Source organism: Janthinobacterium sp. SUN128, assembly GCF_030587275.1.
Classification (GTDB): domain Bacteria; phylum Pseudomonadota; class Gammaproteobacteria; order Burkholderiales; family Burkholderiaceae_D; genus Janthinobacterium; species Janthinobacterium lividum.
This window is the reverse complement of sequence record NZ_JAPWHY010000001.1, coordinates 2,864,883-2,976,603: the sequence shown is the minus strand read 5'-3', so window position 1 is coordinate 2,976,603 and position 111,721 is coordinate 2,864,883. Positions and strand designations below refer to the sequence as shown.

Below are 111,721 nucleotides of genomic sequence, written 5' to 3'. Positions count from 1 at the left end.
CCGTATCGTAGCCGCCCTGATCGCGGGCTTTATCGCGATCATGCTCTTGTCCTCGACCGTGTTCGTGGTCGACCAGCGTAAGTATGCGGTCGTCTTCGCCCTCGGTGAAGTCAAGGAAGTCATCAGCACGCCGGGCCTGTATTTCAAGCTGCCGCCGCCGTTCCAGAACGTCCTGTACCTGGACAAGCGCATCCTGACCCTGGATACGCCGGAACCGGAACGCTTCATCACGGCCGAAAAGAAGAACATCCTCGTCGACGCGTATGTGAAGTGGCGCATCGCCGACCCGCGCCTGTATTTCCGCAGCTTTGGCGGCGATGAAAAGCCGGCCCGCAACCGCATGTCGCAAATCGTCAAGGCAGCGCTGAACGATGAAATCACCAAGCGCACCGTGCGCGAAGTGATCTCGGGTCAGCGCGGCAAGGTGATGGAAGCGATCCTGGCGAAGGTCTCGGCGGAAGCCAAGGCCATCGGCGTGGAAATCGTCGACGTGCGCCTGAAACGCGTCGACTACGTCGAGCAGATCAACAACTCCGTGTATGAGCGCATGAAGTCCGAGCGCGTGCGCGTGGCCAATGAGCTGCGTTCGACCGGTTCGGCCGACTCCGAGAAAATCCGCGCCGACGCCGACAAGCAGCGCACGGTGATCCTGGCCGAAGCGTATCGCGAAGCCGAGAAGATCCGCGGCGAGGGCGATGCCAAGGCATCGCAGATCTATGCGGAAGCGTTTGGCAGGAATCCGGAGTTCTACAAGTTTTACCGTAGCCTGGAAGCCTACCGCGCCACGTTCAAGGACAAGGGCGACGTGATGGTGGTCGATCCGAGTTCGGAATTCTTCAAGTACTTCAAGGGCGGCGGCGCAGCCGGTTCGGCCAAGAAGTAAGGCAGCATCGAGACTGCGCCCGGCCGCAAGGACGGGTGCGGCAGCAGCGGGGCCGGCATCAATGCCGGCCCCGTTTTTTTTGTGTCCGCCATGCTGTTGCGGGAAGGCGTAAAATGCGGTGTTTTTAGGGCTGTGCGGCAGCGTTTCGGACAACTTATCCCTAAAGGCCCGTGTTTTCGCGTAAAATATCAGGTTCGGCCTCTTGCCTGGCGCGCCTGCCGCTGCCTCGCATGATGCATTTTTTCAACTTTCTTCCGTATCTCGCTCCCTCATGCCGAATTGGCTTTTGCCCGAAAATATTGCCGATGTTCTGCCGTCGGAAGCGCGCAAGATCGAAGAGCTGCGCCGCCTCATGCTGGATAATTTCCGTCTATACGGATATGAACTGGTGATGCCGCCGCTGCTCGAGTATCTGGAATCGCTGATGACTGGCGCTGGCAAGGATACCGACCTGCGCACGTTCAAACTGGTCGACCAGCTGTCGGGCCGCATGCTCGGCCTGCGCGCCGACATGACGACGCAAGTGGCGCGCATCGACGCGCACCTGCTCAACCGTGCCACCGTCACCCGCCTGTGCTACGCCGGCAGCGTGCTGCATACCCGTCCGTCGGGCCTGCACGCCACCCGCGAGCCGCTGCAGATCGGCGCCGAAATCTATGGCCACGCCGGCCTGGAAGCGGATGCCGAGATCCAGGAACTGGCGCTCGCTTCGCTGGCACTGGCCGGATTCGACGCGGTACGCCTGGATTTGTCGCACGTCGGCCTGTTGCGCGCTATCATTGCGCAAGACGCCAATGCCGAGCGCGACGAAGCTGCGCTGTACACCCTGCTGCGCGCGAAAGATGCGCCGGGCCTGCGCGCCCTCACGGCCGGCTATGACGCCGTGACGCGCGATGCGCTGCTGGCCTTGCCGAACCTGTATGGCGACATCGACGTGCTGGCGCGTGCGCGCGAAGTGCTGCCGCCGCTGCCGGGCGTGCTCAAGGCGCTGGCCGAACTGGCCGCGCTGGCAGGATCCGCGCTGGGCCGCGCCGAAGTGGCGATCGACCTGGCCGACCTGCGCGGCTACCAATATGAAAGTGGCGCGATGTTTGCGCTGTATGTACCTGGCTTGCCGAACGCGGTTGCGCGCGGCGGCCGTTATGACCACGTCGGCGAAGCGTTCGGCCGGGCTCGTCCCGCGACCGGCTTCTCGCTCGATTTGCGCGAACTGGCGCGCCTGTTGCCGACCGCGGAACGGAAGCATTCGATCCGCGCGCCGTGGGGCAGCGCGCCAGAATTGAAGGAAAAAATCGCCGAGTTGCGCAAGGCGGGCGAGGTCGTGATCCAGAGTATGCCGGGTCACAGTAATGAACAAGACGAGTTCGAGTGCGATCGCGTGCTGGTACTTGCCGATAATGGTAGTAGCTGGATTCTTAAAAACTTAGGTTGAGTGATGTCAAAGAAAATTATGGCAAAGAACGTTGTTGTCATCGGCACCCAATGGGGCGATGAAGGTAAAGGCAAGATCGTCGATTGGTTGACCGATCACGCCCAAGGTGTGGTGCGCTTCCAGGGCGGCCACAATGCAGGCCACACGCTGGTCATCGGTGGCGTGAAAACCGCGCTGCAGCTGATCCCGTCGGGCATCATGCGTCCAGGCGTCGCCTGCTACATCGGTAACGGCGTGGTCGTTTCCGTGCCGGACGTGCTGCGCGAAATCGACAAGCTGGAAGCCGTTGGCGTCGAAGTCGCCTCGCGCCTGAAAGTGTCGGACGCCGCACCGATCATCCTGCCTTACCACTCGGCACTCGACCTGGCCCGTGAAGCTGCGCGCGGCGCGGCCAAGATCGGCACCACGGGCAAGGGTATCGGCCCGGCCTACGAAGACAAGGTGGCGCGCCGCGCCATCCGCGTCGCCGACCTGCTGAACGAGAGCCGTTTCGCTGAAAAACTGGCGGAAAACCTCGATTACCACAACTTCGTGCTGGAGCACTACCTGAAAGCTCCGCGCATCGATTACCAGAAGACCCTCGACGACGCGCTGGCCTATGTGCCGCGCCTGCGCCCAATGGTCACCGACGTGTCGAGCGCGCTGTACAAGGCGCACAAGGCCGGCGCGAACCTGCTGTTCGAAGGCGCACAGGGTTCCCTGCTCGACGTCGACCACGGCACCTATCCGTTCGTCACCTCGTCGAACTGCGTGGCCGGCAATGCCGCCGCCGGTTCGGGCGTCGGTCCTGGCATGCTGCACTATATCCTGGGCATCACCAAGGCTTACACGACGCGCGTCGGCTCTGGCCCGTTCCCGTCGGAATTGCCAACGGATGCGGGCGTCGGCCACCACCTGGCGCAAGTCGGCCATGAATTCGGCACCGTGACGGGCCGCGCCCGCCGCTGCGGCTGGTTCGACGCTGCCTTGCTGCGCCGCTCCGTGCAGATCAACGGCGTGACGGGCATGTGCTTGACCAAGCTGGACGTACTGGACGGTATCGAAACGCTGAAACTGTGCACCGGCTACACCATCGACGGCGTGGCCACGGACATCTTCCCATCGGGCGCCGAAGAAGCCGCCCGTTGCGTACCTGTGTACGAAGAGATGCCAGGCTGGACGGAAAGCACGGTCGGCGCGAAATCGCTGGCGGCCCTGCCGGCAACGGCGCGCGCTTACATCAAGCGCATCGAAGAACTGGTCGGCGTGCCGGTGGACATGGTTTCGACCGGTCCGGATCGTGAAGAAACGATCGTGCTGCGCCACCCATTCGAGTAAGCTGCTGGACACAATCCGCCGCAAGGCGGATTTTTTTAATCACGCTAATAATAAGATTCCACTATCATGACTACCCCACAATCGAACGATCAACATCTCTGGGTCAACTGGGAAGAATACCACCGCCTGATCGAGCGCCTGGCGCTCAAGGTCTACGAATCGGGTTGGAAATTCGACCAGGTATTGTGCCTGGCGCGCGGCGGCGTGCGTCCCGGCGACGTGTTCTCGCGCATTTTTGATTTGCCGTTGGCCATCCTGTCGACCAGCTCCTACCGCGAAGACGCGGGCACGGTGCGCGGCGACCTCGATATCGCCAAGTACATGACCATGACCAAGGGCCCGCTGGCTGGCCGCATCCTGCTGGTCGACGACCTGGCCGATTCGGGCGTCACCCTGGACAAGGTCACGCGTCACCTGAAGGAAAACTTCCCTGACGTGACCGAAGTCAAATCGGCCGTGATCTGGCTGAAAGGCTGCTCCGTCGTGCGTCCTGACTACTTCCTGGACGAACTGCCGCACAATCCGTGGATCCACCAGCCGTTCGAAGACTACGACGGCCTGCGTCCGCACCAGCTGGCGGCGTGGATCAAGAAGGGCGAAGCAGGCAAGTAATCGCGTGTGCGCTTGCAAAAAAAAGACGATCGTGTATCGTCTTTTTTTTCGTCCAAGGAAATGCGATGACCATACTGACGACGGCGCGCCTGCGCCTGGAACCCATCACCGAGCAGCACTACGAGCGCATGCGCACCCTCAACACGGATCCCGAGGTGATGACCTATCTGAATGCGGGCCAGCCCGAGACGGAAGAAAATACGCGCGCGGCCGTCACGCGCATCACGGGCCGCTGGGCCGAGTGGGGCTATTCGTGGTGGGCGCTGATACGCCTCGATGATGGCGAGATGGTGGGCATGGCTTGCCTGCAGCATCTCGATGGCGACAAGACTAAACCGCATGAAATCGGCTGGCGCCTGGCGCGTACAGGCTGGGGCCAGGGCTATGCCAGCGAGGCGGCTGCCGCCATCGTCGCACATGCTTTCGATGTCGTCGGCGCGCCCGCAGTGGTGGCTGTGGCCCATCCCGACAATGCCGCCTCGATCAAGGTCATGACGCGCCTGGGCATGCAATACGTGGGCATGGGGCGCCATTACGACCTCGATTGCGTCGTGTACCGCCTGGCGCGCCCGTGACGGCGATGCGCAAGCCCTTGAAGCTGGGCTGCAGCTACGGCGTGCGGTTTTCACCCGATGGCACGCGCCTGGCCGTGCTGGGGCGCGACCTGGTGCTGTGGGACGTGGCGGCGCGCCAGAAGCTGTGGCGCGGCAAATTCATCGCGCACATGTCGGGCATGGCCTTTTCGCCCGACGGCAGCCGGCTGGCCATCAAGAGCACGACGGGCCAGATTGCCGTGGTGGATGCCGATGCGGGACAATTGCTGTTCAATTTCCAGAACAAGAAGGATGGCGAAGGCTGCGGTCCCGCGTGGTCGCCGTGCGGCCGGTATCTTGCCGACGGCGGCTGGGATGGCCGCCTGCGGGTGCGCGACGCGCAAACGGGCGAGGCGCTCTTCACGCAGGCGCACCCGGGCGAGATGCTGCGCGGCATGTGGGCTATCGATGGCGGACGGCGTTTGCTGCTCCTGCATGGCGTCAAATCGGTGGAAGAGGGGCAAGTGCAGCTGCCCGACTATTGCAGCGTGTGGGACTGGCCGCTGCAGGCGGGCGCCGGCCGCGTGGTGCTGTCGCTGCCGAAGCTGGCGTCGTGCACGCCGTCGCCCGATGGCACGCTCCTGGCCGTGCTGCATTACGCTGAAGGCCAAGAATGTCTGTCCGTGCATGCGCTGGACGATGGCCGCCGGCTGGCCACGGTGGCCGTGGAGGCGGGCGGCGGTACGGGCGACGCCTTGCGCTGGCTGCCCGACGGCAGCGCGCTGGGGCGCATCGGCAAGGGCAAGCTGCTGTTCTACGCCTGGCCGGGACTCGGCGTGCTTGCCGAACACGCCGTTGCCTATCCCTGCGCGCTGGACTTCTTGCCTGGCTCGCCACTGGCCGCCATCGGTTCCTGGGAAGCTGGCATGCTGATGGATCTGAACCTTCACAAGGAAAGCGCATGATCACCTGTTACCTGCGTTACATCATCGACCCGTATAAATTGCGGGAATTCGAAGCCTACGGCAAGCTGTGGATACCGCTGGTCGAACGTTTCGGCGGCCAGCACCACGGCTACTTTTTACCCTCCGAAGGCGCCAGTAACGTGGCGCTGGCCATGTTCTCGTTTCCCAGCCTGGCTTTGTACGAGCAGTACCGCAGCGACTCGATGCAGGACGCCGAATGCCAGGCCGCCTTCCGCTACGCCGAGGAGACGCGCTGCATCGTCAGCTACGAGCGCAGTTTTTTCCGCCCCGTGTTTGCCTGAACAGGGTCAGTCGCGCTGTGGTGCGCCCAGGGGGAAGAGGTGGCGGTATGGGCGCGCCTCTTCCACCGCGCGGGCGAACGATGGGCGGGCCAGCAGGCGCGCGCGGTAGGCGCGCAGCAGGGGCAGCGTTGCGGGAATCGGCTGGGTCCAGTCCGCGTAGAACAGCGCGGGGGCGGCGGCACAGTCGGCCAGGCTGAAGTGGTCGGCGGCGGCCCACGTCCTGCCGGCCAGGTACTCTTCCAGCCAGGCGTAGGCGAGGTCCAGCTTTTCGCCGGCAAACGCGCGGCCTTCCCTTGTCTTCACCGGGTCGCCGGTCAGGGCTGCACCGACGGCATGCTGTACGGGTGTCATGACGTGCAGGTCGAAATAGCGGTCGAGAAAACGCACGTCCAGCGCCTGCATCGGATCGTCCGGCAGCAGGCGCAGCGGGCCGGGATGGGCCAGTTGCAGGTATTCGATGATGATGCTGGTCTCGGCGACGTTGCGCTCGCCGTCCACCAGCAGCGGAAATTTGCGCAGCGGCCAGCGTTCCAGCCATTGCTGCAGGTGCTGCGGCATGTCCGGCGCCAGGCAGCGGAAGGAGAACGGGATGGCGTTCTCGTACAGGGCGATGAGCACCTTCTGCGTGTACGAGGAAAAGGGATGGCCGTAGAGGATCAGCGACACGGTGGGAACTCCTGTCATTGTGAAAGGTTGGCAACACGCGCGTGTGCCAACGATAGTGCAATGACAGGATCAATGCAAGCGGTCCGCGCCGTTCCCGCTTGCCCCCGTGGCGCGCCCGCCTAGCCGAGGTTCGCCAGGTAGCGCAATCCCGTGATGCTGGGGAAGAAGCAATACACGCCGCCACGCGTGATGACGCTGCGCGAGAAATGCTGCAGTTCGGTATTGCCGCTTCCCTTCGCGCCCACGCCGGGCAAGGTGAAGGAACTGACGGCCGGGTCGTTGATGCCCAGGAATACGTCCTGGCCGCTGATGTTGAACGTGGCATCGCCCGCCTCGGGACCGGCCGGGCCGACGGCCGATTTGACGAAGGCATCGTCATTGTTCCATTGCTTCATCAGGAATTCGAACTGATTGCGCAGGCTGGCATTGATGAAATAGCCGACCAGGCCGCGCTGCGCTGCGATGGGCGCTGCCGGATCATATTCGCTGCCGTAGGGCATGGCGCGCCGCACGATGCGGTGGTGGCGAGCGGAGGCGCCCACGACGGCTTCGTCGCGCGGATTATTGCGCCGGATGTGCGCGCCGATCGGGCATTTCAGGCCCAGCGTGTCATCGAGGTCCGGCTGTCCATCGACATAGTGAAAGCGGTTCAGGCTGGCGTCCGGCAGCACGGGCCCGGCCTCGTCCGGCCTGAGCACGAGCGGATTGCCGTTGCGCCAGCGTCCGCACATCTTGGCGGCCACCATTTCGGTCGTGAGTCCGGAACTGGCCGCGCCCTGGCTCAGGATGCTGTCGAACAGGGGCACGTCCTGCTCCAAGATGCGGAAGGCGGCATAACTGCCATTGGTGGATAGCTGCGGCGGCTGCACCTGGTAGGTGCCGCCGTTTTCATTCGGATAGCCGAGCAGGAATTCCCCCGTCTTCACGCTGTTGAGCGGGTCAGGGTCGTGTTCGCGCTTGCGCTGCGGGGCGCCATCGACGTCGGGCTGGGCGATGCTGTCGCGGTAGCCGAAATGCACGCGGTTGTCTGGCAGGGCCACGCCGTCGTGCGCATACAGTTCGCGCCAGCCGGTGGCAAAGGCGCGGCGTAGTGTGGCCGAGGTTGCCTGCAGCACTTCCGTCGATTCGCTGACCCACAGGCTCAGCAGCGCATGCACCTGGCCATGCTGGGTAGCCGGCCCCAGGTTGCCGAGCCAGTGTTCGGGGGCGCTGTCGCCTACGTCGCCCACGGCAGTGACGCTGGCCGGATCGGCCGCGCCCCGTTGAAATGCCTGGTCAAAGGTGGTCAGGTCGGTCGCGGCAACGCCCAGCGCCGACAGGCCGGGAGCGGTAAAGCTGAGATTCAGGAAGCAGGGCGGCTTGGGGTGGATGTGCCGCGCGGTGGTAATGGACGGCAAGCCGTCGCTGCCGTCGAGCAGAGCCGCGATGGTGCGCCGTGCCTGCGCCGCATCCGTGATGCTGAAGATGAAATGGCGCGCCAGGTTGACGCGGTAGCCGCGCAGGATCGTGCCTTGCACGTCGTCGTAATCGATGGTGGAATCGGCCATGCTGTCTCCGGGGGCTGGGGTGGTGGCTGGCAGGGTGGTGGGGCCGCTTGCGCAGCCCCGGCGTGGCTTTCGGCTCAGGTTCGGAATGCGGCGATGATTTTCTGGACGGTCTGCGGATAGGCGCTATACAGGCCGTTATTGGGCACGTGCTGCGCGGCGTCGTTGGCCGTGATGAAGGCTTCAAATGCGGCCACATGGTTGGCAACAGGAATCAGCGCCTTGCCGCCCACGACAAATTGCAGCAGCGCGTCGAATACCTCGCCCAATTGGCCCACGAAATCTTCGATGTAGTCGTTGAAGTTGCCGTCATACTCGGTGATCACGCCGATGATCAGGCTATCGGAAGTGCCCGCCGATTGAATGTTGGGCAGCAGATTGGGCTGGGAGCGATCCAGCAGGGTGAAGCGGGCAAAGTGCACGGTACCGATAGTGGTAAGGGCGGCATTGATCTTCGCCTGGAATTCCACCAATGTTGCGGCGATGGCGGTCGGATTGGTGCCGGGTAGCGCCGGCATCATTAAGCACAGTGGATTTGCCATGGGAGGCTCCTCATTACGTGGTTGTCGGGAGGACCGACACTACGCCGCGGCGCCTACTGCGTCAAAAGCTATATTTTCACATTTGTTGCTAATTACGCACTGTTGCAACATGATAGTCGATATGAAATCCGGTCTCATGTGGATAGTTGCTGAGGCTGGACAGCGCAGGCGGACACTCTGCCGCCGTGCTGTTCCAGCCTGTTTCGGGAAGCGCAAGGGGCGCCGCCGGCAAGCCGGGTTCCGTCGCCATTATTTTTGCAGGATGGGACGCTGACGCTCCCGATTGCCACGCCTCAATCCTCGGCCTGGAATTCGCTGGCCGAGACGAACAGATCCCACGAGGCGATGAACAGGGCCGCCACCACGGGGCCGATGACGAAGCCGTTCAGGCCAAACAGGGCCATGCCGCCCACGGTCGACAGCAGCACCACGTAGTCGGGCATCTTGGTGTCCTTGCCGACCAGGATGGGGCGCAGCACGTTGTCGACCAGGCCGATGACGAAGACGCCGAAGGCGGCCAGGCCTGCGCCTTGCCAGATGGCGCCCGTGGCCAGGAAGTAGACGGCCACGGGCGCCCAGACGAGGGCGGCGCCGACGGCCGGCAGCAGCGACAGGAAGGCCATCAGCACGGCCCACAGCAGGGGCGCGGGCACGTCCAGGAACCAGAACGCCAGGCCGCCGAGGGCGCCCTGGGCGATCGCCACGAGGATGTTGCCTTTCACCGTGGCGCGGATCACCGTGGTGAAATTGGTGAACAGGCGCTGCTTGTATTTTCGGCTCAGCGGCACGGCGCCCTTGATACGGGCTGACAGGGCGGAGCCATCGCGCATGAGGAAAAACAGCAGGTACAGCATGATGCACAGGCTGGTGAGGAATTCAAACGTGTACAGGCCCACATTGATGGCTTTCACGGCCACCACCTGGCTCACCTGCGTGGCGCCCTCGGCCAGCTTGTCCTGCAGGCTGGCCAGGCTGGTCAGGTGGAAGCGCTCGAGCAAGTTGATCAGCCATTGCGGCAGCACTGCCATGATTTTATCGAAGAACATGGCGACCGTGATTTCGCCCGAACGCACCATTTCCACGACGCTGGCCGCCTGGTTCACCAGCGACACGGAAATGAGCGACAGCGGCAGGATCACGATGACGACGATGAGCAGCAAGGTCAGCAGCGACGCCAGGCCGGCACGGCCCCTGGTTTTTCGCAGCAGCCAGCGGTACACGGGCGCGAACAGGATCGCCAGGACGACGCCCCAGAAGATGGCGCCCGCATACGGCGCCAGTATCCAGCCGAAGCCGATGGTGACGATGCTCAGGAGGAGCAAGAACACTTTCTGGTGCAGCGTGAGAGTATGCATGGGTGGTAGCGTAATGATAAGGGTTGAGTTGTCCCATCATAAGCGAGGCGTGGTGCGGCGCGCCATACAATTGTGCCTTGGCAGTCTGTGCGCGAGCGTGCCTGGCGCCGGCGGGCTGGCAACACGGTAGCGGCAAATCCAGTAAGCTGTCGCTCCAGGCGTTCCATCCCGGGCGCCTTTGACTTGGACTTCAGGAACGCGCGTGGCCGACAACATTCACTTTTATGAACCTGCACAGGGCCACGGCCTGCCGCATGATCCCTTCAACGCCATCGTGGGACCGCGGCCCATCGGCTGGATCGCTTCGCGCAGCGGCGAGGGCGTGATCAACCTGGCGCCGTACAGCTTTTTCAACGCCTTCAATTACCACCCGCCGCTGATCGGTTTTTCCAGCATCGGCCGCAAGGATACCTTGCGCAATATCGAGCAGACGGGTGAATTCGTGTGGAACCTGGCAACCCGGCCGCTGGCCGAGGCGATGAATGCCAGCTGCGCGCCGGCGCCGCCCGAGGTCGATGAATTCGCGCTGGCCGGCCTGACGCCGGCCGCCTCGTGCATCGTGAATGTGCCGCGCGTGGCCGAAAGCCCTGTCTCCTTCGAATGCCGGCGCACGCAGATCATCGAGCTGCAGGGCGTCAATGGCGCTGGTGTCGGCAGCTGGCTGGTGCTGGGGGAAGTGGTGGGCGTACATATCGCGCGCCACCTGCTGACCGATGGCGTGTACGACACCGCGGCAGCGGCGCCGATATTGCGCGGCGGCGGTCCGGCCGATTATTTCGAGATCGGACCGGACAGCTTGTTCCACATGCGCCGCCCCAGCTATCCCTGAGCCAGGATCTATTTCTGCATGATGGGATCGCGTCCCAGGGTGCGGGCCAGCGCGCCGCCGTCGCCGCGCCAGAATTCGCGGTCGGCCAGGCGCACGCGTTCGGCCGCATGCTGCATGTGTTCCATGGCCGCCTGGCGCGCCCGCTGCGGGTCGCCGTCGGCAATCGCCTGCACGATCTTTTCATGTTCGCGCCGCACTTCGATGGAAAAGTCCGTGCGCCGCGCTTCATTCGCGCGCGTTACCTTGACGGCCGAGCGGATCGGGTCGGCGAACATGGCAACAAACTTCGGCCAGTAAGGGTTGCCCGTCGCCTCGGCGATGCACAGGTGCAGGCGCACGTCTTCTTCCACGCCATCGACGCCGGCCGCCACGGCTTCCTCAATGCGCCGCAGCGCGTGTTCGATGTCGGCCAGCTGGCCCGGCGTGCGCCGCACGGCTGCCAGCGCGGCGATTTCCGCTTCCAGTCCCTGGCGCACTTCGATCAGGTTCAGCAGCGATTGCACCGATTGCTCCGTCAGCGCATCGCCGCGCTCCCCGGCCTTCGCGCCATCCTGCGCGCAGACGAACGTGCCGCTGCCCTTGCGCGTGACGAGGATGCCGTCCGCCTGCAGCAGGGCGATGGCTTCGCGCAGCACCGTGCGGCTGACGCCAAAGTGGCTGGCCATGGCTTGCTCCGACGGCAAACGCGTGCCGCCGGCCAGGCCATCGTGGTGGAGCTGCTGGCGCAGCCGTGCCGCCACGCGCGCACCCAGGGTGCCGGTGGTGAAGCTGCCCGCGGCGGGCTCCGGCGCGGGAAGGGTGAAGCTGAACGTGCGGTCCATCGGGTGCATCCTTGCGCTAACGGTTTTCAAATGGGGATTGCCTGCTTGCCATTATATGGAATATACAGCTTGACACACATAAAACACACACATAATATACATCCATACAAATTTTAGACAAGTTGCCAGCCACCACCGGTGGACCATAAAAACCCGGCACGGTCGATCCCCCAGTGATCAGGAGACAAGCATGGAAGTGTCACAGACAATGCCGGGCCAGCCGGCCGGCGCGGCCGCAAGCCAGAAAACCATCGATGACGCCGTCTACCGCAAGGTGACCTGGCGCATCATTCCCTTCCTCATGCTGTGCTACATCGTCGCTTACCTCGACCGTGTGAACGTGGGCTTCGCCAAGCTGCAAATGCTGGCCGACCTGCAGTTTTCCGAAACCGTGTATGGCCTGGGTGCGGGCGTGTTCTTCCTTGGCTACTTCCTGTTCGAGGTGCCCAGCAATGTGATGCTGCACAAGATCGGCGCGCGCGTGTGGATCGCCCGCATCATGATCACCTGGGCCATCATCTCGGGCGCCTTCATGTTCGTTACCACGCCAACCCAGTTCTACGTCATGCGCTTCCTGCTCGGCATCGCCGAAGCGGGCTTTTTCCCCGGCATCATCCTGTATCTGACCTACTGGTATCCGTCCGAGCGCCGCGCGCGCATGGTGTGCACCTTCATGGCCGCCATTCCCGTGGCGGGCCTGATCGGCGGCCCCCTGTCGGGCTGGATCATGGAAACCTTCGCCGGCTGGCACGGCTATGCGGGCTGGCAGTGGATGTTCGTGCTCGAAGCGATTCCCGCCGCGCTGATGGGCGTGGCCGTGCTGCTGTACCTCGATAACAGCATCCGCGCCGCGAAGTGGCTGACGGAAGATGAAAAAGTCATCCTCGAACAGCGCATCGCCACGGAAGCGCAGGGCAAGGTCTCGCACCCGTCGATCCGCGCCATGTTTGCCGACCCGCGCATCTGGGTCATGGCTCTGATTTATTTCTGCTGCGTGATGGGCCAGTATTCGCTGACCTTCTGGCTGCCCAGCCTGATCAAGGCGGCCGGCGTGACGGGCGTGCTCAATATCGGCCTGTTCACGGCGATCCCGTACTCGGTAGCCGTGGCGTCGATGATACTGCTGGGCCGCAGTTCGGATAAATACCGCGAACGCCGCTGGCACATGGCCATCCCGCTCGTGGTGGGCGCCGCCGCCATCGTCTGCAGCGCGCTGGCCGGCGCCCACAACACGGGCTGGGCCATCTTCTTCCTGACGATCGCCGCCGGCGGCATCCTCGCCGCCTCGCCCATGTTCTGGAGCCTGCCGACGGCCTTCCTCGGTGGCGTCTCGGCCGCTGCCGGCATCGCCGCCATCAACTCGGTGGGCAATCTGGCCGGTTTCGCGGCGCCGTACATGATCGGTTCCATCAAGGACCTGACACAGTCGACCGACATCGCCATCTACCTGCTGGCCGGCATCCTGGTGATTGGCGCCATCATCATCATGCGCGTGCCGGCCAAGCTGGTGAACAAATAAAACTGGAGTAGAAGATGAACGTAGCAATCAAAAAAGTGGGCGTGATCGGCCTGGGCGCTATGGGCATGGGCATCGCGCAATCGTTGCTGCGCGCGGGCTTCGACGTGCATGCCTGCGACGTGCGTCCCGAAACCGTGCAGACGCTGGCCGGCCAGGGTGCCCATGCGGCGCCGTCTCCCGCCGCGCTGGCGGCGCAGGTGCAAGCCTTGCTGATCGTTGTCGTCAATGCGCAGCAGACGGAGGCCGTGCTGTTTGGCGAACACGGCGCGGCGGCCAGCCTGGCGCCGGGCAGCGTGGTGATCGCCTGCGCCACCGTGGCGCCCGAGTTTGCCGAGGCCCTCGGCGCGCGCCTGGCGGCCATGGGACTGCGCTTCATCGACGCGCCCATTTCCGGCGGCGCGGCCAAGGCGGCTGCCGGCGAGATGTCGGTGATGGCGGCCGGCGCGCCCGAGGCGTTCGACGCTTGCGGCGGGATTTTCGACGCCATCTGTGCAAAGCTGTACCGTCTGGGCGAACAGCCGGGGCAGGGTTCGAAAGTCAAGATGATCAACCAGTTGCTGGCCGGCGTGCATATTGCCGCCGCCGCGGAAGCGATGGCGCTGGGCCTGCGCGCCGGCTGCGATCCGAACGCCCTGTACGAAGTGATCTCGAACAGCGCCGGCAGTTCCTGGATGTTCCAGAACCGGGTGCCGCATATTTTGAAAGGCGACTACGCGCCGCTGTCGGCCGTGAATATCTTCGTCAAGGATTTGGGCATCGTGCTCGATTACGCGAAAAAAAGCGTGTTCCCGCTGCCCCTGTCGGCCACGGCGCACCAGATGTTCATGCAGGCGTCGGCGGCAGGCTTTGGCGGCGAGGACGACTCGGCCGTCATCAAGACTTTCCCGGGCATCGATCTGCCGGCGAAAGCGTAACTGAATAAAAAGGAACAATCATGACCGTACTACTGGGATGTATCGCCGACGATTTCACGGGTGGCACCGACCTGGCCGGCATGCTGGTCAAGGCCGGTATGCGCACGGTGCAGCTGATCGGCGTGCCGCAAGGTCCGCCGCCAGCCGATGTCGACGCCGTCGTCATCGCCCTCAAGTCGCGCACGAATGCGCCCGAGGAGGCGGTGGCTGAATCGCTGGCCGCGCTGGCCTGGCTGCAGCAGGCCGGATGCAGGCAGTTCTATTTCAAGTACTGCTCCACGTTCGACTCCACGCCGCGCGGCAATATCGGCCCCGTGGCCGAGGCGCTGATGCGGGCGCTCGACACGGATTTTACGATTGCCTGCCCGGCGTTCCCCGCCAACGGCCGCACCATCTACAAAGGCAACCTGTTCGTCGGCGACGTGCCGCTGGCCGAATCTGGCATGCGCGACCATCCCTTGACGCCGATGACGGATTCGAACCTGGTACGCGTGCTGCAGCAGCAGGTGCAAGCCAAGGTAGGCCTGGCCGATTTCTCCGTGGTGGAGAAGGGCGCCGCCGCCATCGCCCAGCGCTTCACGGACTTGCGTGGCCAGGGCTGCCATTTCGCCGTCGTCGATGCCGTCTCGAACCGCGACCTGGAAGCCATCGGCGCCGCCTGCGCTGACTTGAAACTGATCACGGGCGGCTCCGGCATCGCGCTGGGACTGCCACAGAATTTCCGCCAGCGGGGCCAGTTGGCGCCATCGCCTGCGGGCCAGGCGGGACGTTTGCCGCCACCGACGGGCTTGCGTGCCGTGATCTCGGGCAGCTGCTCCGTTGCCACGCAGCAGCAGGTGGCGCACTTGCGCGAACTGGCGCCATCGTTCCACGTCGACCCTTTGCAGCTGGCGGCCGGTGGCGAGGTGGTCGACGCCGTCGTGGAGCAAGCCCTGGCCTGGGCCGGCACGCACCTGGCGCAAGGCCCGGTGCTGATCTACGCCACGGCCACGCCGGACGCCGTGCGCGCCGTGCAGGCGCAACTGGGCGTGGAGCGGGCCGGCGCCCTGGTCGAGGAAACCCTGGCCGCCATTGCGCAAGGGCTGGTGCGCCTCGGCGTGGGCCAGCTGATCGTCGCTGGCGGCGAAACGTCGGGCGCGGTAGTAAAAGCGCTGGGCGTGGCGGGTTTGCGCATCGGGCCAGAGATCGATCCTGGCGTGCCGTGGACGCAAGCCTTGCCGGCGCTGGGCGAAGATGGCGCGGCGCCGTTGGCGCTGGCCCTCAAGTCCGGCAATTTCGGCACGGTGGATTTCTTCAGCAAGGCCTGGCAGGTGCTGGCATGAGCACCACGGAATCGCGCCAGCGCGAGCTGATCGTCGACTTCGGCAAGTCGCTGTTCGAGCGGGGCTTGACGGCCGGCAGCAGCGGCAACCTGAGCGTGCGCCTGTCCGACGGCTGGCTGCTCACGCCAACGAATGCCAGCCTGGGGCGGCTCGATCCGGCGCAATTGTCAAAGCTGGACTGGGACGGCAACTTGATCAGCGGCGCGCCGCCGTCAAAAGAGGCGTTCCTGCACCGCGCCATGTATGCGGAGCGGGGCAGTGCCGGCGCCATCGTGCATTTGCACTCGACGCATTCGGCGGCCGTGTCGTGCATGTGCGGCTTGAACCATGACGACTGCATTCCACCCCTGACGCCATATTTCGTGATGAAGGTGGGGCGCTTGCCCCTGGTGCCATATCACCGGCCGGGCGACCCGGCGCTGGCGGGCGCGATTGGCGCCATGGCGCGCAAGCATTCGGCCGTGCTGCTGGCCAATCACGGTCCCGTCGTCTCTGGCACGAGCCTGGAAGCGGCCGTGTATGCGGCCGAGGAACTGGAAGAGACGGCCAAGCTGTTCCTGCTGCTGCGCGACGTGCCCACGCGCCCGCTCGACGCGGCGCAGATCGCCGACCTGAAGCACACGTTCAAACTCGAACTATAAGATTCCCAAGGAGATACCGCATGCCCCGCTTTGCCGCCAACCTGACCATGATGTTCAATGAAGTGCCCTTCCCGCAGCGCTTTGCCGCCGCCGCGCAAGCGGGTTTCCAGGGCGTCGAATTTCTGTTCCCTTACGATTACGCGCCGCAGGAAGTCGCGGGCTGGCTGCGCGAGCACGGCTTGCAGAACGTGCTGTTCAACCTGCCGCCGGGCGACTGGGCGGCCGGTGAGCGGGGCATCGCTTCGCTGCCGGGCCGCGAAGCGGAATTCCGCGCTGGCGTGGCGCGCGCCATCGAATACGCGCTGGCGCTGGGCACCCCGCGCGTGCACATGATGGCGGGCTTGCTGCCCGTAGGCGCCGACCTTGCCCTGCACCGCGCCACCTACCTGGCCAATCTGCAGTACGCGGCCAGGGCCGTGGGCGAGCATGGCATCGAGCTCTTGATCGAACCGATCAACGGACGCGACATGCCCGGCTACTTCCTCGTCACGCAGGCGCAGGGCCATGCGCTGCGCCTGGAGTCGGGCGCGTCCAACGTCAAGGTGCAGATGGATTTTTATCACACGCAGATCGTCGAGGGCGATATCGCCATGACGTTCAGGAACAACTTCGATGGCATCGGCCATGTGCAGATCGCCAGCGTCCCGGCCCGCAATGAACCGGACGATGGCGAAGTCAATTACCCGTATTTATTCACGCTGCTGGATGACCTGGGCTACGAGGGCTGGATCGGCTGCGAATACCGTCCGCGCGGGCGCACCGAAGATGGCCTGGGCTGGCTCGCCGCTTACAACAACAAACAAGGAGCATGAAGATGAAAGTACTCATTACCGGCGGCGCCGGTTTCCTGGGACAGCGCCTGGCGCGCCAGTTGCTGGCGCAAGGCCAGCTGACGGACAGCCAGGGCCAGTTGCAAACGATCAGCGAGCTGGTATTGGTCGACGTGGTGGCTGCGCATGACTTCAACGATGCGCGCGTAACAGTCGTCACGGGCGACATCGCCGACGGTGCCCTGATGCGCGCCACCATCGATGCGCAGACAAGCTCGATCTTCCACCTGGCCGCCATCGTCAGCGGCCAGGCGGAAGCCGATTTCGAGCTGGGCATGCGCATCAACCTCGATGCGTCGCGTTTGCTGCTCGATATCTGCCGCGAACTGGGACACAAGCCGAAAGTGGTGTTTACCAGTTCCGTGGCCGTGTATGGCGGCCAGCTGCCGGACGTGGTGCAGGATACGACGGCGTTGAACCCGCAGTCGTCCTACGGCGCGCAAAAGGCCATCGGCGAGCTGCTGCTCAACGATTACAGCCGCCGCGGCTTTGTCGATGGTCGCGTGCTGCGCTTGCCCACCATCAGCGTGCGTCCCGGCAAACCGAACAAGGCGGCGTCGTCGTTCGCCAGCGGCATCATCCGCGAACCCTTGAATGGCGAGGCGGCCGTCTGCCCCGTGTCCACCGACCTGCGTCTGTGGCTGCTGTCGCCGCGCGGCGCCATCGCTTCCCTGATCGCCGGCCATGAATTGGCGGGCGAGGCGTTTGGCGCCAGCCGCACGGTGAACTTGCCGGGCTTGAGCGTGAGCGTGGGCGAAATGATCGCCGCACTCGAAGCCGTGGCCGGCAGCGAAGTGGCGGCCCGCATCAGCTACGCTCCCGATCCTGCCGTCGAGCGCATCGTCAAGAGCTGGCCCGGCGCCTGGGATGCGGCACGGGCCGAAGCGCTGGGTTTGACGGCCGATGCGGATTTCGCCGCCATCATCCGTGCGTATGTCGACGACATGAAAGCGGCCGGCTAGGCGACTGTCGCCAGCTGCGAGCGGCGATAGTCGAGCGGCGTACTGCCCACCAGTTCCGCAAAACTGCGGCTGAAATGGGCCTGGTCAAAAAAGCCCAGTTCATGCGCCAGGCTGGCCAGGTCGGGCGCATCGGGCTGCGCCAGGCGCCAGATCGCTTCCTGCAGGCGGTAGCGCTGGATCACCCATTTCGGCGGCACGCCCACGTAGTTGGCGAACAGGCGCTGCAGCCGGCGTTCGCCGATGGCCATCTTTTCGCACAACTGCGCCACGCTCGCCGGGCCGTTGCGGGCCGCCGCCGCGGCAGTCAGCCTGGCGGCCAGCAGGGCGGCGTCATCGACTTGCGGCAGCCTTGCCTGCAGCAGCGCCTGTGCCTGCGCCACCATGGCCGTATCGCCGGCTTGCCGCAGTACCAGCGCCTCGGCTTGCGCAGCCGGCATGTCCAGCAGGGCATCGGCGGCGATGGTCGTATCGGTGAACGACGATAAGGGCTGAGTGATGAACGGGCGCAGGCCGCCCGGCGCAAAACGCACGCCCAGCACCTTGCCTGCACCAATCAAGGGCCTGTCAAATGCGCCGCGCACCACGCCATGGATGGCGGTGCGCCCAAGCTCGAAAACCAGGTGGGCGTTCGGGTAGGGCAGCACGCGCTGCGTCTGCGGCGCGCAGCCCCGCCTGTCCCATTCCACGACCCAGAAGTACTCGACGAACGGCGCCAGCGCGCCAGCCGGCGGATAGGTCGCCAGCCGTATGCGGCGCGCCGCTGCCTGCGGGTCGACGATGCCTTTCGGCGCCTGGCCGCGCGCGGCGAGCACATTGCGCGTGCTGTCGGTTTTATCCAATATTTGTCTCCTGCGCTGCCTTAATCTGCTTCTCTCGCATCGATTGAAGGGGAATCATGAAATCACACAGCTTGCCGGGCCTGGTGCTGGCCGCATGTTGTCTATCGGTGGCGCCAGCCGGCGCCGCCTCGTTTGCAGAAGGGGATCATCGCATGCATGTGCACGCCACAGGAAGTTTCAGCATCACCATGACGCCATCCGCGGCGCCGCAGCGCTCCGGGCGCACGACCTTGGGCAAGGTACTGCTCGACAAAGTCTATGCCGGCGACCTGGTCGCCACTGCCACGGGCGAGATGCTCAATGCCGTCACCGACACCAAGGGCGCGGCCGCTTATGTCGCCATGGAAGCCATCACGGGCGTCCTGCAGGGCAGGGAAGGCAGCTTCGTGGCGCAGCATGCGGGCACGATGGCCGATGGCAAGCAGCAGCTGTCCATCGTGATCGTGCCGCATTCCGGCACGGGGCAGCTGACGGGCATCAGCGGCACGCTGGCCATCCGCATCGTCAATGGCCAGCATTTCTACGACATCGACTATTCGCTGCCGCAGCCGTAGGCCAGCCAAGGCACGGATAGCCGTTTATTTGCCCAGGATCGACGCCACGTTGTCGGTGCCGGGCGCGCCGAACAGCTGCTGCTTGAGGACGTGCAGTTGGTCGCGCACCTGCGCCGCCTTTTCGAACTCCAGGTTCTTGGCGTGGTCGACCATCAGTTTTTCCAGGCGCTTGATTTCCTTGCTGACCTGTTTCTCGCTCATGGCTTCGAACTTGGCCGCTTCCTGCGCCACTTGCAGGGTTTCGCGCGCTTCCTGCGGGCTGTAGACGCCGTCGATCATTTCGCGGATCGATTTCTTCACGCCGATCGGGATGATGTTGTTGGCCGTATTGAAGGCGATCTGCTTGGCGCGGCGGCGTTCCGTCTCGTCGATGGCGCGGCGCATGGAGTCCGTGATGCGGTCGCCGTACAGGATCGCCGTGCCGTTCAGGTTACGCGCGGCGCGGCCGATGGTCTGGATCAGGCTGCGCTCGGAGCGCAAGAAGCCTTCCTTGTCCGCGTCGAGGATGGCGACCAGCGACACTTCCGGCAAGTCCAGGCCTTCGCGCAGCAGATTGATCCCCACCAGCACGTCGAAGGTGCCCAGGCGCAGGTCGCGCAGGATTTCCACGCGCTCCACCGTCTCGATATCGCTGTGCAGGTAGCGCACCTTGATGCCATGGTCGCCCAGGTATTCCGTCAACTGCTCCGACATGCGCTTGGTCAGGGTCGTCACCAGCACGCGCTCGTCCTTCTTGATGCGCTCGACGATTTCCGACATCAGGTCGTCCACCTGGCTGCTGGCGGGGCGCACGATGATCTGCGGGTCGACCAGACCGGTCGGGCGCACGACCTGCTCGACCACCTGGTCGGAATGGCTCTTTTCGTATTCGGCCGGCGTGGCCGAGACGAACACGGTCTGGCGCATCTTCTGTTCGAATTCCTCGAATTTCAAGGGCCGGTTGTCGAGGGCCGACGGCAGGCGGAAGCCGTAGTCGACCAGATTCGTCTTGCGCGAACGGTCGCCGTTGTACATGGCGCTCAGCTGGCCCGTCAGCACGTGCGACTCGTCGAGGAACATCAGGGCGTCGGGCGGCAGGTAGTCGACCAGGGTCGGCGGCGGCTCGCCCGGCAGCGCGCCGGACAGGTGGCGCGAGTAGTTCTCGATACCCTTGGTGAAACCGATTTCCGCCATCATTTCCAGGTCGAAGCGCGTGCGCTGCTCCAGCCGCTGTTCTTCGATCAGTTTATTCTCCTTGCGGAAGAACTCGAGGCGCTCGCGCAGCTCGTCTTTGATGGTCTCGACGGCGCGCAGCACGGTGGAGCGGGGCGTCACGTAGTGCGAGCCCGGGTACACGGTGAAGCGGGGGATTTTCTGGCGCACTCTGCCCGTCAGCGGGTCGAACAGCTGGATCGATTCGATTTCGTCGTCGAACATTTCCAGGCGCACGGCCAGCTCCGCATGCTCGGCGGGGAAGATGTCGATGGTATCGCCGCGCACGCGGAAGGTGCCGCGGCCGAAATCGACCTCATTGCGCGTGTACTGCATCTGGATCAGGCGCGCGATGACGTCGCGCTGCGCGACCCTGTCCTTGACGCGCAAGGTCAAAATCATCTGGTGGTACTCGTTCGGATTGCCGATACCGTAGATGGCCGAGACGGTGGCGACGATGATGACGTCGCGCCGCTCCATCAGCGACTTGGTGCACGACAGGCGCATCTGTTCGATATGTTCGTTGATCGACGAGTCCTTTTCGATGAACAGGTCGCGCTGCGGCACGTAGGCTTCCGGCTGGTAGTAATCGTAGTAGCTGACGAAGTACTCGACGGCGTTCTGCGGGAAAAAGTCGCGGAATTCGCTGTACAGCTGCGCCGCCAGGGTCTTGTTCGGCGCGAAGACGATGGCTGGCCGGCCCATGCGCGCGATGACGTTGGCCATGGTGTAGGTCTTGCCCGAACCGGTCACGCCCAGCAGGGTCTGGAAGGCCAGTCCGTCGGCAATCCCCTCGGATAACTGGTCGATTGCCGTGGGCTGGTCACCGGCCGGAGGGAAGGGCTGGTGCAGCTTGAAGGGGGAGTCCGGGAAAGAGATAATTGCGCTTTCCGCCTCGCTGGCGGTAGATAATTCGGGCATGTGAATCAGACCTTTGTTAGAATAGTGCTCTGCTGGCGGCCCTGGCGTTGTATTTTGGGGCGCTGTCTACAACTCCGCTGTGAACCTGCTTCCAATCGAATCCAATCTTATCATGACGAACCCAACTGTTTCTGCCAGTCTGTTTAGCGCCATCGAGATGGCCCCACGCGACCCGATCCTGGGCATCACCGAAGCATTTAACGCGGACCAGAATCCCGCCAAAATCAATCTGGGCGTTGGCGTCTATTATGACGACAACGGCAAGGTGCCTCTGTTAGCTTGCGTACGCAAGGCAGAAGCCATCCTGATCGAACAGGCGGCGCCACGCACCTATCTGCCGATCGAAGGCCTCGCTGCCTACGACAAGGCCGTGCAAGAACTCGTATTTGGCGCCGATAGCGCCGTAATTCAAGAGCGCCGCGCCGTGACCGTGCAAGCCATCGGCGGCACGGGCGCATTGAAGATCGGTGCCGACTTCCTGCAGCGCTTCGCGCCGGGGGCCCAGGTCTACATCAGCGACCCAAGCTGGGAAAACCACCGCGCGCTGTTTGAAAACGCCGGTTTCGTCGTGAATAACTACACCTACTACGATGCCGCCACCCATGGCGTGAACTTCGACGGCATGCTGGCCAGCCTGAACGCCATGCCAGCCGGCTCCATCGTCGTGCTGCACGCCTGCTGCCACAACCCGACCGGCGCCGACCTGAGCGTAGCCCAGTGGGATCAGATCATCAGCGTGGTGACCTCGCGCGGCCTGGTGCCGTTCCTGGACATGGCGTATCAAGGCTTCGCCAACGGTATCGCCGAAGATGGCGCCGTGGTGCGCCGCTTCGCCGACGCGGGCGGCCCGCTGCTGGTGTCGAACTCGTTCTCGAAATCGTTCTCGCTGTACGGCGAGCGCGTGGGCGCCCTGAGCGTCGTCGCCGCCAGCGCCGACGAAGCGGCCCGCCTGCTGTCGCAGCTGAAGCGCGTCGTGCGCACCAACTACTCGAACCCGCCAGTACACGGCGGCAAGGTGGTCGCCACCGTCCTGGCCACGCCGGAACTGCGCCAGCTGTGGGAAGAGGAACTGGCCGGCATGCGCGTGCGTATCCGCGAAATGCGCAATGCCTTCGTGGAAAAACTGAAAGCCAAGGCGCCAGGCCACGACTTCGAATTCGTGCGTCAGCAAATCGGCATGTTCTCGTACTCCGGTCTCACCAAGGAGCAGGTGGCGTCGCTGCGCGAGCAGTCGATCTACGCCGTCGACACGGGCCGTATTTGCGTGGCAGCATTGAATTCGCGCAATATCGACATCGTTATTGACGCGATCGCCAAAGTGCTTTAAGATCTTGCTTCTTCGGCGCTGCATGCAAGTGCGGCGCTGATGGCGGTAGAAAGTCGGCGATGGCCGTGTTTGTGTAGATGCAGTATCAGTCTTGCAAATATGGAACAAGCGACATATAATATTGCCTCTTTTCCCTGATAGCTCAGTTGGTAGAGCGACGGACTGTTAATCCGCAGGTCCCTGGTTCGAGTCCAGGTCGGGGAGCCAGAATTCGGAAGGCCACGTTGAAAAACGTGGCCTTTTTTGTTATTGCGCCGCCGGCATGGGCGCCAGGGCAAGATAAGATTTTCCCTATGGAAATCTGGACAGCGCCAAGTTTGGCCTATATAATACGGCCTCTTTTCCCTGATAGCTCAGTTGGTAGAGCGACGGACTGTTAATCCGCAGGTCCCTGGTTCGAGTCCAGGTCGGGGAGCCAGAACATCAGCAGTATCGAAAAGCCCAGCCTTCACCGGCTGGGCTTTTTGCATTTCAGCGCGCCGCGATTGGCGCAGGCAGGGTCTCGATGATCGCCTGCTGGAATTTTTCCGGTTCATCCTGGTGTATCTGATGTCCCGACTGTTCAAATAAAAACAGCCCCTTCCTTGGCGCCTGCAGTTGCTCAAAATAGTCTTGCGTGATGCGGGTGGAGGTCTGGATGTCGTTCTTGCCAACGAAGAAATAGATCGGGCAGTCGACTTTCTTCAGGGTCTTCGGCAAATCGATATGCATCACTTCGCTCCATACGGGCGACCAGGCTTTGGACCATTGCAGAAAGCCGGCCTTGAAGCCATCGCTGGTCGCAAAAGCCTTTCCTTCTTTATGGAAAAGCCATTTGCGCAAGTAGAACAGGTCTTCATCCTGTTGGAAGGGGATATGCACCTGCGCCAGTTCCTTGCTGGCGACGGCATCGTCCCGGAAATGCGTCTTCAAATGGGCCAGCAATTCCTTTTCGCTGGCCATCTGGCTGATGACGGGATTGACGGCGAAATACGCATGCAGCAGTTCCGGATGGCGCTCGACGATATGAAAACCCAGCACATTGCCCCAAGAACTGCCCAGCAGGTATATTTTTTCCTGCTTGAGCTCTTTTCGCAGAAACATGATGACCTGGTACGTGTCCTGCTTCATCTGCGCGACGGACGGCTGGCTTGGCGATGGATTGAGTTTCAGGGTTTGTCCCGCATCGCGCTGATCCCATTGCACCAGCGTAAATCTATTTTTCAGGATGCTGGTAAAGGCATCCGCATTCTTCATCATCGAGCTTCCGGGCCCGCCCGATAAGAAGAGAAGAACAGGCTTGTTGGAATCATCTGTTTTGATTTGCACAAACTGCCTGATTCCGCCGATGTCCGGTGTCAGCAGCGTGTCGATGGCAACTGCTTGTGCTTTGCATGCATACAATGGCAGCAAGGCGATGAATAGTATTGCCAGTAGCTTGTTTTTTGTCATGGGCTGATATGGATGGTTATCTACGGGTATGGGGTGTCCATGGGGGATATTATCCGAATAGCATGTTGCATATAGAAAATATTTGCGGCATGGCGGACCGCTGTCTGTGTGTTTTTCCATTTTGCGCTATCCTGAATGCAACCCCATAGGAGAGCTGCCACCATGACCTGTTCTATCCCGTTGCGCCATATCGTCCTGTGTGATTTTCTTGAGGACATTACACCGGCCAAGCATGCCGAGCTGGTCTATGAGTTTTCCCAGCTTAAACACCGCATCCCCGGTGTGCTGCAATTCGAATGGGGGCCGAACGTCAGCCCGGAAGGTCTCGATGACGGCTTTACCGATTGCTTCAGCTTGAGCTTTGCCGATACCGGCGCGCGCGACTCTTACCTGGCCCATGCCGCGCACCAGGCGTTTGTCGAGCTGCTCAAGCCATGGCTGGGCCGCGTACTGGTATTTGACTATCATCCGCAGGAAAATCCGGGCTGAATGGCGCCATACGTAATTTTTTTAGCGTAAATCTGGACAACTGAAAATTGGCGCTATAGAATGCGGCCTCTTTTCCCTGATAGCTCAGTTGGTAGAGCGACGGACTGTTAATCCGCAGGTCCCTGGTTCGAGTCCAGGTCGGGGAGCCAGAACATCAGCAGTATCGAAAAGCCCAGCCTTGACGGTTGGGCTTTTTGCATTTCAGGGGTTGCTCGCTTGTGCGTGGCACATCATAGAGTCATCCTCATCATTTTCAATTTCCTGATCGCCAGAGCCCCGGTGCGAAAACGGCTGACGCTTGGCGAATTATTTATTATTAACTTAAGAATATTATTGATTTTTTAAGTTTCCAGCCTTAAGCTGATGACTTCAAGAAAAATAAATTTCTTGAATAAAATAAAAGGGATATTGGATTATGCGTAAGTTGACTGCTTTGGCTGGTGTAGCTGCACTGATTCTGGTTGCGCCTATGGCGCACGCTAACTTGTTGAGCAACGGCGGCTTCGAATCGAGCACGTTTAGCGGCCCGTTCGCTCAGATAAACAGCGGCGGGCGTCTGGGTGCCTGGAACGTGGACAGTGGCAGCGTCGACATCGTCAATCAATACTGGAAGCATGCGGAGGGCAATTACAGCCTGGATTTGAACGGCAATTCTGGCGGACGTATTTCGCAGTCTTTCGGCACCGTGATCGGACAGCAGTACAACGTCAGTTTCAGCCTGGCCGGCAATGCCGAAGGCGGAGGCAGCCTCAAGCTGGTGGATGTGGGCGTGACGGGCGTGCACAGCTTCACGTTTGACAGCACGGGCCGGTCTCCTTCCAACATGGGCTGGGTAAACGAAGGGTTCAGTTTTATTGCCACCGCGGCCAACAGCACCTTGTACTTTCAAGGGAATAACAAGAACAGCGTGTGGGGTGCGGCACTCGACAACGTTTCGGTCACGGCCGTGCCGGAACCATCGACCTATGCCATGCTGGCTGCCGGTCTGGGTCTGATGGGTTTCATGGCACGCCGCCGTCGCACGCAACGCGGTTAAGGAGCTTTTCCAGGCTGAGGTGCTGCCGCTCAACGCAGTGCAACAGTCGCCACGCAAAAAGCCCGGTCCTTCACCGGGCTTTTTTGCCTTTCACCGCGAGCGCCGATGGCACGCTGATGCAGCTTCAATTTCCTATGCGCAGCGCTTCCAGTGCCTGATAGTCTGCTTGTATCTGCTCCGCCGTGGCCGGCGGACTGCTTGCCGCATGCGGCGCATCGCCCTGGAATACCGTGCCATATTTCGCATGCACGCCGCCGCGTTCGCGCATCGCTTGCAGCTGTCCGGCGGTGGGGGCGATGCGAAAGCGGGGCAGCAAGTCGTCCAGTACCATGCCAGGCAATTGATTGTAGTTAATGAGCTGCAATTGGCCCGCGGCGGCGTGCGGCTGAGCGGCCTTAAACAGGCTGGACAGCACCACGCCCGCATAGCCATCATGGTCGCCCGGGGCTAGCTGGTGTGCGGGTAGCGGCAGCAGGGCCGGGTGCAGCATGCCGGGGATCATCTGCGGCCCCCGCTGGCGCTGGTGCGAGGCAAGCACGGCTTGCGGTTCGCGGTACAGGAACAGGCAGGGCGTATCGGGAAACGCCTGGCGCAGCAAGGCCAGGTTGTGGATGTGCCAGCAATCGAACTTGATGAAGAAATGCGTCTCCTCGCCCGTGCGGCGCTGGCCCAGTGCCAGGATGGCCTGGCGCAGCAGGGCGATGCTGTCGCCGCCCGTCATGCCATCGTGATGCAGGCGCAGCAGCGAGTCGATGACGGTTGGCTCGGACAGCACCACGCATTGCGGCAAGGTCGCCAGCAATTGCGTCAGCAGGGTCGAACCGCAGCGCGAGACGTGGAAGATGAAGGCATCGGGCGCCAGGCAGTCGCCTAGCGTGGCCAGCGCCGCCAGCGGCGTGTGGCAGATGCGGCGCTCATCCCAGGGCTGGCGCGCCAGGGTGTTGACAAAGAATGGTTCGCTGAACGGCTGCTGCCCCAGGTCGCGCCAGCAGAGGGATACCTCGCCCGTCTGCGCGTCGTGCCGCGCAAAGAGTGGATACCAGCGGCGCATGTCCATGCCCGTATGCCAGGGAACAACAGTACCCCTGGCCAGCAAGCCTTCCTGCTGGGTCAGGCCATGTCGGGCGCTCATGCCGCGTTCCCGGCGCCGTCGGCCAATGCCGCCAATTCCCTGGCCAGTGCCAGGCTGGCAGGCGAGGGCGACAATCGCAGCTGGGCGATGACGGCCCGCACATTGCCATCGTGGATGCCGGGGTCGCCATACTTGTGGGCCGCTTTCGGCACGAATCCCGCCGAGGCGAACAGCGCTTCGAGCCAGGCATTGGTGACGCAGTCGAGCACGAGGTGGATGCGCGGCGTCATGCCCCGGTTGTGCACCGCATGCAGGCAGCTGGCGTCCATGTACCAGGCGTGCCCAGCCGTGAAGTGGACAGTTTCGCCATCGATGGTAAACAGCACCTGCGGCGAAGTGTGGATGGGGATGTGGATGCGGATCAAGCCATCGGCCAGCGACGTGCCGGCGTCGCGGTGCGCGCGGATGATGGCGCCCGGCGCCAGCGCCATCAGGCGCGCGGCGCGGATCTCGCATGCGAAGCTGGCGAGCACTTCGCGCAGGCGGGGGCAGCGCGCCAGTTGCGGCGTGCCTGCGTAGGCGGCGCCGTCGACGGGCATGATGTTGTCGGCTGCACCGCCGGGCGAGCGCAGCGGCACGCAGCTCCAGCCCTGGTCGTAGGCGCCCGTATTGAAATGGCTGATCCACTCGTCCGCGGCGAACTGGTCGCTGTCGCCCTGCATGCGCACCACGTCGAAGTGCAGCGGCAGCTGCAGCCAGCTGCTGGGGATATGCTGTGCCGGCACTATGGCGCGCTCCATTCCAATTGCTCCTGCACCTCGTTTTCCCCGCGCCCGCGAAAGCCCAGCCGCTGGTACAGGGCGCGCGCGGCGGCGTTGCTTTTGTTGACGGCAAGGTGGATCTGCCATTGCTCCGCGCCCGCTTGCGCCTGCAGGCCGCGCAGCACGGCGCTGCCGGCGCCCTGGCCTTGCGCGGCGGGCAGGATGGCGATGTCGACCAGGTGCAGCACCTGATCCTGGCGGTCCAGGATCAGGCGGCCGATGGGGGTATCGCCGTGCTGCAGCACCAGGTACACGGCGTGCGGATACGCCTGGCGGTAGCCGTGGCTTTGCATGCGCTGCTGCATGGCGATCAGCTGTTCGATGACGGCGGGCGCGGCCGGCATCTGGCGCAAGTCGCCGCGTGTGGAACTGTACAGCGCGGCGGCAAAGCCATCGTCGTCGTCGCGCTGGACGCGCAACTGGTAGGGGGCGGGCAGGCTGGCGAGGACGAGGGTGAGGTCGGAAAGCGGCAAGGCGTGCATCGATGCTCCGGTAGGTGTTTGCGGCTGGAGATAAATTAACAGGCGTACAGTTATTTGCTATGCTGCCAATTTTTCCGCGTACTTGCAATCATTTCAAGGAAGCCGCCATGCATTCTGTCTTTATCCCGCCTTGCCAGTGGAGTCTCGCATGAATCCGGCACGCGCGGAACTGGCCGCCATCGCGGCTGCGCTGTGCGATCCGCAGCGTTCGCTGGCAAGCCTGGTCGGCGAAACGGTGCAGCTGCGCCAGCTCGTCGAACGCCATTCGCGCCTGTCCATGGACCGGCAGGACGGTTTGCGCGACGGCGAAAGCTTTCTTCCCAGCGGCTGGGCCATCTCTCCCGTGCAGGCGGGCCTGTGCGCGCGCGAGCCGTACCGCAGTGCCGCCTTCATCCAGGGCCTGGCCCTGGCCGTGCGCGAGCGCCTGGAGGTGAGCGGTGGCCGGCCGGTGCGCGTGCTGTATGCGGGCTGCGGACCGTTCGCCTTGCTGGCCCTGCCTGTGATGGCCGTGCTGGATGCGGATTTGGTGCAGTTTGTCATCCTCGACGTGCATGCCGAGACCCTGGCCTATGCGCGCGAACTGATTGCAAGCCTGGGCCTGGATAGCCATGTCACGGCATACATTTGCGCCGACGCGGCCGCCTACCGCATTGCTGGCGGCGCCATGCCGGACGTGATCGTCAGCGAAACCATGAATACGGCGCTGGGCAAGGAGCCGCAGGTGGCCATCCTGCGCAATCTGCACGCGCAAGCGCCTGCGGCGGCGCTGCTGCCGGCATCCGTCACCGTGCACCTGGGTCTGGACCGGCGCGCGCCTGGCGAGCCGTGCACCGACTGGGGCCGCGTGTTTGCCCTCGATGGTGACGCCTTGCGCGCCTGGCAGGGCAGGCAGGACGAGCAGGGCGACAGCTTGCCGGCCGCCAGCATCCGCCTGCCTGACGTGCTGGAGCAGGCGCCGCGCCTGCTGACGCGCATCCGCGTGCATGGCGACATCATCCTGGGCGACCATGACTGCAGCCTGAACCTGCCCCTGGCCCTGCCGGGCAAGCCGGCCCTGGCTGGCGGCAGCGTGCTCGACTTCCATTACCGCCTGGGCGGCCAGCCGGGAGTGGCGTTCAGCGTGCGCGACACGCCTGAATCCATCCAGGAATTGCACCAGCCAGTATCTCAGTCGTAATACTTCATTGGCAGACAATTTACTTCTGTAGGATAATATGGAACCGGTTCCATCTATGCGCAAATGCAATGTAGCGCAATCATCGAAGTCAATAAAACAACAAGTCTTGCGGGAGTCTCATGAACCATCCAGGCAGCGAACCATCTGCAACATCCGTTTCATCCCTTCCCCGCATCAGCCGCCGCCACGCCCTGATCGGCCTGGCCGCCTTGCTGGCGCAGGCAGGTTTCTGGAGCAATCCCCTGTCCGCCGCCATGCAGGCGCCGGCCAGCGCTCCGGCACCCGGCCTGGCGCCCGTCACGATGCTGTTCTACACCTTGTCGCAAACGATCACGGGCCACCGCGATTTGTCCGCCGACACGGCGGCGCGCATCGAGCAAGCCATGCGCACGAACGTGCCCGGCTTTGCCGAGCGCTTGCCGCAGCTGGGCGCGCTGCTCGTCACGGGCCAGGAAGCGAAAGCCCTGCTGGCGGCCGCTACCGCCGCGGACGCCGGCTTGCGCGAGCTGGCGCTGGGCATCGTTGCCGCCTGGTACACGGGCACTATCGCCGGCAACGCGGCGCAGGGCACGAAGTCCATCGTCGTCGCGTATGCGGAAGCGTTGATGTACCGCACGGTGGCCGATGGCCAGGTCGTGCCGACCTATTGCAATTACGGCCCCCTGTGGTGGCTGAAGGCGCCGCCGGCCGTGCGCGTCTCCGCGCCCGTGGCGCCAAAACCCGTACCGGCCCCGGCCACCACCGGCACTCCCGAACCGAAAGGCAAGCAAGCAAAATGAAATCACCCCAATTCAAGAGTAATGGCGACGTCGCCGCCGATGTCGTCATCGTCGGTACTGGCGTCGTCGGCGCCATGATGGCCGACCAACTGGCCGCGCAGGGCCATTCCGTGATCATGCTGGAAGCGGGCCTGCGCATCGAGCGTGGCCAAGCCGTGGAAAACTGGCGCAACATGCCGTTCGAGAACCGCGTCGGCTCCGACTTCCAGGGGCTGTATCCGCAGGCCGACAACGCGCCCGCGCCGCTGTATTTCCCGAAGAATAACTACGTGGAATTGTCCGGCCCCAGCGGCAGCAGTTTCCAGCAGGGCTATCTGCGCACGGTGGGCGGCACGACCTGGCACTGGGCCGCGTCGTGCTGGCGCCATCTGCCGTCCGACATGCGCATGAAAAGCGATTACGGGGTGGGGCGCGACTGGGCCATTTCCTATGATGAGCTGGAACCGTACTATTGCCGCGCCGAGCAGGAAATGGGCGTGGCCGGCCCCAACGATCCTGCCTTGCAGTCGCCCAGCGAACGCAGCGCGCCGTACCCGATGGACATGGTGCCCTGGGGCTATGGCGACAAGCGCTTCGCCGAAGTGGTCAACCCGCACGGCTACCGCTCCGTGCCGATCCCGCAAGGCCGTTCGACGCGTCCATGGCAGGGCCGCCCGACGTGCTGCGGCAATAACAATTGCCAGCCGATCTGCCCCATCGGCGCCATGTACAACGGCATCCACCACGTGGAGCGGGCCGAGTTGAAGGGCGCGGGCGTGCTGGCCGAGGCCGTCGTCTACCGCATCGAAACGGACCAGAACAACCGCGTGACGGCCGTGCACTGGTATGACGCGAAGAAACAGTCGCATATGGCGACGGGCAAGGCTTTCGTGATTGCCTGCAACGGCATTGAAACACCGCGTTTGCTGCTGCTGGCGGCCAACCAGAACAATCCGAACGGCATCGCCAACAGTTCCGATCAAGTCGGCCGCAACATGATGGACCACTCGGGTTTCCACTGTACATTCCTCGCCAATGAACCGATCTGGACGGGCCGTGGTCCTGCGCAGAGCAGCTGCCTGGTGGGCCCGCGCGACGGTGCCTTCCGCGCGCAGTATTCGGCCAACAAGATGATCCTGAACAATATCACCCGCGTCGGACCCGCTACGCAGCAGTCGTTAAAGCTGGGCCTGGTGGGCAAGGACCTCGACGATGAAATCCGCCGCCGCGCCGCGTTTGGCGTGGACTTGTCGATCAGCCTGGAACCGCTGCCCGAGGCGCATAACCGTTTGACCTTGAGCAAGACGCGCAAGGACCCGCTGGGCCTGGCCTGTCCCGACATTTACTATGACGTGGGCGATTACGTGCGCAATGGCGCGAAGGCCGCGCATGCGCAGCTCGAGCACATCGGCAAGCTGTTCGGCGCCGTGGAATTCCATATCACCGACAGCCTGAACGCGAACAACCACATCATGGGCGGCGTCATCATGGGCAGTAACCGTGCCGATTCTGTGGTCGACGGCAATTGCCGCGCGCACGACCACGCCAACCTGTGGCTGCCGGGCGGCGGCGCCATGCCGTCGGCCAGCGTGGTCAACACCACCCTCAGCATGGCCGCGCTCGGCTTGCGCGCGGCCGACGACATTGCCCGCACCCTGGCAAGGGAGGCAGCATGATGCGCCGTTTATTACTGAGCCTGGCGCTGGCGGCCGGCTTGCCGCTGGCCGCCCACGCTGTGCCACCGGCACCGCCTGTCACCCTGACGCCGGACCGCCCGGCCGCGCCTGCCGCCGCCAGTCCCGATGCGCGCCTGGAGCGGGGCCGCTACCTGGCCATCGCGGCCGATTGCATGGCTTGCCATACGGCAGCGGGCGGCAAGCCGTATGCGGGTGGCTACGCCATCGATTCGCCGCTGGGCACGATCTACGCGACGAACATCACGCCGTCGAAACAAGGCGGCATCGGCCACTACACGGAAGCCGACTTTGCGCGCGCGCTGCGGGAAGGCGTGCGCGCCGACGGCAGCCATCTGTATCCGGCCATGCCCTACACCAGCTATGCGCAGCTGACGGATGCGGACGTGGGCGACCTGTATTATTACTTCATGCAGGCCGTCAAGCCCGTCGACGAGCCGGCGCGCCAGACGGCCCTGCCATTCCCGTTCAATGTGCGCTTGTCGATGCTGGGCTGGAATACCTTGTTCCTTGACAATAAACGCTTCGTGCCGGACCCGGCGAAGAGCGCGCAGATCAACCGCGGCGCCTACCTGGCCGAAGGCCTGGCGCACTGCAGCGCCTGCCACACGCCGCGCAACGCGCTGATGGCGGAAATCGGCAGCCAGACCCTGGCCGGCGCGTCGCTTGGTTCCTGGCATGCGCCGAACATCACGTCCGACAAGGTCAGCGGCATCGGCGCGTGGACGGATGCGGAACTCACGGCCTACCTGAAGACGGGCCATGTGGAAGGCAAGGGGCAGGCGGCGGGCGGCATGGCCGAAGCCATCCAGAACAGCCTGCAATTTTTGCGCGACGACGACGTGGCGGCCATCGTGGCCTGGCTGCGCACAGTGCCACCCGTGCGCGCGCCGGGCCAGACGAAAGCTGCCTTCAGCCATGGCAGCGCCGCCAGCGAAGAGCCGCTGCTGCGCGGCATGGCCGGGTCCACCGAGCACCATTCGCTCAACAGTGGCGCCGTGCTGTTTTCCGGCTACTGCGCCAGCTGCCATTCGGCCAGCGGCGCCGGCAGCACGGGCCAGGCCTATCCCGCCCTGTTCCACAACACGGCGACGGGCGGCAATACGCCGGCCAATCTGGTCTCGGCCATGCTGTTTGGCGTCGAGCGCAAGATCGAAGGGGAAGAACACGAAGCGTTCATGCCCCGTTTCGACCAGCGCTCCTACGTGCAGCCATTGACGGATGAGCAGATCGCCTCGATCGCCAATTGCGTATTGAAACAGTACGGCAACCCGGATGTGTCCGTCACGCCCGCGTATGTGGCGCAGGCGCGCAGCGGCGGCGAGAAGCCCGTGCTGGCGCGTGCGCAACCGTTCATGCTACCGGGCGGCATCGTGGGAATCTTGCTGCTGATCGCGCTGTTCGTTTGGCTGCGCCGGCGCCGCCAGCGCAAGGGATAAGGGTAGAAGCGACGCCGCAGCGGCGGCGAATATGAACGTTGGGCGCAACTTGCAGTAAAATGCAGGCTGAAAAATGGTTACGAGCAATCGTAGCCATTTTTTATTCTGGCCTGATCCTGGCGATTGTTTTCGTCTTATTTGAAAATTGACAATGTCCCATTCCCTGCATCACCAATTTTTACGTTTCGCCGCCGTCGGCGCTTCCGGCACGGCCGTGCAATACAGCGTGCTGTGGGGCGGCGTGGAATGGGCCGGCATCAGCGCCGCCGCCGCGTCCGGCATCGGCTACATCCTCGGTTCCGTCGTCAACTACCTCCTCAATTACTTTTTCACGTTTAAAAGCGACAAGGGCCATGGCGAGGCGGCAAGCAAGTATTTCACCTTGCTGGGCATCGGCTGGTGCATCAATACGGGCCTGATGTGGCTGCTGGTACACCAGCTAGGCTGGTATTACTGGCTGGCGCAGGTGCTGGCGACGGGCATCGGGCTGGTCTGGAATTTCGCGGGCAGCCGCTGGTGGGCCTTCAAGCCGGTCGGCGCAGCGGGAAAGTAGTCATTTCGTCATAAAAAGAGGCGCACTGGCCACACGCAGGCGCCCGGTTTTACCAAAACAAGGGGTTAATCATGCAGTTCCTGGAACGCTATTTCAAACTGAAGGACAACGGGACCAATGTGCGCACGGAGCTGCTTGCCGGCCTGACCACGTTCCTGACGATGGCCTACATCATCTTCGTCAACCCGTCCATCCTCGGCGACGCGGGCATGCCGAAAGACTCCGTTTTCGTCGCCACCTGCCTGGCGGCCGCCATCGGCACCCTGATCATGGGCCTGTATGCGAACTACCCGATCGCGCTGGCGCCGGGCATGGGCCTGAATGCGTACTTCTCGTACACGGTGGTCAAGGGCATGGGCATGAGCTGGGAAGTGGCGCTGGGCGCCGTCTTCATTTCCGGCTGCCTGTTTATCCTCGTCAGCCTGTTCAAGGTGCGCGAAATGATCATCAACAGCATCCCGCCCGCGCTGCGCACGGCCATCACTGTCGGTATCGGCCTGTTCCTGGCCATCATTTCCCTGAAAAGCGCGGGGGTGGTGGTGTCGAACCCGGCCACCATCATCGCCCTGGGCGACTTGCACCAGGCGGCGCCCATCCTGGCCATCCTCGGTTTCTTCATCATCGTCGCGCTGGACCGCCTGAAAGTGCCGGGCGCCATCCTGATCGGCATTCTCACCATCACCGTCGCCAGCTTCTTCTTTGGCGGCAACCAGTTCAACGGCATCGTTTCGACGCCGCCCGCCATCGAGCCGACCTTGTTCAAGCTCGACATCATGGGCGCGCTGTCGATCGGCATCGTCAACGTGGTACTGGTGTTTTTCCTGGTGGAATTGTTCGATGCGACGGGCACCCTGATGGGCGTGGCCAACCGTGCCGGCTTGTTGAAAGACGGCAAGATGGAACGCATGAACAAGGCCTTGCTGGCCGACAGCACGGCGATTGCCGCCGGCGCCTGCCTGGGTACGTCGAGCACGACGGCCTTCGTGGAAAGCGCTGCCGGCGTGCAAGCGGGCGGCCGCACGGGCTTGACGGCCGTCGCCGTCGCGCTGCTGTTCCTGGGCAGCCTGTTCTTCGCTCCGCTGGCGCACACGGTGCCGCCGTACGCGACGGCGCCCGCGCTGCTGTACGTGGCCTGCCTGATGCTGCGCGAACTGACCTTCATCGACTGGGATGACAGCACGGAAAGCATTCCTGCCGCCATCACGGCGCTGATGATGCCGTTTACCTATTCCGTGGCCAGCGGCGTGGCGTTCGGCTTCATCACCTATGCCGTCTTGAAACTGTTGACGGGCAAGGGCAAGCAGGTATCGGTGGTGGCTTATATCATCGCCGCCATCTTCCTGTTCAAGTTTATCTACCTGGGCGAATAGCAAGTTTGCCGGCAAGCAGTTGCCGCAGCAATGACAAGGCCGCCCGTGCATCCGCATCGGCGGCCTTTTTTGATGGGCGGCTGAGAACCTATCCCAGTAGATGAATACATCCGCTGCTGGCGCCCCTCAAAAGCGGGGACTGCGTTGTTCGTCGTTGCGTGGCTCGCCACGCGTCCTCCTCACGCCTTGTCCGCGCTCCTGATCCGCTGCCAGCAGAAGACGCTCCCTACTGGGATAGGCTCTTACATCAGCAGTGCGGCCACCAGGTCTTTCTTGTGGTCGCCGGCGCTGCCGTCGAAGCGCAACGCCGCTTCCACATGCGCCAGGTGCTCGACCATCAGGCGCGCCGCCAGGTCGGCGTCGCCGCTGCGCGCCGCGTCGAGAAAGCGGCCGTGTTCGTCGCACGAGCAGGCCGCGTCGTGGCCGGACTGGTACAGCATGGTGATGAGCGAGCTGCGGCCCACGAGTTCGCGCACGATGTCGCGCAGCACGGCGTTGCCGGCGATATCGGCCAGCAATACGTGGAAGTCGCCCAGCAGTTGCGAGCGCAGCGGCGTGTCCCGTGCCAGCGCCTGGCGTTCCGCTTTCAGGTGCCGCTCCAGCATCCGGTAGTCGGCAGCTTTGGCCCGCGCGACGAATTCGCGCGCCAGGGCCGCCTCGATGATGCGCCGCGCGGCAAAGATGTCGCGTGCCTCCGCCTCCGTTGGCTGGCTGACGAAGGCGCCCTTGTCAGGCACCATGCGTATGAGTTTGTCTTTCGAGAGTATCAGCAGGGCGGCGCGGATCTTGGTGCGGCTGACGCCATACAGCCGGCACAGCGCCTCCTCGCGCAGCCGCGTGCCGGGCGGCAATTGGCGCGCCACGATGGCGGCCGCCATATGCTCGGCAATTTCCGCCGAGCTGTCGCCGCTGCCGGGTTGGTCCACCAGGGTTGCGCTTGATTCTGTCATGTCGGATGAGAGCAGTAAGCCAGGGGCAAGGCGAACCTTGCAAGCGCATGTCCGCGTGGCGGCGTGGTTGACGCCCCGTTGCCGGCATGCGGTTGTGCGCCTTGCGTGTCGCTAAGGCCTGGCTATTCTACTATCTTGCGTGGCGCAGCGCAGACGGACCCTGCCATCTGGCGAGGCTGGCTCGCTGGCGGCCTGTTTTGCTGGCCATGCAGATTGAAACTGGACATGGGAAATTTTGACGTATATAATTCGGCCTCCTTTCCCTGATAGCTCAGTTGGTAGAGCGACGGACTGTTAATCCGCAGGTCCCTGGTTCGAGTCCAGGTCGGGGAGCCAGAACAAGCAGCAGCAAAGGGCCACGTGGCAACACGTGGCCCTTTTGTCATGCGCGCACGGTTTCCCGTTCGCGCTGGCCATTGCTTCAGTGCCTTGGCGACGTGCGCGATGCCGGCCCGCTGGTGGCGGGGGCGCGCGCAGTGTTTCCCGGATCAGGGATCCACAAACACGTCGAAACGCACCTTCAGCGGGCTGCCCCACGAGATATCCACCCAGGCCCGGAAACCGCCGTTATACGGTGCGATGTTGTACACGGCCATGCGGGCTGAGCCGATAAAACGGTCCTGGGGCGTCGCGGCATACTCGCTGATGTTGAGCAATACGCGCGAATTGGCCTTCACGTTGGCATTGGCGAAGTTGACCGAAGGATGCACGCCATTGGCCGTCCACGTGTAATAGGTGGTGAAGGCGGCGGGGCTCAGGTTCAAGTCTTGTGCGGCAGCGCCTTTTGCACTCTTGCCTTCCTGTTCCATCGGCGCATCGGTTTCTTCCAGTGCCAGGTTGCTGCCGGTGCGGTGTTCTACTTTCATTTCCATGATGTACTCCTGATCGATAGTTTGGACGCCGCGCCTGTCGTCGTGCGGCAAGACGCCTTATCTGTTGCCGTGACGGCCAGTGTCACGTCCTGGCTGATAAGGTAGCCGCCTGCTCCATGCTGTTGGAGTAAGCCATTCTAGGCAAACGCGCGGGCAAAAAGCGCGCGGCGCCGCCGGAAAAACGGCGCACACTTGTGCTGGCGCAAACACCTTGCAAGCAGGCGGGAATATCTTTTCCAGCAGGCTATTTTTACGGGGCGCCACGCATGCCGTGCAGGACAATGGCACAATAGGCCCAGCCGACCTGCCGATGCGAGCCTAGCCCATGCCGATACTGAACCTGAGTGCCGAAACCGATATCTATTACGAATTGATCGAAGGCGACCCCGCCAAGCCTTGCCTGGTATTCCTGCACGAGGGACTCGGTTGCTGTGCGATGTGGAAAGATTTCCCCGCGCAGCTATGCCAGGCGACGGGGTGCCGCGGCTTGCTGTATGACCGCCATGGCTATGGGCAGTCGTCGCCGCTGGCGGCGCGCCGCCAACTCCATTATTTGCACGACTACGCGCTGTGCGAGCTGCCGCAGGTGCTCGCGGCACTGCTGCCGGGACAGGACCATTTTCTCGTCGGCCACTCCGATGGCGGCAGCATTGCCCTGATCTATGCGGCGCAGCAGCCGCCGCGCTTGCGCGGCATCATCACCGAAGCGGCGCACGTGTTTGTCGAGGGCATCACGCTCGATGGCATCCGCGTGGCGGATGCGGCGTTTGGCGCGGGCAAGCTGCGCGCGCTGGCGAAATACCATGGCGACAAGACGGAGACCATCTTCAAGGCCTGGTCGGATACCTGGCTCAGTTATGGTTTCCAGTTCTGGAACATCGAATACCTGCTGCCCTCCGTCGAATGTCCGGCGCTGGTGGTGCAGGGCAGCGAGGACCAGTACGGCAGCGCGGCCCAGGTCGACACGATCGTGGCGCAGGCGCTCAACGCCGTGCCCGCCATTGTCGAGCAGTGCGGCCATACGCCGCACCAGGAGCAGCCGCAGGCACTGCTGGCGCTGATGGAAGGTTTTTTGCAAGGTCGCATGGACGCGGCCACTCACCCGAGAACTGTATGATAGACCACCTGGATCACCTGGTATTGACCACCCGCGACAAGCCCGCCTGCATCGATTTCTATACGCGCGTGCTGGGCATGCAGCTGGAAACGTTTGGCGCCGGCCGCCATGCGTTCAAGTTTGGCGCGCAAAAAATCAACCTGCATGAGGCCGGCAAGGAATTCCTGCCCAAGGCGGACTTGCCCACGCCCGGCTCGCTGGACCTGTGCTTCATCGCCGCCGTGCCGCTCGACGCGTTCATCGCCCACCTGGCGGCGCTGGGGATTGCCATCGAGGAGGGACCGGTGGCCCGCACGGGCGCCAATTGGCCCATCCGCTCCGTGTATCTGCGCGACCCGGACCGCAACCTGATCGAAGTGTCCGAACGCGCCTGAGGTTCGTCAACCGCCGGCAATACCCATCAATGGCAGGCGGGATCGCTGTCCCAGCGGCCCGAGCAGATGCGCGAGCGGCACAGCATGCCTTCGATCAGGCCCAGCTGCTGACAGCGCCGCAACAGTTCCGCCGTTTCCTGCTCCCCCTCCCGCTGGCGCAGCACCACGTCGCGCACGGGCGCCGCCGTGCTTTCTTGCCGGTGCGCATGGGCCACCATCGCCGTCAGCAAGGTCACGTCGCTGTCGCCGGGCGCGGCAACCGGCCTCGGTCCCTGAGGGCGCGCGGCGGCCTGGCGCACGGGCGGTAGCGTCTTGTGCGGTGCGCTTGCTGTCGTGGCGGCCATCGCAGGCAAGGGCGGTCCCGCCGTATTGACGATGGTGGCCGCCTGCGACGCGTGCGGCGGCACCGTTGGCGCCGGCATTGCGGGCGGAGCCTCAGTCACCGCCGTGACGGGCGCCGGCGGCAGGGGCAGGGGCAGGACGTCCGTGTCATACGCGAGCACGGCCGTGATCAGCACCACCAGGCACAGCGCGCCAGCGGCCCAGTGCCGCCAGCCGGGGCGCCAGCGCAGTGCAGGTCTGGCCACAGGCGCGGCGATGCCGTGTTCGAGCTGCGACAGGATGCCCTTGCCTTCGATGCGCGCGCCAGCCGCGCCGGTCTTGCTCAACAGGTCAGGGCTGCGCGCCTGGCCATCCCCGTTTTTCAGTAAAGACAAAATATCACCTCCGCAGTGGAACAAACTCGACTGACCTTGATGTAAACCGCGCTCATGCGGACCTCGGACGCCTACGATCTAGCGATGCCGCCGAGCATGCTGCCCGGCCCCCGCTATTCCCGTCACGGAGCGCCCATGTTCGTCGCCCTGGTCTTGATGTATTTCCTGCTCGCCTGTCTTGCCTGCTGGCTGCTGCTGTTTCCCGGCGGCCGCGCCATCGTGCTGCACACGCTCGTCAACCTGGGCTGGCGCATGCAGCGGCGCGCGCAGCACCTGAAGGGCGGCAGCGGCGCGCAGTGGCAACGCGTGCAGCGGCACACGGGCTCGGGCATGGCGCGCGCCTGGCAGCTGCTGTGGCTGCATCGCTGGCTGAGTTTGGCGGGCAGCGTGCTGGTCATCGTGCCGCCGCTGCTGGCCTGGCTGTCCAGCGACCGCATCGCCTTGCGCGGCTATGCCGACCAGCAACACGCGATCAATGACCAGGTCAGCGATTTGCTGAAGGGCGAGCAGCTGGTGCCGCCGCCGGCCTTGCCGCCGCTGCTGTTTTCCACGGCGGAAGTAACGCAGCTGCGCCCGCTGCTGGGCGGCGCCAGCCGCAACTGGCAATTGCTCGACCACGATTTCGCGCAGCGCCTGCTGCTGGTCTTCAAGATCATGAAAGACGTGCATGGCTACGACATGGTCTTGCTGGAAGGTTATCGCAGCCCTGCGCGCCAGGATCAATTGGCGGCGGCCGGCCCGAACGTGACGAACGCGAGGGCGTTTCAAAGCTATCACCAGTATGGCCTGGCGGCCGATTGCGCATTCATGCATGAAGGAAAGCTCATCATTTCTGAAAAAAATGCCTGGGCCATGCGCGGCTACCGTTTATATGGCGTGACTGCCGAATCGGTGGGCCTGCGCTGGGGCGGGCGTTGGACCATGATGGATTTTGGCCACACGGAATTGCCGCAACCGCGCGTGCTGGGCAAGTAAGCCGCGCCAGTCATTCTAGCGCCGGGTTTCGGCCTGATTTTCACCGCTGCAAGCTTACTTGCGCGGCGTCAATGGCAGGCCAGCGCCTGCCGCGCGCTGGCACCTGGTACTTGTCATATGTCAACAAAGGCGCGCCGCATTGCTGTCAGCATGGGCCGAATCCGCCTCGCTGCGCGGCGGCGTTCCTCCTGCTTTGCGACCTCACCCTGGGCTCATCATGCTGCGAAGAATCTGGCATTTCCTCACCGACAGCTGCAATCTGACCATCCTCGGCTTCATGGCGCTGGCCGTGTTCCTGTACCTGGGCGCCGAAGTGCTGGAAGTGGCGCTGGTCTGGGCCCTGGCCTTACTGCTGCTGGCCTTGGTCACGTGGCTGGGCCTGTGGCTGTGGCGCCGGCGCCGCGCGCGGCGCGATGCGCAGGCGCTGGGGCAGGCCATCCTCAACGAAGCCGAGATCGCCGCCGCGCAAGCCGCTTCGGCATCCACTGCCGGCAGCACCCAGCGGGGGGAACTCGACGCCGTGCGCACGGGCATGCTGGCCGCCATCGAGACCATCAAGACGTCCAAGCTGGGTCTCAAATCGGGCGCCGCCGCCTTGTACGAATTGCCGTGGTACATGATCATCGGCAATCCGGCCGCCGGCAAGAGCAGCGCCATCCTGCATTCGGGCCTGCAGTTTCCCTTTGCCGACGGCAAGATCGTGCAAGGCGTGGGCGGCACGCGCAACTGCGACTGGTTTTTCACCACGGACGGCATCGTGCTCGACACGGCGGGACGCTACTCCGTCGTCGACGAGCACCGCGGCGAGTGGTTCGGCTTTCTCGACCTGCTGAAAAAATACCGGCGCAAGGCGCCCATCAACGGCATCCTCATCGCCGTCAGCATCGCCGAATTGAAAGGCGACCCTGATGTCGGCATGCAACTGGCGCGCAGCCTGCGCAAGCGCGTGCAGGACGTCATCGAACGCCTGGAAGTGTTCGCGCCCCTGTACATCGTGTTTACCAAGGCGGACCTGATCGCCGGCTTCACGGAGTTTTTCGCGGATGCCGAGCGTAGCGAGCGCGAGCGTGTCTGGGGCGCCACCATGCCCTACCAGCGCAAGTTGCCCACGGCGGATTTGCTGGCGTTTTTCGATCAGGGTTTCGATGAATTGCACGATGGCTTGACGGAACTGAGCCTGGCCAACATGGCGCACCGGCAACGCAAGACGATGGCGCCCGGCATCTTTACCTTTCCGCTGGAATTTGCCGCCATCAAGCCGGCCTTGCGCGCCTTCATCGCCACCCTGTTCGAGGAAAACCCGTTCCAGTTCCAGCCCGTGTTCCGCGGCTTTTACTTTACCAGCGCGCTGCAGGAAGGCGAGCCCGTCAGTGCCTCCTCGCAGCAGGTGGCGCGCCGCTTCGACCTGGCCTTCGCGCCGGCCCCGGCCGCGGTACCGTCCGGCGCGCGCCAGCATGGCTATTTCCTGCTGGAGCTGTTCCGCAAGGTGATTTTTGCCGACAAGCACCTGGTGGCCAACTATGCCAACCGCGCCAAGCTGCGCTTCAAATATGCCGTGTTCTTTGCCGCCACGGTGTCGCTGGGCGCCTGCCTGGGCGGCTGGAGCTGGTCCTACCTGGGCAACCGGCAACTGGTGGCCAACGTCGAGGCCGATTTGAATAAAGTGGTGAAGCTGCAGGAGCGGCGCCTGGACTTGCAGTCGCGCCTGGAAGCGCTCGAGATCTTGCAGGACCGCATCGAGCAGCTGGAAGCGTACCGCACGCAACGGCCGTGGTCCCTGCGCCTGGGCCTGTACCAGGGCGAGCTGCTTGAACGCAAGCTGCGCGAGGAATATTTTGCCGGTGCGCGCCAGGTCATGCTCGGCCCCGTGGCGGGCGCGCTGGAAGCCTTGCTGTTTGAAATGAACGCCAGCGCGGACCAGTTGCAGCCCACGGCGCGCACGCCGCAGACGCCGGCCGCCGCGCCAGCAGCGTCCGCGGCACCGCGCAGCGTCCAGTACCAGGCGGCCAGCGCGACGAATGTGGAAGATGCCTACAACGCGCTGAAAACCTATCTGATGCTGGCCGATAAGACGCATGCGGAAAGCAGCCACCTGAATGACCAGCTGACGCGTTTCTGGCGTGCCTGGCTGGAGGGCAACCGGGGCGCCATGCCGCGCGAGCAGATGATACGCAGCGCCGAACGGCTGCTGACGTTCTACCTGGCGCAGATCGGCGATCCGTCCTGGCCGCGCATCGAGCAGAAGCTGGCGCTGGTCGACCAGGCGCGCGAAAACCTGCGCCGCGTGGTGCGCGGCATGCCGGCGCGCGAGCGCGTGTATGCCGACGTCAAGGCGCGCGCCTCGACGCGCTTTCCCGGCATGACGGTGGCGCGCATCGTCGGCGAACAGGATCAGGCGCTGCTGGCGGGTAGTTACGCCGTCTCCGGCGCCTTTACGCGCCAGGCCTGGGAAAAGTTCGTCGAGGGCGCGTTTCGCGATGCCGCCAACCGCGAGCTGCAAAGCGCCGACTGGGTGCTGAAAAGCGCCTCCACCGACGACCTGACCCTGGAAGGCAGTCCCGAGCAGATCGAGAAAAACCTGGTGGCCATGTACAAGGCCGACTATGCGCGCGAGTGGCAAAAATTCGTGCAGGGCGTGGCCGTCGCCGATCTGCAAGGTTTTGACGGCGCCGTGCAGGCGATGAACCGCCTGGGCGACCCGCAGTCGTCGCCGATTGCCAGGCTGCTGACGACCATCTATCAGGAAACCTCATGGGACAACCCGGCGCTGCAGAATGCCCAGTTGCGCCAGGCCGAGCGGGGCATCGTCGCCTGGTTCAAGGAAACCGTGCTGCGCCGTGCGCCGTCGCCGCTGACGGCCAGTCCCGCCGCTCTCAATGCGCAGCTCGACCCGGCCCGCCTGGACAAGCCCATGGGACCCGTGGGGCGCGAATTTGCGGGCGTGGGCAAGCTGGTGGCGGCCAGGGACAACAATGCATCCCTGATGCGCGCCTACCTGGAAGCGCTGTCGAAACTGCGCAGCCGTTTGAACCAGCTGAAGAACCAGGGCGACGCGGGGCCGGGCGCGCGCCAGTTCATGCAGCAGACCCTGGAGGGCAGCGGTTCCGAACTGGCCGACGCCCTGAAACTGGTCGACGAGCAGGTGCTCACGGGGATGAGCGACGCGCAAAAGCAGGCGATCCGTCCCATCCTCGTGCGCCCGCTGATGCAGACCTTTGCCGTCATCGTCGCGCCGGCCGAACTCGATATCAACAAGACCTGGGCGGCGCAGGTGTATGAACCGTTCCAGAAATCGCTGGCCAACAAATATCCATTCGCGCCCACGGCGCGCATCGAGGCGAGCAACCTCGAGATCGGCCAGTTCTTCGGCCCGGAAGGCCTGGTGGCGAAATTCGTCACCACGTCCATGGGCCCGCTGGTGGTGCGGCGCGGCGACGTGCTGGCGCCGCGCACCTGGGCCGACATGGGCATCAGCCTGTCGCCGCAGGTGGTGGCGCGTTTCCCCGGCTGGATCGCGCCGCTGGGCGCGGGCGGCGTGGCGGCCACGTCGACGGCGGCGCAAACCATCTTCCAGATCCAGCCGTCGCCCGCGCCGGGCACCCTGGAATACACGGTGGAGATCGACGGCCAGCAGCTGCGCTACCGCAACACCCCGGCGCAGTGGACGAACATGGTCCATCCGGGCCCGCAAGGCGCGGCGGGCCAGCAGGGCGCGCGCATCACGGCCGTCACCTTCGACGGGCGCACGGTGGAACTGTTCAACGAGCCGGGGCAATTCGGCTTGAAGCGCATGATCGACGCGGCGGCCAAGAAGCGCAAGGATGGCGGCGTGTTTGAACTGCGCTGGGCGCGCGGCGAGGTGGCCGTGGCGGTCGACCTGAAAATCACCAGCAGCGCCGAGACGACGGGCGCGGGATCCGCCACGGCGGTGCAGGAGCAGGGCTTTCGCGGCATGCAGCTGCCCGAGACGATCGTCGGCGCGCCCGGTGCTTCTGCCGCGTCCCCCGCGCCTCCCGCGCAGGCCATCGCCGCCGCAGTCATGCCCGGAGTTTCGCCATGATGCGCGCGGCGCAGCAGGTGCGCCTCGGCTACTTTGGCAAGATTCCCGCGCGGGGCGACTTCATCAAGGCTTGCGACAATCACGCGCTGGTGCAGCTGCTCGACGACTGGCTGGCGCAGGTCATGACTGCCCTGACGGTGGAACCGCGCTGGAAGCTCAATTACGACGCCTTGCCGCCGCTGCGCTTTGCCTTCGTCGGCACGCGCAGCCGGCGCGCCATCGCCGGGCGCCTGGAAGCGAGCAATGACCAGTCGTTGCGGCGCTTTCCCTTCATGGCCATGGGCGCGCTGGAAGTCGATGACGCGGAGACCTTTGTCGCTTGCAGCCCGCTGGCGCTGGCGCCGCTGTGGCAGCGGGTGGAGCAGCTGTCGCAAGGCATCGTGGCCAGCGCCGAACCGGGGCCGGCCCTGCTGGCGCTGGCCGGCAACGTGGTCGAAGTCGAACCGGCGGCACCTGATCACGCGGCGCGGCTGGCTGCCTTCCTGCAGGCGCAGACGGTGCACGGCTTGCAGACGCTGCTGGCATCGCCCGCGTTTCCCGTGACGGTGCGCGAACTGCTGCTGGGCCTGGGCATGCTGCTGCAGCCGGTGCGCCAGAGCGGCTTGCCGCGCCTGGAAAAAAGCCTGGTGCTGCCGCTGCCGCAGGACGCGCAGCTGCGCGACCTGGTGGCCAGCTTGTGGCTGCACCTGATCGCGCCTTTTCTGAGCCTGGCCGATTTCGAACTGGCGCTGTTCTTTTCCCACCTCGACGAGGCGCCCGTGCTGGTGATCGGCTTTTGCGGCGCCGACCCGCATGGCTTGCGCGCGCTGATCGATCCGCAGGCCGGCTGCGAACGGCTGATCGTGTTCGACCAGCTGGACTGGGTCGAGGAGCAGCTGGGACGCGATGCCGCCCTGCGCCAGTTTTCCGCCTGCCTGCAGCAGGAACAGCTGTCGCTGCGCTCGGCCTGCGCCATGTTTGCCGATACCTTTGTCTGAAGGATTGCGATGAAATATCCTGTCATTCTCCTGCTGCTTGGTGCGGCCACTCCCTGCCACGCGCAGGCGCAAGCGCCCCAGACGCCGCTGCCGGGGCAGATCCTTGTCACGGGCACCCTGGCCGACGAGGCGGGCAAGGCGGCCGTGCTGGCCCGCCTGCGCGAACTGTATGGCGCCGAGCGCGTGGTCGATCAGATCGCCATCGGCAGCGTGGCCGTGCCGGCCAACTGGAACGCCTACGTGCACAAGCTGATCGCGCCGAACCTGAAGCTGATTTCACGGGGGCAGATCAGTATCGACGGCAATAACGTCAGCGTGCGCGGCGAAGTGGCGAACGAGGCGCAGCGCCAGCAGATCGCCAGTGACATCGCCACCAGCCTCAATCCCACCTACGTCGTCAACAACGGCTTGCGGGTCAAGGCGGCGGAGGCGGAGCAGGGCTTGCTCGATGCGGCGCTGGACAAACGCATCATCGAATTCGACAGCGGCAAGGCGTCCATCACGCCGGCGGGCCTGGCCATCCTCGACGAGATGGCGGCCGCCATGCTCAGGCTGCGGGGCCGCAAGGTGGAGGTGATCGGCCACACGGACGACACGGGCCTGCGCGCCAGCAATGTGGCCTTGAGCCAGGCGCGCGCCGAAGCCGTGCGCGCCTACCTGGCCAGCAAGGGCGTCGCGGCCGATTCGGTGCTGGTGTCGGGCCAGGGACCGGACCGTCCCGTGGCCAGCAACGCCACGGCCGATGGCCGGGCGAGGAACCGGCGCATCGAGTTCCGTATTGCGCAATAGATTGGCTTGACACCTCACAGAACCGTAGCGAGCGGATGAGAGTTGTGGCCGAGAAGCGCAGGTGTGCGAATGCACATTGAGCATCGCAGGCCGCAAATCTCGACGCGCAGTAGGTTCTGTGAGGTGTTCAGGGCAGGGTGATTGTCAGGTGCGCGGGGCGCGGCGCCAGCTTGACCAGGTCCGCATACGCGGCCAGGGTCGTTTGCGTGCCGCGCGTCAGATGGGTTTTCAGGCCCAGGTAGGCGCAGATGGCCAGCAGGGCGAAAAAACTCGACAGCGCCCACAGCGGCACGTCGCTGCCGCGCTTGTTGACCACCTGGTCGGGGCGTTCCGCGCGCGGCGCGAAGCCGCGGCTCTTGCCCTTGATGTGGGCGATCTCGTCGCCCAGGCGCGCCGTCAGGTAGCTGAGTTTTTCGCCGCCGTCGATCGCATACTTGCCCTGAAATCCCAGCAATAAACACATGTGGAAGACCTGCAGCGCCTGCACGCGCATGGCGCCCTTGCCGCGCAAGGCGTCGAGCCGGTCGAAAAAGTGTTCGCCGGCCAGCTGGTCGCCAAAGATCAGCAGCTGCAGCGGGCGCCGCTCCCACTGCTTGCGCAGGGCGAAAGGCGAAGCCAGGATGATTTCATCGACGGCCGCGCAAAACGCATACTTGGCTGCCTCGATATCGTCGCCATCGGCGCGCATCTTTTTTGCTTCGCGCTCGAAGTCGTCGAGGAAGGCCGTGATGCGGTCCATGAAGCTTTGCTCGTCGCCGGGTGCCGAACCGTGCTTCAGCATGAACAGCATGTAAAAGCCTTCGTGCATCAGGTCCAGCAGGGCGCTGCCGGCATGCCGGCTGCTGCTGGTTGGGGTGGAACCGCGTTGTCCCAGCAGGGAGGGCGCTGCGCGCCGTTCGATGAGCTGGCTCATGCCGTCACCGCGATCAGTTCCAGCTGCAGGTCGCGTATGCCGGCCGGCACGTACACGGAGATCGATTGCGCCTTGAGCATCTGTTCATATAGCACGCCACGGTTTTCAATCGCAAAATAATAGGTGTCGGGGCGCACGGGAATGGCGGCCGGCACTTGCGGCGCATGTGACAGTTTCAGGCCGGGCATGGCCGTGAGCACGCATTTTTCCACGTCGTCGGGCGCGCCCACCTTCACGCGCAGCGGCACCACGTCCACCAGTTCGATGGCGGGCATGGCGGCGCGGATCGCCAGGTACAAGGTGGTGTGCTGGTCGATCTTGCCCGAATCGAGCTTGCCCAGGTAGTACGACGGCTGGTCCTCGAGCAGGGCGATGGAAAAATACTTCGACGAGATGACGGTGTCGAGCAGTTCGCGGATGATGCCGTCGATGGCGTCGAAGCAGGCGCCCGGTTGCGCGTGGTCGTAGGCGGGCAGGCTGGCCAGCGTGTAATGCTTGGAGTAGCTGAGCAGGCCGCCCGCCAGTCCCAGCAGCGCTTCGTACAGGCGCTCCGGATGCAGGGCCGGATGGCGCACATAGTGCATCAGCGCGGCGGCGGCCGTGCTGACCGTGTGCAGCAGCCAGAACGAGGACACGTCGCCGGAGCGGAACTCGATCACGTTGCGGCTCGGTTCGCGGTGGTGGCCGTGCAGCGCGCTCACCTTCGCCTGCAAGGCGTCGAGCAGGTGTTCCAGCACGCCTTGTAAGCGCGGTGCGCCGGCGATGGCCAGGCTGGGGGCCATGAACGAGGGCACGGGTTCGAAGCCGCCCGATACCGTGCGCCGCAGGGCGATCAGCGGCAGGCAATCGTAGGAAGCACGTGCCTCGCTGTCGGGAATCAGCCGCACGGTCTTCTTCAGGTAGGCCACGTCGGCCACGGCGGACTCCGTAAACAGGTCGGGCGTGGCGCGCATGGCGTGCGCAAAGCGCGTGGCCGCCGGCATGCCTGCCGTCGATGCCTGCGCCGTGTAATTCATGCCTTCGCGGTTGAGGATGGGCAGCGCCGCGTAATATGTCACTTCCTGCACCGCCGGTGGCAGCGCTTCCAGGTCCACCGGCAGGGGCAGGGTATCGCTGCCGGGCGCGCCGTCGCCCAGCGACTCGAACACTTCGCCGTCGCGGAAGATCGCCGACAGGGCATGCAGGCGCAAGGTGCCCGTCTTCAGCGCCGCCAGGTCCCACGCCATGTGCGCCACGCCCCACAGGTAGGGATGCAGCGCGCTGGCCGTGTGATGCAGGCGTGCTTCGTGATACTGGTCCTGGCGCTGGAAATGCTGCGGCCGCAGGAACAGGCCCTCTCCCCACAAGATTTTCGCTGCCATGCCCATCTCGTTTCTCCTTGAATGTGTGGCGTGCCGGTGTGCCTTGCTGCCCTGCGCTACTGGCAGCGCAGGGCAGCCAGCGGCGCCATGCCGCTATCCATGCTGGCGACGCTGAGCGCGCAGGCGTGCAGGCCGACGGTGATGCCGCCGCGTTCCGCGTCCGCTGCGACAAAGGTGGCGCGCCAGCGCTGTACCGCAGGCGCGCGGAACAGGGCTACCACGCCGATGAAATATGCCTCCTTGCTGACTTTTTCCTGTACTTCGTAGCGCTGGCCCGGCACCAGCAGCACTTCCTTCACTTCCATCAGGTCGGCGCCCAGCGCGGTCTTTTCGCGCTGCGCGTCGAGGAAACTGTCGTAGGGCGCCTGCTCGAAGGCGGCGCGCTGGCGCAGCTTGTAGATGCGCGCCACCAGCGCCAGCGGCCGGCCGTCGGCATCCGTGTTGAGGCGCTGCGCCGCATGCAGGCGGATGCTGACATTGCGCGGCGGCTTTTGCGCGTCGGGCAGTTCCGCTGGCGGCTTGGCCATGCCGGCCACTTGCAGCGCCGCGTTGGCCAGGGTGCCGATGGCGCCGCCCGCACAGCCGGCCAGCAGAAGGGCCGGCAGCAGTGGCGCGGTGGCGCGGGCCAGGCGGCGGAGCGGGGCGTCAAATGGCATGGGTGATCTTTGCAAGGTGAGCGGTGGAAATAAAAGTGTTGCAGTCATTTAAGCGCATGCAGGGGCGACCCGCTTGCGTTGGCACAAAGTCCGCCTGCGATCAAGATAATTACTGCGCCAGATCAGGATTCATGTCGCTGCGCGCGGCTGTGATGTGGAACTTCTTCTTTGCTGATTAATCTCAATTTGGCAAAAAAAATGGCGATCAATAATGGCCTCCACCAAGGCGCCGCCCATCTTTCCCAGCGGTAGCGTCCTCCACGTGAAGGAATGCCCCGATGAAGCCAGCCACCATGTTGCCCCGTATTGCCTGCCTCGCCAGCGCCCTGCTGCTGACCGCCTGCGCCACGCCAGAACAGCCGGCGCCCCAAAAACCTGCCGCGCCGACCCTGGCGCAAGTGATGAGCGATGCCGATGCGGCCGCGCGTGCCGGCCAGTACGAGCGCGCCATGACCCTGCTCAAGGCCGGCGGCAGCAGTTACCCGGCCGACAAGGCGCCATGGCTGCAAATGGCGCAAATGAAGTTCGACCGCGGCCAGTACGGCGACGCCATCGGCCATGCGCTCGAAGCGCTGGAACGCGATCCGGACGACAAGGTCGCCAACAGCATCGTCGCCGTCAGCGGCTTGCGTTTGTCCGGCAAGGCGCTGTCCGACCTGTCGCGGCAAAACAATCTGAATGGCTCGCTGCGCTCGGAAGCGCAGGATCTGGCCAAGCTGCTGCGCGCGAGCATCGGCGAAGACGTGCTGGTGCCGCCGGCCAAGCGCCCGCCGGCGGCCGGCAAGCGCGCTGCCATGTCCGGCTCCGGCTCACCGGCGGCGAAGGGCGCGGCAGCGCCGGCAAGCGTGGCCGATCCGTTCAGCGGCTTGAAATAAGCGAGCATCCCCACCATCCCCTTGCAAAGGAAGCGACATGCCCAAGTCCGACAGCGTGCAGAAACGCCTGCAGAAGATACGCGCGCCGCGCGTGCAAATGACCTATGACGTCGAGATCGGCGACGCGATTGAAAACAAGGAGCTGCCCTTCGTGGTTGGCGTGCTGGGTGACTTTGGCGGCAATCCGGACAGCGAGAAAAAGCGCCTGAAGGACCGCAAGTTCGTCGCCCTCGACCGCGACAACTTCGACGAGGTGCTGGCCGGCGTGGCGCCGGTGGCGCGTTTCGCCGTGCCGAACCGCCTCAGCGAGGCGGGCGGCACGTTCGCCGTCGACCTGCATTTCTGTTCGATGGACGACTTCCGCCCCGAATCGGTGGTGCGCCAGGTGGCGCCCCTGCGCAAGCTGCTCGAGGCGCGCACCAAGCTGGCCGACCTGCGCAACAAGCTGGCCGGCAACGACAAGCTGGAAGACTTGCTGACGGAAGTGCTGAACAACACGGACAGCCTGGCCATTCTGAAGCCGCAGTTCCCGGCGCAGGAGGATTGAGATGAGCGCCCAGGCAGAAGCCCCAGAATCCCTCGCTGTATCCGCATCCGATGCGCCGGCCGCCACCGATTTGCTGGACCAGATCGTCGAGCAAAGCCGCGTCGCCAAGTCCGGCGCCGAACATGCGCGCGCGCGCGACCTGATCTCGGAGCTGGTGGCACAGGTGCTCGATGGCACGGTGCTGATGTCCAGCAGCCTGTCGGCCACCCTGGACGGGCGCGTGGCGGAAATCGACCGCCTGATCTCCACCCAGCTCAGCGAAATCATGCATGCGGCGCCGTTCCAGCAGCTTGAGCAAAGCTGGACGGGACTGCGCTACCTGGTCGGGAATTCCGATACGGGCACGCGCCTGCAGATCCGCATGTTCAACGCCACCAAGCGCGAACTGGTGAAGGATTTCCAGGCCGCGCTGGAGTTCGACCAGAGCAGCATGTTCAAGAAGGTGTATGAAGAAGAATTCGGTACCTTCGGCGGCGCGCCATTCGCCGCGCTGCTGGGCGACTTCGCCATCTCGCGCCAGCCGGAAGACATGTATTTCGTCGAGCAGATGTCGCACATCGCCGCCGCCGCGCATGCGCCCTTCATCGCCTCGGCCGCGCCGGAACTGTTTGGTCTGGAAAGCTACGGCGACCTGGGCAAGCCGCGCGACCTGGCCAAGGTGTTCGACACCATCGAGTACGCGAAATGGAAAGCCTTCCGCGAATCCGAGGATGCGCGCTATGTCGGCCTGACCTTGCCCCGCTTCCTGGGCCGCCTGCCGTTCAATCCCGTCGACGGCACCACGGTCGAAGGTTTTAACTTTGTCGAGGAAGTCGATGGCAGCGACCATCACAAATACCTGTGGTGTAACGCCGCGTATGCGTTCGGCTGCAAGCTGACGAGCGCCTTTGCCGACTACGGCTGGTGCGCCGCCATCCGCGGCGTGGAGGGCGGCGGCCTGGTGGACGACCTGCCGACCCACACCTTCAAGACGGACGAGGGCGACGTGGCCCTGAAATGCCCGGCCGAGGTGGCGATCACCGACCGCCGCGAAAAGGAATTGTCGGACCTGGGCTTCATCTCGCTGGTGCACTGCAAGAACACGGCGTATGCGGCGTTTTTTGGCGCGCAGTCGGCGCAGAAGAGCCGCAAGTACAACAGCGACGCGGCCAACGCGAACGCGGTGCTGTCATCCCAATTGCAGTACATCTTTGCCGTTTCGCGCATCGCCCACTACATGAAGGCGATGATGCGCGACAAGATCGGCAGCTTTGCCGCCGCCTCCAACGTGGAGGATTTTCTGAACCGCTGGCTGATGCAGTACGTGCTGCTCGACGATAACGCCAGCCAGGAACAGAAGGCGCAGTTCCCGCTGCGCGAGGCCTCGGTGCAGGTGCATGAAGTGCCGGGCCGGCCTGGCGTGTACCGCGCCGTGTCGTTCCTGCGGCCGCACTTCCAGCTCGATGAGTTATCCGTTTCGCTCCGACTGGTCGCGGAGTTGCCGAAGTCGACCAATTCCTGATCCACCCACCTTTCAACCAGAGGAGCACACCATGGCAATCGATGTATATCTGCAGATAGACGGCATCAAGGGCGAGTCCACCGATGACAAGCACAAGGACTGGATCGAATGCAAATCGGTCAGCTGGAGCGTCGCGCAGCCGAAGTCCGCCACCGCATCGACGGGCGGCGGCCACACGGCCGAACGCTGCGAGCACAAGGACATCGTCATCTCCAAGCTGGCCGACCTGGCCTCGCCGGTGCTGCTGCAGACCTGCTCGGCCGGCAAGACCATCCCCAAGGCGCGCTTCGAATTCATGCGCGCCGACGGTCAGGGCGAGCGCGTCAAGTATTTTGAAATCGAAATCGAGAATGTGCTGATCGGCGCCGTGACGCCGAACGTGGAAGAGGGCGATATCCTCGGTGAACACGTCGGCTTCAAGTTCTCGAAAGTGAAGTGGAAATACACGCAGCAAAAAGTGACTGGCGGCGCCGGCGGCAATACCTCGGGCGGCTGGGACCTGGCCGCGAACCGCGTGGCTTGATCCATGGTGCGCGGCGCGCGGCGGCCACCTTCGCCCGCGCGCCGTGCCGACTTTTCAGGAGAGCGCATGGACAGTTATGTACCTGGCCTGTTCGACCGCCTGATGGGCGACGGCGGTGCGGCGGGCGGCGTGGCGGTGCGCCTGTCGCTGGAACAATTGAAGGATGCGGTGGCGCGCGACCTGGAAGAGCTGCTCAACACGCGCGTGGCCCTGCCGCCCGGCGCGCTCGACGCCTATCCGGAATGCGCGGCATCCATCGTCAACTATGGCCTGATCGATTTCGCCGGCATGTGCTTGTCCAGCAGCGATGACCGCGCCCGCATCTGCGCCGCGCTGAAGGCGGCCATCGAACGCCACGAGCCGCGCCTGCGCAATGTGCGCGCCCGCCTGGAGCGCGAAGCGGGCGCCATCAACCGGGTCGGCTTTGTGATCAGCGGCACCCTGGCCGTGAGGTCCGGCGGCGAGATGGTCAATTTCGACGCCGTGCTGCAGCCGTCGTCGCTGCGCTATTCGATCAACCGCAAGGGAGTCGCCGTATGAGCAACAACCTGAAAACCCTGATCGCCAAGTTCAATGACACGGCGCGCACGGCCGCCACCCGCGCCGCCGCCATCTGCGTGGGCCTGGGCCAGTACGAAGTCGATATCGAACACCTGTTTTTGGCCTTGCTGGAACAGGAGCGCAGCGATTTCGTCACCATCGCGCGGCGCAGCGAAATCAGCCTGACGGCGCTGGAGGCGGACCTGCGCCGCGAGATCGGCAGCTTCAGGACGGGCAGCGCGCGCACACCCGTGTTCTCTCCCCATTTGCCGCTGCTGTTCGAACACGCCTGGCTGATCGCCTCGCTGGACACGGCGCAGCCGGGGCCTATCCGCAGCCGCCACCTGTTGCTGGCGCTGCTGACGGAACCGGAGCTGTCGCAGCTCGCGTACCGCGGCTCGAAGCTGTTCGCCCGTTTCAGCGTGGAGCAATTGAAGCACCATCCGGACAAGCTGACGGCCGGCTCCGGCGAGCAGGAAAGCGCGGCAGTGCCGCAGCCTTCCGAAACGGCCGTCGACCCGCTGACTGCCCTGGCCAGCAAAACCCCGGCGCTGGACCAGTTCACCACCGACCTGACGCAGCTGGCGCGCGATGGCAAGCTCGATCCCGTGATCGGCCGCGAGGCGGAGATACGCCAGGCCGTCGATATCCTGCTGCGCCGGCGCCAGAACAATCCGATTCTCACGGGCGAGGCGGGGGTGGGCAAGACGGCCGTGGTGGAAGGCCTGGCCTTGCGCATCGCCGCCGGCGACGTGCCCGAGGTGCTGCAGGGCGCGCACATCCACGCGCTCGACATGGGCTTGCTGCAGGCCGGTGCCAGCGTGAAGGGAGAATTCGAAAGCCGTCTGAAGAATGTCATTGACGAGGTGGCGAAAAGCCCGCATCCGGTCATCCTCTTCATCGACGAGGCGCACACCATGATCGGCGCCGGCGGCCAGGCGGGGCAGAACGATGCGGCCAATCTGCTGAAACCGGCGCTGGCGCGCGGCGCCCTGCGCACGATTGCCGCCACCACATGGAGCGAGTACAAAAAGTATTTTGAAAAGGATGCGGCGCTGGCCCGGCGCTTCCAGGTGGTGAAGGTGGAAGAGCCGAGTGAAGACATCGCCTGCGCCATGCTGCGCGCCATGGCGCCGCTGATGGAGCGCCATTTCGGCATCCGTGTGCGCGATGCCGCCCTCGTCGAGGCGGTGCGCCTGTCGCACCGCTACATCAGCGGGCGACAGCTGCCCGACAAGGCCGTCAGCGTGCTCGATACGGCGTGCGCCAAGGTGGCGCTGGGCCAGCGCGCCACGCCGGCGCAGCTGGAAAACGCGCACCGGCGCCAGGAACGCATCGGCGCGGAAATCGCCGCCCTGGCCCGCGAGGCGGCCGATGGCGAAGTGCCCGATAAAGCCGGCGCCGCACGCTTGGCGCAGCTGCGGCGCGAACATGACGAGGGGCAGGCGGCGGTCGCGGCGCTGGCGCAGCGCTGGGAGCGCGAAAAGGCGCTGGTGGCGCAGATCGGCGACTTGCGCGCGCAGCTGCGCGGCGAGCGGCCGGGCGAGATCGGCGCGGCGCGCCTGCTGGCGCTGAAGGACGAGCTGGCGGCCCTGCAGGGCGACGCGCCGCTGTCGCCGCTGGAAGTCGATGCGCAGGTGGTGGCCGGCATCGTCGCCGGCTGGACCGGCATCCCGCTGGGAAAAATGCTCAAGGACGAGATCCGCACGGTGCTGACCCTGGATGGGGCGCTGCGCGAACGGGTGCTGGGACAAGACCACGTCATCGAGGCGGTGGCGCAGCGCGTGCGCACGGCGCGCGCCAGCCTGGACGACCCGAACAAGCCGCAAGCCGTGTTTTTGTTCACGGGACCGTCCGGTACGGGCAAGACGGAAACGGCGCTGGCGCTGGCCGACCTGCTGTATGGGGGCGAGCGCAAGCTCATTACCATCAACATGAGCGAGTACCAGGAAGCGCACAGCGTGGCCGGCCTGAAAGGCTCGCCACCCGGCTATGTCGGTTACGGAGAAGGCGGCGTGCTGACGGAAGCCGTGCGGCGCCAGCCCTACAGCGTGGTGCTGCTCGATGAAGCGGAAAAAGCCCATCCCGACGTGCTGGAACTGTTCTTCCAGGTGTTTGACAAGGGCGTGCTCGATGATGCGGAAGGGCGCGAAGTCGACTTTCGCAACACGATCATCATCGCCACCTCGAACCTCGGTTCGGGCGCCATGATGGCCGCCTGCCTGAACCGGGCAGCGCAGGACTTGCCCACGCCGGCCGCGCTGGAAGAACTGGTGCGCCCGCAACTGGTGGCGCACTTCAAGCCGGCCTTGCTGGGGCGCCTGAAGGTGCTGCCCTTCTATCCCCTGAACGACGCGGTGCTGGCCGAGATCATCGTGCTGAAACTGGCGCGGATAGACGCGCGCATCGCGCGCAACCACCAGGCGCAGTTCAGCCATGACGCGGGCCTGGTCGACGCCGTGCTGGCGCGCTGCACCGAGGTTGATTCGGGCGCGCGCAATGTCGACCAGATCCTCAATGGCAGCTTGCTGCCGGCGATCGCCGAAGCGGTGCTGGCGCGCATGGCAGGAGGCGAGCCGGTGGCGTCGATACGCGTCAGCGCGAATAAGCAGGGACAGTTCAAGTACACGATCCGATAATCCATCTTCCGGAGAGCGCCATGTTCAATCTGGAGCAATTGCTGCACCCCGTCAGCGCCGTCAGTCCATGCGGCGAAGACCTCACCTTCAGCCAGGAGTTCGACGCCATCGCGCGCGCGCGCCAGCACGATGATCCCACTCTGGACCAGGGCGAGTGGGTGACGGCGCTGAAGGAAGCCGACTGGCCTTTCGTGGCGACGCGCTGCGAACAGCTGATCGCGGCGCGCAGCAAGGATTTGCGCGTGGCCGTGTGGCTGGCCGAGGCGCATGCGAAGACGCGCCACTTCCGTGGCCTGGGCGATGGCTATGCGCTGCTGGCCGGCCTGTGCGAGCGCTACTGGGATGGCCTGTACCCGCTGGCGGAAGAGGGTGACCAGGAACAGCGCATCGGCAATGTCTTCTGGCTGCTGTCACGCACGCCGCAGCTGCTGCGCGAGATCCCGCTGACCGAAGGCGCAGATGGCCTGTTTTCATCGCAGGATTTCGATGCGGCGCGCCAGCGCGCGGCCGCCAGCCTGGCGCAGGGCGCAGCGGATCAGGGCTGGGGCGATACGCGGCACGACGAAGGGGCGACCCTGGCGCAGATGGAGGCGGCGCGGCAAAGAAATACGCGCGCCTTTTCCGACGGCTTGCTGGTCGATGCGCAGTACTGCATGCAATCGCTGCTGGCGTTCGAGCGCAGCGTCGATGCGCGTTTCGGCGCTGATGGCCCGAGTTTTCGCGCCGCGCGCGAAGCGCTGGAAAACGTCATTCACTTCATCGCGCCGCTGTCGCCAGGCGCGGATCTTGCCGGCGCGCCGCCCTCCGCTGGCCAGGGCGCTGGCGGCAGCGGGGGCGCCATCGTGCAGCGCCAGCAAGCGCTGGCCCAGCTGCGTCAGGTCGCCGATTTCTTCCGCCGCACGGAGCCACACAGCCCCGTCGCCTACCTGGCCGAGAAGGCCGCCAGCTGGGGTGAGCTGCCGCTGCACCTGTGGCTGCGCGCCGTCGTGAAGGACTCCGCCACCCTGGCGCAGCTCGACGACATGCTGGGCACGAACAGTGCAAACGGGTGATGGCGCTGGGCCCTTCCATGCTACTCTTCGGGCATGTTCAGAATGCTCTTTTTTCCTGCCGCGCTATGCCTGTTCATCGCTGCCGGCGCGCGGGCCGGAGCTGCGGTGCCGCTGGTGATTTATGGCGACGATGATTATCCGCCGTACTCCTATGTTGAACATGGCCAGATGAAAGGCATCTACACGGAGATCGTGCGCGAAGCCGTGCAATCGATGCCGCAGTATGCGGTGCAGCTGCGCCCCGTGCCCTGGAAACGGGGCGTGCTGATGCTGCAGACGGGCGAGGCGTTTGCCCTGTATCCACCGTATTCGTGGCGCAGCGAGCGGCCGTATGTGCGCTATTCCGTGCCGCTGCTGATGGAGCAGCTGGTGGTGCTGTGCAACCAGGACGTGCTGGCCAAACGCACGCTGCGGCAGTGGCCCGCCGATTACGGCGGCCTGCACATCGGCGTGAACGCGGGTTTTTTGCTGGGCGATGCGAAGCTGACGGCTGCCGTTCAAGCGGCCAACATCGTGTTCGATACGGCCAAGGGCACGCGCACGAATCTGCTCAAGCTGATGCGCGGGCGCATCGATTGCTATGTCAGCGACCGCCTGTCGGCGCAGTGGGAATTGCAGCGCATCCGGCGCGAGGGGCCGCCGGGCACGCCGATGCAGGCGATACACGAAACCGCACAGCTGGCCAGCCAGCAGGGCCACCTGGGTTTTACGGAACGCCGGCCTGCCGCCTACCCGTATCGCGATGATTTTATCAAACAATTCAATGCCGCCATCGTGCGCATGCAGAACAATGGCGCGATCCGCCGCATCGTCGACCACGCATTGCAACCCTGACGTTGCAACCTTGATTTCCCCCGATGGAGAAGACCATGAAAAAATTGCTGTTCCTATGTGTGCTCGTGCTGGCCGGCTGTGTGGGCCGGCCCGAGAATATTCATCCCGTCAATAACTTCGACACGACCCGCTATCTGGGCAAATGGTATGAGATCGCGCGCCTCGATCATTCCTTCGAGCGGGGCCTGAGCCAGGTGACGGCCGATTACAGCCTGCGCCAGGATGGCGGCCTGAAAGTGCTCAACCGCGGCTACAAGGATGCGGACGCTGTCTGGAAGGACGCGGAAGGCAAGGCGTATTTCGTCGACAAGAAAGACGTGGGCTACCTGAAGGTGTCGTTTTTTGGTCCCTTCTATGGTTCCTACATCGTCTTCGACCTCGACCAGCAAAATTACAGCTATTCCATGATCAGCGGCCCCGACAAGTCTTACTTTTGGTTGCTGTCGCGCACGCCAACCATGGACCCGGCCTTGCAGCAGCGCCTGGTAGAGAAAGCCGCTGGCCTGGGTTTCGATACGTCAAAATTGATCTATGTAAAGCAAAACTGACCTTGCTTGCCTGCCGCCCATTCGTGGCGGCATACCGCCTTCTGGCTGTTGCTTTTCTGCATGTTATTTCTTGCAATACCACTCTGATTCACTCACAATCTGCTCCAAAGTAGTGCGCTGCGGCGCGCTGCCATTCCGGTGGCGAGTGTCCGTTGCGCCACCGCTCGTGATTGCCGCACGGCAGATGCCTGCTATATGATACGTAGCAGTAGGTCGGTTTCGTGGCGTCTGTGCATCGTTTTTCTTCAGATAGGAATCACGCAATGAAAAACCTCAAAATCGGCGTACGTCTCGGTGGCGGTTTTGCCGCCGTTCTGCTCCTGTTGACCAGCCTGACCGTGGTGGGCATCGTGCAGATGCAAAGCGCCAGCAAGGAAACCGATGCGCTCGTCAACGTCAAGGTGCGCAACGAGCGCCTGATCGGTGAATGGACCAAGGTCATCGAGGTCAATGCGGCGCGCACGGCAGCCGCCTGGAAAGTCAGCGATCCCGAACACCAGAAGCAGTTTGAACAGGAAATGGCGGTCTCGTCTGCACGCGCCACGGAAATCCAGAACGATATCGGCAAGAGCGAACTGAGCCCGGACGAGCAGGCGCTGTACCAGGAAGTGCTGAACACGCGCAAGGCCTACACGGAAGTGCGCAAGAATGTGTTCAAGGCCAAGAATGCGGGCGACCTGGAACTGGGCAAGCGCCTGTACGAAGGCGACATGGCCGTCAAGCGCGACATCTACCTGGCGTCGCTGAAGAAGCTGGAATTGCTGGAAGCCAAATTGCTCGATGAAACCGCCGCGCAAATCCGTTCGCGCTACGAGAATGGCCGCATGCTGCTGATCTCGCTGGGCGTGGTGGCCATCTTGCTGGGCATCGCCTGCGCCTACTGGATCACGCGCTCGATCACGCGCCCCATCACGCGTGCCGTCGAAGTGGCGGAAGCCGTTTCCGCCGGCGACCTGACCAGCCATATCGTCGTGGAAAGCCGCGATGAGACAGGGCAATTGATGCATGCGCTGAAAAACATGAACGATAAGTTGGTCAGTATCGTGGGCCAGGTGCGCGCGGGCACCGAGTCCATCAGTACGGCGTCGAGCGAAATTGCCGCCGGCAACCTGGACTTGTCGTCACGCACGGAAGAGCAGGCCAGTTCGCTGGAAGAGACGGCGTCTTCCATGGAAGAGCTGACGTCCACCGTGAAACTCAATGCGGACAATGCGCGCAGCGCCAACCAGCTGGCCATCGACGCGTCGCAGATCGCCAGCAAGGGCGGCGTGGTGGTGTCGGAAGTGGTCAGCACCATGGGCTCGATCAACGATTCCTCGCGCAAGATTGTCGACATCATCAGCGTCATCGACGCCATCGCCTTCCAGACGAATATCCTGGCCCTGAATGCGGCCGTGGAAGCGGCCAGGGCCGGCGAGCAGGGCCGTGGGTTTGCCGTCGTGGCGTCCGAGGTGCGCAACCTGGCGCAGCGTTCCAGCGCGGCGGCCAAGGAAATCAAGGGCTTGATCGACGATTCCGTGCAAAAGGTCGAGGCCGGTTCGCAGCTGGTGGACAAGGCGGGCCGTACCATGGACGAGATCGTGCAAAGCATCAGCCATGTGACGCAGATCATGAACCAGATCACCGACGCCAGCGATGAGCAGCGCGCCGGCATCGAACAAGTCAACCAGGCCATCGGCCAGATGGACCAGGTGACGCAGCAAAACGCGGCCTTGGTGGAAGAGGCGGCCGCGGCGGCCGAATCCATGCAGGAACAGGCGGCCAAGCTGGCTGACGTGGTGGGCCTGTTCAAGCTCGATGCAACGCAGCACTATGTTTCGGCCAGTGCTGGTCCGTCCATGACAGCGTCTGCGCCAGCAAAATCTGCCACTCGACCTGCACCCGCCATCCAGCCTGCCAGGCACCGCGCGCCGGCGGCAACCGTAGCCGCGCCCGCGCCGGGCAAGGCGGCGCAAGCGGAAGCTGCGCGCGCACGCGTGCCGAAGGCGCCGGTGGCGTCGGGCGCCGACGAATGGGAAGAGTTTTAAGCGCAGATTCCCCTTGGCATGGCGTGGGCGCTACAATCGCGGCTTGAAGACAGCCGCGAACCCGCTCCGCCATGACTACCCGCCGTACCTCCAGCCCGATTTCCAGCGCTATCTCCAGCCCTGCCGCTGCCTCGTCCTCCCTGGCGGAACCCGCCAAACGGGCGCGCTGCCCAGTCTGCCTGCGCGCCGCATCCAGCTGCATTTGCCGCTGGATCGCCCCCGTTTCCCACGCGGTGGAAGTGCTGATCCTGCAGCATCCGCTGGAAATCCACAATGCCAAGGGCAGCGCCCGCTTGCTGCACCTGAGCTTGCCCAACAGCCGCATGTTGACGGGCGAGCAGTTTGCTCCCGATACGCTCGCTGAATTGCTGGACGGCAAGCACAACGTGCTGCTGTATCCGGATACGCCCGGCGACCGTTCGCTGGGCATCGCGCCGCCGCCAGCGCTCGACCCCGCCATCTTGCTTGATCCGGCCCGATTCTCGGCCCGGTTGCGGCTGGTGGTGCTGGATGCTACCTGGCGCAAGAGCCGCAAGATGCTGTATCTGAATCCCCTTTTGCAACAGCTGCCGCGCCTGCCCCTGCGCGATACGCCCGCATCCCATTACCTGATCCGCAAGGCGCACGCGCCAGACCAGCTATCGACCCTGGAGGCGACGTGTTATGCCCTGATGCAGTTGGAGCAGGACGCGGACCGCTTCGTTCCCCTGATCGCGGCATTTGACGGCTTTGTCGCGCAGCAGTTGAGTTATGTCATGCCGCATGGTGAAAAAGCGTGAAACGGCATCACGCCAGCCCTTGATCTTGCCCGCGCAGCGGCATAGTATACTGTACGTATATACAGTTGATGGGGCCGTTCATGAAAGCAATCATTCCAGAGCACGATGACAGCTTCGCCGGGCAAGCCATGTTGCCGCCGCAATCGCTGAAAGCCCGGAAGGGGCGCGGGGCAGTCTCGAACCTGCAAGGGCGCTACGAGGTGCACGCGCGCGCCGGTTTCGATGACGGCTGGAGCGTGGGATGCCTGGATGAGGAGGCTGGAGAGGCGGCGGCGCCGGGCTGGAAGACGCAGGTCAGCGACGAGCAGGCGCGCACCATCCTCACGCGCAATGCTTCGCCCGATTTGCCGTTCAATGTCTCGCTGAATCCATACCGGGGCTGCGAACATGGCTGCATCTATTGCTTTGCCCGCCCCACGCACAGTTATCTGGGGCTATCGCCGGGCCTGGACTTCGAAAGCCGCATCTACGCCAAGGTGAACGCCCCCGAACTCTTGCGGCGCGAACTGGCCAAGCCATCCTATGTGACCGAACCGATCGCCGTGGGCGTGAACACCGATGCGTATCAGCCGTGCGAACGCGAACGGCAGCTGACGCGGCGCGTGCTGGAAGTGCTGCACGAATGCGACCACCCCGTGGCGCTGATCACGAAATCGTCGCTGATCGAGCGTGATATCGACATTCTGGCTCCCATGGCGGCCCGGCGCCTGGCCGCCGTGGCCGTCACTGTCACCACGCTCGACCCGGCCATCGCGCGCACCCTGGAACCGCGCGCTGCCGCCCCGGCGCGACGCTTGCGCACGATCCGCACCCTGACGGAGGCGGGCATCCCCGTGGGCGTGAGCATCGCGCCCATCATCCCGTTCGTGACGGAACCGGAAATCGAGCAGTTGCTCGAAGCCGTGCGCGACGCGGGCGCCATCCACGCCCATTATGTGGTGCTGCGTCTGCCGTGGGAAGTGAGCCCCCTGTTCCAGCAATGGCTGGAAGCGCACTTCCCCGAACGGGCCCAGCGCGTGATGAACCGGGTGCGCGAAATGCGTGGTGGCAAGGATTACGACAGCGCGTTCGGCGCGCGCATGCGGGGCGAAGGCGTATGGGCCGACCTCATCCGCCAGCGCTTTGAAAAAGCCGTGCACCGGCTGGGCTTGCATGGCAAGGGCGGCCGCTTCAAGCAGCTCGATTGCACGCAGTTCCGTCGCCCGCTGGTGGTGCCGCCGCTGGGCGCGAAAGTAAAAAATGGCAATGCGGGGCAGCTGGATTTGTTTTAAGTTAAGTCATTCTCGCCGCCGAGAATGCTGGGGCGCGCTCACGAGCTGAAAGGCGGGCGACGCTGACCTGCGGCCGGGGGATTGCCGCAGGTTGCCGGGAGCGGCGCGCCATCGTCCGGGCATCTTGAGGCAGGGTCTTGCCCGGGCACCGCAGGGTGCCGCGGTGCTGCCGTGCGGTGCTATGTTGGGGTGCTATCCTGCCGCGTTATTCTGTGTCTGTGTCTGTGTCTGCATCTGCATCTGTGCCAGATGTTGCTCGATGGCAAAGACATGGGGATCGCTCTTGCCCAGCTCGCGCAGGGCGCTGGCCAGGTGCAGCAGGTATTCGCTGTTCGGGCCGCTGGGGCCGTTTGAACGGGCGATCTGGCGCGCGATGTCCAGTTCCGGGGCGGCACCGAGGAAGGCGGCGTTTTCCTCGTTGGCGATGTACACCAGGCCTTCGACCTTGCTGCCATCGTCGAAGGTGATGTCGGTGGCTAAACGCAGGTAGCCGTTCTTTTCTCGGTGGTCGAGGTGGGCGAAGACTTCGGGCGTGATCAGGTAAGCCATGCCATCGCACACGGCGCCTGCCTGCGGCACGATGGTGGCGACCCGGCCCGGCGCCATCGGCGTGCCCCGGTGGTCGTGCGAACCTTGCCAGAAGCGCCGCGTCCAGCCGGCGATGCTGGCCGGGCGGCGCTCGATGTAGGGGAAATCGGCCTTGTAGATCAGCGAGCCATAGCCGAACAGCCAGACCTGTGCGTGGCCATCGAATTTGTTCATGCGCTGGTTGATGGCGATGGTGGCGGCGTCGATGGACGACAGCTCGTTCAGGGCAGCTTGGGTCATGGTGCGGGCGGTATGGAGTGATGCGCCATTATAAAGGGGCGGCGGCCGAACCGTCCGCAGGCAAGGCCACGCGTGCTGCGCCGCCGTTCGCCCCCACGTTCCATTCGTGCGTCTCGACGAACTGGAACAGGAAGGCCATGAAGCTTTCGGCCGCCGGCGACAGCGAACGTCCCGTCTTCGTGTAGACGAAGAAGCGCCGCGTCAGTTCCGGCTCGTGCAGGGCGCGCATGTGCAAATCATATAGTTTGACCATCGGTTCCGCGTACGGCAGGCAGACCGTGATGCCGAGGTTGGCGCTGACCATGGCCAGCGCCGTCGTCATGAAGGTCACTTCGTTATAGGGGTTGAGCGACAGCTCGCGAAACGCGCCGTGCATGTCGCGCAGCAGGCGTTCAGTAAATTGCCCCTGCAGCGAAATGAACGGGTAGTCGCCCACGTCGGCCCAGGTGACGCGCTCTTTCTGCCGCAGCGGATGCTGCTCGGGGTAGACCAGCACGAAGGGCATTTCGAACAGCACTTGCGCGGCGATTTCCGCCGTCGGATCGCGTTCGGGACCGATGCCGAAATCGACTTCGCCGCTGAAGACGCGCGCCGAGACATTCTCCACGGGGCAGTCGACGAGGCGCAGCTGCACGTCCGGGTGCGCCTGCCGGTAGGCTGCGATCACTTCCGGCAGCAGGGTGCACGCCATCATCTGCGGCGCGGCAATGCGCACCAGGCCTGTCTTCAGGGCCTTGCGCTGGGCGATGCCAGCCATGGCGCCATCGAGGTCTTCGATCATCTTTTCAAACAGCGGATACAGTTCGCGGCCGATTTCGGACAGCTGCGCCTTGCGCGTGCTGCGCTCGACCACGCGCACGCCCAGCACGCTTTCCAGTTCCTTGATCAAACCGCTCAAGGCGGACTGCGTCACGTGCAGGTATTCGGCGGCCAGGGTAAAACTGCCGGTCTTGGCCAGTGCCACGAAGGCGCGCATCTGTCGCAGGCTGGGACTCATAAGATAATCCGATAAATCAATGGTTAAAAATTGTTTGTATGATAGCTGGAACTCGATTCTAATGGTGAAAAGCTGAAAAACAGGCCAGCCATTGCGCCCAGGGCGCCATCCATTGGAGACAAGCACATGAAGATCAAGCAAATCCACCACGTCGCCTACCGCTGCATCGACGCGAAGAAGACCGTCGAGTGGTACGTCAAGCATTTGAACATGAATTTCGTCCTCGCCATCGCGGAAGACCTGGTGCCGTCGACCAAGGCGCCGGACCCGTACATGCACGTCTTCCTCGACGCAGGCCAGGGCAATGTGCTGGCCTTCTTCGAGCTGCCGACGCAGCCGCCGATGGACCGCGACCGCAATACCCCGGCATGGGTGCAGCACCTGGCGCTGGAAGTGGGCAGCATGGACGAACTGCTGGCCGCCAAGGAGCGGCTGGTGGCCGGCGGCATCGAGGTGCTCGGTCCCGTGAATCACGCCATCTTCCAGTCGATCTATTTCTTCGACCCCAACGGCCACCGCCTGGAACTGGCGGCCAACGTGGGCACGCCTGAAATGATGGCCAAACTGGACGCCGTCAAATGGGAAATGCTGGAAGAATGGTCGCAGACGCGCCGCGCGCCGAAACACGCCGCCTGGATGCACGCGCCGGCGGAAGCCTGAGCGCGGTAGCTTGAATACGGCAGACCGACACTCTCTGACATACATCGAACAAGGAACACCATGAAACTCGCAACCCTGAAAAACGGCAGCCGCGACGGCGCCCTGATCCTCGTCAGCCGCGACCTGCGCCAGTACCAGCGCGTGGCCGCCATCGCGCCCACCCTGCAGGCAGCGCTCGACAACTGGGACGCCGTCGCGCCGAAACTGGAGCAGGCGTATGCCGACCTGAATGCGGGCCAGGCGCCGGACGCCCAGCCGTTTGACGCGGCGCTGTGCCACTCGCCGCTGCCGCGCGCCTACCAGTGGGCAGACGGTTCCGCCTATATCAACCACGTGGAACTGGTGCGCAAGGCGCGCAACGCGGAAGTGCCGGCTTCGTTCTACACGGACCCGCTGATGTACCAGGGCGGCTCCGACAGCTTTATCGGTCCGCGCGACCCGATCTTCGCCCTGTCCGAAGAGTGGGGCATCGACCTGGAAGCGGAAGTGGCGGTGATTACGGGCGACGTGGCCATGGGCGCCGGCGTGGACGACGCGGCGAAGGCGATCCGCCTGGTGATGCTGGTCAACGACGTCTCGCTGCGCAACCTGATTCCGGGCGAACTGGCCAAGGGTTTCGGTTTCTTCCAGTCGAAGGCGGCCAGCGCGTTTTCGCCCGTCGCCGTCACGCCCGATGAGCTGGGGGCCGACTGGGCGGACAGCAAGCTGCACCTGCCGCTGCTGGTGGACCTGAACGACAAACCGTTCGGCAAGCCGAATGCAGGCGAAGACATGACCTTCAACTTTGCCCAGCTGGTGGCGCATGCGGCGAAGACGCGCGAACTGGGCGCCGGCAGCATCGTCGGTTCGGGCACCGTGTCGAACAAGCAGGGCAACCTGTTTGGCTCCAGCATCGAGAACGGCGGCGTGGGCTATTGCTGCCTGGCCGAGGTGCGCATGTATGAAACCATCGAACACGGTTCGCCAAAGACGGCGTACCTGAAGTTCGGCGACACGGTGCGCATCGAGATGCGCGACGCGGCCGGCGCCAGCATCTTCGGCAGCATCGAGCAGACCGTGGCCCCGTACGCTGGTCGCGCCTGAGGGGAGGGCGCCCCATGAAGCTGTACACCTATTTCCGCAGTTCGGCCGCCTATCGCGTGCGCATCGCCCTCAATTTGAAGGGCATCGCCTACGACAGCATCCCCGTGCATCTGCTGCAGGACGGCGGCCAGCAACTGCTGCCCGTCTACCGCGCCGTCAACCCGTCGGCCCTGGTGCCTGCCCTCGATGACGGTGGCGCCATCCTGACGCAGTCGCTGGCGATGCTGGAATATCTGGACGAGACGCGGCCAGCCGTGCCGCTGCTGCCGGCCGATGCGCTGGGACGCGCCAGGGTGCGCGCGCTGGCGCTGGCGATCGCCTGCGACGCCCATCCGCTGACGAATCTGCGCGTTTTGAAATACCTGAAAAATACCCTGGGGCTGTCGGACGAGGCCAAGCAGGAGTGGTACCGCCACTGGATGGCCGAGGGGCTGGCGGCCGTGGAAGCGCTGCTGGCGCAGGGCGACCCGGCCGGCACGGGCCTGTTCTGCCATGGCGGCAGCCCGACGATGGCCGACTGCTGCCTGGTGCCGCAGGTATTCAATGCACAGCGTTTTGCCATCGACCTGGCGCCGTACCCGCGCGTGGCGCGCATTCACGCGCATTGCACCGGCTTGCCTGCGTTTGCCGCCGCGCATCCGTCGCAGCAGCCTGACGCAGAATAAGTTTGATCCGCATCAAGCCGCGAACCGCCCCGGCCAGCATGCAGGCCGGGGCTTTTTTATGCGTGCTTGATTTTGGGCAGTCAATGCCAGCTTGCCGGTAGGCTACAATTTGCGTTTGCCCAAATACTTCACGCCCCATGACCGCAACAATCGTTCCTGCCAGCATCACCGATGCCCTGTCCCTGGCGCACGCTTCCTGGCGTCCCATCCTGCTGCGCGGCTTGCAGGCCGTGATGGCGGCCGACCCCGCCTACCTGCCGGCGCTGGCCGTCGACGATTACCTGCCCACGCAGGGCCGGCTGTTTGCCGCCTTTGCCTTGCCGCTGGCACAGGTGCGCTACGTGCTGGTGGGCGAGGGACCGTATCCGCGCGCCGAGAGCGCCACGGGCGTGTGCTTCATGGATGGCGCCGTCGGCAGCCTGTGGTCGGCGACGGGCCTGTCGAAGCCCGTCAACCGCGCCACGTCCCTGCGCAACTTCATGAAGATGCTGCTGGTGGCCGATGGCCAGTTGCAGGGTGGCGACACGTCCGGCGTGGCCATGGCGCCCGTGGCGGCCGCCGCGCAGCTGCCGGGCAGCGGCATGATCCAGACCCTGCCCGACTTGCAGCGCAAGATGACGGAGCAGGGCTTCTTGCTGCTCAACGCGGCACTGGTGTTCCGTTCCCACGTGCCGCCCGTGCAGGATGCGCGCGGCTGGCTGCCCTTCCTGCAGGTGGTGCTGGAAGCGCTGGCGCAGCAGGGCGGGGCGGCCAAGCCGCAGCTGGTGCTGTGGGGCAAGATCGCCGAGCTCATCAAACGCCTGCCGGTGGCCGCATCCTTGCCGCAGGTGACGGCGGAACATCCGTATAATCTGTCCTTTATCGGCAATCGTGACATGCAGGCCTTGTTTGGGCCGATGCAACTATTGCGTGCTTGAGCTTGAATCATCGCCTGTCTGGCGGAAGTGCGGGGAATATGCAAATCAGTAACGTGGAAGAATTGAAGGCGTGGATCGCGGCGGGCGGCGTGCCCGACTATCTGTATTTCTGGGGCCACACGCCGGCGCAGCCGCAGGTGGCCGACAAAAGCTGCTTCAGCCAGTGGTTTCCGTCACCGTTCAGCCTGGCCGGCGTGACGTATGCGACGGCCGAACACTACATGATGGCGCAAAAGGCGGCCCTGTTTGGCGACACGGCCGTCCAGGCGCGCATCGTGGCGGCCGAGCGGCCGTCGGAAGTGAAGAAGCTGGGACGCGAAGTGGCGAACTTTGACGCCAAAGTATGGGAAGCGGCACGTGCCGGCATCGTCTTCGATGGCAATTTTGCCAAGTTTTCACAAAAGGCCGCGCTGCGCAAGTTTCTGCTGGGCACGGGCGAGCGCGTCATCGTCGAAGCCAGTCCCGTCGACCGCATCTGGGGCGTGGGCCTGGCGTCAGACAATCCGCGCATCCTGGACCCCGCCAGTTGGGACGGCTTGAACCTGCTGGGGTTTGAACTGATGAAAGTGCGGACCGCTTTACGGGGCTGAGAACGCCCTGCGATTTCCCGACTGTTGTTTTCCTGAAGCCGCCGCGCCTGGCGCGGCCGGCCATGCCCCTTCCAGCCCTGTGGTCATCGAGGGGCGCTCTGACAAACCCCGCCGAATTTGTTATACTTGACTAAATCATTCAACTACTCGGGGTTTGAGGAGTTGAAAAACCGCAATATTTTAAACCAGTTGACCAGAGGATGTATGCGTCTGACTACAAAAGGCCGTTTTGCCGTGACAGCGATGATCGATCTTGCCCTGCGCCAGGGCAAGGGACCGGTCACCTTGTCCGGCATCAGCCAGCGCCAGTCGATTTCCCTGTCCTACCTGGAACAGCTGTTCGGCAAGCTGCGCCGGCATGAGATCGTCGAGTCGATCCGCGGCCCAGGCGGCGGCTACAGTCTGGCGCGCCGTGCAGACAAGGTGACGGTGGCCGACATCATCATCGCCGTCGACGAACCGCTGGATGCCACGCAGTGCGGCGGCAAGGAACATTGCCACGGCGCCGACGCGGCCACGGGTGCGCGCTGCATGACGCATGAATTGTGGTCCACACTCAACGAAAAAATGGTCGATTATCTGGATTCTGTGTCCTTGCAGGACCTGGTCGACCAGCAGAGACAAAAGATTGCCGAACAAAGCGTGATGGTGATGCACCGTAACCACGCCGCCCTCGGTTGATAATGACAAAAATACCAGTTGCTGATTGCAGGAGTTATTGATGAACGCCCCAGAAAAAAACGTAGGCCAAGTGCACTTTGAAACCGCACCGCATTTCCCGATCTACATGGATTACTCGGCCACCACGCCGATCGATCCACGCGTCGCCGACAAGATGATTCCGTACCTGCGCGAGCAGTTCGGCAATCCGGCATCGCGCAGCCATATGTATGGCTGGACGGCGGAAAAAGCCGTGGAAGAGGCGCGCGGCTACGTGGCGGCCCTGGTGAACGCCGATCCGCGCGAAATCATCTGGACGTCCGGCGCGACGGAAAGCAACAACCTGGCCATCAAGGGCGCGGCACAGTTCTACAAGACCAAGGGCAAGCACATCATCACCGTCAAGACCGAGCACAAATCGGTGCTGGACACGGTGCGCGAACTGGAACGCATCGGCTTTGAAGCGACCTACCTGGAACCGCAGGACAACGGCTTGATCACCGTCGAGCAGCTGGCCGCGGCCGTGCGCCCGGACACCATCCTCGTGTCGGTCATGCTGGTGAATAACGAAATCGGCGTGATCCAGCCGATCGACGAAATCGGCGTGTTCTGCCGCTCGAAAGGCATCATCTTCCATTGCGACGCTGCGCAAGCGACGGGCAAGGTCGTCATCGACCTGCAAAAGACCAAGGTCGACCTGATGACCTTCACGGCACATAAAACCTACGGACCGAAAGGCGTGGGCGCCCTGTACGTCTGCCGCAAGCCGCGCGTGCGCCTGGAAGCGCAGATGCACGGTGGCGGCCATGAGCGCGGCCTGCGTTCGGGTACCCTGCCGACGCACCAGATCGTCGGCATGGGCGAAGCGTTCCGCATCGCCAAGGAAGAAATGGACAGCGAAATCGGCCGCATCAAGGCCTTGCGCGACCGCCTGGCCAAGGGCTTGCAAGAGATCGAAGAAGTCTACATCAACGGCGACATGGACCACCGCGTGCCGCACAACCTGAACGTGAGCTTCAACTACGTTGAAGGCGAGTCGCTGATCATGGCGATCAAGGATATTGCCGTGTCGTCCGGTTCGGCCTGCACCTCGGCCAGCCTGGAACCATCGTACGTGCTGCGCGCCCTGGGCCGCAGCGACGAACTGGCGCACAGCTCGATCCGCTTCACCATCGGCCGCTTCTCGACCGAGGAAGACATCGACTTTGCCGTGAACCTGCTGAAATCGAAAGTACACAAGCTGCGCGACCTGTCGCCGCTGTGGGACATGTTCAAGGATGGCATCGACATCAATTCCATCCAATGGGCAGCCCACTAACCAACACCGTGGCCCCTGTTGACGGGGCCGGCAAGAATATTAAAGGAGCATCAAAATGGCTTACTCGGACAAAGTACTCGATCACTACGAAAACCCGCGCAACGTGGGCGCTTTCGACAAGGGTGATGAAACCATCGGCACCGGCATGGTAGGCGCGCCTGCCTGCGGCGACGTGATGAAACTGCAGATCAAGGTCGGCGCCGATGGCCTGATCGAAGATGCGAAATTCAAGACCTATGGCTGCGGTTCGGCCATCGCATCGAGCTCGCTGGTGACCGAATGGGTCAAGGGCAAGACCCTGGACCAGGCACTGGCCATCAAGAACACGCAGATCGCCGAAGAACTGGCCCTGCCGCCAGTGAAGATCCACTGCTCGATCCTGGCGGAAGACGCCATCAAGGCGGCAGTATTGGACTACCAGACCCGCCATCCGGCAGCGTAGAGCGCCTGAGAAAACGCCCATGGCTGCGTTGCATTGCCTTGTCGTACTAGTCGTACTGCCTTCGGCAATGCGCCTTGCCCTGAACGTTTTTCAGGCACTCTAGAATTTGTTGGATTTTGATACCTGTTCCCATGTGGGAACAGGAGCGGAGAAATACATGATCACACTGACCGAAAAAGCGGCGAAACACATCAACCGTTATATCGAACGGCGCGGCAAGGGCATGGGCCTGCGCTTTGGCGTGCGGACCACAGGCTGCTCGGGCCTGGCTTACAAGCTTGAGTATGTCGATGAAGTGGCGGCCGAAGACAGCGTCTTCGAATCGCACGGCGTGAAAGTCTTCGTCGACCCGAAAAGCCTGCCTTACATCGACGGCACGGAACTCGATTTCGCGCGCGAAGGCTTGAACGAAGGCTTCAAGTTCCACAATCCGAACGAAAAAGACGCCTGCGGCTGCGGCGAGTCCTTCAGGATTTAAACAGCTGGCAAGACCCCGGTCGGTGCGCTGTACCCATCGATTGCGGTACAGCGACCACTGACCATTATGCAAAACCACTTCGAATTATTCCAGTTGCCGGCGCAGTTCTCGCTCGACATGAGCGCGCTCGACTCTGCCTACCGCGACGTGCAGGGCAAGGTCCACCCGGACCGTTTCATCAACGCCAGCAGCGCTGAAAAGCGCGTGGCGATGCAATGGGCCACGCGCGCCAATGAAGCCTATCAAACCCTGAAAAGCCCGCAAAAGCGCGCGCAATACCTGTGCGAACTCAATGGCGTCGACCTGCAGACGGAGTCGAACACGGCCATGCCCGTCAGCTTCCTGATGCAGCAGATGGAATGGCGCGAAGAGCTGGGCGACGCCCGCGCCGGCAAGGATGCCGACGCGCTCGACGCCCTGGACCGCCAGCTGCGCGGCGAACGCAAGGCCTTGCTGGCCCAGGTGGCGGCCCAGCTGGACTCGGCCGACTACGCGAATGCCGCGCAAAGCGTGCGCGCCTTGATGTTCCTCGACAAATTCGGCGAGGAAGTGCGTTTTGCCTATGAGGCCATCGAGGCTTGACCAGGCGATCGCTTGACCGGCGTGCCAAGCGCCAGTCTGGCCCGCGACTTATAATGCGCGTCAGGCATCAACTGCATCACGCAAAAAATTAATCGAGGCACGAATACAATGGCACTTCTGCAAATTTCCGAACCAGGCATGTCGACCGCGCCGCACCAGCACCGCCTGGCCGTCGGCATCGACCTTGGCACCACCAATTCCCTGGTCGCCACCGTCCGCAACAGCATCCCCGAGGTGCTCAACGACGAAGACGGGCGCTCCTTGCTGCCCTCCGTCGTGCGCTACCTGCCGAACGGCCACGCCAACATCGGCTACAAGGCCCTGGCCGCGCAAACCACCGACCCGAAGAACACCATCGTTTCCGTGAAACGCTTCATGGGCCGCGGCCTGGCAGACATCGCCTACGCGGAAAACCTGCCCTACGACTTCCAGGATACGCCTGGCATGGTGCAGCTGAAAACCGTGGCCGGCGTGAAAAGCCCCGTCGAAGTGTCGGCGCAAATCCTCGCCACCCTGCGCCAGCGCGCGGAAGATTCCCTCGGCGACGACCTGGTGGGCGCCGTGATCACCGTGCCAGCCTACTTTGACGACGCGCAGCGCCAGGCAACCAAGGATGCGGCGCAGCTGGCCGGCATCAACGTGCTGCGCCTGCTGAGCGAGCCGACGGCCGCCGCCATCGCGTATGGCCTCGACAACGCTTCCGAAGGCGTGTACGCCGTGTATGACCTGGGCGGCGGTACCTTCGACATCTCGATCCTGAAACTGAGCAAGGGCGTCTTCGAAGTGCTGTCCACGGGCGGCGACTCGGCCCTGGGCGGCGACGACTTCGACCGCCGCCTGTTTTGCTGGATCAGCGAGCATGCCAAACTGGCGCCGCTGTCCGACGAAGACACGGCCATCCTGATGGTCAAGGCGCGCGAGATCAAGGAATTGCTGTCGACCAAGTCGGAAACGACGATCGACGCCAAGCTGAACTCGGGCGAAGAAATCCATCTGCGCATCACGGCCGAAGAATTCGCTGCCATGACTTCGCACCTGGTCGTGAAAACCATGAACGCCATCAAGAAAGCCCTGCGCGACGCGAACGTGGATGCGGACGACGTCGACGGCGTGGTGATGGTGGGCGGCGCCACGCGCATGCCGCACGTGCAGCGCGCCGTGAGCGAATTCTTCCACACGACGCCGCACGCGAATATCGACCCGGATAAAGTGGTGGCGCTGGGTGCGGCCATCCAGGCGAACTTGCTGGCAGGCAATCGCGCCGCCGGCGACGACTGGCTGCTGCTGGACGTGATCCCGCTGTCGCTGGGCATCGAGACCATGGGCGGGCTGGTGGAAAAAATCATCCCGCGCAATTCGACCATCCCGTGCGCCAGAGCCCAGGAGTTCACGACATTCAAGGATGGCCAGACGGCCCTGGCCGTGCACGTGCTGCAGGGCGAGCGCGAACTGGTCAGCGATTGCCGTTCCTTGGCGCGCTTCGAGCTGCGCGGCATTCCGCCGATGGTGGCGGGCGCCGCGCGCATCCGCATCACCTATCAGGTCGATGCGGACGGCTTGCTGTCCGTCTCGGCGCGCGAATTGCGCTCGGGCGTGGAAGCGTCGATCAGCGTCAAGCCGGCGTATGGCCTGGGCGACGAGGACATCGCCCGCATGCTGCAGGATTCGTACACGTCGGCCGACGTCGATATGGTGGCGCGCGCGCTGCGCGAAGAGCAGGTGGAAGCGGAACGCATCCTGCTGGCCACGCAGTCGGCGCTCGATGAAGACGGCGGCTTGCTCGATGACGCTGAACGCGTCACCGTGGATGGCTTGATGAACAAGGTGCGTGACGCTATTGCGCAATCGCAAAGCGGCGCCATCGATCACCAGGCCCTGAAGCTGGCGATCGAGGCGCTCGCCGACGGCACCGAGGATTTCGCCTCGCGCCGCATGGACCGCAGCGTGCGCACGGCTCTGACCGGCAAGTCCCTGGACCAGGTCGTATAAAACTAATTGAACAGCGGGCCGCGCACATGCCGCGGCCGCGCCCCGAATGACAGACTGAAAGAAGACACCATGCCACAAATCGTTATCCTGCCGCACGCCAAGCTTTGCCCGGACGGCGCCGTCATCGAAGCACCTGCCGGCAAGTCCATCTGCGACATCCTGCTGGAAAACGACATCGACATCGAGCACGCCTGCGAAAAATCGTGTGCCTGCACCACCTGCCACGTGCTGGTGCGCGAAGGCATCGAATCCTTGAACGAAGCGACGGAACTGGAAGAGGACATGCTGGACAAGGCCTGGGGCCTGGAAGCCGTGTCGCGCCTGTCGTGCCAGTCCATCGTGGCCGAGGCCGACCTCGTCGTCGAAATCCCGAAATACACGATCAACCAGGTCAGCGAAGGCAGCCACTAACATGAAATGGTCCGACATTCACGTGATCGCAGAGGCTTTGTTCGACGCGCATCCGGACATCGATCCCCTGACCGTGCGTTTCACCGACCTGCACAACTGGGTGGTGGAACTGGACGGCTTCGACGATGACCACACGCGCGGCGGCGAAAAAGTGCTCGAAGCGATACAGATGGCGTGGATCGATGAAGCGCGCTAAGGGCGCGGCAACCGCCGCCACCGTCGCCGCTGTGCCGAAAGACGTCATCACCGCCGCCAGCAACATGCCCGAAATCAAGGATGGCCAGTCGGTCGCCTTGCTGCAGGAATTGCACATCCTGACGCGCGACGGCAAGATGAACCAGGACAGCCGCCGCAAGCTCAAGCAGGTGTACCACCTGACGCAGTTCATCGAGCCGCTGCTGCGCGAAGTGCAGCTCGATCATCCTGGCGTCTCGCTGGTCGACCACGGTGCCGGCAAGTCCTACCTGGGCTTCATCCTGTACGACCTGTTCTTCAAGAACGGCAACGACGGTTCGCACATTTACGGCATCGAGACGCGCGAAGAACTGGTGCAGCGTTCGCAGGAGCTGGCGAAGAAATTCAAGTTTCCCGGCATGTCGTTTTTACCGCTGTCCGTGGCCGAATCGACGGAATCGACCTTGCTGCCGCAGCAGATCGACATCGTCACGGCCTTGCACGCATGCAACACTGCCACCGATGACGCCATCCACTTTGCCTTGAAGAAAAAGGCGAAATTCATGGTGCTGGTGCCATGTTGCCAGGCGGAAGTCGCTTCCGTGTTGAAGAAGAACAAGGGCAAGAGCCTGGGCAAGAATGTCTTGACGGAACTGTGGCGCCACCCGCTGCACACGCGCGAGTTCGGCAGCCAGATCACCAACGTGCTGCGCTGCCTGCAGCTGGAAGCCCATGGCTACCAGGTCAGCGTGACGGAACTGGTGGGCTGGGAGCATTCGATGAAGAATGAGCTGATCATCGCCAGTTACAAGAACTTGCCGCGCCAGCGCCCGACGGAACGCTTGCAGGAAGTGCTGCAAACCCTGGGCCTGGAAGAGATGGGGCACCGTTTCTTTGCCGAGGAATTGGCCAAGGCCACGGCCTGATTGTTGGATTGCGCGGCAAGCCGCGTAATCCAACCTGCCTGATGCGCCACGTAGGTCGGATTAGCGCAGCGTAATCCGACAACCACCTGCGCAATCAACAAGAGGGGAGGAGCGGGTCGGTTACAATACCGGCTTTCTCCTCCTCTTGCTTTTTGCGCCTCCCCATGACCACACCTATTGAAATGCCCACCGTCCGCCTGGCCAAGCGCCTGTCTGAAGACGTGCCCTGTTCGCGCCGCGAGGCCGAGCTGTATATCGAGGGCGGCTGGGTAACGGTCGATGGCGTGCTGGTGGAAGAGTCGGGCGCGCGCGTGGCCGACAATCAGACGGTGGTGTTGCTGCCGAATGCGACCCTGGAAGAAATGCCGCCCGTGACGATCTTGCTGCACAAGCCGGCCGGCATCAATGGCGGCGTGGGCGCGGAAGGCAAGCCAGCCTTGAGCTGTTTGCGTCCTGAAGAAATTTTTACACCGGAAAATGTGGCGCCCAGCTCCGTCACGCGCTTCCTCAAGCGCCACCTGATCGGCCTGACCATCACCAATCCGCTCGAGACCATGGCTTCCGGCTTGCTGGTGTTTACGCAAGATTTCCGCGTCGCCCGCAAGCTGGTCGACGAAGCGAAAACCGTGGAGCAGGAATTCATCGTGGAAGTGTCGGGCGCCATCGCCGAGAATGGCCTGGCGCTGCTCAATCACGGCTTGCCCTTCAATGGCAAGCCTTTGCCGCCGATCAAGGTCAGCTGGCAAAATGAAACGCGCTTGCGCTTTGCCCTGAAAAACGTGCAGCCGGGCCAGATCGCCCACATGTGCAAGATGGTGGGACTGGACGTCGTCGCCATGAAACGCTTGCGCATCGGCCGCATTTCGATGGGCGCCATGCCGTCAGGTCAGTGGCGCTACCTGCAAGGTTACGAGAGGTTCTAAAGCTGCGGCGCCGTGATGGCGTGGTTTTCCGCAAAGCTTTTCCATAGCCGTTCGGCAATATTCAAGGCGATGGTATCGGCCTTCTCTTGCAGGGCCGCATTGCCCATGCTCTCGGTCGTGGCGAAGAACAGGGTCAGCCAGCGGCGGAACATGCAGGGCGTCAAATTTTCCATTTGCGCGTGCTGGGCCAGCGGCTTGCCGTGGTAGCGCATGGTGCCGCGCAGCAAGCCTGACCAGAAATCGATTAATGTTGCCAGATGGGCATCCCAATCCTTGACCTCGGCGGCAAAGATGGGACCCAGCATGGCGTCGTCGCGCGCGGCTGCATAAAAGGTGTGGACGAGATGCTTGACTTCGTCTTCGCTGCAGACTTCCTCGCGGTAGGGGGCGAAGCGTGTGTGGGGGAGGGGGGCGGTATTATTCATGGCATGCCATGATCGCAGAGCCCCCGTGGCGCTTCAATGACCCAGGTCAAGCCGCGCAAAAACTCAGGCGGCGACTTTCTTCGACTTCTTTGCGGGGGCCGGCAATTGGACGATCTGTGTGCCCACCAGCTTGTCGTGCAGGAATTGCCCATTGCCCGTGAACAGGGCCGTGCTTGACCAGGCCAGGATGCCGATGCCGATGGCACCCAGGGCAGTCCAGTGCTGCAGGTCGAAGGCATACGCCGCCACGAGCGCTGGCAGCAGCCACATCCATGACAGGACGTAACGGTACGCGGCCACGCGCAGCGGCACGTGGGCATGGCCCGGCAGTACCAGTTGCAAACGCCACGTCTTCATGGCCAGGGTTTGCCCTTCGCGGCTCCATTGATGGATGAAATACGCCCCCATGACGAGGAAGGCCAGGCATTGGCGCATGTGTTCCGTCAACGGCGTATGCGCGCCTTGCACGGCCAGTTCAAACAGCAGGAAGGGCAGGAACAGCACGGCCAGGGCCAGCAGCGACTCGTACACCATGGAAATCAGGCGACGCTTGATAGTGGGATGGGAAGTGATGCTGGCGGCAGGCGTGCTATTTGACATTGGTTGGCAGTGGGGCAGGCGTGGTAGGTGGCGTGACTGGCACGGCGGCAGGGTCGCTTGCCGGCACTGCCGGCGCTGCGGGAGCGGGCGGCAGGACGGGCACGGCGGCGGCAGGCGTTGCCGGCGTGGCGGGCGCCATGAGCACGGGCGGCTTGCTCGTGTTGGAATTGATCGCGGGCACTTTGCCCAGCGGTTTCTTCGGCACGAGTTCCGTCGCCAGCTTTTTCTTTTGATCTTCCGGCAATTGCTGGTACTGCTCCCATTGCGCGGTTTTTTGACCCGGATCAATCTTCTTCGTGCGCGTATAGTTTTCGCGCACGAGGCGGCGCTGTTCCGGCGTCAGCTTGATCCATTCGCGCATGCGTTCATGCACGCGGGTTTGCTCGTCCTGCGTCATGGAGGCAAAACGGCTGGCGATATCGAGCCATTTCTGCTTGCGCAAGGCTTCCAGCTTGTTCCATTCGCCCGCCAGCGGCTGCAGGGCTTCCTGCTGCGCGCGCGACAGCTTGTTCCAGGACGGGTTATCGCTGGCCTTCGGCGTGCCGCCTTTGCCTGCCGTGCGGGGGGAGCCGGGCTTGACGGCCGGGGCCGGGGGCGGCGCCACCACGGGCGCGGCCGCCACGGGAGGGGCGACGGGAGCGGCATGTTGCTGCGCTCCTACCCAGGCGGCGCCAGCGAGGGCGCAGGCACCCAGGCCGATGCCGCCAGCCAGCCAGCCTTTGCGTACGCTCGAGCGTGCCATGTTTATTGCTCGCGTTTCGTCAGGTAGGCGTTGAAGCCATGGTCCATGTAGGCGGAGAGCGGCAGTTCGTCCGATAGCACGGCGGCGTCGATTTCTGCCAGTTCGGCAATATGTTGTTCCTGCTCAAACTGATAGATGCCCACCATGCCGCCGACCAGCAGCAGCAGGGGGATGATCACGCTCATGCGGCCCAGCCACGACAGCGGTTCGACAAACAGGCTGCTGGCCACGCCGGCGAACACATTCTGGCGCACGGCGACGGCGGCGGGCGCGTCCGCCTTCTTGCGCGACAGGGCCAGTTTGCGTGCCGCTGCCAGGCGATCGGTGGCCGATGCGGGCAGGTCGTCGAGTTTTTCGTTCAGTGCATGGCGCACTTTGTAAGCGAAATTGAGATCGTCGGTGTTCATAATTTAATTCCCTTGGCTTTCAGCGATTCGGCGAGCGTGTGGGTAGCTCTAGAGCAATGTGTTTTCACGCTACCTTCGGAGCAACCCATCGCTTCCGCTGTTTCAGCCACATCCATGTCCTGCCAATAACGCATGAGGAAGGCTTCGCGTTGACGTGAGGGCAGTTTTTGTACCTCTGCATCAATCAAATCAAGGATTTGCGCGCGTTCGACCTGGTCGGCCGAGGATTCGGCGGCGCTGGAGCCCTGTTCCGATTCATAAGTATCAAGTATATCAAAATCCTCATGCTCGTCGCCCGAGGGCTTCATGCCGGAGAAGAGGCTGACCCAGGTGTTGCGCACTTTTTCGCGACGGAAATAGTCGAGTATGGTGTTTTGCAAGATGCGCTGGAACAACATCGGCAGCTCGGCGGCCGGCTTGTCGCCGTACTTTTCGGCCAGCTTGATCATGGCGTCCTGCACGATGTCGAGTGCCGATTCTTCCTTGCGGACCGCGTAGGCGGCCTGCTTGAAAGCGCGCCGCTCGACATTTTCTAGAAAGTCGGATAATTCTTTGTCTGTTGCCATGCGGTATGGGGCGAGCTAACGGCTGCGTGTGCTGTGGGCGGAGAGGAGGCGGAACTGCTTTTCGTAAACTGAGCGCATGCTAGCAAAAAATGTGCGTTTCCGCATGGTTTTTGCATATCGGGTGAGTAAAAAGGCAGCAGCGCTGACATTTTCCTTGACCATAATGGTGCAACGCGATAACGTATGGGACGCTTTGAACACCCCAAAGCCCTATGGTCAGGTCGCGACCGGCACACAAGGCCATCCGCGGCAAGACGCGCTTTCATTTGTAGGCAGTTTGTTCTAACCCGCGCCACAAGCGCGAGCGGTTCGTACAGGCGCCACAGAAACTCCGGCCAAACGAGTTGCGTTAAGCGTTGTTTTGTAAGGTATCTATGGGTGCCCAAAGAAATGTCGTGACCGCATGAAAAGGGAAGCAGGAGCACTGTCGCGCACGGCGAACTTCGTCAGGAAAGAACATCCGATCAATCTCCAATGGACCTTGAAAGGAATGTTTCATGAATACCGAAGCAGCAGCAGGACCAATTACCGGCGCAGAAATTGTCGTGCGCTGTCTGGCTGAAGAGGGCGTCGAGCACGTCTTTGGATACCCGGGCGGAGCCGTACTCTACATCTACGACGCCATCTTCCAGCAAAACAAATTCCAGCATATCCTGGTACGCCACGAGCAGGCCGCGATCCACGCCGCCGATGCCTATTCGCGCAGCTCGAACAAGGTCGGTGTCGCTATCGTCACGTCCGGTCCGGGCGTCACGAATGCCGTCACGGGCTTGTCCACCGCGTACATGGACTCGATTCCCATGGTCGTGATCTCCGGCCAGGTTCCGAGCCACGCCATCGGGCAGGATGCGTTCCAGGAATGCGACACGGTCGGCATCACCCGCCCCGTGGTCAAGCACAACTTCCTCGTCAAGGACGTCAAGGACCTGGCAGCGACGATCAAGAAAGCCTTCTTCATCGCCCGTACCGGCCGTCCGGGACCCGTGCTGGTCGATATCCCGAAGGATATCAGCATGCACAAATGCCATTTCGACTATCCGAAGGAAGTCGAGATGCGTTCCTACCGTCCCGTCGACAAGGGCCATTCCGGCCAGATCCGCAAGGCCGTGCAATTGCTGCTGCAAGCGGAACGTCCGATGATCTACACGGGCGGCGGCGTGATCCTGGCAAATGCCTCGGCCGAGCTGAACAAGCTGGTCGACCGCCTGGGTTTCCCATGCACCAACACCTTGATGGGCCTGGGCGGCTACCGCGCCTCGAGCGAGCAGTATGTCGGCATGCCCGGCATGCACGGCACCTATGAAGCGAACATGGCGATGCAGAACTGCGACGTCCTGATCGCCATCGGCGCCCGTTTCGATGACCGCGTGATCGGCAACCCGAAACATTTCGCTTCGCATCCGCGCAAGATCATCCACGTGGACATCGATCCATCGTCGATTTCCAAGCGCGTGAAGGTCGATATTCCCATCGTCGGCAACGTCAAGGATGTGCTGATCGAATTCCTGGCGCAACTGGACGCGGCCGAAGCCAAGCCGAACGTCAATGCATTGAGCAACTGGTGGAAGCAGATCGCCGAATGGCGTGGCCGCGAATGCCTGAAATACCCGACCTCCGACCTGGTCATCAAGCCGCAAGCGGTGGTCGAGAAAGTATTCCAGATCACCAAGGGCGACGCCTTCATCACGTCCGACGTGGGCCAGCACCAGATGTGGGCTGCGCAATATTATGGCTTCGACAAGCCGCGCCGCTGGATCAATTCCGGCGGCCTGGGCACCATGGGTGTTGGCTTGCCGTATGCCATGGGCGTGCAGATGGCCAATCCGGACGCCACCGTTGCGTGCATCACGGGCGAAGGTTCGATCCAGATGTGCATCCAGGAATTGGCGACGTGCAAGCAGTATCATTTGACGCCGAAGATCATCATGCTCAACAACCGTTTCCTCGGCATGGTGCGCCAGTGGCAGGAAATCGATTACGGTTCGCGCTATTCCGAGTCGTACATGGATTCGCTGCCCGACTTCGAGAAGCTGGCTGAAGCCTACGGACACGTGGGCATGAGAATTGAAAAACCGGGCGACGTTGACGGCGCCCTGAAAGAGGCGTTTGGCATGAAAGACAGGCTGGTATTCATGAACTTCATTACCGACCAGTCCGAAAACGTGTGGCCCATGGTGAAAGCCGGCAAAGGCCTGTCCGAAATGATGCTCGGCTCGGAGGACCTCTAATCATGCGCCATATTATTTCTGTCTTGCTGGAAAACGAAGCGGGCGCCCTGTCGCGCGTGGTGGGCCTGTTCTCGGCACGCGGCTACAACATCGAAACATTGACGGTGGCGCCGACGGAAGACTCGACCCTGTCGCGTATGACCATCGTCACCAGCGGCTCGGACGACATCATCGAGCAGATCACCAAGCACCTGAACCGCCTGATCGAAGTGGTGAAGGTGGTGGACCTGACCGAAGGCCAGCATATCGAACGCGAGTTGATGCTGATCAAGGTTCGTGCCGTGGGCAAGGAGCGCGAGGAAATGAAGCGCACCGCCGATATCTTCCGTGGCCGCATCATCGATGTCACCGAAAAGACGTACACGATCGAACTGACCGGCAACAAGGTCAAGCTTGACGCGTTCATCGATTCGATCGACCGCGCCGCCATCCTGGAAACCGTCCGCACGGGTGGTTCCGGTATCGGCCGCGGCGAACGCATCCTCAAAGTATAAAAAGACAAGCAGCTCTACGCGGCCCTGGCGCCGCATTTAAAACAACAACGCATCATCAAATTATAGGAAATACCATGAAAGTTTTTTACGACAAAGACGCTGACCTCTCCTTGATCAAAGGCAAAAACGTTGCCATCATCGGCTACGGTTCGCAAGGCCATGCACACGCACAAAACCTGAACGATTCGGGCGTCAACGTCACCGTCGGCCTGCGCAAGGGCGGCGCTTCGTGGACCAAGGTCGAGCAAGCGGGCTTGAAAGTAGCGGAAGTCAACGACGCCGTGAAAGCAGCCGACGTCATCATGATTCTGTTGCCGGATGAAAACATCGCCCAGGTCTACAACGAAAACATCGCCCCGTTCGCCAAGCAAGGCGCCGTCCTGGCCTTCGCCCACGGCTTCAACGTGCATTACGGCCAAGTCGTGCCACGCGCCGACCTGGACGTGATCATGGTCGCGCCGAAAGCCCCGGGCCACACCGTCCGCGCCACCTACACCCAGGGCGGCGGCGTGCCCCACCTGATCGCCGTGTACCAGGACAAATCGGGCATCGCCCGCGATATCGCCCTGTCGTACGCCTCGGCCAACGGCGGCGGCCGTGCCGGCATCATCGAAACGAACTTCCGCGAAGAAACTGAAACGGATCTGTTCGGCGAACAAGCCGTGCTGTGCGGCGGCGCCGTGGAACTGATCAAGGCTGGCTTCGAAACCCTGACGGAAGCCGGTTACGCGCCTGAAATGGCCTACTTCGAGTGCTTGCACGAACTGAAGCTGATCGTCGACCTGATCTATGAAGGCGGCATCGCCAACATGAACTACTCGATCTCGAACAACGCCGAATACGGCGAATACGTGACCGGTCCTAAAGTCGTGACCTCGGCCACCAAGGATGCGATGCGTCAATGCCTGAAAGACATTCAAACGGGCGAATACGCGAAGAGCTTCATCCTGGAAAACAAGGCAGGCGCACCGACCCTGATCTCGCGCCGCCGCCTGACGTCCGAGCACCAGATCGAAGAAGTGGGCGCGAAACTGCGCGCCATGATGCCTTGGATCGCCAAGAACAAGATGGTCGACCAGTCGAAGAACTAAGCAGTTCCAGCTCTTCAGACAAAGCCGGCGCAAGCCGGCTTTTTTGTGCGCAGGCGCTTGGCAGGCAACATCCGTTACAATCAGGCCCATTCAACAATACCGTCAGTCTCATGCTTGTTTTTTCTAAAGTTTTTGTCGGGAATCTTCATGTGGTCAAGCGACCCGTCGCGGTTGCCGTCAGCTGCTGGTTTCTGCTCATCGGCTCGCTATTAGCGCTGGCGTCGGCTTTCCTTGGCCGCCACGATCCCGCCATGCTGGCCGCAATGGGGGACGGCGTGATTCCCGCCGAGGTGCAATACGCGATTTTGCTCTTCAGCCAGGGCATTACCCTGGTGGCGGCGCTGGCCATGCTGCAACGGCAGCGTGGCGCGCGCACGGTGTATCTGGTGTGGGGCGTGATCGACATTGCGCTCTGCCTGGCGACCTTGCCGGTCAAGATGAACGTCTTGCCTGGTGCGTTCACGTTCGCCGTCATTTGCGCCTTCCTGTACAGTCCGAAATCGAATGCCTGGTTTTCGCCACGCAAGGCGGCCAATGATGCCTGCATGACACCAGCTTGAGCACTGCCGGTTCAAGCACGGCTGTCTTGGCGCGCACGCTTTTCGCCCGCCTCCTATATAATTCCGCCCTTCCTTTGCAGTTTCCTATGGACTGCATCTGTTTCGGTATCTGCCGACCGCAACGCGCATCACCGCTTTTGTAGCACGCCAGGCGCTAATTGATCAGCCGCTTGCGCAACCTGAAGGACCCCTATGACTGACCGCATTACCGCCACAGTACCCATGCCGGGCACTGCAGAATCCTCCGTTTCCGAACGGCTTCCCGTCCTGGCCTTGCTGGCCCTGGCCATGACGGCGTTTCTCGCCCTCCTGTCGGAAACCTTGCCGGCCGGCTTGCTGCCGCAGATTGCCCGGGACCTGAATATTTCCGAAGTCATGACGGGCCAGCTGGTGACCGTGTACGCCATCGGCTCGATCCTGACGGCGATTCCCCTGACGGCCCTGACGAGCGGCTGGCGCCGGCGCAATGTCTTGCTGCTGGCCATCATCGGCTTTTTGATCTTCAATACGGCGACGGCCCTGTCGCCCAACTATATGGTCGCCCTGGCCTCGCGCTTCGTCACCGGCATGGCCGCTGGCCTGGCTTGGGGCCTGATGGCCGGCTACGCGCGCCGCATGGTCAGCGTCGAACAGCAGGGCAGGGCGATGGCCATTGCCATGATCGGCACGCCGCTGGCCCTGTCGCTGGGCGTGCCGCTGGGCACCCTGATGGGTGGCGTGCTGGGCTGGCGCAGCATCTTCGGCATCATGTCCGGCATGGCCGTGCTGCTGGTCGCGTGGGTGTTGCTGGCCGTACCCGATTATCCGGGCCAAAAGAATGGCGAACGCCTGTCGATCCGTCAGGTGTTCATGACGCCGGGCGTGCGGCCGATCTTGGCCGTCATCGTCGCCTGGATGCTGGCGCATAACATTCTGTATACCTACATCGCGCCGTTCCTGGCGCCGTCCGGCTTGCGCCCCCGCGTCGACCTGGTGCTGCTCGTGTATGGCGTGGGCTCGCTGGCCGGCATCTGGCTGGTCAGCCAGCTGATCGACCGCTGGCTGCGCCCGCTCGTGCTTGGCTGCATCGCCGCGTTTGCCCTCGTGATGGTGGCGCTGGGCCTGGCGATGGACTCCCCGATCGTCATTTATGTCAGCATGGCCATCTGGGGCATCACCTTTGGCGGCGCCGGCACCTTGCTGCAGACGGCGTCGGCGGACGCGGCCGGCGACGGCATGGATGTGGCGCAGGCCATGGTGGCGACCATCTGGAACGTGGCCATCGCGGGCGGCGGCCTGGCGGGCGGCATGCTGCTCGACGGTTATGGCGCGGCGTCGTTCCCGTGGGCCATGCTGGCCTTGCTGATGGTGGCACTGACCATCGCCTGGCGCGCGCACCGGCATAGTTTCAAGCCGGGCCGGCGCAGCGGCGGTGCAGTGCACGGTCACTAATAACATTGTTATTTTGAATGGCACTGTGTTGAAATGTGAGCAGATGTGACTGGCAAGCACATTTTGTGACGATTTGTTAATTTGCGCCACAGGAATGAATGAGGCGTTAGAATCTACACAGTTTGACAAGTTTCTCAGGCGAAAGGGATGGCAAAAGCGTCCCCTTCGCTGGCTGTCAGCCATATTAACTACCTAGGAGTACCCCCATGACCGTGATGAAATCCGTCCTTGTTGCCGCCGCCGCCACCGTTGCCCTGAGCGCACAAGCCCAATCCCTGCCGACCAACGGCACCCTGGTGGTCGTACCCGCGTTTGGCGAAGTCAAGCATGTCAATGACCAGGTGGTCGCTACCCTGGCCGTCGAAGAACAGGACAAGGACAAGGCTGCGGCCGCGTCGAGAGTCAACCAGAAGATGAACAAGGGTATCGCCATCGTCAAGCAGGCTGATCCATCGGCAGCATTGAAGTCGTACGGCTACTACACCTATCCCGTGTATCCGGAAGAGCGTCCATTACCGGCTGGCGCCGTGGCCAAGCCGCGCCTGCCAACGGCCTGGCGCGTGGGCCAGTACCTGGAAGTGACGACGGCCAACCTGGCGTCCCTGCCAAAAACCGTGTCGGCGGCGCAAGGCGTGCTGACCCTGAATGGCTTGAATTTCGGCCTGAAGCCGGAAACCATCCGCCTGCTGGATGACCAGCGCATCGCCGCCACGTATAAAAACCTGAACGAACGCGTGGCCGCCATCGCCAAGGCCATGGGCCGCAACGTTTCCGACGCCGTGCTCGATACGGTGGACTTCGAAGGTTCGGGCAACTATGTCACCGAAAACCGTGCTGCCGCCGCACCGATGATGATGCGCAGCGCCAAGATGGCTGAAGACAGCACCGTTGCCGAACCAAGCTTCGAGCCGGGCGAAACGACGCTCGATATGCGCGTCGTCGGCAAGGTCAAGTTCAAGTAAGCTCAAGTAAGCTGATTCGCGCGGAAATGCTTCCGCGTTAGCATGTTGTAAAGATCATGGGGCTGCTGGCCCCATGGTCGTTTTTGCCCCATTATTTCCAGGAGAACACTATGACCGTCATGAAAGCTATGCTGGCCGCCGCCGCCGCTACCTTTGCCCTGAGCGCACAAGCCCAGGCCCTGCCCACCTCCGGCACCCTCGTGGTGGTGCCCGCCAACGGCGAAGTGGTGCATGCGAACGACCAGGTGACCGTCACCCTGGCCATCGAAGAGCAGGACAAGGACAAGGCCGCCGCCGCCTCGCGCGTGAACCAGAAGATGAACCAGGGCGCGGCCATCGTCAAGAAAGCCGACCCGCAAGCCGTGCTGAAGACCCAGGGCTACTACACGTATGCCGTGTATCCGGAAACGGCGCCCTTGCCGCCGGGCGCCGTCGCCAAGCCGCGCGTGCCGACCGGCTGGCGAGTGGGCCAGTATCTGCAGGTGACGACGACCAACCTGGCCGCCTTGCCGAAAACCGTGTCCGCGGCGCAAGGCGTGCTGACCCTGAACCGCCTGAATTTCGGCCTGGCGCCCGCCACCATCCGCAAGCTCGATGACCAGCGCATCGCGGCCGCGTACAAGAACTTGAACGAGCGCGTGGCCGCCATCGCCGGCGCCATGGGCCGCAATGTCAACGATGCCGTGATCGACACCATCGATTTCGAAGGTTCGGGCAATTACGCGCAGCGCGTCAGCGTGGCCGGTGCGCGCAACATGAGCGCCGATGCCATGGGCTACGGCGGCAACCAGGTGGCCGAACCGAGCTTCGAAGCGGGCGAAACGACCCTGAACATGGGCCTGGTGGCGAAGATCAAGTTCAAATAGGATAGTATCGGCGTCAATATTGCCAGCTTGACGCCGCCGCGCTTTTCTTTGGCGGTGGCTCCTCTATAATGGCAACATCGGCAGGCGCATGCCGTAAGACGAATGCGCCTGCCATCTGGCACCGAATCCCCGCAGTACACAAGATATGGAACAACATGGCAAACTTCCCCCGTCGTAGAGGCAAGAACGGCACCCCCGCAGTATCCAAAGCGTCCCGCTTCAGCAAATTCGTGCGCCAGCCGGTGACCGATGGCACTGGCAAGAAAACCTTGCGCCGCCGCGGCATCTATCTGTTGCCGAATGCCTTCACGACGGCAGCCCTATTTTGCGGCTTCTACGCCATCGTCATGGCCATGAACCAGAAATTCGAACACGCAGCCTGGGCCATCTTCATCGCCATGATCCTCGACGGCCTCGACGGCCGCATCGCCCGCCTGACGAATACGCAGAGCGAATTCGGCGCCCAGTACGACAGCCTGTCCGACATGGTGTCGTTCGGCGCCGCGCCGGCGCTGGTGATCTATGAATGGTCGCTGCGCGGCATGGGCAAGCTGGGCTGGCTGGCCGCCTTCGTGTATTGCGCCGGCGCCGCCTTGCGCCTGGCACGCTTCAACACGAATATCGCCGTGGTCGACAAGCGCTTCTTCCAGGGCTTGCCCAGCCCGGCGGCGGCGGCCATGGTGGCCGGTTTCATCCTGCTGATGAACGACCTGGAATTTGCCGGCAACCAGCTGGCCTGGGTCTCGTGGACGATCGCCCTGTTCTCCGGCCTGACCATGGTCACCAACGTGCCGTTCTACAGTTTCAAGGATGTGAATTTCCGCAAGTCCGTGCCCTTTATCGTGGTATTCCTGCTGGCATTATTCTTTGCGCTCATTTCCATCGATCCGCCGAAAGTGCTGTTCCCGATCTTCGTCGCCTATGGCCTGTCCGGCTACGCCGTGTTTTTCTGGCGCATGGCGAAGGGCAAGCCCGTCAGCATCATCCAGACCGACCCCGAGCATTGATGCGCTGAGTCGGTAGCGTCGCCAGTCTTCAGCCAGCCAGGAGCAGCCATGAACACCAGCAACCGACTCATCATTTTTGACACCACCTTGCGCGACGGCGAGCAATCGCCGGGCGCTTCCATGACGCGCGAGGAAAAGCTGCGCATCGCCAAGCAGCTCGAACGCATGAAGGTCGACGTGATCGAAGCGGGCTTCGCCGCTGCCTCCCAGGGCGATTTCGAGTCGATACGGGCGATTGCCGGCGCCGTGCGCGAGTCCACCATCTGTTCGCTGTCGCGCGCCAACGACCGCGACATCGCCCGCGCCGCCGAAGCCCTGCAACCGGCCGAGCGCAAGCGCATCCACACTTTTATCGCCACCTCGCCCCTGCACATGCAGATGAAGCTGCGCATGACGCCCGAGGAAGTCTTGCTGCAGGCGCAGAACGCCGTGCGCTTTGCCCGCCAGTTCACGGACGACATCGAATTCAGCCCCGAAGACGGCAGCCGCTCCGACGAGGATTTCCTGTGCCGAGTGCTGGAGGGCGTGATCGCCGAGGGCGCCACCACCATCAATTTCCCCGACACGGTGGGTTACGCCGTGCCGGAAATCTTTGGCAATACCATCAAGCGCTTGCGCGAACGCATCCCGAACTCCGATAAAGCCATCTGGTCCGTGCATTGCCATAACGACCTGGGCCTGGCTGTGGCCAATTCGCTGGCCGGCGTCATGATCGGCGGCGCGCGGCAGATCGAGTGTACCGTCAATGGCCTCGGCGAGCGGGCCGGCAATACGGCGCTGGAAGAAGTGGTGATGGCGCTGCGCACGCGCGCCGCCTATTACAACTTGACGGTGGGCATCGATACGACGCAAATCGTGGCGGCATCCAAGATGGTGTCGCAAATCACGGGCTTTGCCGTGCAGCCGAACAAGGCCGTCGTCGGCGCGAACGCATTTGCGCACGCCTCCGGCATCCACCAGGACGGCATCTTGAAGGCGCGCGAAACGTATGAAATCATGCGCGCCGAAGACGTGGGCTGGACGGCCAACAAGATCGTCCTCGGCAAGCTGTCGGGACGCAACGCCTTCAAGCAGCGGCTGCACGAGCTGGGCATCGCGCTGGAATCGGAAGCGGACATCAACGCCGCCTTCCTGCGCTTCAAGGAGCTGGCGGACCGGAAATCCGAGATCTTCGACGAAGACATCATGGCTCTCGTCAGCGAGGAACAGCAGGCGCAGGAAAGTGAGCACTACCGTTTCATTTCACTGACGCAGCAGTCGACGACGGGCGCCGTGCCGCATGCGCGCGTGGAATTCCTCGTCGGCGGCAAGCAACTGAGTTGCGAAGGGCGGGGCGACGGCCCCGTCGACGCCACCGTCAACGCCATCGAAAGCGCGGCCGCCAGCGGCGCGGAACTGGTCTTGTTTTCCGTCAATGCCATCAGCACGGGCACGCAGTCGCAGGGCGAAGTCACCATGCGCCTGTCGCGTGACGGGCGCATCGTCAACGGCGTGGGCGCCGACCCGGACATCATCGTCGCGTCGGCCAAGGCGTATCTGTCGGCGTTAAATAAACTGCACGCCAAGGATGAGCGCATCGATCCCCAGCCGTAAGAGGGACGCTGGCAATCTGTCACCAGAAAAAGCGCCGCTCTTCCTTGGCTGGATCGGGCCCGTTCATCATCATGCGCACGATGCCGTCGTGGTCGAAATGCACGTGCATCATGGAATCCCAGACGCCCGATTCCTTGTAGCGGTAGGACCAGACGTGCAGTTTCGGCAGCGACAGGTACGATGTTTCCGTCGGGCGGCCCAGGGTGTGCAGCACGTCTTGCTGGGTCGACACACCCACCTTGATGCGGGCAAAGCCCGGCGTGTCGAGCACTTGCTCGTAGGAAATTAGCTTGTCATCGGGGCCGAAGCGGGCCATGTACGTGTATTGGCCGTACGGTCCCGTCGCGTATTCCAGTTCAGGCCCGGTGGGCAATTGATAGATATTCGTCGGCCGGCCCAGGCGCGCTTCCACGGCGGCGCGCGGCTCGCCCGGCTGGGGCGGCGGGACGTTCCAGCTGGCGCAGCCGGCCAGCGCGGCAAACAGCAGCGGTGTTGCTGATTTGAGCAGTTTTTTCATGTTTGACCTCCTGAAATGCAGGAAAATCCTATCATGCACCGAGAAAAGGCCGCACGGCAGGATACAGGCGGGCATTTTTCCGATATACTTGCGCGTCTGGTTGGAAGCATAGGCCAGTATTTTAATAATCGTAGTTCACGGTGGATAGGGTTCAGACTCTGTGCACCGCATGTGAAAGGTTTATCATGACAGTAGAAAACATCAACAAAGCCGCTATCATCGCGGACAACGCACGTGGTCAAAACGACACCGGCTCCCCTGAAGTGCAAGTTGCACTGCTGACAGCTCGCATCAACGAACTGAACGGCCACTTCAAAGCCCACTCGAAAGATCACCACTCCCGCCGCGGCCTGATCATGATGGTCAACCGTCGTAAGAGCCTGTTGTCCTACCTGAAGGCTAAAGACGCTACCCGTTATCGCGACCTGATCGCTAAACTTGGTCTGCGCAAGTAATTTTTGCCGTACAAGGTTTATACAGAAATGCCTGCGCCAGTTCGCTGACGCGGGCATTTTGTCATTTGAATTCCGGATTTATATCGAGAATTACAGTATTCTCTCCCGATATCATGTTTTAAAAGTAAAGTAGTAAAGGTGGCAACGATGTTTCTGCCGCCTGTGGTGAGGTGAACGACAGCCCCTGAAAATCTGTCGGCAATTAGAAAAGGGATACCCCATGTTTAACAAAGTTACGAAAACCTTCCAGTACGGTCAACACCAAGTGACCCTGGAAACCGGCGAAATCGCACGTCAGGCATCCGGCGCAGTGCTGGTGTCGATCGAAGATACCGTCGTTCTGGCAACGGTAGTGGCACGCAAAGATGCCAAGCCAGGCCAGGATTTCTTCCCTTTGACGGTTGATTATGTCGAGAAAACCTATGCTGCCGGTAAAATCCCGGGCGGTTTTTTCAAGCGCGAAGGCCGTCCTTCCGAAAAAGAAACACTGACATCCCGTTTGATCGACCGTCCTATCCGTCCGCTGTTCCCGGAAGGCTACCTGAATGAAGTGCAAGTCATCATTCACGTGTTGTCGGTCAACCCTGAAATCGATCCGGACATCGCCGCCATGATCGGCGCCTCGGCCGCCCTGTGCGTATCGGGCGTGCCTTTCAACGGTCCTATCGGCGCAGCGCGCGTCGGTTACGCCAATGGCCAGTACATCCTGAACCCGACCGTCCAGCAGCTGAAAACGTCGGAAATGGACCTGGTTGTCGCCGGTACCGAAACGGCTGTGCTGATGGTCGAATCGGAAGCGAAACAGCTGTCCGAAGAAATCATGCTGGGCGCCGTGGTCTTCGGCCACGACCAGATGAAAGTCGTCATCGACGCGATTCACGACCTGGTGCGTGACGGCGGCAAGCCGGAAGTGGAATGGGCGCCTGCGCCGAAAAACGAAGCACTGATCGCCCGCGTCGCGCATTTCGCCAACGCCAAGATCAATGACGCGTATCAAACCAAGGACAAGCAAGAGCGTACGGCCAAGCTGAAAGCGGCGACGTCGGAAGTGATCGCCGACCTGTCGGCCGAAGCGGCTGCCGCCGGCGGCGCGTCCATCGACAGCGCTGAAGTCAACAACATCCTGTTCGACATCGAAGCGAAAATCGTGCGTACGCAGATCCTGGACGGCGAGCCACGCATCGACGGCCGCGACACGCGCACCGTGCGTCCGATCTCGATCCGCACCAGCGTGCTGCCACGCACCCACGGTTCGGCCCTGTTCACGCGTGGCGAAACGCAAGCGCTGGTCGTGGCGACGTTGGGCACCGCCCGCGACAGCCAGAAGATCGATGCGCTGATGGGCGAGTTCACCGATTCGTTCATGCTGCATTACAACATGCCTCCGTTCGCCACCGGCGAAACGGGCCGTGTCGGTACGCCAAAACGCCGCGAAATCGGCCACGGCCGCCTGGCCAAGCGCGCGCTGATCGCCGCCCTGCCAGCAGCTGAAGAGTTCAGCTACTCGGTGCGCCTGGTGTCGGAAATCACGGAATCGAACGGTTCCTCGTCGATGGCATCGGTGTGCGGCGGCTGCCTGGCACTGATGGACGCCGGCGTGCCGATGAAAGAACACGTGGCCGGTATCGCCATGGGCTTGATCAAGGAAGGCGGCAAGTTTGCCGTGCTGTCCGACATCCTGGGCGACGAAGATCACCTGGGCGACATGGACTTCAAGGTAGCCGGTACCCGCAACGGTATCACGGCGCTGCAGATGGACATCAAGATCATGGGCATCACCAAGGAAATCATGCAAGTGGCACTGGCGCAAGCCAAGGAAGGCCGCGAGCACATCCTGGGCGAAATGCAAAAAGCCATGCCGCACGTCAAAACCGAACTGTCCGATTTCGCGCCGCGTCTGATCACCATCAAGATCAACCCGGAAAAAATCCGTGACGTGATCGGCAAGGGCGGCGCCGTGATCCGCGCGCTGACCGAAGAGACGGGCACCCAGATCGACATCAGCGACGAAGGCGTGGTCACCATCGCTTCCGTCGACGCCGCTGCCGGCCAGGAAGCCAAGCGCCGCATCGAAGAACTGACCGCGTCCGTCGAAGTGGGCAAGACCTACGAAGGCACCGTGCTGAAACTGCTGGACTTCGGCGCCATCGTGCAAGTCATGCCAGGCAAGGACGGCTTGCTGCACATCTCGCAGATCGCCAACGAGCGCGTCAACGCCGTGGCCGACTACCTGAAAGAAGGTCAGCTGGTACGTGTAAAAGTTCTGGAAACGGACGACCGCGGCCGCCTGAAACTGTCGATGAAAGCTGCCGAAGGCAACGAAGCGCCAGCCGCTTGATGTCCTTCAGGTACGCCTGAGTGCGGCTTCGGCCGCATGCTTAAAAACCGCCGGCGCGCAAGCCCTGGCGGTTTTTTTATGCGCCGCGTTTGCGCTGTATCGAAGGCGTGTGCCGCCTTGCTCGCCTGTCTGCACCGGCCTTGATCCAGCGCGTATCGGCCGCTGCCGCGCCTTGTAGATTCGGCATGGGATATTCCCCTGAACGAGTCTTCCAAGGAGATGCAGCATGCGCACATTCTGCGGGCTGGCCGCCGCCTTTCTGCTTGCCGTCGCGCCCGGTGTCCGGGCACAGCTGGACAATGCACCCATGCCGGTGCCGCTGCCCATTCCCATCGCCGCCGCGTCCGCGGCCATGCCGGCGCAAGACCTCGACGCCTTGCGCGCCGTGCATGCGCGCGAAATCAATGACCTCAGCACCTTCAAGACGGCGGGCTTGCAGCGTGAAGCGATCGATCCCTACCTGGACAGCGCACCGGGCCGGCAATTCTTGCGCGAACTGCGCGCCGCCGATCCTGCCGCCCCGGCCGAGACGATTTACGCGCGCGCGATCGAGCAGCTTGCTTCCGGTAGCACCTTGCCAGATTTGCAAGCCATGTCGGCCGCGCTGGTAAAAATCGTGCCGCATGGCCAGAATGTATCGCCGTACTCGCCGTATTTCACTACCAGCGCACAATTGCAGCTGGCGTCGGGCCGTTGCGCCAGCCTGGCCGACTGTTTTGGCTTGCCCTTGAAGAGCGAGGCGCCGCTGTATGATGTGTATCAGATCATGCCCAAGGGCACTGTCAACGTGTTCGTCAGCCAGGTGGCGCCGACGCAAGAGCTGGGCGGGCTGGTGCGGCGCCGTGGCGGGGCACAGCAATATCTGCTGCCCAACCGCAGCCTGTGGTCGGCCCCCGTGCTGATCGGCACGATCAAGAATTAAGGAGAGATGATGGATCAACAGCGTTTGCAAGCCCATGCCGCCGAACTGGAGCAATTGCTGGCCCGGCTGGCGCCTGCCGATGGGGAAGTGGCCGACCTGCGCAGCGCGCTGGAGCCGCTGCTGGCCTTAGCTGGCAGCGGGGCCTTGAGCGCGCCGCTGCCGTGGGGCGACATCCCCGGCGGGCGTTACTTTACGGAAGGCGGCTTGCGCCAGTACCCTGAACTGGAGCAGGCATTTGCCCGTTTCCGCATCGAAGCGACGGGTGGCGAATCGCCGGCCCTGCGCAAGCTGCGCGGCGAGTTGTAATTAATATATGGTATCAATTGTTGTTTATGGGTAATTGACTGTCAGTATTGCTTGACGACAAAATCTTATTCATCGACCATGGCGCATCCCTCCCGATTTTCTCTTTTTTATTGGATGCACCATGTTGTCCTCCCTTAAGGCGCGGCTGATCGCCATCGCCGTTTCCATCGTCGTGCTGGCCATGCTGGCCGTTGCCATCGCCAATTTCTTCACTACGCGCTCAAGCACCCTGGCCGCGCTCGACACGCAGATGCTGCAGTTGTCGCACAGCCATGCCGCGGCCATCGCCGAATGGCTGCGTTCCAAGCAAGCCGTCGTGGGCTCGCTCAAGCAGGGCGCCACGGCGGCCGATCCGCTGCCGGCCCTGAAGGCTGCCGAACAGGCGGGCACGTTTGACATGGCGTATATCGGCTTTGCCGACAAGCATGCCGTCTTTTCGCAAGAGCGCAAGCGCGCCGCAGACTATGATCCCACGGCGCGGCCCTGGTACAAGCTGGCGTCCGAAGCGGGCGGCCCCGTCATTACGGCGCCGTATATCGGCGCCAGCACGGGCAAGCTGGTGGTGACGTTTGCCGAGCCGCTGGGCGGCAAGGGCAGCGTGACGGGTGTGCTGGCCGCCGACGTGATGATGGATGCCGTGGTGCAAAACGTCGCATCGATCAAGCCGACGGCGTCCAGCTATGCCTTCCTCGTCGATGGCGGCGGCAAGATCATCGCCCACCCGGACGACAAGCTGACCTTGAAGCCCCTGGCCGAGCTCGATCCGGGCCTGAGCGCGCAGGCGCTGGCCGATATTGAAAAGAGCGGCGATGGCGCCGCCATTCGCCTGGGCGAGCGTGACGGCATCTTGCATGTAAGTAAGGTGCCGGGCAGCGACTGGTTGCTTGCCACCGTGCTCGACCGGGCAGAGGCGACGCAAGCATTGACTTCCATGCTGCGCGCCTCGGCCTTGACGGCCTTGCTGGTGCTGGCCCTGGCCGCCACGGTATTGAGCGCGCTGGTGGCGCGCGCCTTGCGCCGCCTGGGCCTGGTGCGCGATGCGATGGAAGCGATCGCCACGGGCGACGGCGACCTGACCAGCCGCCTCGACGCGGAAGGCTCGGATGAGCTGGCGCAGATCGCCAAGGCGTTTAACTTGTTTGTCGAAAAAATCGCCACCGTGCTGGTGCAGATCCGCAGCATCAGCACCCTGGTGCGCAGCGAGTCGGCTGATATTGCCGCCGGCAATGCCGACCTGTCCTCGCGCACGGAAGCGCAGGCGGGCGCGCTGGAAGAAACAGCCAGCTCGATGGATGAGCTGACCTCGACCGTCAAGCAGAATGCGGAAAACGCGCATGCGGCCAATGAACTGGCCGTGTCCGCTTCGGAAGTGGCGGCCAAGGGCGGCCGCGTGGTGCAGCAAGTGGTCGGCACCATGGCCGGCATCCAGGAAAGCTCGCGCAAGATCGTCGACATCATCGGCGTGATCGACGGCATCGCCTTCCAGACGAATATCCTGGCCCTGAACGCGGCCGTCGAGGCGGCGCGCGCGGGCGAGCAGGGCAGGGGCTTTGCCGTGGTGGCGTCCGAAGTGCGCAACCTGGCGCAACGCTCCGCTGGCGCGGCCAAGGAAATCAAGGAATTGATCGGCGACTCGGTGGAGAAAGTGGATGCCGGCGGCCGCCTTGTCGATGAAGCGGGCCAGACCATGGACCAGGTGGTGGCGTCGGTGCAGCAATTGACCACCATCATGAGCGAGATCACGGTGGCCAGCCGCGAACAGAGCGCCGGCATCGGCGAAATCAATACGGCCGTCACGCACATGGATACCATGACGCAGCAAAACGCGGCCCTTGTCGAGCAGGCGGCGGCCGCCGCGGAAAGCCTGCAGGAGCAAGCCGTGGACCTGGCGCAAGCCGTCGGCATGTTCCGCCTGGGCGATGCGCCAGCTGCGGCACCGGCGTCCGTGACGCGCCTCAAGGCCAAGCCTGTGGCCCCTGCGCCGCGCGCGCCGGCCCGCGCGCTGTCGCCGGCCAGGCCCGTCAAGGCGGCCAAGGCGGGCGCTGACGAGTGGGAAGAGTTTTAAGCGCGCAGCAGTAAATCGACGTTTATCCGCGTTTTTGTCAGGCCAGCCTGCCAAAAGCGCAGTTCGTCGCAATCGGCGTGTCTGCCGCGAGCGGTATGGCTATAGTGATCACATACCGCAAGCCCACTGCCAGACACCCGAGGAGAACAACATGAACGTCGCTAAAAACATGGAAGTCATTGCCGTTGCCGCCGCCATCCTGATCAGCGCCAGCTGCTACGCCATCGCCCCGGCCGCCCCGGCCCTGCAAGTGGCCAGCTCCACCGCCACCCTGGCCGCGCCAGCGGGCAAGACTGCCATGCACGTGGTGGTCGTCAAGGCCAAGCGCCTGAACGCCGCCGAAAAAGCCCGTTTCGCATAATTGATTGTCAGCAATTTTTGCTGCTGCTACAGTGGCAGCCAGTGGCAATGCGCGGGAGCTCCACGAGGGCGCCGCGGCACATAAAAACAAGATACCGAGGATGCATTACATGAAAAAGACACTGCAACTGGCGCTGCTGTTCCTGGCGACTCTGGGCCTGGTGCGCGGCGCGGCCGCCGAGACCCGCTTGCTGGAAATGCGCAACGTCGACGCCCGCGTGGTGCGCGTCAAGCTCGATGGCGTGATGGAAGTGCGCATTCGCCAGGGCAACGTGCCTTCGCTGAGCATCACGGCCGACAAGCGCTATATCGCCGATGTCAGCACGGCGCAAAGCGGCGATACCCTGCACATCGAAACGGAAGTGCGCGGCTTCAAGATCGGCCCTTCGTCGATCCGCGCCGACCTGGTCTTGCCGAACTTGCGCGAACTGAGCTCGGAAGGTTTTGGCAGCACGGACATCACGGGGTTCAAGGGCGAGGAACTGACCCTGTCGCTGGAAGGGGCGGGCAGCATCAAGCTGGTGGGCGATTACCGCAAGCTCAATGCCAGCCTGGGCGGCGTGGGCAGCATGCAGATATGGATAGGTAACAATGAGCGGGCCGAGCTGGACTTGCAGGGCGCCGGCTCGGTGGTGCTGGGCGGACGCGGGCGGCTCCTGAAAGCCAGCCTGGGTGGCCTGGGCAGCCTGAATGCACAGCAGTTCGAAGCGGACGCCGTCAACCTGGAATTGAGCGGCCTCGGCAACGCCACGGTGAATGCCCATACGAATGCCAAGCTGAACTTGAGCGGGCTCGGTTCGGTGGTGGTGTACGGCAAGCCGGTCAACCGCGATGTCAGCGTCGAGGGCCTGGGCAAAGTTAGCTGGAAGTAAAAGCATCCTGCCGCAGGCCTTTTGGCAGGACAAGAATAAGTAGTCAGACCACATCCCATTCCGATGAAAAAACTGATCATTACATTACTCATGCTGTTGACGATACAGCTACCCGCGCGGGCTGGCTTCGCCGAAGGCGCCAGCGCCTACAACAACAAGAATTACGCGCTCGCCTACAAGGAAATATTGCCACTGGCTAAAACCGGTAGCGCCGATGCCCAGCACTTGCTGGGCTTGATGTATTACATGGGGCGGGGCTTGCCGCAGGATTACAAGCAAGCCATGTTCTGGCACCGCAAGGCGGCCGAGCAGGGCAAGGCCGACGCCCAGTATGTGGTGGGCGCCATGTATTACACGGGCAATGCCGTGCTGCAAGACCATAAGCAGGCCGTCGGCTGGTTCCGCAAGGCGGCCGAGCAGAACCATGCCGAGGCGCAGCAGGTGCTGGGCCTGATGTACCGCTACCACATGGGCGGCGTGCAGCAGGATAATGTCATCGCCTACATGCTGTGGAACCTGGCGGCCGCGAATGGCAACGCGAATGCGGCCGACCAGCGCGCCGCCGTGGTGCGCAAGATGACGCATGAGCAAGTCGAGGAAGGGCAAGCCCTGTCGGCGAAATGGAAGCCGGGTACGCCATTGCCGCGGCAGTCGAAGACGGGCGGCGCCTAAGGGGGAGCGGTGCCCTGCAAGGGCTGGCGGCTTGGCGTACAATCGCCGTTTTCCTTTGAGAGAGTCCCGCCATGCGTGCAGTTGCCATCAGCCAGCCAGGTCCCGCCGACGTTTTGCAGATCGCCGAACGTCCCATGCCGCAATATAAGGCGGGCGAACTGCTGATCAAGGTGCACGCGGCCGGCATCAACCGTCCCGACGTGCTGCAGCGCCTGGGCAAATACGCGCCGCCAGCCGGCGCGTCGGACTTGCCGGGCCTGGAAGTGGCGGGCGAAGTCGTCGATGGCGATTTCAGCAACACCGCATTCAAGAAGGGCGACCTGGTCTGCGCACTGGTGCAGGGCGGCGGCTATGCCGAATACTGCGCCGCGCCTGCCGGCCAGTGCCTGCCTTTGCCGCAAGGCTTGACGGCGCTAGAAGGCGCGTCCCTGCCCGAGAATTTCTTTACCGTCTGGAGCAATGTCTTCGACCGCTGCGCGCTGGCTGATGGCGAAACGTTATTGGTGCAGGGCGGCACGTCCGGCATCGGCGTGACGGCCATCCAGCTGGCGGCCGCGCTCGGTCACCGCGTGTTTGCCACGGCGGGCAGCGACGAGAAGGCGCGCGCCTGCGAGGCGCTGGGCGCCGAGCGGGGCATCAATTACCGCACGGAAGATTTCGTTACCGTCGTCAAGGAATTGACCGGTGGCAAAGGCGTCGACGTCATCCTCGACATGGTGGGCGGCGACTACCTGCCGCGCGAAATCGATTGCCTGGCCGACGATGGCCGCATCGGCCTGATCGCCGTGCAGGGCGGCACCAAGGCGGAACTGGACCTGGGTAGCTTGCTGCGCCGCCGCCTGACGGTGACGGGTTCCACCCTGCGTCCCCGTTCCGTCGCCTTCAAGGCGGCCATCGCCAACCACCTGCGCGCGACCGTCTGGCCGCTGATCGAGGCAGGCAAGATCAAGCCCGTGATCTATCAAACTTTCCCGTTGGAAAAAGCCAACGAGGCGCATGCCTTGATGGAAGCGAGCACGCACGTGGGCAAGATCATGTTGCAAGTTGCCTGAAACGGGGCACTGCCTGTTTGACCGGCATCGGTGCCGGAGTTAGAATGACGGGTTATTAGAATTTAGGCTACTATGCGTCGCAAACTCGTCGTCGGAAATTGGAAAATGAACGGCAGTCGCACCTCGAACGCGGTGTTATTGTCTGAAATAGTTGCTGGCCTGGCTGCCTCTGGCGCCGCCAGCGCCGTCTGTGTGCCTGCGCCGTATCTGGCGCAGTGCCAGGCGCAATTGGCAGGCACGGCTCTTGGCTGGGGCGCGCAGGATGTGTCCGCGCATGCCGGCGGCGCCTACACGGGAGAAATCTCGACCGCCATGCTGCAGGATTTTGGCTGCGGCTACGTGGTGATCGGGCATTCCGAGCGCCGCGCCTACCATGGCGAGAGCGATGCGCAAGTGGCGGCCAAGACGGTTGCCGCGCTGGCGGCAGGCATCACGCCTATCGTCTGCATCGGCGAAACGCTGGCGCAGCGCGAAGCGGGCCAGACCAATGCCGTGGTGGCGCAGCAGCTGGGCGCCGTGCTGGCGGCGATTTCCGCCGACGACGTGGCGAAACTGGTGCTGGCCTATGAGCCAGTCTGGGCCATCGGCACGGGCAAGACCGCCACGCCGCAAATGGCGCAGGACGTGCATCAGGTATTGCGCGCCCAGTTGGTGGCAAAGAATGCGGTAGCGGCCGCCGGCGTGCAAATCCTGTACGGCGGCAGCATGAAGCCGGAGAACGCAAAAGAATTGATGGCGATGCCGGATATCGATGGCGGTCTGATCGGTGGAGCAGCATTGAAGGCGGCGGATTTCCTGGCAATTATTCACGCCGCTGATTGAATTAATTTAAACTAAGAATGGAATTGCAATGAACATGATGTTCAATCTGGTAGTGGTAGTACAGGTTATTTCGGCATTGTCGATTATCGCGCTGGTGTTGCTGCAGCACGGCAAGGGCGCCGACATGGGCGCCGCCTTCGGTTCGGGCGCCTCGGGCAGCCTGTTCGGTGCGACGGGTTCGTCGAACTTCATGTCGAAATCGACGGGCGTTGCCGCCGCGATCTTCTTCGGCGCCACCCTGGCCCTGTCGCTGATGGCCAATCAGCGCGCCACCACGGTCGGCGGCGGCGTGATGGATAAAGTCGTCAAGCCAGTGCCGGTCACCGGCGCGGGCGCGATCCCGACGACGGTGCCAGCAGCCCCTGCGGCACCAGCGGCCAGCGCTCCAGCGGCGGCGGCACCGGTTGCCAGCACCCCGGCCGGGGCGATTCCGAAGTAATTCTGTATTAACTCGATGCCTCATCGAGAGTAATTCTCATTACGGGCAGATTATTGCTCAATGTTTTAGCAGTGCGGCAGGAAAAAATCGTGACGCGCTGGAAGATGTAAAAATTTATCGTTTTTATCTGTGTTTTGATGCATTTGTGCATTAACTTTAGCGGCAAAGCAGAGTAGAATACGGGCCTTACCGCCGACGTGGTGAAATTGGTAGACACGCTATCTTGAGGGGGTAGTGGCGAAAGCTGTACGAGTTCGAGTCTCGTCGTCGGCACCAGAAATCAGAAGCCAGCAACGGCGCACGAGCCATGGCTCGTACAAAGTTGCTGGCTTTTTTTACGAGGATGTGTCGTTCGATCCTGGTCTTAGCTTTGATTGGGGTCGTGCGTTAGATACGCTGCAAATGATCGCAGCGTCCTCATTTAACCGATCGTTCAATATAAGCTCATCAATCGTGAACCTCGAAAATTACTTCCCCGTCCTGCTGTTTATTATTATCGGCCTTGGTGTCGGTATCGCTCCCCAGCTCCTGGGGCGCCTGTTAGGTCCTAACAAGCCTGACGCAGCAAAACTCTCCCCGTACGAATGTGGCTTTGAAGCATTCGAAGACGCGCGCATGAAATTTGATGTGCGCTACTATCTGGTCGCAATCCTGTTTATTTTGTTCGATCTGGAAACGGCATTCTTTTTCCCATGGGGCGTTGCAATGCGCGACCTGGGCTGGGCCGGTTTCGTCACGATGATGGTGTTCATCGCTGAATTCGTGGTCGGATTTTGGTACATTTGGAAGAAAGGTGCCCTTGACTGGGAATAAGCCATGGCTATTGAAGGCGTATTAAGCGAAGGTTTCATCACCACCTCGGCCGACAAGCTGATCAACTGGGCGCGCACCGGGTCTATGTTCCCGATGACGTTCGGTCTGGCCTGCTGTGCGGTCGAAATGATGCATGTGGGCGCAGCCCGCTACGATATGGACCGTTTCGGCGTCGTGTTTCGTCCGTCGCCGCGTCAGTCCGACGTCATGATCGTTGCCGGCACCCTGTGCAACAAGATGGCGCCGGCCCTGCGCAAGGTCTACGACCAGATGGCAGAGCCACGCTGGGTCATCTCGATGGGTTCCTGCGCCAATGGCGGCGGGTACTACCATTACTCCTATTCCGTGGTGCGCGGTTGCGACCGCATCGTGCCCGTCGACGTGTATGTGCCTGGCTGTCCTCCGACCGCTGAAGCCTTGCTGTACGGCATCATGCAGTTGCAGAACAAGATCAAGCGTACCAGCACGATCGCACGCTAACGGGGCCGTTTCAGATTATGACAACACATTTAGAAGTATTGCAAAACGCCCTCGGCACTGCCCTGGGCGATCGCGTTAGCACGACGGTTGCGCTGGGCGAAGTCACCCTGGTCGTCAAGGCCGAGGACTACCTGGCCGTGATGCAGACCTTGCGCGACGATCCGACCCTGCATTTCGAGCAGCTGCTCGACCTGTGCGGCGTCGACTACTCGACCTATGGCGACGGTAGCTGGGATGGCCTGCGTTTCGCGGCCGTGTCGCACTTGCTGTCGGTCAAACACAACTGGCGCGTGCGCGTGCGCGTGTTCGCACCGGACGACGACATGCCGCTGCTGCCTTCCGTGGTGGGCATCTGGCGTGCCGTCAACTGGTACGAGCGCGAAGCATTCGACTTGCTGGGCATCCTCTTCGAAGGCCACAACGACTTGCGCCGCCTGCTGACCGACTACGGTTTCATCGGCCATCCGTTCCGCAAGGATTTCCCCGTCTCCGGCTATGTCGAGATGCGCTACGATCCGGAACAAAAGCGCGTGATTTACCAGCCCGTGACGATCGAGCCGCGGGAAAACGTGCCGCGCGTGATCCGCGAAGAACATTACGGGATGAAATAATGGCTGAGATTAAGAACTACACCTTGAACTTTGGGCCGCAGCATCCGGCCGCGCACGGTGTGCTGCGCCTGGTGCTGGAGATGGATGGCGAAGTCATCCAGCGCGCCGACCCGCATATCGGCCTGCTGCACCGCGCCACCGAAAAGCTGGCAGAACAGAAGACCTACCTGCAATCCGTGCCGTACATGGACCGTCTCGACTATGTGTCGATGATGTGCAATGAACATGCGTACGTGATGGCCATCGAAAAGATGCTGGGCCTGGAAGTGCCGCTGCGCGCGCAATACATCCGCGTCATGTTCGACGAGATGACGCGCATCCTGAATCACCTGATGTGGCTCGGCACCCACGCGCTGGACGTTGGCGCCATGGGCCCGTTCCTGTATTGCTTCCGCGACCGCGAAGACTTGTTCGACGCCTACGAGGCAGTGTCGGGCGCGCGCATGCACGCGGCCTACTACCGTCCGGGCGGCGTGTACCGCGACTTGCCGGACGCGATGCCGCAGCACAAGGCGTCGATCATCCGCAACGCCAAGGCCATCGGCAAGCTCAATGAAAACCGCCAGGGTTCCCTGCTGGACTTCATCGAAGACTTCGCGCGCCGTTTCCCGAACTCCGTGGACGAGTACGAAACCCTGCTGACCGACAACCGTATCTGGAAACAGCGTACCGTCGGCATCGGCGTGGTCTCGCCGGAAGATGCGCTGGCCATGGGCTTTACGGGCGCCATGCTGCGCGGCTCGGGCGTGCAGTGGGACTTGCGCAAGAAACAGCCGTACGAAGTGTACGACCTGATGGATTTCGACATTCCTATCGGCACCAACGGCGATTGCTACGACCGCTACCTGGTCCGCGTGGAAGAGCTGCGCCAGTCGAACCGCATCATCAAGCAATGCGTGGAGTGGCTGCGCAACAATGAAGGTCCTGTCATGACAAGCAACCGCAAGGTGGCGCCTCCGGGCCGCGTCGACATGAAGACCAACATGGAATCGCTGATTCACCACTTCAAGCTGTTTACGGAAGGTTTCCACGTGCCGCCAGGCGAGGCCTACAGCGCCGTGGAACATCCGAAGGGCGAGTTCGGCGTGTACCTGGTGTCCGATGGCGCCAACAAGCCGTACCGCATGAAACTGCGCGCGCCAGACTACGCCCACTTGCAGTCGCTCGACGAGATGGCGCGTGGGCACATGCTTGCCGACGCCGTGACCATCATCGGGACGCAAGATATCGTGTTCGGCAGTATTGACCGCTAAGAGGCAAAAAGTATGTTGTTATCAGAGCAATGCTATAAGAAAATTGACCGTGAGTTGGCCAAGTACCCGGCCGACCAGCGTCAATCCGCCGTCATGGCCGCGCTGGCCCATGCCCAGGATGAACTGGGCTGGCTGGCACCGGAAACCATGAAGGAACTGGCCGATTACATCGGCATGCCGGCGATTGCCGTGCAGGAAGTGGCCACGTTCTACAATATGTACAACGTGAAACCCGTGGGCAAGCACAAGATCACCGTGTGCACCAACCTGCCATGCGCCCTGTCGGGCGGCGTGCGCGCTGCAGACTACCTGAAGCAGAAGCTGGGTATCGATTTCCGCGAAACCACCCCTGACGGCCAGTTCACCCTGGTTGAAGGCGAGTGCATGGGTGCGTGCGGCGATGCGCCTGTCTTGCTGGTCAGTAATAAAACCATGTGCAGCTGGATGTCGAACGAGAAGATCGACGCCATGCTGGAGGAACTCAAGAAATGACGTCACTCCACAACCGCCATATCGATCCATTGATCCTGAAGGATCTGGATGGCAAGAACTGGCATTTGCAAGATTATGTGAACCGCGGCGGCTACAGTGCCCTGCGGCGTATCCTGGAAGAGAAAATCACGCCGGAACAGATCATCGCCGACCTCAAGGCTTCGTCCTTGCGCGGCCGTGGCGGCGCGGGTTTCCCTACCGGCTTGAAGTGGAGCTTCATGCCGCGCCAGTTCCCGGGTCAAAAATACCTCGTCTGCAATACAGATGAAGGCGAACCGGGCACTTTCAAGGACCGCGACATCATTCGTTACAATCCCCATGCCCTGATCGAAGGCATGGCCATTGGCGCTTACGCGATGGGCATCACCGTGGGTTACAACTATATCCACGGCGAGATCTTCCAGGAATACCTGCGTTTCGAAGAAGCGCTGGAAGAGGCGCGCGCCGCCGGTTTCCTGGGCGACAAGATCATGGGCAGCGAGTTCTCGTTCCAGTTGCATGCGCACCATGGTTATGGCGCCTACATCTGCGGCGAAGAAACGGCCCTGCTGGAATCGCTGGAAGGCAAGAAAGGCCAGCCACGCTTCAAGCCGCCTTTCCCTGCCTCGTTTGGTCTGTACGGCAAGCCGACGACGATCAACAACACGGAAACCTTTGCGGCCGTGCCATTCGTGCTGAACATCGGCCCAGAGAAATACCTGGCGATGGGCAAGCCGAACAATGGCGGTTCGAAGATCTTCTCGATCTCGGGCGACGTGGAAAAACCGGGCAACTACGAAGTGCCGCTCGGCACCCCGTTTGCGACCCTGCTGGAACTGGCAGGCGGCATGCGCGGTGGCAAAAAGATCAAGGCCGTGATCCCTGGCGGCTCGTCCGCTCCGGTGATCCGCGGCGACATCATGATGCAGACCGACCTGGACTACGACTCGATCGCGAAAGCCGGTTCGATGTTGGGTTCGGGCGCCGTCATCGTGATGGACGAAACACGCTGCATGGTAAAGGCGCTGGAACGCCTGTCCTACTTCTACTTTGAAGAATCGTGCGGCCAGTGTACGCCTTGCCGTGAAGGCACAGGCTGGATGTACCGCATGGTGCACCGCATCGAGCAGGGGCAGGGTCGTCCAGACGACCTGGACATGCTCAACTCGATCGCCGACAACATCCAGGGCCGCACCATTTGCGCGCTGGGCGATGCGGCTGCCATGCCGGTACGGGCCTTCATTAAGAATTTCCGTGAAGAATTTGAATATCATATCGAGCACAAGCATTGCTTAGTGCCCGCATATATCTAAGCTGCGTCAGGTAACGATCACCATGGTTGAAATCGAAATAGACGGCAAAAAAGTCGAAGTCCCTGCTGGTAGCATGGTGATGGACGCCGCCAACAAATTGGGAACCTACATTCCGCACTTCTGCTATCACAAGAAATTGTCGATCGCAGCGAACTGCCGCATGTGCCTGGTCGAAGTGGAAAAGGCGCCCAAGCCTTTGCCCGCTTGTGCGACCCCGGTCAGTGCCGGCATGATCGTGCGCTCCGCCAGCGATAAAGCTGTGCAGGCGCAAAAGTCGGTGATGGAATTCTTGCTGATTAACCACCCGCTCGATTGCCCTATCTGCGATCAGGGCGGCGAATGCCAGTTGCAAGACTTGGCCGTGGGTTACGGCAAGAGCGAATCGCGCTACAAGGAAGACAAGCGCGTCGTGCAGCCGAAGGAAGCCGGTCCGCTGGTGTCCATGCAAGAAATGTCGCGCTGCATCCAGTGCACCCGCTGCGTACGCTTTGGCCAGGAAGTAGCTGGCGTGATGGAGCTGGGCATGATCGGCCGCGGCGAACACTCGGAAATCGTGTCCTTCGTCGGCCAGACGGTCGACTCCGAACTGTCGGGCAACATGATCGACCTGTGCCCGGTCGGCGCACTGACCTCGAAGCCGTTCCGCTACAGCGCCCGTACGTGGGAACTGTCGCGCCGCAAATCGGTCAGCCCGCATGACGGCCTGGGCGCGAACCTGATCGTGCAAGTGAAAGCTGGCAAGGTCAAGCGCGTATTGCCTCTGGAAAACGAAGCCGTCAACGAGTGCTGGATCTCGGACAAGGACCGTTTCTCGTACGAAGCGCTGGACAGCGCCGAACGCCTGACGTCCCCGATGCTGAAACAAGGCAACGAGTGGAAAGAAGTCGATTGGCAAACGGCGCTGGAATACGTGGCGCACGGCCTGAAAAACATCAAGCACGAGCATGGCGCTGACGCCATCGCCGCGCTGGCAACGCCGCATTCGACCGTCGAAGAGCTGGTACTGCTGCAAAAAGTGGTCAACGGTCTCGGTTCCGAGAACGTCGACTTCCGCCTGCGCCAGACCGACTTCGCGCTGGACGCCGGCGTCAAGCCATGGCTGGGTATGCCGATCAACGAATTTGGCCAGATCAAGCGCGCCTTCGTCATCGGCTCGTTCCTGCGCAAGGACCACCCATTGCTGGCCACGCGTTTGCGCGCGTCCGTCAAGGGCGGCGCCAAGCTGTCGATCCTGCACGCCTCCGACGATGAGCAGCTGATCACCATCGCCAACAAGATGATCGTCGCGCCTGGCGATTGGCTGGCGGCCTTGTCGGAAGTGGTCGTCGCCGTTGCCAAAGCCAAAGAAATCGCCGCGCCAGCCGGTTTTGAAGCGATCGCCGCTTCGGACGTGGCTGTCGCCATCGCCGCCAGCCTGATGGCTGGCGACCACGGCGCCGTACTGCTGGGTAACGCGGCAACGCAACACCCGCAAGCGTCGCAATTGCATGCTGCCGCGCAATGGATCGCCGAACAGACGGGCGCCAAGCTCGGTTACCTGACGGAAGCGGCCAACACGGTTGGCGCGCACCTGGTCGCCAAGCCGCGTGCCAATGTGCAAGCTGCCTTTGCCGCGCCGAAAAAAGCCTACGTGCTGCTGCACGCCGAGCCGGAACTCGACGCTGCCAACCCGCAAGCGGCCCGCGCCGCCCTGGATGGCGCCGACATGGTCGTGGCGATGTCGGCCTTCAAGCACGGCATGGATTACGCCGATGTCTTGCTGCCGATCGCTCCGTTCGCTGAAACCTCGGGCACCTTCGTCAACTGCGAAGGCCGCGCGCAAAGCTTCAACGGCACCGTGAAACCGCTGGCGGAAACCCGTCCAGCCTGGAAAGTGCTGCGCGTCCTGGGCAACATCCTGGGCCTGGCCGGTTTCGACTACGACACTTCCGAAGCAATCCGCGACGAAGCGTTTGGCGCCGGCGTGACCGATCTGTCGGCACAGCTGAACAACATCGCCAAGAACGCGCCGGAAGCGGCAAGCTACGCACCGGCTTCGCCTGCGCTGCAACGCATCGCCGACGTGCCGATCTACTTCGCCGACGCGCTCGTGCGCCGCTCCGAACCGCTGCTGCGCACGGTCGATGGCGCCGCACCGCAAGCGCACCTGTCCCTGGCGCTGGCTGACAAGCTGGGCATCAAGGCGGGCGACAAGGTCAAAGTGGCGCAAGGCTCCGGCAGCGCCATCCTGGTGGCGGCACTCCATGCCGGCCTGCCAGCCAATGTGGTGAAAGTGTCGGCGGCGCATGCCTCGACGGCTAGCCTGGGCGGCATGTTCGGTGACATCACAGTTGAAACAGCAGAGGGGAAAATCTGATGGCTCTGCCTGAATTTGTAAACGTCATCAACAGCGGTGGCCAGGACTTGCTGGGCGGCTCGTGGCCGTTCTTCTGGACCCTGATCAAGATCCTGTGCGTGCTGTTGCCTCTGATGGGCCTGGTTGCCTACCTGACCTTGTGGGAACGCAAGCTGATCGGCTGGATCCAGATCCGCGTGGGCCCGAACCGCGTGGGTCCGCTGGGCTTGCTGCAGCCGATCGCCGATGCGCTGAAACTCTTGTTCAAAGAGATCATCATCCCGTCGAAGGCCGCCAAGGGCCTGTTCGTGATCGGCCCGATCATGACCATCATGCCGGCCCTGGCCGCCTGGTCGGTCGTGCCGTTCGGCCCGCAAGCCGTGCTGGCCAACGTCAACGCAGGCTTGCTGATGCTGCTGGCGATTACCTCGATGGAAGTCTACGGCATCATCATCGCCGGCTGGGCCTCGAACTCGAAGTACTCGTTCATGGGCGCCATGCGTGCTTCGGCACAGATGATTTCGTATGAAATCCCGATGGGCTTCGTGATGGTCATCGTGCTGATGGTCTCGGGCAGCCTGAACTTCATCGACATCGTCGGCGGCCAGCAAATCGGCTTCTTCGCCGACAAGGGCGTGAACTTCCTGTCGTGGAACTGGCTGCCGCTGCTGCCGATGTTCGTCATCTACCTGGTGTCGGGCCTGGCTGAAGCCAACCGTCACCCGTTCGACGTCGTCGAAGGCGAGTCGGAAATCGTCGCCGGCCACATGGTTGAATATTCGGGCATGGCCTACGCCATGTTCATGCTGGCCGAATACGCCAACATGATCCTGATCGGCGCGCTGGCTTCGATCATGTTCCTCGGTGGCTGGTCCGCACCATTTGCTTTCCTTGAGTTCTGGGGTGGTTTCGGCGGCTTCTTCTGGCTGTTCGCCAAGACCTTCTTCATCGTGTCGGTGTTTATCTGGGTACGCGGTACTTTCCCACGCTACCGTTATGACCAGATCATGCGCCTCGGCTGGAAAGTGTTTATCCCGTTGACGCTGGTCTACCTGGTCTTCGTCGCTGCCTGGATGCAGACATCCTGGAATATTTGGAAGTAAGAGAGTGCATACGAATGGATAAGGTAAAAGATTTCTTCAGCAGCCTCTTGTTAGGCGAGCTGATCAAGGGCATGGCGTTGACAGGCAAGTACATGTTTTCGCGCAAGATCACGGTGCAATTCCCGGAAGAGAAGACACCGATCTCGCCGCGTTTCCGTGGCTTGCACGCGCTGCGCCGCTACCCGAACGGCGAGGAACGTTGCATCGCCTGCAAACTGTGCGAAGCGGTTTGCCCGGCGATGGCCATCACGATCGAATCGGAACAGCGTGACGACGGCTCGCGCCGCACCACGCGTTACGATATTGACTTGACCAAGTGCATCTTCTGCGGTTTCTGCGAAGAGTCCTGCCCGGTCGATTCGATCGTCGAGACGCAAATCCTGGAATACCACGGCGAGAAACGCGGGGATTTGTATTACACGAAAGAGATGTTGCTGGCCGTGGGTGATCGTTATGAAAATGACATCGCCGCTGCGCGCGCCGCCGACGCACCTTATCGCTGATGGATGCGCCGCAGCTGACCAGCTGCGGCGCGCCCCTCGTTCATCTGTACGTCTATTGGGTTTTTTATGGACTTTAAAACAATTTTGTTTTACGCCTTCGCGCTGATCTTGATTCTGGCAGCGACGCGCGTCATCACGGCCCGTAATCCGGTCCACGCAGTACTGTTCCTGGTACTGTCCTTCTTTTCCGCAGCGGGCATCTGGATGCTGCTGCAAGCTGAATTCCTGGCCATCGTGCTGGTATTGGTGTATGTCGGCGCCGTGATGGTGCTGTTCCTCTTCGTGGTCATGATGCTCGATATCAATATCGACCGCATGCGCGAAGGTTTCTGGGGCTATCTGCCACTGTCCGTGACGGTGGGCGTGATCATCGTGCTGGAAATGGCCGCTGTCCTGTGGCACGGTTTCCGCAACTTTGCGCCTAGCATCGCTCCGGTCAACGTCAACCTGGGCGGCACCAAGGAACTGGGCCTGCTGATCTACACGAAATATGTGTTCGCCTTCGAGATCGCTGCCGTCGTGCTGTTGGTGGCCATCGTTGCCGCGGTTGCACTGACCCTGCGCAAACGCAAGGACACCAAGCATTTTGCTCCGGGCGATGCCGTGCGCGTCAAGCGTAACGACCGCCTGAAGATCATCAAGATGGACGCGGTCGTCGAGCGTCCTGCGGCTGAGCCGGAAGTTAAGGAGGCACCATGACATTATCGCTCACACATTTTCTGGTCCTGGGCGCGATCCTGTTCGCAATCTCGATCGTCGGTATTTTCCTGAACCGCAAGAACATCATCGTATTGCTGATGGCAATCGAATTGATGCTGCTGGCGGTGAATATGAATTTCATCGCGTTCTCCCATTTCATGGGCGACGCGGCCGGTCAGATCTTCGTTTTCTTCATCCTGACGGTTGCCGCCGCTGAGTCGGCTATCGGTCTGGCTATTCTGGTGGTGATGTTCCGTAATCTGGATACCATCAACGTCGAAGACCTGGACAGCCTCAAAGGCTGATGTTTTTCAGACTCGATCTCTCGAATAATAACGATTAAGGTTCATCATGGCGGGGCAACTCCTCAACCCTAACCTCCTTCTTGCCGTACCGCTGGCGCCGCTGGCCGGTGCCGCGATTGCAGGCTTGCTTGGCACCCAGTTCCTGGGTAATTTGGTCGGACGCAAGACGTCGCATACCGCGACGATCCTGGGCGTACTGATTGCGTTCATCCTGTCCGTGCAGACACTGCTGGCAGTGATGGATGGCGCGACATTCAATGGCACGATCTATAACTGGATGACGATCGGCACCCTGAAGATGGAAGTGGGCTTCCAGATCGATTCGCTGTCGGCGATGATGATGTGCGTGGTCACCTTCGTCTCCCTGATGGTGCACATCTACACGATCGGCTACATGAAGGACGACGAAGGCTACAACCGCTTCTTCGCCTACATCTCGCTGTTCACCTTCTCGATGCTGATGCTGGTCATGGCCAACAACTTCCTGCAACTGTTCTTCGGTTGGGAAGCCGTGGGCCTGGTCTCTTACCTCCTGATCGGTTTCTGGTACCAGCGTCCGACGGCCATCGTGGCCAACATGAAGGCTTTCCTTGTCAACCGCGTGGGCGACTTCGGCTTCATCCTCGGCATCGGCCTGCTGCTGGCCTACGCCGGCACCATGAACTACCAGGAAGTGTTTGCCAAGAAAGACGAACTGGCGCTGTTGAGCTTGCCAGGTACCGACTGGGCCCTGCTGACCGTTGCCTGCATCTGCCTGTTCATCGGCGCGATGGGCAAATCGGCGCAGTTCCCGCTGCACGTGTGGCTGCCTGACTCGATGGAAGGTCCTACCCCGATCTCGGCACTGATCCACGCCGCGACGATGGTGACGGCCGGTATCTTCATGGTCTCGCGCATGTCGCCGCTGTTCGAACTGTCCGACACGGCACTGTCCTTCATCCTGGTGATCGGCTCCATCACGGCGCTGTTCATGGGCTTCCTAGGCATCATCCAGAACGACATCAAGCGCGTCGTCGCTTACTCGACGCTGTCGCAGCTCGGTTACATGACCGTGGCGCTGGGTTCGTCCGCGTACTCCGTGGCCGTGTTCCACCTGATGACGCACGCATTCTTCAAGGCACTGCTGTTCCTGGGCGCCGGTTCCGTCATCATCGGCATGCACCACGACCAGGATATCCGCAACATGGGCGGTCTGCGCAAGTACATGCCGATCACCTGGATCACTTCCCTGATCGGTTCGCTGGCCCTGATCGGCACGCCGCTGTTCTCCGGTTTCTACTCGAAAGACAGCATCATCGAAGCCGTCGAAGCGACGCACATCTGGGGTGCTGGCTTTGCCCAGTTCGCCGTGCTGGCTGGCGTGTTTGTTACCGCCTTCTACTCGTTCCGCATGTATTTCCTCGTCTTCCATGGCAAGGAACGTTTCGGCCAGGCGCATGCGCACGGTCACGACGACCATCACGCACCGAAAGCGGCCCATGGCGCGCACGGCGATGCGCATGACGACCACCACGAAGAAGAGGAAGACGACCACGCGCACCACGGTCTGGAACCTGGCCAGAAGCCGCACGAGTCCCCATTCGTCGTATGGTTCCCGCTGGTGATGCTGGCGATCCCGTCGCTGATCATCGGCTACCTGACGATCGGCCCGATGCTGCATGGCGATTTCTTCAAGGGCGTGATTTTTGTCGGCGAAAACCATCCAGCAATGGAAGAGTTGTCGCATGAATTCCACGGCGCAATGGCGATGGCGATCCACGGCCTGTCGACGGCACCGTTCTGGCTGGCATTGTCCGGCGTGGTGGCAGCCTACTACTGCTACATGGTCAACCCGCGTGTACCGGCCTGGTTCTTTGCCAAGTTCCACGCGATCCACACCCTGCTGGACAACAAGTACTACATGGACAAGTTCAATGAAGTCGTGTTCGCCGGCGGTGCCCGCTTGCTGGGTAATGGCCTGTGGAACTTCGGTGACAAGAAGCTGATCGATGGCCTGCTGGTCAACGGTAGCGCCAAGGTCGTCGCCTGGCTGTCCTCGCTGTCGCGAGTGCTGCAGACCGGCTACATCTATCACTATGCATTCGTGATGATCCTGGGCGTGCTGGGCTTCCTGATCTATTTCCTGCCATTCTGGCCCGCTAAGTAAGCTGACCTGATAAAAGAATACTGAGAACCATGATGCAGTCTACGATTTCTACACTACCTCCTTACCTGAGTCTGTCGATCTGGGTGCCGATCATTTGCGGCGTCCTGATCCTGGCTCTCGGCCGCGACAGCAAAGCGGGCTTTACCCGCTGGCTGTCGCTGGCTGGCGCCGTGCTCAGCATGCTGTGCACCTTGCCGCTGATCCAGCATTTCGAC

115 protein-coding genes and 5 tRNA genes (2 of these 120 only partly in view) are annotated in these 111,721 nt (G+C 62.8%); 95 read left to right on the top strand and 25 right to left on the bottom strand.

Features of this window, described 5'->3' with window-relative positions:
- The 7 genes from hflC to O3297_RS13505 form a co-directional block, all read left to right on the top strand.
- Positions 1-883, top strand: partial view of a protease modulator HflC gene (hflC, locus tag O3297_RS13535; protein WP_034789029.1) — the 3' portion only. 5 nt of this gene lie to the left of the window's left edge; only the last 883 of its 888 coding nucleotides appear in the window; its start codon lies beyond the left edge, outside the window; the stop codon is at positions 881-883.
- Positions 884-1,154: 271 nt separating this feature from the next.
- A complete protein-coding gene (locus O3297_RS13530; RefSeq protein ID WP_070254058.1) occupies positions 1,155-2,315 on the top strand; it encodes an ATP phosphoribosyltransferase regulatory subunit in 1,161 nt (386 codons plus the stop codon).
- Positions 2,316-2,318: 3 nt separating this feature from the next.
- A complete protein-coding gene (locus tag O3297_RS13525) occupies positions 2,319-3,632 on the top strand; it encodes an adenylosuccinate synthase (protein WP_151096562.1) in 1,314 nt (437 codons plus the stop codon).
- Positions 3,633-3,698: 66 nt separating this feature from the next.
- Complete coding sequence (locus tag O3297_RS13520; RefSeq protein ID WP_034752020.1) at positions 3,699-4,244, top strand: phosphoribosyltransferase; 546 nt, start codon at positions 3,699-3,701, stop codon at positions 4,242-4,244.
- A 65-nt stretch (positions 4,245-4,309) separates the two neighbouring features.
- Complete coding sequence (locus O3297_RS13515; protein WP_034789022.1) at positions 4,310-4,819, top strand: GNAT family N-acetyltransferase; 510 nt, start codon at positions 4,310-4,312, stop codon at positions 4,817-4,819.
- Positions 4,816-5,742: a WD40 repeat domain-containing protein gene (locus tag O3297_RS13510; RefSeq protein WP_151096560.1), complete on the top strand. Its 927-nt coding sequence runs from the start codon at positions 4,816-4,818 to the stop codon at positions 5,740-5,742. Before O3297_RS13515 ends, O3297_RS13510 begins: the two co-directional genes overlap by 4 nt.
- Positions 5,739-6,044, top strand: a complete 306-nt coding sequence (locus O3297_RS13505; RefSeq protein WP_034752016.1) for an NIPSNAP family protein — start codon at positions 5,739-5,741, stop codon at positions 6,042-6,044. Before O3297_RS13510 ends, O3297_RS13505 begins: the two co-directional genes overlap by 4 nt.
- A 6-nt stretch (positions 6,045-6,050) precedes the next feature.
- Here O3297_RS13505 and O3297_RS13500 read toward each other — a convergent pair whose 3' ends face one another.
- The 4 genes from O3297_RS13500 to O3297_RS13485 all read right to left on the bottom strand — a co-directional run bounded on the left by O3297_RS13500 (position 6,051) and on the right by O3297_RS13485 (position 10,151).
- A complete protein-coding gene (locus O3297_RS13500; protein WP_151096559.1) occupies positions 6,051-6,710 on the bottom strand; it encodes a glutathione S-transferase family protein in 660 nt (219 codons plus the stop codon).
- Between the two features lie 119 nt (positions 6,711-6,829).
- Positions 6,830-8,257, bottom strand: coding sequence for a hypothetical protein (locus O3297_RS13495; RefSeq protein WP_151096558.1), 1,428 nt, complete (start codon positions 8,255-8,257; stop codon positions 6,830-6,832).
- A gap of 74 nt (positions 8,258-8,331) precedes the next feature.
- Complete coding sequence (locus O3297_RS13490) at positions 8,332-8,796, bottom strand: hypothetical protein (RefSeq protein WP_151096557.1); 465 nt, start codon at positions 8,794-8,796, stop codon at positions 8,332-8,334.
- Positions 8,797-9,089: 293 nt separating this feature from the next.
- Positions 9,090-10,151, bottom strand: a complete 1,062-nt coding sequence (locus O3297_RS13485; RefSeq protein WP_151096556.1) for an AI-2E family transporter — start codon at positions 10,149-10,151, stop codon at positions 9,090-9,092.
- A 202-nt stretch (positions 10,152-10,353) separates the two neighbouring features.
- Between O3297_RS13485 and O3297_RS13480 the strand changes: the two genes are divergently transcribed.
- Positions 10,354-10,980 carry a flavin reductase family protein gene (locus tag O3297_RS13480; RefSeq protein ID WP_151096555.1) on the top strand — a complete coding sequence of 209 codons (627 nt, stop codon included), beginning with the start codon at positions 10,354-10,356 and terminating at the stop codon, positions 10,978-10,980.
- A gap of 8 nt (positions 10,981-10,988) precedes the next feature.
- On the opposite strand, the gene O3297_RS13475 is transcribed toward O3297_RS13480, so the two are convergent.
- Complete coding sequence (locus O3297_RS13475) at positions 10,989-11,801, bottom strand: FadR/GntR family transcriptional regulator (protein ID WP_034789005.1); 813 nt, start codon at positions 11,799-11,801, stop codon at positions 10,989-10,991.
- 190 nt (positions 11,802-11,991) lie between these two features.
- Between O3297_RS13475 and O3297_RS13470 the strand changes: the two genes are divergently transcribed.
- Genes O3297_RS13470 through denD form a run of 6 tightly spaced genes read left to right on the top strand, consistent with a single transcriptional unit; the run spans position 11,992 to position 17,989 of the window.
- Positions 11,992-13,320: an MFS transporter gene (locus tag O3297_RS13470; protein WP_052140695.1), complete on the top strand. Its 1,329-nt coding sequence runs from the start codon at positions 11,992-11,994 to the stop codon at positions 13,318-13,320.
- A gap of 14 nt (positions 13,321-13,334) precedes the next feature.
- On the top strand, positions 13,335-14,234 hold the full coding sequence (gene ltnD / locus O3297_RS13465; RefSeq protein ID WP_151096554.1) for an L-threonate dehydrogenase: 900 nt from the start codon (positions 13,335-13,337) through the stop codon (positions 14,232-14,234).
- A gap of 20 nt (positions 14,235-14,254) precedes the next feature.
- Positions 14,255-15,556: a 3-oxo-tetronate kinase gene (gene otnK, locus O3297_RS13460; RefSeq protein WP_191909751.1), complete on the top strand. Its 1,302-nt coding sequence runs from the start codon at positions 14,255-14,257 to the stop codon at positions 15,554-15,556.
- Complete coding sequence (gene otnC, locus O3297_RS13455) at positions 15,553-16,197, top strand: 3-oxo-tetronate 4-phosphate decarboxylase (RefSeq protein WP_099394294.1); 645 nt, start codon at positions 15,553-15,555, stop codon at positions 16,195-16,197. Before otnK ends, otnC begins: the two co-directional genes overlap by 4 nt.
- A gap of 20 nt (positions 16,198-16,217) precedes the next feature.
- The gene (gene otnI / locus O3297_RS13450; protein WP_151096552.1) at positions 16,218-17,009 is read left to right on the top strand and encodes a 2-oxo-tetronate isomerase; all 792 of its coding nucleotides are present in this window, start codon (positions 16,218-16,220) and stop codon (positions 17,007-17,009) included.
- Positions 17,010-17,011: 2 nt separating this feature from the next.
- Positions 17,012-17,989 (top strand): D-erythronate dehydrogenase, encoded by a 978-nt coding sequence (denD, locus tag O3297_RS13445; protein WP_151096551.1) that lies wholly within the window; start codon positions 17,012-17,014, stop codon positions 17,987-17,989.
- Here denD and O3297_RS13440 read toward each other — a convergent pair.
- On the bottom strand, positions 17,986-18,828 hold the full coding sequence (locus O3297_RS13440) for a helix-turn-helix domain-containing protein (protein ID WP_225317383.1): 843 nt from the start codon (positions 18,826-18,828) through the stop codon (positions 17,986-17,988). The two genes, denD and O3297_RS13440, sit on opposite strands and share 4 nt — an antisense overlap.
- Positions 18,829-18,884: 56 nt before the next feature.
- On the opposite strand from O3297_RS13440, the gene O3297_RS13435 reads away from it, so the two are divergent.
- Entirely contained in the window at positions 18,885-19,382 is a 498-nt protein-coding gene (locus O3297_RS13435; RefSeq protein ID WP_225317382.1) for a DUF3224 domain-containing protein, read from the top strand.
- 24 nt (positions 19,383-19,406) lie between these two features.
- On the opposite strand, the gene uvrB is transcribed toward O3297_RS13435, so the two are convergent.
- Entirely contained in the window at positions 19,407-21,494 is a 2,088-nt protein-coding gene (uvrB, locus tag O3297_RS13430; protein WP_034788988.1) for an excinuclease ABC subunit UvrB, read from the bottom strand.
- Positions 21,495-21,606: 112 nt separating this feature from the next.
- Here uvrB and O3297_RS13425 point away from each other — a divergent pair, with 112 nt between their 5' ends.
- The 3 genes from O3297_RS13425 (at position 21,607) to O3297_RS13415 (ending at position 23,239) form a co-directional block, all read left to right on the top strand.
- On the top strand, positions 21,607-22,821 hold the full coding sequence (locus tag O3297_RS13425; protein ID WP_180278725.1) for an amino acid aminotransferase: 1,215 nt from the start codon (positions 21,607-21,609) through the stop codon (positions 22,819-22,821).
- 131 nt (positions 22,822-22,952) lie between these two features.
- Positions 22,953-23,028, top strand: a tRNA-Asn gene (locus O3297_RS13420).
- A 135-nt stretch (positions 23,029-23,163) separates the two neighbouring features.
- A tRNA-Asn gene (locus tag O3297_RS13415) sits at positions 23,164-23,239 on the top strand.
- Positions 23,240-23,292: 53 nt separating this feature from the next.
- Here the strand turns inward: O3297_RS13415 and O3297_RS13410 are convergent.
- Positions 23,293-24,372 carry an alpha/beta fold hydrolase gene (locus tag O3297_RS13410; RefSeq protein WP_305048919.1) on the bottom strand — a complete coding sequence of 360 codons (1,080 nt, stop codon included), beginning with the start codon at positions 24,370-24,372 and terminating at the stop codon, positions 23,293-23,295.
- Positions 24,373-24,414: 42 nt separating this feature from the next.
- On the opposite strand from O3297_RS13410, the gene O3297_RS13405 reads away from it, so the two are divergent.
- The 3 genes from O3297_RS13405 to O3297_RS13395 all read left to right on the top strand — a co-directional run bounded on the left by O3297_RS13405 (position 24,415) and on the right by O3297_RS13395 (position 25,777).
- On the top strand, positions 24,415-24,741 hold the full coding sequence (locus O3297_RS13405) for a Dabb family protein (RefSeq protein ID WP_151096550.1): 327 nt from the start codon (positions 24,415-24,417) through the stop codon (positions 24,739-24,741).
- Positions 24,742-24,814: 73 nt separating this feature from the next.
- Positions 24,815-24,890 (top strand) — tRNA-Asn (locus tag O3297_RS13400).
- Positions 24,891-25,156: 266 nt separating this feature from the next.
- Positions 25,157-25,777: a choice-of-anchor C family PEP-CTERM protein gene (locus O3297_RS13395; RefSeq protein ID WP_151097864.1), complete on the top strand. Its 621-nt coding sequence runs from the start codon at positions 25,157-25,159 to the stop codon at positions 25,775-25,777.
- Between the two features lie 124 nt (positions 25,778-25,901).
- Here the strand turns inward: O3297_RS13395 and O3297_RS13390 are convergent, their stop codons facing one another.
- From O3297_RS13390 to O3297_RS13380, 3 genes are read right to left on the bottom strand one after another with little or no spacing between them, the layout of a single operon-like run.
- Positions 25,902-26,909: a sulfotransferase gene (locus O3297_RS13390; protein ID WP_151096549.1), complete on the bottom strand. Its 1,008-nt coding sequence runs from the start codon at positions 26,907-26,909 to the stop codon at positions 25,902-25,904.
- Positions 26,906-27,649 (bottom strand): aspartyl/asparaginyl beta-hydroxylase domain-containing protein, encoded by a 744-nt coding sequence (locus O3297_RS13385; RefSeq protein WP_151096548.1) that lies wholly within the window; start codon positions 27,647-27,649, stop codon positions 26,906-26,908. Before O3297_RS13385 ends, O3297_RS13390 begins: the two co-directional genes overlap by 4 nt.
- Positions 27,634-28,152, bottom strand: a complete 519-nt coding sequence (locus tag O3297_RS13380; RefSeq protein WP_151096547.1) for a GNAT family N-acetyltransferase — start codon at positions 28,150-28,152, stop codon at positions 27,634-27,636. The genes O3297_RS13385 and O3297_RS13380 overlap by 16 nt, the downstream gene beginning before the upstream one ends.
- 148 nt (positions 28,153-28,300) lie before the next feature.
- Here O3297_RS13380 and O3297_RS13375 point away from each other — a divergent pair, with 148 nt between their 5' ends.
- The 6 genes from O3297_RS13375 to O3297_RS13350 all read left to right on the top strand — a co-directional run bounded on the left by O3297_RS13375 (position 28,301) and on the right by O3297_RS13350 (position 35,143).
- On the top strand, positions 28,301-29,329 hold the full coding sequence (locus O3297_RS13375) for a hypothetical protein (RefSeq protein WP_305048918.1): 1,029 nt from the start codon (positions 28,301-28,303) through the stop codon (positions 29,327-29,329).
- A 119-nt stretch (positions 29,330-29,448) separates the two neighbouring features.
- Positions 29,449-30,108 (top strand): sugar dehydrogenase complex small subunit, encoded by a 660-nt coding sequence (locus O3297_RS13370; protein ID WP_305048917.1) that lies wholly within the window; start codon positions 29,449-29,451, stop codon positions 30,106-30,108.
- Positions 30,105-31,763 carry a GMC family oxidoreductase gene (locus tag O3297_RS13365; protein ID WP_305048916.1) on the top strand — a complete coding sequence of 553 codons (1,659 nt, stop codon included), beginning with the start codon at positions 30,105-30,107 and terminating at the stop codon, positions 31,761-31,763. The genes O3297_RS13370 and O3297_RS13365 overlap by 4 nt, the downstream gene beginning before the upstream one ends.
- Positions 31,760-33,220, top strand: coding sequence for a cytochrome c (locus O3297_RS13360; protein ID WP_305048915.1), 1,461 nt, complete (start codon positions 31,760-31,762; stop codon positions 33,218-33,220). Before O3297_RS13365 ends, O3297_RS13360 begins: the two co-directional genes overlap by 4 nt.
- A 151-nt stretch (positions 33,221-33,371) precedes the next feature.
- Positions 33,372-33,773, top strand: coding sequence for a GtrA family protein (locus tag O3297_RS13355; protein WP_305048914.1), 402 nt, complete (start codon positions 33,372-33,374; stop codon positions 33,771-33,773).
- Positions 33,774-33,844: 71 nt separating this feature from the next.
- Positions 33,845-35,143: an NCS2 family permease gene (locus O3297_RS13350; RefSeq protein WP_092606241.1), complete on the top strand. Its 1,299-nt coding sequence runs from the start codon at positions 33,845-33,847 to the stop codon at positions 35,141-35,143.
- Between the two features lie 242 nt (positions 35,144-35,385).
- Here O3297_RS13350 and O3297_RS13345 read toward each other — a convergent pair whose 3' ends face one another.
- On the bottom strand, positions 35,386-36,093 hold the full coding sequence (locus O3297_RS13345; RefSeq protein WP_052140687.1) for a GntR family transcriptional regulator: 708 nt from the start codon (positions 36,091-36,093) through the stop codon (positions 35,386-35,388).
- A gap of 260 nt (positions 36,094-36,353) precedes the next feature.
- Here O3297_RS13345 and O3297_RS13340 point away from each other — a divergent pair.
- A tRNA-Asn gene (locus O3297_RS13340) sits at positions 36,354-36,429 on the top strand.
- 152 nt (positions 36,430-36,581) lie between these two features.
- Here the strand turns inward: O3297_RS13340 and O3297_RS13335 are convergent.
- Positions 36,582-36,965 carry a hypothetical protein gene (locus O3297_RS13335; RefSeq protein ID WP_257219200.1) on the bottom strand — a complete coding sequence of 128 codons (384 nt, stop codon included), beginning with the start codon at positions 36,963-36,965 and terminating at the stop codon, positions 36,582-36,584.
- Between the two features lie 325 nt (positions 36,966-37,290).
- On the opposite strand from O3297_RS13335, the gene O3297_RS13330 reads away from it, so the two are divergent.
- Entirely contained in the window at positions 37,291-38,082 is a 792-nt protein-coding gene (locus O3297_RS13330) for an alpha/beta fold hydrolase (protein ID WP_070255744.1), read from the top strand.
- Positions 38,079-38,456, top strand: a complete 378-nt coding sequence (locus O3297_RS13325; protein WP_092606235.1) for a VOC family protein — start codon at positions 38,079-38,081, stop codon at positions 38,454-38,456. Before O3297_RS13330 ends, O3297_RS13325 begins: the two co-directional genes overlap by 4 nt.
- Positions 38,457-38,482: 26 nt before the next feature.
- On the opposite strand, the gene O3297_RS13320 is transcribed toward O3297_RS13325, so the two are convergent.
- The gene (locus O3297_RS13320) at positions 38,483-39,172 is read right to left on the bottom strand and encodes a hypothetical protein (protein WP_305048913.1); all 690 of its coding nucleotides are present in this window, start codon (positions 39,170-39,172) and stop codon (positions 38,483-38,485) included.
- A gap of 135 nt (positions 39,173-39,307) precedes the next feature.
- On the opposite strand from O3297_RS13320, the gene O3297_RS13315 reads away from it, so the two are divergent.
- The 4 genes from O3297_RS13315 to O3297_RS13300 all read left to right on the top strand — a co-directional run bounded on the left by O3297_RS13315 (position 39,308) and on the right by O3297_RS13300 (position 45,973).
- Positions 39,308-40,147, top strand: coding sequence for a M15 family metallopeptidase (locus tag O3297_RS13315; protein WP_305048912.1), 840 nt, complete (start codon positions 39,308-39,310; stop codon positions 40,145-40,147).
- Between the two features lie 217 nt (positions 40,148-40,364).
- The gene (gene tssM, locus O3297_RS13310; RefSeq protein WP_305048911.1) at positions 40,365-44,207 is read left to right on the top strand and encodes a type VI secretion system membrane subunit TssM; all 3,843 of its coding nucleotides are present in this window, start codon (positions 40,365-40,367) and stop codon (positions 44,205-44,207) included.
- Positions 44,204-45,184 (top strand): type VI secretion system-associated protein TagF, encoded by a 981-nt coding sequence (tagF, locus tag O3297_RS13305; protein ID WP_305048910.1) that lies wholly within the window; start codon positions 44,204-44,206, stop codon positions 45,182-45,184. The genes tssM and tagF overlap by 4 nt, the downstream gene beginning before the upstream one ends.
- 9 nt (positions 45,185-45,193) lie before the next feature.
- On the top strand, positions 45,194-45,973 hold the full coding sequence (locus tag O3297_RS13300; protein ID WP_305048909.1) for an OmpA family protein: 780 nt from the start codon (positions 45,194-45,196) through the stop codon (positions 45,971-45,973).
- 127 nt (positions 45,974-46,100) lie between these two features.
- Here O3297_RS13300 and icmH read toward each other — a convergent pair whose 3' ends face one another.
- From icmH to tssJ, 3 genes are read right to left on the bottom strand one after another with little or no spacing between them, the layout of a single operon-like run.
- Positions 46,101-46,886, bottom strand: coding sequence for a type IVB secretion system protein IcmH/DotU (icmH, locus tag O3297_RS13295; protein WP_305048908.1), 786 nt, complete (start codon positions 46,884-46,886; stop codon positions 46,101-46,103).
- Positions 46,883-48,253, bottom strand: a complete 1,371-nt coding sequence (gene tssK, locus O3297_RS13290; protein ID WP_305048907.1) for a type VI secretion system baseplate subunit TssK — start codon at positions 48,251-48,253, stop codon at positions 46,883-46,885. The genes icmH and tssK overlap by 4 nt, the downstream gene beginning before the upstream one ends.
- 50 nt (positions 48,254-48,303) lie before the next feature.
- Positions 48,304-48,903 carry a type VI secretion system lipoprotein TssJ gene (gene tssJ / locus O3297_RS13285; protein WP_305048906.1) on the bottom strand — a complete coding sequence of 200 codons (600 nt, stop codon included), beginning with the start codon at positions 48,901-48,903 and terminating at the stop codon, positions 48,304-48,306.
- 278 nt (positions 48,904-49,181) lie between these two features.
- On the opposite strand from tssJ, the gene O3297_RS13280 reads away from it, so the two are divergent.
- From O3297_RS13280 to O3297_RS13225, 12 genes are all read left to right on the top strand, one after another.
- Positions 49,182-49,778, top strand: coding sequence for a tetratricopeptide repeat protein (locus tag O3297_RS13280; protein WP_305048905.1), 597 nt, complete (start codon positions 49,182-49,184; stop codon positions 49,776-49,778).
- Positions 49,779-49,815: 37 nt separating this feature from the next.
- On the top strand, positions 49,816-50,325 hold the full coding sequence (gene tssB / locus O3297_RS13275) for a type VI secretion system contractile sheath small subunit (RefSeq protein WP_305048904.1): 510 nt from the start codon (positions 49,816-49,818) through the stop codon (positions 50,323-50,325).
- Between the two features lies 1 nt (position 50,326).
- On the top strand, positions 50,327-51,826 hold the full coding sequence (gene tssC, locus O3297_RS13270; protein WP_151096536.1) for a type VI secretion system contractile sheath large subunit: 1,500 nt from the start codon (positions 50,327-50,329) through the stop codon (positions 51,824-51,826).
- A 31-nt stretch (positions 51,827-51,857) separates the two neighbouring features.
- Positions 51,858-52,349: a type VI secretion system tube protein Hcp gene (locus tag O3297_RS13265; protein WP_034779593.1), complete on the top strand. Its 492-nt coding sequence runs from the start codon at positions 51,858-51,860 to the stop codon at positions 52,347-52,349.
- 66 nt (positions 52,350-52,415) lie between these two features.
- Positions 52,416-52,889, top strand: coding sequence for a type VI secretion system baseplate subunit TssE (tssE, locus tag O3297_RS13260; protein WP_151096535.1), 474 nt, complete (start codon positions 52,416-52,418; stop codon positions 52,887-52,889).
- Positions 52,886-55,528 (top strand): type VI secretion system ATPase TssH, encoded by a 2,643-nt coding sequence (gene tssH, locus O3297_RS13255; RefSeq protein WP_305048903.1) that lies wholly within the window; start codon positions 52,886-52,888, stop codon positions 55,526-55,528. Before tssE ends, tssH begins: the two co-directional genes overlap by 4 nt.
- A gap of 20 nt (positions 55,529-55,548) precedes the next feature.
- On the top strand, positions 55,549-56,580 hold the full coding sequence (tssA, locus tag O3297_RS13250; RefSeq protein WP_305048902.1) for a type VI secretion system protein TssA: 1,032 nt from the start codon (positions 55,549-55,551) through the stop codon (positions 56,578-56,580).
- A 42-nt stretch (positions 56,581-56,622) separates the two neighbouring features.
- Positions 56,623-57,414: an ABC transporter substrate-binding protein gene (locus tag O3297_RS13245; RefSeq protein WP_305048901.1), complete on the top strand. Its 792-nt coding sequence runs from the start codon at positions 56,623-56,625 to the stop codon at positions 57,412-57,414.
- A gap of 35 nt (positions 57,415-57,449) precedes the next feature.
- Positions 57,450-57,962, top strand: a complete 513-nt coding sequence (locus tag O3297_RS13240; RefSeq protein WP_305048900.1) for a lipocalin family protein — start codon at positions 57,450-57,452, stop codon at positions 57,960-57,962.
- A gap of 263 nt (positions 57,963-58,225) precedes the next feature.
- Complete coding sequence (locus O3297_RS13235) at positions 58,226-59,989, top strand: methyl-accepting chemotaxis protein (protein ID WP_305048899.1); 1,764 nt, start codon at positions 58,226-58,228, stop codon at positions 59,987-59,989.
- Between the two features lie 71 nt (positions 59,990-60,060).
- Positions 60,061-60,768 carry a tRNA-uridine aminocarboxypropyltransferase gene (locus O3297_RS13230; RefSeq protein WP_305048898.1) on the top strand — a complete coding sequence of 236 codons (708 nt, stop codon included), beginning with the start codon at positions 60,061-60,063 and terminating at the stop codon, positions 60,766-60,768.
- Between the two features lie 128 nt (positions 60,769-60,896).
- Positions 60,897-62,039, top strand: a complete 1,143-nt coding sequence (locus O3297_RS13225) for a PA0069 family radical SAM protein (protein WP_305049672.1) — start codon at positions 60,897-60,899, stop codon at positions 62,037-62,039.
- Positions 62,040-62,231: 192 nt separating this feature from the next.
- Here O3297_RS13225 and O3297_RS13220 read toward each other — a convergent pair whose 3' ends face one another.
- Both O3297_RS13220 and O3297_RS13215 read right to left on the bottom strand, forming a co-directional pair.
- Entirely contained in the window at positions 62,232-62,867 is a 636-nt protein-coding gene (locus O3297_RS13220) for a gamma-glutamylcyclotransferase (RefSeq protein WP_370385406.1), read from the bottom strand.
- A gap of 28 nt (positions 62,868-62,895) precedes the next feature.
- A complete protein-coding gene (locus tag O3297_RS13215) occupies positions 62,896-63,864 on the bottom strand; it encodes a LysR family transcriptional regulator (RefSeq protein ID WP_305048897.1) in 969 nt (322 codons plus the stop codon).
- A gap of 126 nt (positions 63,865-63,990) precedes the next feature.
- Here O3297_RS13215 and O3297_RS13210 point away from each other — a divergent pair, with 126 nt between their 5' ends.
- The 15 genes from O3297_RS13210 to O3297_RS13140 all read left to right on the top strand — a co-directional run bounded on the left by O3297_RS13210 (position 63,991) and on the right by O3297_RS13140 (position 75,682).
- Positions 63,991-64,524, top strand: a complete 534-nt coding sequence (locus tag O3297_RS13210; RefSeq protein WP_092606169.1) for a VOC family protein — start codon at positions 63,991-63,993, stop codon at positions 64,522-64,524.
- 60 nt (positions 64,525-64,584) lie between these two features.
- Positions 64,585-65,607, top strand: a complete 1,023-nt coding sequence (locus tag O3297_RS13205; RefSeq protein ID WP_305048896.1) for a fumarylacetoacetate hydrolase family protein — start codon at positions 64,585-64,587, stop codon at positions 65,605-65,607.
- Positions 65,608-65,621: 14 nt separating this feature from the next.
- A complete protein-coding gene (gene maiA, locus O3297_RS13200; protein ID WP_305048895.1) occupies positions 65,622-66,272 on the top strand; it encodes a maleylacetoacetate isomerase in 651 nt (216 codons plus the stop codon).
- Positions 66,273-66,409: 137 nt separating this feature from the next.
- On the top strand, positions 66,410-67,189 hold the full coding sequence (locus O3297_RS13195; protein WP_305048894.1) for a uracil-DNA glycosylase: 780 nt from the start codon (positions 66,410-66,412) through the stop codon (positions 67,187-67,189).
- Between the two features lie 38 nt (positions 67,190-67,227).
- Complete coding sequence (locus O3297_RS13190) at positions 67,228-67,779, top strand: NADAR family protein (RefSeq protein ID WP_034779567.1); 552 nt, start codon at positions 67,228-67,230, stop codon at positions 67,777-67,779.
- 204 nt (positions 67,780-67,983) lie between these two features.
- Complete coding sequence (gene iscR, locus O3297_RS13185) at positions 67,984-68,460, top strand: Fe-S cluster assembly transcriptional regulator IscR (RefSeq protein ID WP_034779566.1); 477 nt, start codon at positions 67,984-67,986, stop codon at positions 68,458-68,460.
- A 40-nt stretch (positions 68,461-68,500) separates the two neighbouring features.
- Positions 68,501-69,757 carry an IscS subfamily cysteine desulfurase gene (locus tag O3297_RS13180; RefSeq protein ID WP_034779564.1) on the top strand — a complete coding sequence of 419 codons (1,257 nt, stop codon included), beginning with the start codon at positions 68,501-68,503 and terminating at the stop codon, positions 69,755-69,757.
- 55 nt (positions 69,758-69,812) lie between these two features.
- On the top strand, positions 69,813-70,199 hold the full coding sequence (gene iscU / locus O3297_RS13175; protein WP_034750082.1) for a Fe-S cluster assembly scaffold IscU: 387 nt from the start codon (positions 69,813-69,815) through the stop codon (positions 70,197-70,199).
- 157 nt (positions 70,200-70,356) lie between these two features.
- Positions 70,357-70,677, top strand: coding sequence for an iron-sulfur cluster assembly protein IscA (iscA, locus tag O3297_RS13170; protein WP_010399774.1), 321 nt, complete (start codon positions 70,357-70,359; stop codon positions 70,675-70,677).
- A gap of 66 nt (positions 70,678-70,743) precedes the next feature.
- A complete protein-coding gene (hscB, locus tag O3297_RS13165) occupies positions 70,744-71,259 on the top strand; it encodes a Fe-S protein assembly co-chaperone HscB (protein ID WP_151096524.1) in 516 nt (171 codons plus the stop codon).
- Between the two features lie 108 nt (positions 71,260-71,367).
- The gene (gene hscA / locus O3297_RS13160) at positions 71,368-73,248 is read left to right on the top strand and encodes a Fe-S protein assembly chaperone HscA (protein ID WP_305048893.1); all 1,881 of its coding nucleotides are present in this window, start codon (positions 71,368-71,370) and stop codon (positions 73,246-73,248) included.
- Positions 73,249-73,317: 69 nt separating this feature from the next.
- The gene (gene fdx, locus O3297_RS13155; protein WP_034750070.1) at positions 73,318-73,659 is read left to right on the top strand and encodes an ISC system 2Fe-2S type ferredoxin; all 342 of its coding nucleotides are present in this window, start codon (positions 73,318-73,320) and stop codon (positions 73,657-73,659) included.
- A gap of 1 nt (position 73,660) precedes the next feature.
- The gene (gene iscX, locus O3297_RS13150; RefSeq protein WP_070255671.1) at positions 73,661-73,855 is read left to right on the top strand and encodes a Fe-S cluster assembly protein IscX; all 195 of its coding nucleotides are present in this window, start codon (positions 73,661-73,663) and stop codon (positions 73,853-73,855) included.
- A complete protein-coding gene (locus O3297_RS13145; protein WP_176385022.1) occupies positions 73,842-74,759 on the top strand; it encodes an SAM-dependent methyltransferase in 918 nt (305 codons plus the stop codon). Before iscX ends, O3297_RS13145 begins: the two co-directional genes overlap by 14 nt.
- Positions 74,760-74,923: 164 nt before the next feature.
- Positions 74,924-75,682, top strand: coding sequence for an rRNA pseudouridine synthase (locus O3297_RS13140; RefSeq protein WP_034779556.1), 759 nt, complete (start codon positions 74,924-74,926; stop codon positions 75,680-75,682).
- Here O3297_RS13140 and O3297_RS13135 read toward each other — a convergent pair.
- The 5 genes from O3297_RS13135 to O3297_RS13115 form a co-directional block, all read right to left on the bottom strand.
- Positions 75,679-76,107 (bottom strand): group III truncated hemoglobin, encoded by a 429-nt coding sequence (locus tag O3297_RS13135; protein WP_052139970.1) that lies wholly within the window; start codon positions 76,105-76,107, stop codon positions 75,679-75,681. The two genes, O3297_RS13140 and O3297_RS13135, sit on opposite strands and share 4 nt — an antisense overlap.
- Before the next feature lie 63 nt (positions 76,108-76,170).
- Positions 76,171-76,707, bottom strand: coding sequence for an RDD family protein (locus O3297_RS13130; protein WP_034779554.1), 537 nt, complete (start codon positions 76,705-76,707; stop codon positions 76,171-76,173).
- A complete protein-coding gene (locus O3297_RS13125) occupies positions 76,697-77,449 on the bottom strand; it encodes a DUF3106 domain-containing protein (protein WP_305048892.1) in 753 nt (250 codons plus the stop codon). Before O3297_RS13125 ends, O3297_RS13130 begins: the two co-directional genes overlap by 11 nt.
- 2 nt (positions 77,450-77,451) lie before the next feature.
- Positions 77,452-77,856 (bottom strand): DUF3619 family protein, encoded by a 405-nt coding sequence (locus tag O3297_RS13120; protein WP_099667147.1) that lies wholly within the window; start codon positions 77,854-77,856, stop codon positions 77,452-77,454.
- Positions 77,853-78,422 carry an RNA polymerase sigma factor gene (locus tag O3297_RS13115; RefSeq protein ID WP_034779551.1) on the bottom strand — a complete coding sequence of 190 codons (570 nt, stop codon included), beginning with the start codon at positions 78,420-78,422 and terminating at the stop codon, positions 77,853-77,855. Before O3297_RS13115 ends, O3297_RS13120 begins: the two co-directional genes overlap by 4 nt.
- Positions 78,423-78,919: 497 nt before the next feature.
- Here O3297_RS13115 and O3297_RS13110 point away from each other — a divergent pair, with 497 nt between their 5' ends.
- The 9 genes from O3297_RS13110 to O3297_RS13070 all read left to right on the top strand — a co-directional run bounded on the left by O3297_RS13110 (position 78,920) and on the right by O3297_RS13070 (position 88,654).
- On the top strand, positions 78,920-80,650 hold the full coding sequence (locus O3297_RS13110) for an acetolactate synthase 3 catalytic subunit (RefSeq protein WP_052139969.1): 1,731 nt from the start codon (positions 78,920-78,922) through the stop codon (positions 80,648-80,650).
- Positions 80,651-80,652: 2 nt separating this feature from the next.
- Positions 80,653-81,144, top strand: coding sequence for an acetolactate synthase small subunit (gene ilvN / locus O3297_RS13105; RefSeq protein ID WP_010399754.1), 492 nt, complete (start codon positions 80,653-80,655; stop codon positions 81,142-81,144).
- A 74-nt stretch (positions 81,145-81,218) separates the two neighbouring features.
- Complete coding sequence (gene ilvC, locus O3297_RS13100) at positions 81,219-82,235, top strand: ketol-acid reductoisomerase (RefSeq protein WP_034750044.1); 1,017 nt, start codon at positions 81,219-81,221, stop codon at positions 82,233-82,235.
- Positions 82,193-82,795 (top strand): hypothetical protein, encoded by a 603-nt coding sequence (locus tag O3297_RS13095; RefSeq protein ID WP_305049721.1) that lies wholly within the window; start codon positions 82,193-82,195, stop codon positions 82,793-82,795. The genes ilvC and O3297_RS13095 overlap by 43 nt, the downstream gene beginning before the upstream one ends.
- A gap of 192 nt (positions 82,796-82,987) precedes the next feature.
- A complete protein-coding gene (locus O3297_RS13090) occupies positions 82,988-84,226 on the top strand; it encodes an MFS transporter (protein ID WP_305048891.1) in 1,239 nt (412 codons plus the stop codon).
- A 206-nt stretch (positions 84,227-84,432) separates the two neighbouring features.
- Entirely contained in the window at positions 84,433-85,188 is a 756-nt protein-coding gene (locus O3297_RS13085; RefSeq protein ID WP_034779548.1) for an SIMPL domain-containing protein, read from the top strand.
- Between the two features lie 110 nt (positions 85,189-85,298).
- A complete protein-coding gene (locus tag O3297_RS13080) occupies positions 85,299-86,054 on the top strand; it encodes an SIMPL domain-containing protein (RefSeq protein ID WP_305048890.1) in 756 nt (251 codons plus the stop codon).
- A 155-nt stretch (positions 86,055-86,209) separates the two neighbouring features.
- Positions 86,210-87,061 (top strand): CDP-diacylglycerol--serine O-phosphatidyltransferase, encoded by an 852-nt coding sequence (gene pssA / locus O3297_RS13075; protein ID WP_034779546.1) that lies wholly within the window; start codon positions 86,210-86,212, stop codon positions 87,059-87,061.
- A 48-nt stretch (positions 87,062-87,109) separates the two neighbouring features.
- A complete protein-coding gene (locus O3297_RS13070) occupies positions 87,110-88,654 on the top strand; it encodes a 2-isopropylmalate synthase (protein ID WP_305048889.1) in 1,545 nt (514 codons plus the stop codon).
- A gap of 19 nt (positions 88,655-88,673) precedes the next feature.
- Here the strand turns inward: O3297_RS13070 and bamE are convergent, their stop codons facing one another.
- Positions 88,674-89,171, bottom strand: a complete 498-nt coding sequence (gene bamE, locus O3297_RS13065) for an outer membrane protein assembly factor BamE (RefSeq protein WP_305048888.1) — start codon at positions 89,169-89,171, stop codon at positions 88,674-88,676.
- A gap of 185 nt (positions 89,172-89,356) precedes the next feature.
- Here bamE and rpsO point away from each other — a divergent pair, with 185 nt between their 5' ends.
- From rpsO to O3297_RS12940, 25 genes are all read left to right on the top strand, one after another.
- Positions 89,357-89,626 (top strand): 30S ribosomal protein S15, encoded by a 270-nt coding sequence (gene rpsO / locus O3297_RS13060; protein WP_010399743.1) that lies wholly within the window; start codon positions 89,357-89,359, stop codon positions 89,624-89,626.
- A 220-nt stretch (positions 89,627-89,846) separates the two neighbouring features.
- Positions 89,847-91,964 (top strand): polyribonucleotide nucleotidyltransferase, encoded by a 2,118-nt coding sequence (gene pnp / locus O3297_RS13055; protein ID WP_010399742.1) that lies wholly within the window; start codon positions 89,847-89,849, stop codon positions 91,962-91,964.
- A gap of 226 nt (positions 91,965-92,190) precedes the next feature.
- On the top strand, positions 92,191-92,886 hold the full coding sequence (locus O3297_RS13050; protein WP_305048887.1) for a hypothetical protein: 696 nt from the start codon (positions 92,191-92,193) through the stop codon (positions 92,884-92,886).
- Between the two features lie 9 nt (positions 92,887-92,895).
- Positions 92,896-93,192, top strand: a complete 297-nt coding sequence (locus O3297_RS13045; protein WP_070282162.1) for a hypothetical protein — start codon at positions 92,896-92,898, stop codon at positions 93,190-93,192.
- 121 nt (positions 93,193-93,313) lie between these two features.
- On the top strand, positions 93,314-95,257 hold the full coding sequence (locus O3297_RS13040) for a methyl-accepting chemotaxis protein (protein WP_305048886.1): 1,944 nt from the start codon (positions 93,314-93,316) through the stop codon (positions 95,255-95,257).
- Between the two features lie 151 nt (positions 95,258-95,408).
- The gene (locus O3297_RS13035) at positions 95,409-95,618 is read left to right on the top strand and encodes a hypothetical protein (protein WP_099388388.1); all 210 of its coding nucleotides are present in this window, start codon (positions 95,409-95,411) and stop codon (positions 95,616-95,618) included.
- A 109-nt stretch (positions 95,619-95,727) separates the two neighbouring features.
- Positions 95,728-96,489 (top strand): GIN domain-containing protein, encoded by a 762-nt coding sequence (locus O3297_RS13030; RefSeq protein ID WP_034779536.1) that lies wholly within the window; start codon positions 95,728-95,730, stop codon positions 96,487-96,489.
- 63 nt (positions 96,490-96,552) lie between these two features.
- Positions 96,553-97,161, top strand: coding sequence for a tetratricopeptide repeat protein (locus tag O3297_RS13025; protein WP_070255624.1), 609 nt, complete (start codon positions 96,553-96,555; stop codon positions 97,159-97,161).
- Between the two features lie 71 nt (positions 97,162-97,232).
- Positions 97,233-98,213 carry an NAD(P)H-quinone oxidoreductase gene (locus O3297_RS13020; RefSeq protein WP_151096512.1) on the top strand — a complete coding sequence of 327 codons (981 nt, stop codon included), beginning with the start codon at positions 97,233-97,235 and terminating at the stop codon, positions 98,211-98,213.
- A gap of 72 nt (positions 98,214-98,285) precedes the next feature.
- Positions 98,286-99,035 (top strand): triose-phosphate isomerase, encoded by a 750-nt coding sequence (gene tpiA, locus O3297_RS13015; RefSeq protein WP_071653416.1) that lies wholly within the window; start codon positions 98,286-98,288, stop codon positions 99,033-99,035.
- Positions 99,036-99,063: 28 nt separating this feature from the next.
- Positions 99,064-99,474, top strand: coding sequence for a preprotein translocase subunit SecG (gene secG / locus O3297_RS13010; RefSeq protein ID WP_070255615.1), 411 nt, complete (start codon positions 99,064-99,066; stop codon positions 99,472-99,474).
- Positions 99,475-99,665: 191 nt separating this feature from the next.
- A tRNA-Leu gene (locus O3297_RS13005) sits at positions 99,666-99,750 on the top strand.
- A gap of 177 nt (positions 99,751-99,927) precedes the next feature.
- Positions 99,928-100,287: an NADH-quinone oxidoreductase subunit A gene (locus tag O3297_RS13000; protein ID WP_010399734.1), complete on the top strand. Its 360-nt coding sequence runs from the start codon at positions 99,928-99,930 to the stop codon at positions 100,285-100,287.
- Between the two features lie 3 nt (positions 100,288-100,290).
- Complete coding sequence (locus O3297_RS12995; protein WP_010399733.1) at positions 100,291-100,767, top strand: NADH-quinone oxidoreductase subunit B family protein; 477 nt, start codon at positions 100,291-100,293, stop codon at positions 100,765-100,767.
- Positions 100,768-100,784: 17 nt separating this feature from the next.
- On the top strand, positions 100,785-101,378 hold the full coding sequence (locus tag O3297_RS12990) for an NADH-quinone oxidoreductase subunit C (protein WP_034779526.1): 594 nt from the start codon (positions 100,785-100,787) through the stop codon (positions 101,376-101,378).
- Complete coding sequence (locus tag O3297_RS12985; RefSeq protein WP_034749992.1) at positions 101,378-102,631, top strand: NADH-quinone oxidoreductase subunit D; 1,254 nt, start codon at positions 101,378-101,380, stop codon at positions 102,629-102,631. The genes O3297_RS12990 and O3297_RS12985 overlap by 1 nt, the downstream gene beginning before the upstream one ends.
- Positions 102,632-102,643: 12 nt before the next feature.
- Positions 102,644-103,123 (top strand): NADH-quinone oxidoreductase subunit NuoE, encoded by a 480-nt coding sequence (gene nuoE / locus O3297_RS12980; RefSeq protein WP_034779513.1) that lies wholly within the window; start codon positions 102,644-102,646, stop codon positions 103,121-103,123.
- Positions 103,120-104,415 (top strand): NADH-quinone oxidoreductase subunit NuoF, encoded by a 1,296-nt coding sequence (gene nuoF, locus O3297_RS12975; RefSeq protein ID WP_010399729.1) that lies wholly within the window; start codon positions 103,120-103,122, stop codon positions 104,413-104,415. Before nuoE ends, nuoF begins: the two co-directional genes overlap by 4 nt.
- Positions 104,416-104,437: 22 nt before the next feature.
- Entirely contained in the window at positions 104,438-106,771 is a 2,334-nt protein-coding gene (gene nuoG, locus O3297_RS12970; protein WP_305048885.1) for an NADH-quinone oxidoreductase subunit NuoG, read from the top strand.
- Positions 106,771-107,853, top strand: a complete 1,083-nt coding sequence (gene nuoH, locus O3297_RS12965; protein WP_133990143.1) for an NADH-quinone oxidoreductase subunit NuoH — start codon at positions 106,771-106,773, stop codon at positions 107,851-107,853. Before nuoG ends, nuoH begins: the two co-directional genes overlap by 1 nt.
- Before the next feature lie 14 nt (positions 107,854-107,867).
- The gene (gene nuoI / locus O3297_RS12960; RefSeq protein ID WP_010399726.1) at positions 107,868-108,356 is read left to right on the top strand and encodes an NADH-quinone oxidoreductase subunit NuoI; all 489 of its coding nucleotides are present in this window, start codon (positions 107,868-107,870) and stop codon (positions 108,354-108,356) included.
- A gap of 66 nt (positions 108,357-108,422) precedes the next feature.
- Positions 108,423-109,055 carry an NADH-quinone oxidoreductase subunit J gene (locus tag O3297_RS12955; RefSeq protein WP_034779507.1) on the top strand — a complete coding sequence of 211 codons (633 nt, stop codon included), beginning with the start codon at positions 108,423-108,425 and terminating at the stop codon, positions 109,053-109,055.
- The gene (nuoK, locus tag O3297_RS12950) at positions 109,052-109,360 is read left to right on the top strand and encodes an NADH-quinone oxidoreductase subunit NuoK (protein WP_010399724.1); all 309 of its coding nucleotides are present in this window, start codon (positions 109,052-109,054) and stop codon (positions 109,358-109,360) included. Before O3297_RS12955 ends, nuoK begins: the two co-directional genes overlap by 4 nt.
- Positions 109,361-109,406: 46 nt before the next feature.
- A complete protein-coding gene (gene nuoL / locus O3297_RS12945; protein WP_092606118.1) occupies positions 109,407-111,506 on the top strand; it encodes an NADH-quinone oxidoreductase subunit L in 2,100 nt (699 codons plus the stop codon).
- A gap of 29 nt (positions 111,507-111,535) precedes the next feature.
- A protein-coding gene (locus tag O3297_RS12940) for an NADH-quinone oxidoreductase subunit M (RefSeq protein WP_034749975.1) crosses the window boundary here: on the top strand, positions 111,536-111,721 show its 5' portion. It continues 1,314 nt past the right edge of the window; the window shows 186 of its 1,500 coding nt (coding positions 1-186); its start codon is at positions 111,536-111,538; the stop codon falls past the right edge of the window.

Bases quoted from the DNA above. Each gene is read 5' to 3' on its own strand.
- O3297_RS13530 (WP_070254058.1), top strand. From the start codon at position 1,155: ATGCCGAATTGGCTTTTGCCCGAAAATATTGCCGATGTTCTGCCGTCG.
- O3297_RS13525 (WP_151096562.1), top strand. From the start codon at position 2,319: ATGTCAAAGAAAATTATGGCAAAGAACGTTGTTGTCATCGGCACCCAA.
- O3297_RS13520 (WP_034752020.1), top strand. From the start codon at position 3,699: ATGACTACCCCACAATCGAACGATCAACATCTCTGGGTCAACTGGGAA.
- O3297_RS13515 (WP_034789022.1), top strand. From the start codon at position 4,310: ATGACCATACTGACGACGGCGCGCCTGCGCCTGGAACCCATCACCGAG.
- O3297_RS13505 (WP_034752016.1), top strand. From the start codon at position 5,739: ATGATCACCTGTTACCTGCGTTACATCATCGACCCGTATAAATTGCGG.
- O3297_RS13495 (WP_151096558.1), bottom strand. From the start codon at position 8,257: ATGGCCGATTCCACCATCGATTACGACGACGTGCAAGGCACGATCCTG.
- O3297_RS13490 (WP_151096557.1), bottom strand. From the start codon at position 8,796: ATGGCAAATCCACTGTGCTTAATGATGCCGGCGCTACCCGGCACCAAT.
- O3297_RS13485 (WP_151096556.1), bottom strand. From the start codon at position 10,151: ATGCATACTCTCACGCTGCACCAGAAAGTGTTCTTGCTCCTCCTGAGC.
- O3297_RS13475 (WP_034789005.1), bottom strand. From the start codon at position 11,801: ATGGACCGCACGTTCAGCTTCACCCTTCCCGCGCCGGAGCCCGCCGCG.
- O3297_RS13470 (WP_052140695.1), top strand. From the start codon at position 11,992: ATGGAAGTGTCACAGACAATGCCGGGCCAGCCGGCCGGCGCGGCCGCA.
- ltnD (WP_151096554.1), top strand. From the start codon at position 13,335: ATGAACGTAGCAATCAAAAAAGTGGGCGTGATCGGCCTGGGCGCTATG.
- otnK (WP_191909751.1), top strand. From the start codon at position 14,255: ATGACCGTACTACTGGGATGTATCGCCGACGATTTCACGGGTGGCACC.
- otnC (WP_099394294.1), top strand. From the start codon at position 15,553: ATGAGCACCACGGAATCGCGCCAGCGCGAGCTGATCGTCGACTTCGGC.
- otnI (WP_151096552.1), top strand. From the start codon at position 16,218: ATGCCCCGCTTTGCCGCCAACCTGACCATGATGTTCAATGAAGTGCCC.
- denD (WP_151096551.1), top strand. From the start codon at position 17,012: ATGAAAGTACTCATTACCGGCGGCGCCGGTTTCCTGGGACAGCGCCTG.
- O3297_RS13435 (WP_225317382.1), top strand. From the start codon at position 18,885: ATGAAATCACACAGCTTGCCGGGCCTGGTGCTGGCCGCATGTTGTCTA.
- uvrB (WP_034788988.1), bottom strand. From the start codon at position 21,494: ATGCCCGAATTATCTACCGCCAGCGAGGCGGAAAGCGCAATTATCTCT.
- O3297_RS13425 (WP_180278725.1), top strand. From the start codon at position 21,607: ATGACGAACCCAACTGTTTCTGCCAGTCTGTTTAGCGCCATCGAGATG.
- O3297_RS13410 (WP_305048919.1), bottom strand. From the start codon at position 24,372: ATGGAAAAACACACAGACAGCGGTCCGCCATGCCGCAAATATTTTCTA.
- O3297_RS13405 (WP_151096550.1), top strand. From the start codon at position 24,415: ATGACCTGTTCTATCCCGTTGCGCCATATCGTCCTGTGTGATTTTCTT.
- O3297_RS13395 (WP_151097864.1), top strand. From the start codon at position 25,157: ATGCGTAAGTTGACTGCTTTGGCTGGTGTAGCTGCACTGATTCTGGTT.
- O3297_RS13390 (WP_151096549.1), bottom strand. From the start codon at position 26,909: ATGAGCGCCCGACATGGCCTGACCCAGCAGGAAGGCTTGCTGGCCAGG.
- O3297_RS13385 (WP_151096548.1), bottom strand. From the start codon at position 27,649: ATGGAGCGCGCCATAGTGCCGGCACAGCATATCCCCAGCAGCTGGCTG.
- O3297_RS13380 (WP_151096547.1), bottom strand. From the start codon at position 28,152: ATGCACGCCTTGCCGCTTTCCGACCTCACCCTCGTCCTCGCCAGCCTG.
- O3297_RS13375 (WP_305048918.1), top strand. From the start codon at position 28,301: ATGAATCCGGCACGCGCGGAACTGGCCGCCATCGCGGCTGCGCTGTGC.
- O3297_RS13370 (WP_305048917.1), top strand. From the start codon at position 29,449: ATGAACCATCCAGGCAGCGAACCATCTGCAACATCCGTTTCATCCCTT.
- O3297_RS13365 (WP_305048916.1), top strand. From the start codon at position 30,105: ATGAAATCACCCCAATTCAAGAGTAATGGCGACGTCGCCGCCGATGTC.
- O3297_RS13360 (WP_305048915.1), top strand. From the start codon at position 31,760: ATGATGCGCCGTTTATTACTGAGCCTGGCGCTGGCGGCCGGCTTGCCG.
- O3297_RS13355 (WP_305048914.1), top strand. From the start codon at position 33,372: ATGTCCCATTCCCTGCATCACCAATTTTTACGTTTCGCCGCCGTCGGC.
- O3297_RS13350 (WP_092606241.1), top strand. From the start codon at position 33,845: ATGCAGTTCCTGGAACGCTATTTCAAACTGAAGGACAACGGGACCAAT.
- O3297_RS13345 (WP_052140687.1), bottom strand. From the start codon at position 36,093: ATGACAGAATCAAGCGCAACCCTGGTGGACCAACCCGGCAGCGGCGAC.
- O3297_RS13335 (WP_257219200.1), bottom strand. From the start codon at position 36,965: ATGGAAATGAAAGTAGAACACCGCACCGGCAGCAACCTGGCACTGGAA.
- O3297_RS13330 (WP_070255744.1), top strand. From the start codon at position 37,291: ATGCCGATACTGAACCTGAGTGCCGAAACCGATATCTATTACGAATTG.
- O3297_RS13325 (WP_092606235.1), top strand. From the start codon at position 38,079: ATGATAGACCACCTGGATCACCTGGTATTGACCACCCGCGACAAGCCC.
- O3297_RS13315 (WP_305048912.1), top strand. From the start codon at position 39,308: ATGTTCGTCGCCCTGGTCTTGATGTATTTCCTGCTCGCCTGTCTTGCC.
- tssM (WP_305048911.1), top strand. From the start codon at position 40,365: ATGCTGCGAAGAATCTGGCATTTCCTCACCGACAGCTGCAATCTGACC.
- tagF (WP_305048910.1), top strand. From the start codon at position 44,204: ATGATGCGCGCGGCGCAGCAGGTGCGCCTCGGCTACTTTGGCAAGATT.
- O3297_RS13300 (WP_305048909.1), top strand. From the start codon at position 45,194: ATGAAATATCCTGTCATTCTCCTGCTGCTTGGTGCGGCCACTCCCTGC.
- icmH (WP_305048908.1), bottom strand. From the start codon at position 46,886: ATGAGCCAGCTCATCGAACGGCGCGCAGCGCCCTCCCTGCTGGGACAA.
- tssK (WP_305048907.1), bottom strand. From the start codon at position 48,253: ATGGGCATGGCAGCGAAAATCTTGTGGGGAGAGGGCCTGTTCCTGCGG.
- tssJ (WP_305048906.1), bottom strand. From the start codon at position 48,903: ATGCCATTTGACGCCCCGCTCCGCCGCCTGGCCCGCGCCACCGCGCCA.
- O3297_RS13280 (WP_305048905.1), top strand. From the start codon at position 49,182: ATGAAGCCAGCCACCATGTTGCCCCGTATTGCCTGCCTCGCCAGCGCC.
- tssB (WP_305048904.1), top strand. From the start codon at position 49,816: ATGCCCAAGTCCGACAGCGTGCAGAAACGCCTGCAGAAGATACGCGCG.
- tssC (WP_151096536.1), top strand. From the start codon at position 50,327: ATGAGCGCCCAGGCAGAAGCCCCAGAATCCCTCGCTGTATCCGCATCC.
- O3297_RS13265 (WP_034779593.1), top strand. From the start codon at position 51,858: ATGGCAATCGATGTATATCTGCAGATAGACGGCATCAAGGGCGAGTCC.
- tssE (WP_151096535.1), top strand. From the start codon at position 52,416: ATGGACAGTTATGTACCTGGCCTGTTCGACCGCCTGATGGGCGACGGC.
- tssH (WP_305048903.1), top strand. From the start codon at position 52,886: ATGAGCAACAACCTGAAAACCCTGATCGCCAAGTTCAATGACACGGCG.
- tssA (WP_305048902.1), top strand. From the start codon at position 55,549: ATGTTCAATCTGGAGCAATTGCTGCACCCCGTCAGCGCCGTCAGTCCA.
- O3297_RS13245 (WP_305048901.1), top strand. From the start codon at position 56,623: ATGCTCTTTTTTCCTGCCGCGCTATGCCTGTTCATCGCTGCCGGCGCG.
- O3297_RS13240 (WP_305048900.1), top strand. From the start codon at position 57,450: ATGAAAAAATTGCTGTTCCTATGTGTGCTCGTGCTGGCCGGCTGTGTG.
- O3297_RS13235 (WP_305048899.1), top strand. From the start codon at position 58,226: ATGAAAAACCTCAAAATCGGCGTACGTCTCGGTGGCGGTTTTGCCGCC.
- O3297_RS13230 (WP_305048898.1), top strand. From the start codon at position 60,061: ATGACTACCCGCCGTACCTCCAGCCCGATTTCCAGCGCTATCTCCAGC.
- O3297_RS13225 (WP_305049672.1), top strand. From the start codon at position 60,897: ATGTTGCCGCCGCAATCGCTGAAAGCCCGGAAGGGGCGCGGGGCAGTC.
- O3297_RS13220 (WP_370385406.1), bottom strand. From the start codon at position 62,867: ATGACCCAAGCTGCCCTGAACGAGCTGTCGTCCATCGACGCCGCCACC.
- O3297_RS13215 (WP_305048897.1), bottom strand. From the start codon at position 63,864: ATGAGTCCCAGCCTGCGACAGATGCGCGCCTTCGTGGCACTGGCCAAG.
- O3297_RS13210 (WP_092606169.1), top strand. From the start codon at position 63,991: ATGAAGATCAAGCAAATCCACCACGTCGCCTACCGCTGCATCGACGCG.
- O3297_RS13205 (WP_305048896.1), top strand. From the start codon at position 64,585: ATGAAACTCGCAACCCTGAAAAACGGCAGCCGCGACGGCGCCCTGATC.
- maiA (WP_305048895.1), top strand. From the start codon at position 65,622: ATGAAGCTGTACACCTATTTCCGCAGTTCGGCCGCCTATCGCGTGCGC.
- O3297_RS13195 (WP_305048894.1), top strand. From the start codon at position 66,410: ATGACCGCAACAATCGTTCCTGCCAGCATCACCGATGCCCTGTCCCTG.
- O3297_RS13190 (WP_034779567.1), top strand. From the start codon at position 67,228: ATGCAAATCAGTAACGTGGAAGAATTGAAGGCGTGGATCGCGGCGGGC.
- iscR (WP_034779566.1), top strand. From the start codon at position 67,984: ATGCGTCTGACTACAAAAGGCCGTTTTGCCGTGACAGCGATGATCGAT.
- O3297_RS13180 (WP_034779564.1), top strand. From the start codon at position 68,501: ATGAACGCCCCAGAAAAAAACGTAGGCCAAGTGCACTTTGAAACCGCA.
- iscU (WP_034750082.1), top strand. From the start codon at position 69,813: ATGGCTTACTCGGACAAAGTACTCGATCACTACGAAAACCCGCGCAAC.
- iscA (WP_010399774.1), top strand. From the start codon at position 70,357: ATGATCACACTGACCGAAAAAGCGGCGAAACACATCAACCGTTATATC.
- hscB (WP_151096524.1), top strand. From the start codon at position 70,744: ATGCAAAACCACTTCGAATTATTCCAGTTGCCGGCGCAGTTCTCGCTC.
- hscA (WP_305048893.1), top strand. From the start codon at position 71,368: ATGGCACTTCTGCAAATTTCCGAACCAGGCATGTCGACCGCGCCGCAC.
- fdx (WP_034750070.1), top strand. From the start codon at position 73,318: ATGCCACAAATCGTTATCCTGCCGCACGCCAAGCTTTGCCCGGACGGC.
- iscX (WP_070255671.1), top strand. From the start codon at position 73,661: ATGAAATGGTCCGACATTCACGTGATCGCAGAGGCTTTGTTCGACGCG.
- O3297_RS13145 (WP_176385022.1), top strand. From the start codon at position 73,842: ATGAAGCGCGCTAAGGGCGCGGCAACCGCCGCCACCGTCGCCGCTGTG.
- O3297_RS13140 (WP_034779556.1), top strand. From the start codon at position 74,924: ATGACCACACCTATTGAAATGCCCACCGTCCGCCTGGCCAAGCGCCTG.
- O3297_RS13135 (WP_052139970.1), bottom strand. From the start codon at position 76,107: ATGAATAATACCGCCCCCCTCCCCCACACACGCTTCGCCCCCTACCGC.
- O3297_RS13130 (WP_034779554.1), bottom strand. From the start codon at position 76,707: ATGTCAAATAGCACGCCTGCCGCCAGCATCACTTCCCATCCCACTATC.
- O3297_RS13125 (WP_305048892.1), bottom strand. From the start codon at position 77,449: ATGGCACGCTCGAGCGTACGCAAAGGCTGGCTGGCTGGCGGCATCGGC.
- O3297_RS13120 (WP_099667147.1), bottom strand. From the start codon at position 77,856: ATGAACACCGACGATCTCAATTTCGCTTACAAAGTGCGCCATGCACTG.
- O3297_RS13115 (WP_034779551.1), bottom strand. From the start codon at position 78,422: ATGGCAACAGACAAAGAATTATCCGACTTTCTAGAAAATGTCGAGCGG.
- O3297_RS13110 (WP_052139969.1), top strand. From the start codon at position 78,920: ATGAATACCGAAGCAGCAGCAGGACCAATTACCGGCGCAGAAATTGTC.
- ilvN (WP_010399754.1), top strand. From the start codon at position 80,653: ATGCGCCATATTATTTCTGTCTTGCTGGAAAACGAAGCGGGCGCCCTG.
- ilvC (WP_034750044.1), top strand. From the start codon at position 81,219: ATGAAAGTTTTTTACGACAAAGACGCTGACCTCTCCTTGATCAAAGGC.
- O3297_RS13090 (WP_305048891.1), top strand. From the start codon at position 82,988: ATGACTGACCGCATTACCGCCACAGTACCCATGCCGGGCACTGCAGAA.
- O3297_RS13085 (WP_034779548.1), top strand. From the start codon at position 84,433: ATGACCGTGATGAAATCCGTCCTTGTTGCCGCCGCCGCCACCGTTGCC.
- O3297_RS13080 (WP_305048890.1), top strand. From the start codon at position 85,299: ATGACCGTCATGAAAGCTATGCTGGCCGCCGCCGCCGCTACCTTTGCC.
- pssA (WP_034779546.1), top strand. From the start codon at position 86,210: ATGGCAAACTTCCCCCGTCGTAGAGGCAAGAACGGCACCCCCGCAGTA.
- O3297_RS13070 (WP_305048889.1), top strand. From the start codon at position 87,110: ATGAACACCAGCAACCGACTCATCATTTTTGACACCACCTTGCGCGAC.
- bamE (WP_305048888.1), bottom strand. From the start codon at position 89,171: ATGAAAAAACTGCTCAAATCAGCAACACCGCTGCTGTTTGCCGCGCTG.
- rpsO (WP_010399743.1), top strand. From the start codon at position 89,357: ATGACAGTAGAAAACATCAACAAAGCCGCTATCATCGCGGACAACGCA.
- pnp (WP_010399742.1), top strand. From the start codon at position 89,847: ATGTTTAACAAAGTTACGAAAACCTTCCAGTACGGTCAACACCAAGTG.
- O3297_RS13050 (WP_305048887.1), top strand. From the start codon at position 92,191: ATGCGCACATTCTGCGGGCTGGCCGCCGCCTTTCTGCTTGCCGTCGCG.
- O3297_RS13045 (WP_070282162.1), top strand. From the start codon at position 92,896: ATGGATCAACAGCGTTTGCAAGCCCATGCCGCCGAACTGGAGCAATTG.
- O3297_RS13040 (WP_305048886.1), top strand. From the start codon at position 93,314: ATGTTGTCCTCCCTTAAGGCGCGGCTGATCGCCATCGCCGTTTCCATC.
- O3297_RS13035 (WP_099388388.1), top strand. From the start codon at position 95,409: ATGAACGTCGCTAAAAACATGGAAGTCATTGCCGTTGCCGCCGCCATC.
- O3297_RS13030 (WP_034779536.1), top strand. From the start codon at position 95,728: ATGAAAAAGACACTGCAACTGGCGCTGCTGTTCCTGGCGACTCTGGGC.
- O3297_RS13025 (WP_070255624.1), top strand. From the start codon at position 96,553: ATGAAAAAACTGATCATTACATTACTCATGCTGTTGACGATACAGCTA.
- O3297_RS13020 (WP_151096512.1), top strand. From the start codon at position 97,233: ATGCGTGCAGTTGCCATCAGCCAGCCAGGTCCCGCCGACGTTTTGCAG.
- tpiA (WP_071653416.1), top strand. From the start codon at position 98,286: ATGCGTCGCAAACTCGTCGTCGGAAATTGGAAAATGAACGGCAGTCGC.
- secG (WP_070255615.1), top strand. From the start codon at position 99,064: ATGAACATGATGTTCAATCTGGTAGTGGTAGTACAGGTTATTTCGGCA.
- O3297_RS12995 (WP_010399733.1), top strand. From the start codon at position 100,291: ATGGCTATTGAAGGCGTATTAAGCGAAGGTTTCATCACCACCTCGGCC.
- O3297_RS12990 (WP_034779526.1), top strand. From the start codon at position 100,785: ATGACAACACATTTAGAAGTATTGCAAAACGCCCTCGGCACTGCCCTG.
- O3297_RS12985 (WP_034749992.1), top strand. From the start codon at position 101,378: ATGGCTGAGATTAAGAACTACACCTTGAACTTTGGGCCGCAGCATCCG.
- nuoE (WP_034779513.1), top strand. From the start codon at position 102,644: ATGTTGTTATCAGAGCAATGCTATAAGAAAATTGACCGTGAGTTGGCC.
- nuoF (WP_010399729.1), top strand. From the start codon at position 103,120: ATGACGTCACTCCACAACCGCCATATCGATCCATTGATCCTGAAGGAT.
- nuoG (WP_305048885.1), top strand. From the start codon at position 104,438: ATGGTTGAAATCGAAATAGACGGCAAAAAAGTCGAAGTCCCTGCTGGT.
- nuoH (WP_133990143.1), top strand. From the start codon at position 106,771: ATGGCTCTGCCTGAATTTGTAAACGTCATCAACAGCGGTGGCCAGGAC.
- nuoI (WP_010399726.1), top strand. From the start codon at position 107,868: ATGGATAAGGTAAAAGATTTCTTCAGCAGCCTCTTGTTAGGCGAGCTG.
- O3297_RS12955 (WP_034779507.1), top strand. From the start codon at position 108,423: ATGGACTTTAAAACAATTTTGTTTTACGCCTTCGCGCTGATCTTGATT.
- nuoK (WP_010399724.1), top strand. From the start codon at position 109,052: ATGACATTATCGCTCACACATTTTCTGGTCCTGGGCGCGATCCTGTTC.
- nuoL (WP_092606118.1), top strand. From the start codon at position 109,407: ATGGCGGGGCAACTCCTCAACCCTAACCTCCTTCTTGCCGTACCGCTG.